Genomic DNA, 80,930 nt, shown 5'->3' on the forward strand with positions numbered 1-80,930 from the left:
TTCTTCTTGAAGATAAAAGCGGCTTTCCCCGGAAAGCCGCGATGAACCTTTTTTAATATGTCTGTTTCGTCATATAAAATAATAGAGTCAAAAGCTCAAGGATTAAAGAACCTTACAAGCAAAACCTTTCAGGTAGAAACCTTCTGGGTAGGCAGTGTCTGTTAGGTGGTCGGCTGCTTGCTCGAAGCGTTCTACGAACTTAACAGTGCGGCCTGCATCTAATGCTGCATCAGCAATGATTTTTTGGAACAAATCAGTACCCATTAAGCCAGAGCAAGAGTAGGTGAGTAGAGTGCCACCTGGTTTCAGGATTTGCATCGCAAGCATGTTAACGTCTTTGTAGCCGTTAGCGCCTGAAGTTAGGTTATTCTTGCTTGAAACAAACTTTGGTGGGTCCATGATCACTACGTCAAACTTAGTGCCTTGGTCACGGTATTCACGAAGCAGTTTGAAAACGTCAGCGTTTAGGAACACAGCGCGCTTTTTCGAGATATCAAACTCATTAAGTTCAGCGTTGAGCTTAGCTGTATCAAGAGCAAGTTGAGATACATCAGCGTTGATAACACGCTTTGCGTCGCCTTTCAGTGCGTAAAGGCCAAAACCACCTGTATATGAGAAACAGTTAAGGACATCTTTGCCTTTAACGTACTTCATCGATTCTTTGCGGCTATCACGCTGGTCCATGTAAAAGCCTGTTTTGTGGCCTTCCATAATGTTCACGCTGATCTTAACGCCGTTTTCTTCAATCACGATAGACTTCGGTGGTTCTTCACCGTGCAGTACACCGACAACTTGTTCTAGACCTTCTTTTTTACGAACTGCTACGTCAGAGCGTTCGTAAATGTTGCAGTCTGGGAAGCACTCGATTAACGCTTCAACCAATACGCTTTTGTTATATTCAGCGCCAGCACTTAGCAGTTGGCAAACTAGGAAGTCTTGGTATTTGTCGATTGTGATACCGGGAAGGCCATCAGACTCTGCTGCAGTAAGGCGGTAGCCAGTTAGACCATCACGTTCAATGATATCTTCACGCAAAGATTGCGCGTCTTGAATTCGTTTTACGAAGAATGCTTTATTGATTTCTTCTTTTTCAAATGTCCAAACACGAGCTCGAATTTGAGATTCCGGTGAGTAAGCCGCTTTTGCAAGCCACTGACCATTTTGAGTGTATACGTCTACAGTTTCACCTGATTTTGGCTCGCCTTCGACTTTATCGATACCGCGTGAAAATACCCATGGGTGTTTACGGCGTAGTGATTTGTCACGGCCTTTAGCTAGATGAATTGAAGGAGTCATAATTTACTCTGTTTGTTGAATTTGAAGGAGGGGTATTGTCGAGGAAGTACAGTTGAAAAGCAAATAAGAAAGGGCTGCAGAAGCAGCCCTAGTAATGATTAATCAACACATTGTGGTGGATATCAGTATTAAGCTTTAAGACCTGTCAGCAAACCTTCCATCGTATCGCTTTGTTTACGAAGTTGGTCAACATTGGAATTACTCTTACTGATCATCTCGCAGATACTGTCTGACTGATGACGAATCTCTTCAACACTCTGTGCAATGTTGTCAGCGACTACGCCTTGTTCTTCAGCCGCGGTAGCAATTTGAGTGCTGCTATCTGAAATAGACTGGTTTTTTTCCGCTAATGAACCGATCTCGACGTTCACTTCTGACATCAGTGTTTGGCCTTCGTTAGCATTGTTCACCGTGACTTCCATCAGCTTGGTCAGTGATTGACTGTTACGTTGTAATGATTCAATCATGCTTTGGATTTCAACCGTTGCTTGCTGAGTACGACCGGCAAGGGCACGAACTTCATCGGCAACAACAGCAAATCCACGACCTTGCTCGCCAGCACGTGCGGCTTCGATAGCTGCGTTCAACGCTAACAGGTTAGTCTGTTCAGAAATACCGTTGATGGTTGTGACTACTTCATCGATCTGCGCCGCGTTGGCATCCAGTTCTTCTACTGCTTGTGAAGCGGACTGGATCTCTTGAGATAGGCTAGAGATAGACTCCAGTGTATTTGAAACCTTGACTTGACCGCTCTGAGCAACGCCGCGAGCGTCCATCGTTTGTGAGCTAGACGCATGAGCAAGGGTAGCGACTTCGCGAATGGTAGCCGCCATTTGTTCCGTTGCACTTGCTAAGCTATTCAGGTGTTCTTGTTGGTTACCTGAGATGTCTGAACTTTGTTGTGTTGACTGGTTCAAGTCCGAGCTGATCTGCTGCATGAGAGCGACAGACTCTTGGATTGATAGAACCATGTTTTGTTCACGCTCCGCAACTTTATCGATTGTAATCGCGATTTCACTGAACTCGTCACGAACTAAGAAGTAGTTCATGCGGCAAGTTAAGTCGCCATTCGCAAGCGTGTTCAGAGCTTTGTTCATAGAGAACATCGCGCCGCCAATAAAGGTCATGATGTAGTAAACACCTAGTGCGATAAGCGTTAGGGTTACAGCGATGATAGAAACCTGAGTCGTCGATAGAGCAGACCAAAGGTTTTGGTCATGGTTAGCAACTAGGCTGAACGCTCCATTCATCACTGAAACAGAACCAGCACCGTAGCCTAAAGAGATGGTTTCAGAGCTGCTGACAAGCTGAGCTACTTGATCTTTAGTGAGTTGACCCGCTTCGATAAGCCCTTTCATCAAGAGCATTTCTTCTTGATAAAGGTGAGCAAGTAAAGAGTCCGCGGCACTATCTAAAACGAGAGTTAATATAACCAGGGCGAGAAGAGGCAATAAGAAGAGTAGATAGAACTTTTCTTGGATTTTTAGGTGAATGAGATATTTGTCAATCCAACGAAATGGGATTTCTTTCATAATCGTTATACTCGAAGTAAGTCCACCAATAAGCGGTGAATGAATAGAAACTCGACTATATCATTCATATAATTTATGAGGCAACGTTATGGAAAGTTCACAATATATTTTTGTCGTGTCAGGCGTAGTTCAATGTGTTGGGTTCCGTTACCACACCAGTAGGCAGGCGCAAGCTATGGGTCTCTCAGGTTATGCAAAGAACTTAAATGATGGTCGAGTTGAAGTGTTAGTTGTCGGAGAGAGTCAGCAAATTGAGAAGTTACATGCTTGGCTCTATATTGGCCCTTCGAGCGCAACAGTAGACAACGTTGTGATGCATCAAGTTAAAGATAGTGAACGCCAAGACGTACGCATAGGGGCGTTTAAAATACTGTAGTTGTAGCACTACAGTATTTTATATTGAACGTAACTTAATGACCTAAAGCGGGTTAGGTTTTACAAGCACTTTGCTGGTTTAGGTAAACCGGCGAGCTTGGTCGCTTGTTTTGCAGGGCCTTTTTTGAATAACTTGAAAAGGTACTTACTATTGCCTTTTTCTGGGCCGTGAGCTTTTTCCATTGCTTTAACGAGCATGCGAACCGCTGGTGAGGTGTTGAACTCTTCGTAAAAGCTCCTTACAAAATGTACGACTTCTAAGTGTGCATCTGTAAGTTCAATCGCCTCGTCTTGAGCAAGAATTTCAATCATGCCTTCTTCCCATTGCGTGTAATCCAATAGGTAGCCTTGAGCGTCGGTTTCGATTTGCTTGCCGTTATATTCAAACATGTTTAATCCAGAATCCAATTAACTATGCGGATAGGGTACATGACCAAGTTTGTCTTTCTCAACAGAAATTGTAGCTATCCAATGAAATATCTTACTTATAGATACAAAAAAGCCCAAGAGGTAGGCTCTTGGGCTAGATATTCTTCAATGATGGGAACGATTAGTCGTCGCTGCCCATGATGCCTAGGATGCTTAGTAGGCTGATGAAGATGTTGTAGATCGATACGTACAAGCTGATCGTTGCAGAGATGTAGTTTGTTTCACCGCCACGAATGATGTTTTGCGTTGTAAGCAAGATAACACCAGTCGAGAACAGGATGAACATACCGCTCATTGCCAATGATAGTAGAGGCATTTGTAGGAAGATGTTTGCAACCATACCTACAAGTAGTACTACGAAACCCGCTAATAGCATGCCATTAAGGAACGACAGGTCACGCTTAGTTGTTAGTGCGTAAGCTGATGCGCCCATAAACGCCAGTGCTGTACCGCCAAGTGCAGTTAGGATGACATCACCCATGCCTGCGCCAACGTACATGTTTAAGATTGGACCGATGGTGTAGCCTAAGAAACCTGTAAATAGGAATGTGAAGACTAGACCCATGCTGTTGTCACGGTTCTTTTCTGTTAGGAAAAGTAGGCCGTAGAAGCCAACTAGCATGATAATAAGACCCGGGCGAGGAAGGTTCATCGCCATGGATACGCCTGCTACAACAGCAGACCAAAGTAGTGTCATAGACAGTAATGCGTAGGTGTTACGCAACACTTTATTGGTTTGCAGAGCACTTTCTTGAGATGCTGTGCGTGAAAACATAGGGCTGTTCATAATCTTCCTCGTAAGGTGACTTCAATAGTTATTAGTACATTTATGGGGGTGAAAGTTCGAAAAATCAAGTCTCTCATTCCTCTTGTATACGTAAAATAATAATCAAAATAGTCGGTTAAGTGTTTCTGAAGGTGTAACAAAGTATTTCTTAAAGTGCAGTTAAGGTTCGTTGTTCAATTTTAATCGCACTGAATCGCTGTTTATAATCTTGAAAAACTAATTATAACACTGAAAACAAAGAGGCGACCTAAGCCGCCTCTGTAGTTTATGCATCATAACACATTAGTGGTGTAAGATTTGGCTTAAGAAGTTCTGCGTTCTGTCTGATTGTGGGTTTTCAAAGAAATCGACAGGGTTGTTCTCTTCTATGATTTCACCGGCATCCATGAAGATAACGCGATCCGCGACCTCTTTAGCAAAGCCCATCTCGTGCGTTACACAAAGCATCGTCATGCCTTCTTCTGCAAGCTCAACCATTACGTCTAACACCTCACGAACCATTTCTGGATCGAGCGCCGACGTTGGCTCATCAAACAGCATCACTTGAGGGTTCATACACAAAGAGCGAGCGATAGCTACACGCTGCTGTTGACCACCTGAAAGCTGACCTGGGAACTTGTCCGCTTGCTCAGGGATTTTTACGCGCTCTAGGTACTTCATTGCAATCGCTTCGGCTTCTTCTTTTGGCATCTTTTTGACCCAGATTGGAGCCAGAGTACAGTTCTCTAATACCGTCAGATGTGGAAACAGATTGAAGTGTTGGAAACACATGCCGACATCTCTACGCACGGCTTCGATGTTCTTTAGGTCTTCCGTTAATTCATTACCTGAAACGAAGATATGACCTTTTTGGTGCTCTTCTAATCGGTTGATGCAGCGGATCATCGTTGATTTACCAGAGCCTGAAGGGCCACAGATAACGATTTTCTCGCCTTTTTTAACTTCTAAATTGATGTTCTTAAGTACGTGGAATTCACCGTACCACTTGTTCATGTCTTTCAACTCGATCATAAGACCTTGAGAGTTGTTTTCTGTCTGCTGCGTCATAATACGTCCTTGATCTTGTTAATTATCGTTTGTGACCGGTGTGAAGTCTGTTTTCTAGCCATATCGAATATCTCGACATGCCAAAACAAAACACCCAGAACACTAACGCGACAAATACATAACTTTCTGTTGAATACCCAAGCCATTCAGGGTCGGTATTCGCGGCTTGGCCAATTCCTAGTACATCAAACATACCAATAATCAAAACAAGACTGGTATCTTTAAACAAACCAATGAAGGTGTTCACAATTGAAGGAATCGTGATTTTAAGAGCTTGAGGTAGAATGATAAGCCCAGTCTTTTTCCAGTAGCTTAACCCCAGAGCATCAGCTGCTTCGTATTGGCCTTTTGGTATTGCTTGTAGACCACCTCGAATTACTTCGGCCATGTAGGCTGCACTGAATAGAACTACCCCTACAAGTGCTCGAATGAGCTTATCGGTTTCTGTCCCTTCTGATAAAAAGAGTGGCAGCATTACTGAAGCCATGAATAGAACTGTAATGAGCGGTACGCCACGCCAAATTTCGATGTATACGGTACACATACTGCGAATGATCGGCATCTCTGAGCGACGCCCAAGAGCAAGTGCAACACCAATAGGGAGTGACACTACAATACCAACAAGTGCGATGACCAGTGTAACCAATAGGCCGCCCCATTTATGGGTATCAACAACTTCTAACCCAAAGACGCCACCGTATAGCAAGCCGGCAATGATAAATGGGTAGACGTTGACGAAGAACAACCAAATCCACGTACGTTTAGGTGTTTTTTCATAAGCCAGTAAGGCTAAAAAAATGGCCAACGTTGCGTAGAAGAGGCGAGGTCGCCACAGTTCAGCTTCTGGGTAGAAGCCATACATGAATTGGTCCCAACGAACGCTGATAAAAACCCAACAAGCGCCTTCGCTAGTGCAGGCATCGCGTGTGGTTCCTATCCAGTCGGCACTGATGAATGCCCAATCCGCTATTGCCCATAATAGGGTGAAAGCAAAGTAAGCAAGAATCACAGTGACGACGCTGTTAATAGGTCCATTAAATAGATTTTTTCTTAACCAACCGACTGGCCCAACGGTATTCGCTGGAGGCGGAAGATCAGGTTGAAATTGATGTGTACTCATCTTATCTCTCCACCAACGCTACTTTGCGGTTGTATATGTTCATTAGAGCGGACGTTAATAGGCTCAAGGTTAGGTAGACGCCCATTGTCATCGCGATTACTTCGATAGCTTGTCCAGTTTGGTTAAGTGTTGTTCCTGCAAATACAGAGACAAGATCAGGATAACCAATGGCCATCGCAAGTGATGAGTTTTTGGTCAGGTTTAGATACTGACTGGTTAGTGGTGGGATAATGATTCTTAATGCTTGTGGAATAATGACAAGCTTTAGAGTTCTAGAACGTGGGATGCCTAGAGACATCGCAGCCTCAGTTTGCCCATGGTTTACCGCGTTAATACCTGAACGAACAATCTCAGCAATGAACGCTGCTGTATAGATACTTAAAGCGAGCATCAATGCAGCAAGCTCAGGGATTATCGTAACACCACCCTTGAAGTTAAACCCTTTCAACACAGGGTAATCTGCAGAGATAGGCATGCCCATAACAAAGTAAGTTATCAACGGTAAGCCTAAAATCAACGCAGCGGCAATTCGCAACATCGGTGTTTGTTGGCCGGTCAGTTTCTGTCTGTTCTTAGCCCAGATGTTGATAATAAACGTAGCGATAATACCGACAATCAATGATGCGATGACAATGCTACTGCCTTGCTCAAAGACTGGAGCAGGGAAGTACAACCCGCGTACGTTCAAGAAAATTGCTTCACCTAGACTCATACTTTGACGAGCAGAAGGCAAGGCTTGTAGAACGGCGAAATACCAGAAAAAGATTTGTAATAGCAGAGGGATATTTCGGAATATCTCAATGTAGACAGCTGCAAATCGGCTAACTAGCCAGTTTGAAGAGAGCCTAGCGATACCCATACTAAAGCCCAGCACTGTAGCTAGCATGATGCCGAGTACTGAAACCAAAGCGGTATTGAGAAGACCGATAAAGAATGTACGACCGTATGAGTAGGTCTCGTCGTATTCAATCAGTGTTAAGCCGATACCAAAACCAGCTTCTTGTGAGAGAAAATCAAAACCAGTGGTGATACCACGGGAATCTAAGTTTGTGAGTGCATTATTTACAATCGTGTAAAAGAAAGCACAAAGCGCCCCGACGGCGATAATTTGGAAAATGATGGAGCGAAAAGTGGGGTTGTAAAATAAGTTGGCACTTTTGGGCTGTGGCTTTGCCTGAGCTGGAGAAATAGTTTCATTAGGTTTCATACTACTATAACCTCAAATCCATTTAATAAATAGGGCGGAAAACTCCGCCCTAATTGATGCTTGAAAATTTATTAACGGATTGGTGGAGCGTACATAAAGCCGCCCGCATTCCATAATGCATTTACACCACGAGAGATTTGAAGTGGAGAACCTGTACCAACAGTACGCTCAAAACTCTCACCGTAGTTACCAACTTGCTTAATTACTTGGTAACCCCAGTCGTCGCGAATGCCAAGGCCTTTACCTTTAGGACCGTCTACACCAAGAATACGTTTGATGTTTGGATCTTTTGACTTAAGCATTTCGTCTGCATTTTTAGAGGAGATGCCGTATTCTTCCGCGTTAATCATTGCTGAAAGTGTCCACTTAGCAACGTTAAACCATTGATCATCATCTTGACGAACAACAGGGCCTAGAGGCTCTTTAGAGATGATTTCAGGAAGTACTTCTGCAGATTTAGGATCAGCTAGGTTTAGGCGAAGTGCGTATAGACCAGATTGGTCAGTTGTTAGTACGTCACAACGACCTGCGTCGAAACCTTTCGATGTTTGTGCTGCCGTATCGAATACCACTGGCTTGTAAGACATGCCACTGTTACGGAAGTAATCGGCTAGGTTAAGTTCAGTTGTTGTACCTGATTGAACACATACAGAAGCGCCATCAAGCTCTTGAGCACTTGTTAGGCCAAGTTCTTTCTTAACCATGAAGCCTTGACCATCGTAGTAGTTAACGCCTACGAAGTTCAGACCTAGAGCAGTGTCACGATGTAATGTCCATGTTGTGTTACGAGATAGTACGTCGATTTCGCCAGATTGAAGCGCAGTAAAACGCTCTTTTGCTGTTAGAGGTACATACTTAACTTTAGTCTTGTCACCGAGTACAGCCGCTGCAAGAGCTTGACAATACTCAACATCAATTCCTTCCCATTCACCTTTTGAGTTAGGGTTAGAGAACCCTGGAAGACCGGTACTTACACCACAAGTTAGAAAACCTTGAGATGTGACTTTGTCCAGAGTGCTTTCTGCCGCTGATGCCGATGTTGCCATCATCGCAGTTGATGCAGCTACTACTGAAGCAAGAAGTGTTAGTTTATTTGTCATTTGTATCCTTCCTTGTTAACCAGGTGACACCTGATACTCGTGCTCGTTTGAGTTTCTCTTATGTGTTGCGTTTTCTATGACCTTGTTGTTCAAATTAAACGAGTTGCATTTTGCAAATGAAACTGTGTGCGATTTAAACAACTGTTTATAAGGTTAGGAAAGGATCCGTAGTTTCACAAATGTATAATTTAAAAAGAATTTTGAATGAAATCACAAATCCGAACACAATTAGAATGACCAAATGTTAAGTGAATGTAAATAGTGCAACGGTTCACACTGTTGGTGCAACGAGATTTAGATTTTTATATTGATAATCGACTAGATAAATATTCTGAATCCACATCACAATGATGAAATATTAAACTTAAGAAATGTTGAAATTTGGTCAATAAATATTTTTATTACACTTCGATAGTTATGAATATGCTCCAAATTTGGTAGCATGGCTGAATAGTTATTGAAGTAGTCTCAAGGAAGAACATGCGTTATTTCCCAATGTTTTTGGATGTAGAAAATAAGCCAATCTTAGTGGTTGGTGGGGGTGAGGTTGCTTGCCGTAAAGTCGATAGCTTACTACGAGCGGGAGCGGATGTGACTTTGGTGTCTCCCAAGGTAGCGCCTTACTTAAAGCAGCTTGTGGACGAGAACAAGCTTCACTGGGTTCAAAACTTTTACTCGTCACAGATCATATCGAAAAATTACTTGCAGGTTTGGGCCACAACAGACAACCCAAGCTTGAATCACCAAGTGTATAATGATGCGAAAAAACTGGGCATTTTAGTCAATGTGGTTGACGATCTTCCTTACTGCGACTTCATCACACCTTCGATGATAAATCGCGGAAGAATCCAAATTGCCATCTCTAGTGGCGGTGCATCACCTGTTTTAGTAAGAAATATCAGAGAAAAACTCGAAACGGTATTGCCACAAAACATAGGTTTGATAGCAGACTTCGGTGCATCAAAACGCAATTCAATCAAAGAGTCATTCCCAACCGTCGACGAGCGTCGTAAATTTTGGGAGCGATTCTTGTCATCGAGCTTTATTGAGCAGGTGACTGACAGAGAGCAGTTAGAGGCTTACTACCAGCAAGCGCTAACCGAAGGCATTGATAGCGAAGGGCAGGTCACTTGGATTGAATTCGAGCAAGATATCGAGCTGCTGTCTATGAAGGCTTTACGTTTGATGCAGGAGGCAGAGCTCGTACTTTCACCGAGCGATTGTCCATTTGAATTTATCGACCTGTGCCGCCGAGATGCAGAAAGAGAGAGCTACGCCAACAGCGGAGAGCTATCAACCAAGCTTGAGCAAGCAAGAGCAGAGAAATTACGAGTGTGTGTGTTTATTCCACCAGCAAGCGTAGAGTTTAATCTGTTGGTCGGCAAAGACCTAAAATTGTCACCAGCCCAAGTACTCAGTTGAGGTAGTTGTTTCTAGTTGAAATAAGAGCTTTCTGGTTGTTTTAAATCGGCTAGAGGCTCGGAATAAAACTAAAACTGGACCCGATAAATAAAAAGCCACTTCCTATAAAGAAGTGGCTTTTTGCTATTTCATACACGACATTGTGCTGATGAATGAACAACCCAAATAGGCGGTCGCTCAAACTCAATAATTAGTCGCGGAAGTTGTCAAACTGGAAAGGTTGACCAAGTTCACCGCTGCGAACTAGAGCCATAACAGCTTGTAGGTCATCACGCTTCTTACCAGTAACACGAACTTTGTCGCCTTGGATAGAAGCTTGAACTTTAACTTTGTTGTCTTTGATTAGCTTAACGATCTTCTTAGCGACATCAGTTTCAATGCCTTGCTTAAAGATAACCGTTTGGTGCCAAGTGCGACCTGTTTGGTCTGCCGCTTTCGCTTCCATCGCGTTAGGATCAACATTACGCTTCGTTAGGTTGCTGCGAAGGATATCGCGCATTTGCTTCAGTTGAAAATCGTCTTGAGCAGTCAATTTTACTGATTCATCTTTGTAATCAAAGCTTGCGTCAACGCCGCGGAAATCGAAACGAGTCGATAGTTCACGGTTTGCGTTGTCTACTGCGTTACGCAGTTCTACTGCTTCTACTTCAGAGATAATGTCAAATGATGGCATTGTGTTGTTTCCTTAAGCTAAGTTTCTATCTTTAATTGCTGTTGCAAGCATGTCTAGCATTGTTGCAGTATCTTCCCAGCTTAGGCATGGGTCAGTAATCGACTTGCCATATTCTAGGTTGTTGATGTCTGTCATTGGCTGGTTGCCTTCAATAATGAAGCTCTCTGCCATAATGCCTGCAATTTGGTTCTTGTTAGATTTAATTTGCTCACAAATGTCTTGTGCAACTTCTAACTGCTTACGGTGTTGCTTCTGACAGTTAGCGTGGCTAAAGTCTACAACCAAACGTTGAGGTAGATCGAATTCAGCCAGTTGCTTACATGCAGTATCTACAGATTCAGCGTCGAAGTTAGGGCCTTTATCACCACCACGTAGAATAACGTGACCGTATGGGTTGCCAGAAGTACGGTAAACCGTCATGCGGCCGTTCTTATCTGGAGAGTAGAAGTAGTGTGAAGCATGTGCTGCACGAATTGCATCGATAGCAATCTTGATGTTGCCGTTGGTCGCGTTCTTGAAGCCAACAGGGCAAGACAGTGCAGAAGCCATTTCACGGTGAATCTGAGATTCAGTTGTACGAGCGCCAATCGCACCCCAAGTGATGAGGTCTGCAATGTACTGACCTGTGATCATATCAAGGAATTCAGTCGCGGTAGCGAGGCCAAGCTTGTTGATATCTAGCAGAAGCTTACGAGCTTTGCTCAAGCCTGTTTCAAGTGCGTATGAACCATCAAGGTTAGGATCTGTAATCAAACCCTTCCAACCTACAACAGTACGAGGCTTCTCGAAGTAGGTTCTCATTACAACGAACAGTTCATCTTTGTACTGGTCTTGAATTTTGCTTAGGCGCTCAGCGTAATCAAGTGCCGCATCTGTATCGTGAACAGAGCAAGGGCCTACGATAACTAATAGGCGGTTATCACGACCAGTTAGGATATCTTCGATTTGGCGGCGAGAATTTTTAATGCGCTCAGCAACGTCGTCAGTAATAGGGTGTGCATTGCCTAGTTCGGCAGGAGTTGGCATAGGACCCAGAGCTTGGGTTCTCAACTCATCAGTTTTTAATGGCATGTGATAGCTTTTTTATTCTATTGCGGAGTGGTTAAGATAACGGAATTGAACAGAGGAATAAACTCTATTGAGTCAAAGTTATCTCAGTTATTGCTAATATTCTTATTTTTATCAGCAGGCCAGCGTCAAATAAGGGATTTTCACTTGTATTAACAGGCAGCTATCGGTATTTTCGTTTGAACACAACATAAAAATGCTGGAGCAGCAATGACTCAAGAAAATCAAAGCACTTTGCACCCAGAACTCGTCTTAGGTGATGTGCTGCCTTCTTACAACGATAATAATAATTCTAACCACTTATACGTTTCATTATCAGAATTAGTGATGGATCGTGTCTTCTACCACCCAAGTATCGAGAGTCACTTAGATACTTTGACTGATATTGAAAAAACGTCTTTAGAAGCGATCCTTGGCGATAAAACAGTCGATGAGCATTTTGTTTCGACCTTAGTGATTGCCATTCAAGCTGCCGTTCAGCCAAATCACACTTCTGTTCGTATCGCATTAAGCAGTGCAGACAGCTATGGATTCCGTTCGCTGCTTGGCGGGAACTGTGAAGCAGAAGAGATTAACCCTGCACTAGGTGTTCGTGGCGTTGCTCGTTACGCGACACCAGAATACAGCAAGGCTTTCGCTTTAGAATGTCAGGTTATTAAGGCATTACGTGAGCAGGGCATCAACGTTGAAGTAGTTGTGCCTTACGTTCGTGCGTTAAGCGATGCCGCTAAGATTATTGACCTGCTTGCCGAGCAAGGGCTACCACGCGGCCTTAACGGTTTGAAAGTACTGTTCTCGTGCGATGTGCCGTCTGCAGTGCTACTGAGCGAACGTTTACTGCATTACTTCGATGGTGTAGTGGTAAACGTTGATAGCTTAGCGTCTTTCACTTTAGGCGTAGACAAACACAATGAAGCTCAGCAGCACGCTTTTGATCCACAAAACGAAGCGGTTATTACCTTGTTGGATATGATTGTTAAAGCAACCCTGAACGCGAAGAAGCCAGTGCTGCTAGTAACTCAAGGCTTAGTGGATTACCCACGTCTACAAGGTTACATAGCTGATCTTGAATGCGTAGAAACGGTCGTGACTGCGTAAATCGATTAGCTTGCCTGATAAGCCGACTTAAGGCGCTAATGCTTTGAGAATGAAAGAGATATCATTGTGCGATGATATCTCTTTTTTGTAACATTTTTTTTGACATCTCTATCGCTAATCGATTAACTGGTCTGATGACTGATTTGACTAGGTAATCCGAATGTTGACCCCTCTACAAAAAGCAAATTTCTACTTAAGCATGTTTGGCTTTTTCAAAGTCCCACTTATCTGGTTGTGCCGACCAAAACTACTCGCGTTGGACAACCAACATGTTGAAGTGAAAATCCCGCTTAGAAGGCGTACTAAGAATCACCTTAACAGTATGTACTTTGGCGTTTTGGCTGTAGGTGCGGATGTCGCGGGTGGGTTTCTTGCGATGAGCAAATCTCAGCAGCAAGGTGAAAAGATCTCGTTGGCTTTTAAAGAGGTGACGGGTAACTTTTTGAAGCGCCCTGAAGGTGATGTGCATTTCACTTGTAACGACGGTCAGCTGATCAACACTATGCTGGCAGAAACCATGTCGACCGGAGAACGGGTCAATCAACCCGTAACCATTATCGCGACTTGCCCATCTTTACATGGTGACGAGCCGATGGCGGAGTTCACGCTTACGCTTTCAATTAAGAAAGTCCCTTCAAGAAAATAGCGATTAAATAATAGATTTTGGTTTAGAAGTCATGGGTAACGTTGAAGAGATAAAACAACGGTATGTGAATGGTTTCCACATACCGTTATAGAGAACTTTATAACGGCTCTATGACTCTTGAGTGATCTGCTCAATATCAACTATTTTTGAACGGTTCATAACGATCTTCCAACGGTAGTAGGTTGGTTCGTTATCATGGTTGTTCTCTTTAATGATCAGGTTGAGAAGATGACGCTTTTCTACTGATTCGCGGCTCACTTGTCCTTCATTCAAGCGGTAGATCTTGTTTGAGCCTTTATCCATCAACCGTGTCAGCGCTCTTAGGCTGATCGATAACGTTTCACGAGTCTCCTCATAACCACTCATAAAGGTCGATGTCGACATCTCAGTATGAGAGCGGTAATGCAAGATTTGCTCTTCACGTTGTACCACACGCTTTTTACGGATCGACTGAATGCGATCTGCAAGCTTAGAAAAATTTGCGTAGTCCAACCATTCCAGTTTATGGCCTACTGACTTGTTGGTCGTTGGATCATAGTAACGACGCTTCCATTTTGGCTTGCCTTTACGCAGCCAGCGCCAAAGGATGTCTCTCAAGTCATCTTTAAAGATCTCACGCAGTGCGTAAATGAAAGACATTGCCACGATGAAAGAGGCGGTAATCTCACCAAGAAAGTCACGAGCCAAGATCACAGTAGTGGTCACGACAACCATCACCAAACCGGTCGCGATGCCTTTCACGGCACGCTTAACATTCTTACCCATCGACGTTGTCTTTTCTTTAAGCACGATAGGGTGTTCAATCAAACGACGCAGCAAACGCATCTTGTTACTCAAGCGGGTAACGTCCTCTCGAACTCTTGCTGAGTTGTAGCGGTTCAGTTTACGGTGCGCGGTCTCTTTATCACAAAGCGTTAAGAGTCGTTCTTTAATCGTTGAATACTCACTACCTCGTGGCATGTGTGAAACTAGCGATAGGAACTTTTGCTCGGTATACCAAGATAGGTAGTTATCGATATTAGCGTAGTAGCGCTTGAGATTTTCTTCGTAAGGGATGCTTCGGCGTAGCTTCTTCAAGATATCTAAAGCCAATTCAATGACTTCATCTACTTCATCAGCCGTTACGTCGTCACTATCAGTTTTATTTAAGCTGCTGACTGCTTTATCTAACGCGATAACATATTGGTAGGCAAACAGACTCAAACTGACACGATACTGTGTTGTAGATAAGCGTCCACGTTTTGCCAAGCGACTGTGTACCAAAGGTAAAAGTGTTTTGTCACTATAGTAGGCACGTTTTTGAGTGATTGAGCTGTAGAAAAAGGCACTTTCAGAAAGCACTTCAGGAGTCAGTCCAAGTTCACCGGGAATGAATAGATAAACGTCCATGTCGAGCTTTTTGGTCTTCGCCATTGCATGGTTAATTTTGAGTGTTATCGCATCTTGTTTATCAACGGTGATCAACGATGTCTCCTAGAATGTAAAAATATGAATGAAACTAGCGAAAGCATATCAGAGATCACGTATAATCACCGCCAAATTTAAAGTAGAGAAAATCTTGATGATTAATATTGGTCAAATAAACAACTTAGAAGTAGTAAAACAAGCAGACTTCGGTGTATTCCTTGACGCGAGCGACTATGGAACCGTGTTGCTGCCGAAACGATTTACTCCTGAAGGTGTTGAAATTGGTCAAAAGCTAGATGTTTTCTTATACATAGATTCTGACAACCAGATCGCTGCAACGACTGAAAAACCAATAGCTCAAGTAGGCCAGTTTGGTTTGATGACGGTTGAAGGTGTTAACAGCACTGGTGCATTCATGAGCTGGGGCGTGAAAGGTAAAGACCTTCTTGTTCCTTTCAGCGAGCAGCGTGGCCGTTTAAACGAAGGTCAGTCAATCTTAGTATATGTGTATATCGATAAAGCATCGAGCCGTATCGTTGGTACAACGAAGTTCAACAAATGGTTAGACAACACGCCTGCGACTTATAAGCAAAATGAGCAAGTCGATCTCATTATCGCTGAGCGCAGCCAGTTAGGTTACAAAGCGATCGTGAACGGTGAACACTGGGGTATGATTTTCCCATCTGACATCATCGGTAAGCTGTTCATTGGTAAAACACTAAAAGGCTACATTAAAAACGTTCGTGAAGAAGACGGTAAGATTGATTTGTCTCTTCAGAAGGTTGGTGTGGCTAAGATGGATGACCTAAGCACTAAGGTTCTTGACCTGCTTGAGAAGAAAGGCGGTTACCTGCCTTTGAATGATAAGTCTTCTCCTGAAGTTATTTTCTCTGCATTCAGAACCAGCAAAGGTACGTTCAAGAAGACAATTGGTGGTCTATACAAATCTGGCAAGATCACTATCGACAAAGAAGGTATCAGCTTAGTTAAGTAAGCGGTCCTTTCGGTCAAAAAAAAGCCCAAACCTTCCTGTTTGGGCTTAGGGGAAAGGGCTCCGAAGAGCCTACGCTAATCGTTTTAATCTTTTGACTGTTAGATTGAAGTCTAGTTTAGATTCTCTAAAGTGCGATTTTTCTTTTTGGAAATAGTGACTTGAATTGATATTTATATAATTAGCTGTTGATTTACAAGCGCTCGCACACTGACTTATATGGCCGATAGAATAGAAAAAGCCCAAACAATTAACGTTGTTTGGGCTTTTTGTTTATTAAGGTGTACTCAGTGCGAACGCTTTTAGAAAAGGTTCTTATCGCGCACGAGTTCGCGTGGTAAACCGTTCTTCACTCGGTTGCCAACCCACTTACCAAGGCCGATGATTGCACCATTGTACTTCACTAGTACTTCACCTTTTCCTGACAAGTTTTCAGGGCGAACATCGCGGCCCATGAACCATTCACGAGCATCTTCAATACTAAGCTCTACAACATTAGCTTCATTACCTGTTGCGAGCGTTGTCGCTACTTGGTGCTGCCAGCGGTAACCTTTTTTATGGGTTTCAGCGATCTTGATTCCCATGCGAGAAAAACGGAACTCACCGATCATCGGCTCTAGCGCTTCTGGGAATAGCCAAACGTCTTTGTCGCGAATCCAAACCTGAGTATCGCTTGGCAATTCGATATCGAGAGTACTCATTAGTTGTTCAGCGACTTCTTGCTGAGTTTTCTTTGATGCTTTTTCAAATGGGAATTTACCCATACGTTTTTTAACTTCTGGTGGAGTAACAGACGCTAGTTTACGGATACGTGCAACAAAGAAACCTTCAGAGTCATAGACCTGTGGGAAGATGTGAAGAAAGCCTTCTTCTGTCGTGGTTGCTTTTGCGTTGTCGAATAGTGATTCCAGAGATTCGAATTCAACCGCATCACCAAAGGTTTCTTTTAGGTGATGACACACTTGTTGGTTCTCTTCGGTGCTAAGCGTACACGTTGAGTAAACCAAAACACCATTAGGTTTAAGAGCATGGAATGCACTTTCAATCAGATCTTTTTGCGTGTCGGCAATGTCGACCACTGATTGATACGTCCAGTTCTTCATCGCATCGGCATCTTTACGAATGGTGCCTTCGCCAGAGCAGGGTGCGTCTAGCAACACAGCATCAAACTGTTCTGGTAACCAACCACCAAAAACTCGACCGTCAAAGTTACTTAGAGCGGCATTACGAACGCCACAACGTTCGATGTTGGCGTGAAGGACTTTCACACGGCTTGCTGCATACTCATTGGCAACCAATACACCGCGATTATTCATTAGCGCAGCGATTTGCGTTGTTTTAGAGCCTGGTGCAGCCGCAGTGTCTAGCACCGCTTGGTAATCAGCTTCGCCTTGGAAAAGTGCCGAGGGTGGCATCATCGAGCTGGCTTCTTGGATGTAGAAAAGACCAGACATGTGTTCTGCCGTATTACCTAGTGGCGCTTCACTTTCGTCCGCTGTAATCCAAAAGCCCGTTTCACACCAAGGTACAGGTTCCAGTTCCCAGCCTTTCTCTTTTGCTCGTACTAGGAAGTCTTCAACACTGATTTTCAATGTGTTGATTCGAATACTTTTACGAAGTGGTTTTTGGCATGACGCAACAAAAGAAGCCATATCTAGATGACTAGGCATGATTGCTTCGATGTGCGTTAGGAATTCTTCAGGAATATATACGTTAGCGTGCAAAAGAGTATCTCGATTTATTGCATTAATGCGGGGAGTTTAAAGCAAAATGAGGCCGTCCTAAACCATATTTGCAGCAAACAACAAAAATGCAGCCTAATGGCTGCATTTTGATGAAGAATTAATCTTCCAGAAACGTCAGAGAGTTCACTCTATGGACGAGGAATTGCGGTTCTCCATGATTTCCACTCATCTTCGGCTTGAGGATAGAGGTAGAAAGACTGATCTTCGCTTGCTACTGGTTGAAGTTCATTTGTCGGTGGCGTTGAGAATGTAATACCACCTCTTAACAAGCTGTCTACCGTTCCGGCTTTGATGTTTGCGCCTGACAGGCCGATAGAGACATCGACGCCCGACACGTTCCAGAACACGGTGTTTGCGCGGATTAGATACGCGTAGTCAGGTTCTATTTGAATCGTAGATATGATGCGATCAGCAAACTCGCCCAGCTGAACATCTATAACACTGCCAATTTCTAGTTCACGGAATAGGATAGGTGTACCTTCAGATACTGAGCCGCGCGTTTCGCTTTGCAGTTGGAATATCTTGCCTTCAGGCTGCACAGGTCCTTTGCTAAGCTCAAATTTCGTGTTTCTTTCACCTTTGCCCGGGTCTACGTTGATGTGTTTAGAGAGCAGCGCAGAGACGTTTTTGATGCCATTAAGGCCAATCTCAGGTTCTGCCAACCAGAAGTGACTGTTCGTCACGGCAATCTTGTCGACGTACTCAGGTAAAATACGCGCAGTAATTTCAATGCCGCCCTTGTTGAAGTTCGGAATCACCAAAGTAACCTCACCAACAGTGACACCTTGATATTTGATCGCCATGCCCTTGTTGACTTCTTGATCGCCAGAAGAGGTGATAGTAATCGCGCGGCCAAATTTTCGAGCAGATTTTGAATCTTTGTAAAGCTTCCACACGTCACCAAGTTTGTTGTCGATTCCCGGCAGAGAGTCAAAAGCAATACCGCCTTGGATAAGGGTTTTAACTGGTGCCGCTTTAATGCTGATACCCGATAGCGACGCATCAACCTCAACGCCTGATCGGTTCCAGAAAACAGTGTGCTTGTTGAGTAAGTGCGTGTAACGATTTTCGATTGTGACTTTGATTCTTACGCCACCGTCGGCAAGCTGAAAATCAGAAATACTACCCACTTGTAGGTTGCGGTAGAGGAGTGGACTGCCTTTAGAAATTGAAGGTAACTCACTGGCAAACAAAGAAAGTGTCTTTGAACCAGACTGATTAAACTTAGCAATTTCTGCTAACGACTTACTTTGGAAAAGTTGGTAGTCCGTTCGAGCTTCAGATTTACCTTCACTCACAAAGCTAATCGAGCCGGTAAGAAGCTGTTTTGCTGGTGGGACCGTAACACTCAAGCCTGATTCGGTTAGCTCTGCCGTCGCACTGCCTGTCACAAAGAAACGGTTGTGGCTTTTGATAAGGTGCGCGTACTCATTATCGATAAGTGCATCCATGAAGACTTCGTGTTTATCAGAGCCCGTACCAACACCATCAACTAATCCCACATGGATGATAGAGCCAACGGCAATGCCTTTGTAGAGAAGTTGTGTACCGACATCTAACCCGAACGAATTGTTCGACGTTAAGCGAATCGCAACGGATTTCTCTTGTTCCTGACTGAATTCATTTTTGCGGATTGCAGTAAATCGACGCGCCTTTTCACCTTCACCCGGTACCAAGGTTAAAAAGTTACCTGTCACTAAATTGGCAATGTTTTTCATGCCAGTAAGCGACAGTTCAGCCTCTTCTAGAACGAATTTACTGCCGCTGTTTAAAAAGTCACTGAATGCCGGTTGGATAGCGGCAGATGCAACGACGTTTTCACGCCCTTCACTTAGCGATAAATCAGTGATTTGACCGATTTCAATGCCGCGATACATGATCGGAGCACCCGTTGCACTGATTTTATTATCATCGGGAACGGCAATCTTGATAGAGATACCTCGACCCGCTGTTTTCAGATCTGGGTAGAGTTTGAACTTAGTATTCATCTCAACCGGTTGGCCTTCTCCTGGAGAGTCGACCGCAATTGAACCGCCAAGCAATGCACTTAGGCTCTCTAAGCGAACATCAACACCAGAAAAGCCAATACTGGCACCTAAGCCACTGACATTCCAAAAACGGCTTTGGTCGGTAATGATATGGCTGTATTCATCTTTAATCGACGCTTGAATCGTAACGGATTTCGCGTTGTCGTTTAACTGGTAGTTGTAAACCTCACCAATTGGGATTTTACGGTAAACGATTTGAGAGCCAACAGACACACCACCTAGATCTTTGGTCGTCAATGAGATGTTTAGACCTTCAGAAGCCAGCAAATCAGAAGGGGACGACTCTAAAGCCTGAAAAACGGTTTCTGGCTCTTCTTTAGTTTCGCTAGGGTGTATAGCGATATAGTTACCTGAAACAAGTGCATCTAACCCAGAGATACCAGACAAACTGGCCGTTGGCTTTACGAGCCAAAAACGTGTGCCTTTTGATAGTAGTTTCTTCGCTTCTGGGTAGATGTCAGCATCGACATAGATGCTCGATAGATCTTTGGATAAGGTGATGTCGCGCACCATACCCACCTCTAAGCCTTGGTAACGAATCGTTGTTCGACCTGCGACTAAACCTGCGGCATCTGAGAAGTATATTTGCACACGTTGCCCAGCATCGTGTATCGATTTCATGACCAACCAACCGGCTAAGGCGACGGTTAATATCGGCAGAATCCACAAAGGGGAGATGCCTTTGTTTTTCCTTACTTCTGGTGAATATGACGTTTGTGATTGGTTATCGTTGTTCATTCACTGACTCATCTTTAGAGGTGTAGTTATCCCAAATTAGCCTAGGATCTAAGCTTTCCGCTGCTAGCATCGTGAGAACAACTACGACGCCAAAAGCGACTGCACCATAACCTGGTGTAAAGTTTAAAATTTGCCCGCGGTCGACCAAGGTCATCATGATCGAAATAACGAACAGATCCATTACCGACCATTTTCCCACCCATTTTACGATGAAATAGATGGTCATACGTTGCCTGTGGTAAATCGTACGCTTCATCTTGATACAGATTAAGATGTACGCGAGGCCCAGTATTTTCGCGACGGGAACGACGATACTGGCAATGAAAATGATCGCTGCAATGCCATACATATCGCTATTTATTAGCGACGCGACACCGGAAATTATTGTGTCTTCTAGCCTTTGTCCGTTGGTGATAAGGATAGAAATCGGAATGACGTTGGCTGGGACAATAGCCACTGATGCGGCAAACAACAGTGCCCATGTCTTCTGTATAGAGTAGGGCTTGCGGTGGTATAAGTCATGGTGACAACGCACGCAAGTATGCCCATCCGGTTGAGATAGGTGGCAGTTGTGACAGTGTACGTTCTTACTTTCAGTAAATGAGTAGTCAGATTCTTTTGTCCAAGCTTCCCAGTAGCGACGCACGCTGATGCGGCTTACCAACAATACACTGAAAAGCTGCAGAAGAATGAGGCCAACCAATCCAGGGCCGACAAAAATATCTGAGTAATCTTGCAGTTTGAAACATGAGACCGCCAAACTTACCAGAAACACATCCAACATCATCCAATGTTTTAATGTCTGGATGATGGCTAACGCATACCTAAATGGTGTAAAAAATTTGAATCGCAATGATAAATGGGTAATGAGTACCGATGTACACACGAGCAACGGAGCGATCGAACTGCAGAACAGGATCAGTAAGCCAAGCAGAGGGAAGCCTTCGCCCATTAAGGTAAAAACACCCGATGGTAACGTCGCGGGTATCATGACGCCAATCAGGCGAATACTGATGAATTCAAAAAAGTGCGATGGGATAAACAGCAATAAGCAGGTAATTGCGATTGCTAGGTTTCCAGAGAGGCTAGGGGTACCGCCTCTATAAAGCTGAGTACCACACCTTGGACAGTAAGCTGATTTCCCTAAAGGGATGTCCATTTTATCTACGGGAAGTTCGCAGCCCTGGCAAAGACGCACTGAGCTGCTGTCGCATTGGTGTTTTGTTGATAAAGGGTTGGTTACGGATGGGGAGGTCACGCGACCTCCCAAGTTGAAACGTAAGTTAGGTTAGCAACCCGACTTAAAGACTCAGAGCCACAAACATCAGGCGTGCGATTGCACACTGCCGTAGAGTGTTTGATAGAGTCCTTGTTGTTCAACCAATTCACCATGTGTTCCCGTCTGTGTGACTTGTCCATCTTCTAAAACATAGATTAGATCGGCTTGTTTCACCGCTGATAATCGATGAGCCACTATCAAAGTTGTGCGATCTTTCAAAAACTCGCTCAACGCTTTATGCAGTGCTGACTCTGTTGCTGTATCGAGTGCAGATGTCGCTTCATCAAGAATAACAAACTTAGGATTGCTCAGCACCATACGAGCTATTGCTAAGCGTTGTCGTTGACCACCAGACAGTCGAACGCCATTCCTACCAATTTGTGTATCTAAGCCATTGCTCAGTTGCTTGATGACATCTTGCATTTGAGCGACTTCAAGCGCACGCCACAACGACATTTCGTCGTATTCAGCACCAAGGGTCAGATTATGCCTTAATGTATCGTTAAAGAGTATAGGTTGTTGTAAAACAACGGCAATTTGATTGCGTATTACATCAAAGCTGATGTCATCGGTTGTTTCACCGTTATAGCGAATGCAACCTGAGTCTGCTTGGTAAACCCCAATCAGCAACTGGATTAACGTAGATTTACCCCCTCCACTCGCACCGACCAAAGCGACTTTTTTACCTGCAGGGATGTGCAGCGATAGCCTATTTAAAACAGTGTTTTCTAATGTGTAAGAGAATGTAACGTCTTCGATGTCAACTGTCACTTCTTGATCTTCAGTAAATGGGTTCACTTTACTGATAGGGCGCTTCTCTTCTTCTAACTGAAGAAGATCGTTGATGCGTTGTAGTGCCGCTTTCGCGCTATACCAAGAGAATTGAATCCCTAGTAGCTCTTGGACCGGGCCTAACATGAACCACAAGTAGCCAAATACCGCGAAAATCTGACCAATGGTTAAGTCACTGAATAACACCATTAGCATCGCGACGGCACGGAAAAGCTCGAAACCTAGTAAGAACAGCAGAAACGAAACACGGCCAGCAGCTTCAGATTGCCAAGCGTATTTGTCTGCATCGATTCTTACTTGGTTTGCTTGAACCTTAAGTTCATCGAGAAAGATACGTTCTTTATTCGCCGCACGCAGTTGGTAAATGCCGTCTAAGGTTTCCACCAAACGGTTTTGAAAGCGCTCGAAAGATTGGTTTTCGTATTTCTTAAGGTGTTTGACCCTGCTGCCTAGTTTACGGGAGAAATAAATTACAACAGGATTGACCAATAAAATGAACAATCCTAAACGCCACTCTAACCACAACAGCACGATCGCTGTCCCGAACACGGTCAGGAAGCTGATGATAAATTTAGAAAGAGTCGAGCCAATGAACTTATCTATTGTCTCTATGTCTGTTATTAGGTGGGCGTTAATACCGCCACTGCCTTTGGTTTCGTATTGTCGAATACTGATGCGGCCAAGCTTATCTATCATCTTGCTGCGCATTTGATAGGTAATTGTTTTGGACACAAGCGTAAACTGACGCCCTTGCAGAATGTTCAACGCTTGGCTAACGGAGCGCATGATAATCACTAACAACAAAGTTAGTGCTATATAGCCAGTCGGTGTTTGTAATGAAGATGGAAGTAGGTGGTTCATCATCTCTAAGCCTGAAGCGGGCTTATCGAGTAATACTTCATCAACCATTAATGGCATGAGCAACGGGATAGGGACACTAATGAGAGTTGCAAATATGGCAATAATGTTAGCAAACAGTAATTTGGACTTGTGTTTTTTTACTTGAGTTATCAACCAAGAACGGCTAATAGTGTCTTCTGAATTGTTCATTGTAATGAGAATAAGTCCTATTTAGTTTGATGGCCGCATTCTACTGCGTTCTCTTGATAATGGAAGTCTCAATTTAATTGGAAGTTAATATGAAAATAGAACATTACCAACGCTTAACCAAACAAGCCGTTGCATTAATTGAATCAGAAACCGATCTAACTGCTAATCTTGCTAATATCAGTTCATTATTATTCATGGAATTGGATGACTTGAATTGGGCGGGTTTCTATTTAATGAAGCAGGATTTAGCTAAGGAAAAAGACGAACTTGTACTGGGCCCTTTCCAAGGTCAACCTGCTTGTGTGCGAATTCCGGTCGGGCGTGGTGTGTGTGGAACTGCGGTTGCGACGAATACAGTTCAGCGCATTCATGATGTTCATGAGTTCGAAGGTCACATCGCTTGTGACGCTGCAAGTAACTCAGAAATCGTTATTCCGTTCTCGATTGGCGGAAAAATCGCGGGCGTTCTTGATATTGATAGCCCAAATGTTGGTCGTTTTTCTCAAATTGACGAGGACGGATTGACATTTTTCATGGCAGAAGTGGAAAAGCTGCTTAATTCGCACGCGAACAAGGCATAAATTATTCTCTTACTGTGGTTTTTCCCAAGCATCTCTCTATAATACGTAAAAATATTTTCTTAATGCTCGCGGAAAACCGCAAAAACCAGGAACCCACATGGAAAACACTGAAAAGTTAAAAAACAGCAAAGAAGTTATCGCATATATTGCTGAATGTTTCCCTAAATGCTTTACTCTAGAAGGTGAAGCGAAGCCACTTAAAATTGGTATTTTTCAAGATCTTGCTGAACGTCTAAATGAAGACGAAAAAGTAAGTAAGACTCAGCTTCGTGCAGCGTTAAGACAGTACACATCATCATGGCGTTACCTGCACGGCGTAAAAGCTGGCGCAGAACGTGTTGACCTAGACGGCAACGCGTGTGGCACACTAGAAGAAGAGCACGTTGAACACGCTAAAGCTACACTTGCTGAAAGCAAAGCGAAAGTTCAGGCTCGTCGTAAAGAACAAGCACAAAAAGCTCGTGAAGAAGGCAAAGCGAAACCTAAGGCGAAGAAAGCTCAACAGCCTCGTCGTCAAGCGCCTAAAGCACCAAAAGTAGAAAAGCCTGTAGAAACACGCGCTTTGAACGCTGACGAATTCATCGCTGGCAAAGAAGTAAATGTGAACATGGGTAAAGGAAACATGGCTGCGACCATTGTTGAAATCAATAAGGAAGATGTGCGTGTTCAGTTAGCAAACGGCCTACAAATGGTTGTTAAAGCGGAGCACTTGCGCGCTTAAAGGAGATACTCCTACGCATGAAATGCCGTTCAAAATTGACACTGATTGCTGCTAGCTTTTGGCTAGCAGCTTCAGCTCAGGCTCTCGAAGCCAAATTAGATCAGGACGATTTACCTCTACTCGCTCCTGAGGTCCAACACGAAACTGCTAGTAAACGTGTTACTTCTCGATTTACTCGTTCTCACTATAAACACTTCAATCTCAACGATGATTTCTCTCAAGCTATCTTTAATCGTTACTTAGAGATGCTGGATTATAATCGTAATATCTTCACTCAAGCTGATATTGACTCTTTCGCTGCGTCATCTACACAAATTGATGATCAACTGAAAGCAGGCAATAACCAGATTGCATTCGATGTTTATAATCTGTCTATGCAGAAGCGTTTTGAACGTTTTCAATATGCATTGTCTTTGCTAGATACTGAGATTAAGTTTGATACCGATGAAAGTATTGAGCTCAATCGCAGTGAAGCAGAGTGGCCAAAAGATATCGCTGAAGTGAATGAGCTTTGGAGAAAACGCGTTAAATACGATGCGTTGAATCTAAAACTTACTGGTAAAGAGTGGCCAGAGATTCAAGAAGTTTTGGAAAAGCGTTACAACAATGCGATGAAGCGTATTACGCAATCGCATAATGAAGATGCTTTCCAGATCTACATGAACGCATTTGCGCGTGAAGTTGATCCGCACACCAGTTACCTTTCTCCAAGAAATGCAGAACAATTCCAATCTGAGATGAATCTATCTCTAGAGGGTATTGGTGCTGTACTTCAAATGACCGACGACTACACTGTTATTCGTTCTTTAGTTGCTGGTGGCCCTGCGTCAAACAGCAAACAATTGAGTGATGGCGACCGTATTGTCGGCGTTGGTCAAGATGGCGAAGAGATTGTTGATGTTATCGGCTGGCGTTTAGACGATGTAGTACAACTTATTAAAGGCCCGAAAGGGACTAAAGTTAAGCTACAGATCTTGCCAGATGGTAAAGATGCAAAAAGTCACGTTGTCACAATTGTTCGCGATAAGATTCGTTTAGAAGACCGCGCTGTTAAATCAGAAGTGATCGAGAAAGACGGCAAGAAGATTGGTGTACTAGAAGTACCAAGTTTCTACGTTGGCCTTTCTAAAGATACCGATAAACTGATCACCGAGCTTAAAGAGCAAGGTGTTGAAGGTATTATTGTTGACCTTCGAAACAACGGTGGTGGTGCACTGACTGAAGCAACTGAACTCTCTGGTTTGTTTATCAAAGAGGGACCTGTTGTTCAGGTTCGTGATAGCTACGGTCGTGTCAAAGTGAACAGCGATACTGATGGTCAAATTAGTTACCAAGGCCCGTTAACGGTATTGGTGAATCGCTATAGTGCTTCAGCATCTGAAATCTTTGCAGCAGCGATGCAAGATTACGGTCGTGCAATTATCTTGGGTGAAAACTCTTTCGGTAAAGGTACGGTGCAACAGCATCGCTCTTTGAATCATATTTATGATTTGTTCGATAAAGAGTTGGGCTACGTTCAATACACAATCCAGAAATTCTACCGAATCAATGGTGGTAGTACGCAGAACAAGGGCGTAGTGCCTGATATTGCTTACCCAACACCAATTGATCCTGCAGATACCGGTGAAAGTGTTGAGGATAATGCTCTTCCTTGGGACAGCATCGACAAAGCGAAGTACTCAGTGTTACAGCGTAACGATGAGCAAATCGCAGCGTTGACGGCTAAGCACCAAGCTCGTATCGCAACAGACATGGAGTTTGGCTTTATCGCGCAAGATATTGAAAAGTATAAGGCAGATAAAGACGACAACGACCTTTCCCTCAATGAAAAGGTTCGTAAACAAGAGAGTGATGACGCGGATGCGCTTCGTCTAGAGCGTATTAACCAACGTCAAAAAGCCGCTAAGTTAGAGGCATTTAAAACGTTGGATGATATTCCCAAAGACTACGAAGCCCCGGATGCTTATCTTGATGAATCAGTTGCTATCATGCTGGATATGATCAAGAAATAAACAAAACACCTGTTAAAGGTGATTGTTTAAAGACTTACTATTTGAAAAGCGGGCTTAGGCTCGCTTTTTTTGTACCTGCGTTCTTGCCTAGAATGATGTCACGCTAACGGCATGCTTCCTCGCTTTTTAACTTGTTCCAGAACCACTGTTATTTGATTTTCGACTGTGAAGTGCACCGTAAAAATAACTAAACTTAAGTACTATTTTTCGAGTGATAATGACATTTAAGTTACTTCGCACTTAAAATTTAGTGACTTAGATCATATTTTTTCGCTTTCTATTCATTACGTGCCTAAGCTTAAAGAAAACGAGGGGACGCTTATGAAATGGATTCTACTATTTTTATCTTGTTTAAGTTTTGTGGCTTTTGGGAGTGAGGTCGCTTCGAGTAGCCAACAATCAAAAAGTGATAGTAATCTATCCCATTTTGACCTTCCTTTGCTGCTTGGCGATTGGTATTTGATGAACCCTGATCCTGAGCAAGGCACTGAAAACTTTAGAGCGATCAAGCTCACTCTTGATTCAAACTACTCATTCACTATCGATATCCAAAAGAAAGACTACAGTGTCGATCATTGGGAAGGTTTGTATAACGCCAATGAAGACACGATTATTTTGGGTTTGAATACCTCAGAACCTCAGGTTTACGCGTACAGCAGTAATCACAACATGCTGAATCTTAACGGTGTTATGTTCACTAAGGCCTTGCCAAATGCATTGGCGGGAATCTGGTCAAGTGCCCAACTGTCTGGAAGCGATCTACGTGCGAGTAACATTCAAAAAATGGATTTAGTCCTTCAGCCGGACTTTATATTCATGTTCCGAGTATCAGATGAAGAAGGTGGTGAAGTCATTCGTCGCGGGGTGTATTACACAGAAGGCGATCAACTAGTGTTACTTTATGAGAACGGTGAACACGGCACTCGATATACACTGAACAGCGATGTGTTAACGCTGCAAGGTGAAGAGGGAGATATGTTTGCGGTACTCAATCGCATTCGATAATCGTGAGTTTTAGCAGTAACGGCGTACTCGTTGATAATATTGTGCACAGTTCATTTCTTAGGCGTTCCTGTCTGATTTGATTGATAAAATAGCAAAACATGGAGGCATTTTCTTACAATGCCTCCTTTTTTTAATATTCCCCTTGTTTTATTGGCGCTCAACCTTTAGATATATACAGTTAAAAAATAATTACGTATAACGATCAAAAGGAACCCGTCATGGCACATACACCTCAAGCCAAGTATCGTAAAGATTATCAATCACCATCTCACACGATTTCTGAAATCGATCTTACTTTCGATTTGTACGACTCAGCATCCATTGTTACGGCTGTTTCTAGTGTTAAGCAGGAGAAAGACAGCACGACATTAGTACTTGATGGTGAAGGCTTGAAGTTGGTTTCTGTTTTGGTTGAAGGCAACGAATGGACTCAGTACGAGCAGTCTGAAACTCAACTTACGCTGAATGACCTTCCAAAAGAATTTACTCTAACCATCGTTACCGAAGTTAACCCTGAAGGGAACAGTGCACTTGAAGGCTTGTACAAGTCGGGTGGCGCGTTCTGTACTCAATGTGAAGCTGAAGGTTTCCGCCGTATCACTTACTACATGGATCGCCCAGATGTGTTGGCGAAATTCACTACAACGGTAATTGCAGACAAAGCAGAGAACCCATTCTTATTAAGTAATGGTAACCGTGTAGATGAAGGTGAAGCTGAAAACGGTCGTCATTGGGTGAAGTGGCAAGACCCACATCCAAAACCAGCGTACTTGTTTGCTTTAGTAGCGGGTGACTTTGATGTACTTCGTGACGCATACACTACACAATCGGGTCGTAAAGTTGACCTAGAAATCTTTGTTGATAAAGGCAATCTAGACCGTGCGAGCCACGCGATGGTTTCTTTGATCAACTCAATGAAGTGGGACGAAGAACGTTTCAACTTAGAGTACGACTTAGACATCTACATGATCGTAGCCGTTGATTTCTTCAACATGGGTGCGATGGAAAACAAAGGCTTGAACGTATTCAATTCGAAGTTCGTTCTAGCAAACGACCAAACTGCAACGGATACAGATTACCTAGGTATTGAAGCAGTAATCGGCCATGAATATTTCCATAACTGGACCGGTAACCGAGTGACTTGTCGCGATTGGTTCCAGCTGAGCTTGAAAGAAGGCTTAACCGTATTCCGCGATCAAGAGTTCTCATCTGATCTTGGCTCTCGCGCAGTAAACCGAATCAACAATGTTCGTATTATTCGTGGGCCACAATTCGCTGAAGACGCAAGTCCGATGTCTCACCCAATTCGTCCAGAAAAAGTGATAGAAATGAATAACTTCTATACTTTGACCGTGTACGAAAAGGGCAGTGAAGTGATCCGTATGATCCACACATTGTTGGGCGAAGATGGTTTCCAAAAAGGCATGAAGCTGTACTTCGAACGTCACGATGGTACGGCTGCAACATGTGAAGACTTCGTCGCGGCAATGGAAGATGCGTCGGGCGTTGACTTATCTCAGTTCCGCTTATGGTACAGCCAGTCTGGTACGCCGACGCTGTCTGTTGAAAGTAAGTACGACGTAGAGAAGAAACAGTACACGTTAACAACTCGCCAAGTAACAGCGCCAACTCATGAGCAAACGGAAAAGCAGGCTCTGCATATTCCTCTTGATATCGAGCTGTACACAGCTGCGGGTGAAGTTTTTGAGTTACAATGTAACGGCAAGCCAGTTCATAATGTATTAGATGTGAAAGAAGCAGAGCAAACGTTCGTGTTTGAAAACGTTTCTGAGCAACCGATCCCATCATTACTTCGTGAATTTTCTGCGCCAGTGAAATTGGAATATGACTACTCAGATGAAGAACTGATCTTCTTGATGGTGAATGCTCGCAATGAATTCTCTCGTTGGGATGCGGGTCAAATGCTATTGGCGAAGTACATTCGCAGCAACGTTGAGAAGGTTCAACAGGGTCAAGCGTTTGAGCTTTCTGATTCTGTTGTTGATGCATTCCGTGGCGTACTGTTGAGTGATTCACTAGAGCCTGCGTTTATTGCAGAAATGCTTTCTTTACCAAGCCACAATGAAGTATCGGGTTGGTATGAGCGTGTTGATATTGATGCGGTCTCATCGGTTCTTAACTCGATGAAAGTTACATTAGCTGCAGAACTTGAAGACGAGTTAGCGGCGGTTTATCACAGCCATGCACTAACAGAATACACGATCGATCACGATTCGATTGGTAAGCGTACTCTACGTAAAGTTTGCTTAAGTTACTTAGCTCATACTGGGCAGGGTAATGACTTGGTTGTTGCGATGTATCAACAAGCGAATAACATGACAGATACGATGGCAGCAATGGGCGCGGCAAACAGTGCACAACTACCATGTCGTGAAACCTTGATGGTGGATTACAGTGACAAGTGGAAACACGATGGTCTTGTTATGGATAAGTGGTTTGCATTGCAAGGTACAAACCCAAGTTCAAACGCACTTGAAGTGATCAAAGCGTCGATGTCGCACCAGGCGTTCAGTTTGAAGAACCCGAACCGTACCCGTAACTTGGTCGGTTCATTCTTAAACATGAACCCGGTTCAATTTCACGACAAGTCTGGTCAAGGCTATGCATTTGCTGGCGAGATCTTACGAGAACTGAACAGCAGCAACCCGCAAGTGGCTTCACGTCTGATTGACCCGCTACTTAAGTTCCGTAAGTACGATGATGAACGTCAAGCTCTTATCAAAAAAGAACTAGAGACGTTAAAGAACATGGACAACCTAGCAAAAGACTTGTTTGAGAAAGTGACGAAAGCACTAGAGGCTTAAGTCAGCGCGCATTCAGGTAACTGTTTGCTAATAAGCGGTTTACTAATAAACTGTTTGCTACAACGAAAGGTCATCAGTGGTAGAGAATATCTGCCACTGATTTTTTGTTTCTGGTTCATCGAATTTTCGATAAGCTAGAGCAGCTTCAAGTTCAGTTTCACCGTCAGACATCTAAAAGTGCCAAAAAACACTGGCACTGTATATTTATACAGGTATCGTATGAATCGCTATATTTTCCAACTTAACATCTCATATCAGCAGTTTTTGGCCAGCTATTTTGGTACGGCAAGTAAAGTTCAAGTGATAACAACAACAGGTTTACGCTTACAGTTACCTGCAACTCGGTTCAGACCATTTCTTACACAAATAGGGGTTAGAGGGCAGTTTAGGCTGACAACTGACCAAAAAAATAAGTTTATTAAGTTAGAAGCTCTGTAAACCTTGGCATGCCTAGTGAGTTAAAAGGAATCTTAATCACATAATCAAACATTTCACCTCTTACCACCTCCAAAACAATTAACTATTTTTCAATAATGCTTTTACAATAAATGAATGCATTACCTTTGCTTAACTCGTTAGTAGAAAAGAGCTCAACGGCACGTTTCAAACACCAGATTAAGTGATCCCCCTAATAATAAAATATAATTCTAATTGTGGAGTGTGACTATGACCGCACGTGAAACTGTGGTTCCAGTTTTACTTGAAAAAGTTTACAAGCTGATTCAAGACAAACTTGACCTTGCTCATCGACCTCTCGTAACTCAACTTGCTCAACACTTGTTTAGTAACGTTTCTCACGACGATCTAACTCAGAGAAACGAATCCGATTTATATGGTGCTGTAGTTAGCTTATGGCATCACATCAATGAAAAGAAAGCCGACGAAATCTCTGTACGCGTATTCAACCCGACGGTAAGTCGTCAAGGTTGGCAGTCTACTCATACTATCGTTGAGATAGTCGTTCCAGACAGTCCATTCCTTGTTGATTCCGTAAAAATGGCATTGACTCGCCTAGACCTTTCTTCTCACCTTATGCTTCATAACCCAACACAAATCTCTCGCTCAGATAAGGGCAGTGTTGTCGGTGTAAGCAATAACGAAGGTGCATTCCAATCGCTTTTCCATATTGAGGTTGACCGTCTTAGCAGTAAAGCTGAAATGACAGCTCTTAAAACGGAGCTACTGGATATCTTTACCGATACTAGCTTAGTTGTGAACGATTGGTTGAAGATGGTAGAACGACTTGAAGAAGTAACCAATCAAGTAGAAAAGCAGAAAGAGAGCATTCCTGTAGATGGCCAACGTTTTGATGAAACGTTGGCGTTTCTTCGTTGGTTAGGTGAACACAACTTTACATTCATGGGTTATAAGGAATATGACCTAGTTTCAGTTAACGGCGACACTGAACTGCAACCGACCAAGGAGCAAGGTCTTGGTTTGTTTGCGAACTCAGATCGTGTACGTAACGTTAAGCTATCTGAGTTTTCTGATTCGGCACGTCTTGAAGCGAAAAAGCCTTATGTGCTTATCGTAACCAAGGGCAACACGGCTTCACGCATTCACCGCCCAGCTTACAACGATTACATTGGTATTAAGAAGTTCGATAAGAACGGTAAGGTCATTGGTGAGCACCGCTTTACTGGTCTTTACACATCTGCCGTTTATAACCAAACCGTTGAAACGATTCCTCTTGTTCGCGAGAAAGTAGAACGTATTTTGGATGCGAGTGGTTACCGTGAAGGTTCATACTCTTACAAAGCGCTGCACAACATTCTTGAAAACTACCCACGTGATGAACTGCTGCAAGCTCGAGAAGAAGAGCTACTAGAAGTCGGTACGGGCGTAGTACAAATGCAAGATCGCGATCTCCTGCGTTTGTTTGTTCGCAAAGACCCGTTTGGTCGTTTCTTTAGCTGCATGGTTTACGTAACAAAAGATCGTTACAACACTGAGCTTCGTCGCCAAACACAGCGCATCTTGAAACAGTACTTTGGTTGTGAAGAAGAGGTTGAATTTACAACGTACTTCTCTGAAAGCCCGCTAGCAAGAACGCACTATATTGTTCGTGTTGATAACAACAACATGGATGTGGACGTGAAAACAATTGAGCAAAATTTAATGGAAGTATCGTCTACGTGGGATGACCGTCTGTCTGAATCTATCATTGCAAACTTCGGTGAAAGCAAAGGTCTTCCATTGTCGAAAGAGTACATGCGTGCATTCCCACGTTCGTACAAAGAAGACATGATGCCAGGTTCTGCTGTTGCCGACATTGAACGTTTAGAAGCGCTAAGTGAAGACAACAAACTGGGTATGCTTTTCTACCGTCCTCAAGAAGAAGCGGCAGATTCAAAAGCCGTTCGTTTGAAGTTGTTCTATCACAGCGATGAGCCAATTCACCTTTCTGATGTTATGCCAATGCTTGAAAACTTTGGCCTACGCGTTATCGGTGAATCTCCATATGAAGTGCGTAAAACCAACGGTGTGACCTATTGGATCCTTGATTTCTCTATGCTGCACAAGAGCGATAAGACCATTGATCTTCGTGACGCTCGCGATCTTTTCCAACAAGCCTTTGCGGCAATCTGGGCGGGTGAGTTAGACAGCGATGGTTTCAACCGCTTAGTACTTGGCGCTGGTCTTTCTGGCCGTGAAATCTCAATCTTACGTGCTTATGCTCGTTACATGCGTCAAGTTGGTTTCCCATTCAGCCAACAATACATTGAAGACACATTGTCTCATTACCCAGAATTAGCGAAAGGGCTAGTGAGCCTATTCGGCAAGCGTTTTGACCCGAAACTGAAGGGCAGCGTAAAAGGCCAACAAGATCTTATTAAGAAGATCACTGAACAGTTGGATCATGTAGAAAGCTTGGATGATGATCGTATCATTCGTCGCTACATGGAAATGATCACTGCAACGCTTCGTACTAACTACTACCAAGTAGACGAGAATAAGCAGTCTAAACCTTGGTTGGCTCTGAAAATGAGACCAAGCGAGATTCCAGATATCCCTGCGCCGGTTCCTGCGTTTGAGATCTTCGTTTACGCACCAGACATTGAAGGTGTGCATTTACGTGGCGGTAAAGTAGCACGCGGTGGTTTACGTTGGTCAGACCGTCAAGAGGACTTCCGTACTGAGATTCTAGGCCTAGTTAAAGCGCAACAAGTTAAGAACACGGTTATCGTACCGGTTGGTGCTAAAGGTGGTTTCGTTTGTAAGCGTCAACACATGATGTCTGGCCGAGACGAGATCTTTGCTGAAGGTCAACGTTGTTACAAGCGCTTCATCCGTGCATTGCTAGACGTTTCAGACAACATCATTGAAGGTGAGGTTATCCCACCTAAGAGCGTTGTTCGTCACGATGAAGATGACCCATACTTGGTTGTTGCAGCCGATAAAGGCACCGCGACATTCTCAGATCTAGCGAACTCAGTAGCTGAAGAGTACAACTTCTGGCTAGGTGATGCGTTTGCATCGGGTGGCTCTAACGGTTACGACCACAAAGCCATGGGTATCACGGCGAAAGGTGGCTGGGAATCGGTTAAACGTCACTTCCGCGAAATGGGTATTAACTGTCAAAGCACAGACTTCACTGCCATTGGTGTGGGTGATATGGCGGGTGACGTATTTGGTAACGGTATGCTGCTATCTAAGCACATTCGCTTGCAAGCTGCGTTTAACCACATGCACATCTTCATTGACCCGAATCCAGAATCAGCATCAAGCTGGGTAGAGCGTGACCGTCTGTTTAATCTGCCTCGTTCAAGTTGGGAAGATTACAATAAAGACCTGATTTCTCAAGGTGGTGGCATCTTCTCTCGCCGAGCGAAGTCTATCTCTTTGACACCTGAAATTCAGAAAATGCTGGGTACCAAGAAAGCATCAATGGCACCAAACGACTTGATCAAAGCGATCTTGTCTATGAAAGTTGATCTACTTTGGAACGGCGGTATTGGTACTTACGTTAAGTCTTCTAGTGAGACTCATACCGATGTGGGTGACCGTGCAAATGACGTGCTACGTATCGATGGCCGTGACCTGAAAGCTAAGGTTGTTGGTGAAGGCGGTAACTTGGGTATGACTCAATTGGGTCGTATTGAATACGCTCTAACGGGCGGTCGAGTTAATACTGACTTTGTCGATAACGTTGGTGGTGTAGATTGCTCGGATAACGAAGTTAACATTAAGATCTTCTTGAATGGCTTGGTGTCTAATGGTGATCTTACCGTTAAGCAACGTAACCAAGTTCTTGAATCTATGGAAGATGAAGTAGGTGAAATCGTACTAGACGACGCTTACTGCCAAGCTGAGTCTATCTCTGTTACTGAGCATCAAGGTGTAGGCTTAGTGAAAGAGCAAATCCGCTTTATCCACACAATGGAAAAAGCCGGGTACTTAGACCGTGGTTTGGAATACATCCCAGATGACGAAACGCTGCTAGAACGTGAGAAGCAGGGCCAAGCACTAACAAGACCAGAGCTATCAGTATTGATCGCTTACGGTAAAATGGTTCTAAAAGAAGATCTTGTGAGTGATGACATTGCGAATGATGAGTTCCATGCTCAACAACTGATGCAATACTTCCCAACAGAGTTACGCCGTAACTACTCTCAGCACATGGATAACCATCCACTTCGTGCAGAGATCATTGCGACTGCGCTTGCTAACCAAATGGTTAACGAGATGGGCTGTAACTTCGTGACTCGCTTGCAAGAAGAGACGGGCGCGAACATTGTTGATATTGCGAATGCTTACGCGGCATCACGTGAAATCTACGGCCTGGGTAAGGTATTGAAGAGCATCCGTGAACTGGACAACATCTCAAGTTCTGAAGCTCAATACGAATTGCTTTACCATGTACGTCGTACGCTTCGTCGTCTAGCACGCTGGTTGCTAAGAAACCGTACCGGTAAACAGTCAGTGAATGCATTGATTGAGCTTTACCAAGGTGATGTCGTCGCAATTACTGAGAAGCTGGATGAAAACCTAGTGGCTTCAGAAGTAGAAGAGCATCAAGCAATGGCTCAAGTATGGATTGACCAAGGTGTAAACGCTGAGCTGGCTAATTCAGTGGCTCGTTTGTCTAGCCTGTACTCAGCACTGGATATATCTACAGTGGCTCGTGAAACAGGTAAAACAGTACAGCAAGCGTCTAAGCTTTACTTCAACCTAGGCGACCGTTTGTCACTGCACTGGTTCTTGAAGCAAATCAATGGCCAAGCTATAGACAACAACTGGCAAGCACTGGCGCGTGCAGCATTCAGAGAAGATCTGGATTGGCAGCAACGCCAGTTAACTGGTCAAGTACTTAACTGTGGTTGTGCTTCAGATATCGATGTGATTAAAGCGCTTGATGACTGGATGGAAAGTAACTCTGTTTCTCTACATCGTTGGGAAAGCATCCTAAACGAATTCAAAGTAGGTTCTGTTCATGAGTTTGCTAAGTTCTCAGTAGCACTGCGTGAATTGATGCTGTTGAATCTAAACTGCATGTCAAAAGACTAGTTACTAGATAAGACGAAAAAGTATAAGGGCAGGCCAAAAGGTCTGCCTTTTTCGTTTCGGTAAAGTGGAAACAATAGGCCTAACGACTTTTGAAGAACAAACTTCGACGCAAACGTTGTTTGTTGTTAAGTGACCTGATGGCTGTACTAAGGTTGAGATTAGAAATGGCTTAATAACTTGAAGAAACGATAACGTTTGCTTAATAATGAACCTCATTCGTTAGCAAACTTGATTATCTTACCCTTACAGACAGTAATAGATTGAATAGTTGGGTAAATAAGTAAATAATAGCGCCCCGTTTACACGGGGCTTTTTTCTATCGGAGGCACAATGCTTTACCGTCTAGCCAGAACTGGCTTTTTCCAACTTGATGCCGAAAAGGCACATGATCTTGCAATTCAAAATTTCAAGCGCTTCACAGGCACACCTATTGATCTTTTGTATCGCCAACAATTACCTCACCGACCTGTAGAGTGCATGGGTCTTACTTTTAAAAACCCAGTTGGCCTTGCTGCTGGCCTAGATAAAAACGGCGAATGTATTGATGCATTTGGCGCAATGGGTTTTGGTTTCGTAGAAGTAGGAACAGTGACTCCGCGTCCGCAAGCGGGTAACGACAAACCTCGTTTATTCCGTCTTGTTGAAGCTGAAGGTATCATCAACCGCATGGGTTTTAACAACCTAGGCGTCGACAACCTTGTTGAGAATGTTAAGAAGTCGAACTACGATGGCATCTTAGGCATTAACATTGGTAAGAATAAAGACACACCAATTGAAAAGGGCGCTGAAGATTACTTGATCTGTATGGAGAAGGTATATCAATACGCTGGTTACATTGCTGTGAACATCTCTTCACCAAACACTCCAGGACTTCGTTCTCTACAATACGGCGAAGCTCTAGACGATCTATTGTCTGAACTTAAAACGAAACAATCTGAACTGGAAGAGAAGCATGGTAAATATGTTCCTCTTGCTCTTAAGATTGCTCCGGATCTAAGCGACGACGAAATTCGCCAAATTTGTGAATCATTGATCAAAAATAAGATCGATGGTGTGATCGCAACAAACACAACATTGGATCGTTCAATCGTTGAAGGTATGAAACATTGTGATGAAGCGGGTGGCCTAAGTGGACGTCCTGTTCAATCTCGTAGTACTGAAGTAGTTCGTAAACTTCACGAAGAGCTGGGTGACAAACTGCCGATCATTGGAGTAGGTGGTGTTGACTCGTATGTTGCTGCAAAAGAGAAAATGATGGCGGGCGCGAAGCTTGTACAGGTTTACTCTGGTTTCATCTACAAAGGCCCAGGCCTAGTTGGCGACATCGTTAAAAATCTATAAGCTGAAAATTGCTTTTATTTTTGAAAAGCGACAATCTGGCATCGTCTTACTAAAAGAGACACTGTAACTCACTGAGTTGTAGAGAAAAGCGATAAGAAAGAGGAATTCATTTCCTCTTTTTTTTTGCCTATTGCTCAGTAAAATTACTGTAATTGAAGGTAATTTTGCGTTTTACCTAATGGAATGGTTCAACAGTGTGAGACGAAATGATGCTTAAACCTAGCGATACATGGAGTTGGTATTACGATGAGCAGCAATGTTCATTAATGCTAAACCTCGGAGAGGATATGATTTTCAAAACGAATCTGGTCCGAAGTAAGCTGGTGGACTGCGCGTTTAGAGATAATGAATTCACCGTTGATGACGCATCTTCATACCAAACCTTCAAAGAACAAATTTCTGGCTTAGAACTGTCTGAGCCTCGCCAAGCTGAACTCGCGCTTTATTGCGTGGCAGCAAAGCGCTTCCACAAGCCTGTACAGCCTAAGAGTTGGTTCTTCGACTCACAGGGCGTTGGCCACGAATACCCTCAAGAAGGGGATATCGTACAAATGAATAACGAGCATAGCTTAGGGTATTTCATTGTATTAGAAGTGGGAGAGTGTGCGAGCCTATGTGCATTTGTCGATCTAGAAGAGTTTCTGCTTACACCTTCAAAAGGGTTACGCTTTGGCGACTCGATTAAGGTCATGCACGATAGAATGATAGACGCGAACGCTATTCTTCATCAAACGCACATTGCGATGGTCGGTTAGCCTTCAATCTAGTCCATCATTTCTCAAACACATCGCAACGCATCAACCTGTCAAATCTTCCCCAAAATCGGCTCATTAGCCGATTTTTTTTGTGCCTAAAAAACCTCATCCTGATAAATACATCACTGCTTAACCATTTAAATAGTGAACTTACGACTATTTTTTCGCCTTAATTTCTGCCTGTTTTTATCTCCAGAAGTGTAATTTACCCATCTTTATTCCCTGTTTATGTCCTTTTGTAGCTAACTTCCACACTAAATTCACTCTTGGTATATACCAATTGTAGGGTGAATATAAATTCACATTGTCGCTTTGGTCGGTATTTGGTCCTGAATCGTGTTGGTTTGATAGGTCTTATGTTCTAAGGGAATGTGGGTAAGCGATCGCTTCAACACTGTGCGTTTGCTAGCCAGTTAGAAGAAAGATTCAATGAAAAGACGAGTTTAGTGTGATGCTCTAGTAACAAATTCAGGTATAATCGAGCTCATTTTTATCAATAAAAGAACACTATGAATCAATATCTAGCGGTTACCTCAAATGGCCTTGAGAATTTATTAGTTGAAGAACTAACCCAACTAGGGATTACAAACGCAAAACCTGTTCAGGCAGGTGTTAAATTCAAAGCCACCAATGAGCAAATTTATCGTTGTTGTTTGTGGAGCCGTTTGGCTTCTCGATTTGTACGTGTCCTTTCTGAATTCACTTGTATGGACGACATGGATTTGTACCTATCAACCACTGCGGTTAACTGGGTAAATCAATTCCATAGCTCTAAGCGTTTTGTTGTTGACTTCAATGGTACGAACAACGAAATCCGTAATAGCCAATACGGTGCAATGAAAGTAAAAGATGCCGTTGTTGATTGCTTTGAGAAGAAATCTCTGCCTCGTCCTTCTATCAGCAAAGAGAATCCAGACATTCGCATTCACGTTCGTCTACACCGTGATAAAGCGATTCTTGGTGTTGATATGGTTGGCAGCGGTCTTCACCAACGTGGTTACCGTCCAGAATCAGGTCGTGCACCTCTGCGTGAAACACTTGCTGCAGCGATTCTTCTTCGTAGTGGTTGGGATGCGACTAAGCCTTTCCTAGACCCTATGTGTGGTTCAGGTACGTTAGTGATTGAAGCGGCAATGATGGCTGCAAACATGGCTCCAGGTGTTAAACGTCAGAAGTGGTGTTTTGAATCACTAGAAGATTTCGAACCAGAGCTATGGGCTGAAGTGAAAGCTGAAGCGAACGTTCAAGGTCGTCGTGGTGTTAAGAAAGTGGAATGTAAGTTCTATGGCTACGACAATGATGAACGTATGATCAAAACTGCGCGTGACAATGCTCGTCGTGCCGGTGTTGAAGAGTTGATTGAATTCGAAGTAGGCGATGCTGCAAAGCTTAAGCGTCCTACAGAGTTTACTGATGGTGTGATTGTTTCTAACCCGCCTTACGGTGAACGTCTTGGTACCGAGCCGGGTCTTATTGCACTTTACACAGCATTCGGTGCACAGCTCAAAGCTGAATTTGGTGGCTGTAACGCATCTATCTTCTCTAGCTCAGACGAGCTACTAAGCTGCTTACGCATGCGTGCAGATAAACAGTTCAAGTTGAACAACGGTGCGTTACCGTGTCACCAAAAGAACTACTCAATTTCAGATCGTCCGATGTCAGAGCGTCCATCAGGCGAGCAAGAACAATTGATTGCTCCTGACTTCGCAAACCGTCTTAAAAAGAACATCGGTAAAATTGGCAAGTGGGCTAAGAAAGAGCAATTAGATTGTTACCGTATCTACGATGCGGACTTACCAGAATACAATGTAGCGATTGATGTATACCCAGGTCATCTTGTGATTCAAGAATACGCAGCGCCTAAAGATGTACCGGAAGAGAAGGCTAAACGTCGCTTAACCGATATCATCCGTGCTTCTATTCAAGTAACAGGCGTAGAAGCAAACAACGTTGTGCTTAAAGTTCGTCAGAAACAGAAAGGCCGTTCTCAATACCAGAAATTGGCTCAAGACTCATCGAACTTAGAAGTGAACGAGTATGGCGTTAAGCTGATTGTTAATCTTCATGATTACCTAGATACCGGGTTGTTCCTAGATCATAAGATCACTCGTCGTCGTATCGGTGAGATGGCCGCAGGTAAGGATTTCCTAAACTTGTTTGCTTATACAGGAAGTGCATCTGTTCATGCTGCTGTGGGTGGTGCTCGTTCTACAACTACTGTTGATATGTCTAATACCTACCTAGAGTGGGCGAAAGAGAACATGGAGCTTAACGGTCGTGTTGGTCGTCAACATCAGTTTGTTCAAGCTGACTGTCTACAATGGCTAGCTAAAGAGCAGGGTTCTTATGATCTGATCTTTATCGATCCACCTACGTTCTCTAACTCAAAGCGTATGGATCAATCTTTCGATGTTCAACGTGATCACATTCAGCTGATGGAAAACCTTAAACGTCTTCTTCGTGAAGAAGGCACGATTGTGTTCTCTAACAACAAGCGTCACTTCAAAATGGACTTGGAAGCTCTAGATGAGTTAGGTCTTAAGGCTCAGAATATCTCAGCGAAGACACTTCCATTGGACTTCTCTCGCAATAAGCACATTCATAACTGCTGGTTGATTACACATAAGTAGTTAAGAGATCGTATAAGGATATATAGTGCTGACTCTCTACAGTACAGAAGGGTGCCATCTATGTGAGATGGCATTCCAACTCACGGAACAGTTAAACATTAGCCATCACGTCAACGTTGTTGACATTGCATTTGATGATGAGCTCTTTTCCCGTTACGGGGTCACTATTCCGGTGCTCAAATTTGAAAGCTCTGACCTTTCTCAAAGCTCAGAGCTTAACTGGCCATTTGGCTTGTTAGAACTTAATGATTGGTTAAAGAAGAATGGCATTACTTACAATTCATAATGGGCAATTAGCGTTTGGTGATCACCCATTATTAGATCGTGCGGACTTCGTGCTGCAAGAAAACGAACGTGTATGTTTAGTAGGGCGCAATGGCGCTGGTAAGTCGACATTGATGAAAATCCTATCTGGAAACATCATCATGGACGACGGTAAGATGCAAATCACGCAAGATGTGGTTGTGTCTCGTCTAGAACAAGATCCACCGCGTAATGAACAAGGTACAGTTTATGACTATGTTGCTGGTGGCCTTGCTGAAATCGGCGAACAGCTGAAGATCTATCATGATCTTCTGGATCTCATCGCGACAGACCCAAGTGAAAAGAATCTAAACCGCCTTACTCGCGTTCAAGAACAACTGGATCATGCTAATGCATGGCGTTTTGAAGATCGTGTAAGTAACGTATTGGCAGCACTTAAGCTGACTGCTGAAACCAAACTGACAGATTTGTCTGGTGGTTGGCAACGTAAAGCGGCACTTGCTCGTGCGCTTGTATGTGACCCTGACGTGCTTCTACTCGACGAACCGACTAACCACTTGGATGTTGCAACCATTGAATGGTTAGAGGGCTTCCTGAAAGACTTCCGCGGTTCAATCATCTTTATCTCGCATGACCGTGCGTTCATTAAATCGATGGCAACACGTATTGTCGATCTTGATCGCGGTAAATTGAGCTCTTTCCCGGGCGATTACGAAAATTACCTTGTTGAGAAAGAAGAGGCGCTTCGTGTTGAAGAAATGCAAAACGCTGAATTCGATAAGAAGCTTGCTCAAGAGGAAGTTTGGATTCGTCAGGGCATCAAAGCTCGTCGTACTCGTAACGAAGGCCGTGTTCGTGCGCTTAAGAAGCTACGTGAAGAACGTTTGAACCGTCGTGAAGTGCAGGGCAAAGCGATTATCCAAATCGACGATGGCCAGCGTTCAGGCAAGATTGTATTTGAAGCTGAGAATCTTAACTTTGGCTTTGAAGGCAAAGAAATTGTTAAGGACTTCAGCTTCAACATCATGCGTGGCGATCGTATCGCTCTTATCGGCCCGAATGGTTGTGGTAAGAGTACCGTTCTTAAGTTGCTACTTGACCAGTTAAAACCTGATTCAGGTCGTCTGCATTGCGGTACGAAACTTGAAGTGGCGTACTTTGACCAATACCGCGAGATCCTTGACCCAGAGAAGTCGGTTATCGATAACCTAGCGGATGGTAAGCAAGAAGTCACAGTAGGCGGTCGTGAGCGTCATGCGCTTAGCTACTTACAAGATTTCTTATTCTCGCCTAAACGTGCTCGTACTCCTGTTAAAGCGCTGTCTGGTGGTGAGAAAAACCGTCTGTTATTAGCTCGTATTTTCCTCAAATCGAACAACTTGCTGATTCTCGATGAGCCAACCAACGATCTAGATATCGAAACTTTGGAACTTTTAGAAGATTTGCTTGCCAACTATCAGGGTACGCTGCTTTTAGTGAGCCACGATCGTCAGTTTGTTGATAATACGGTAATGACAAGTTGGATCTTTGAAGGTAATGGCGTTATTGAAGAATTTGTTGGTGGTTACCATGATGCCCAGCAGCAAAGAAAGCAGGCATTAGAGTACCGACAGGTTGAAAAGCCATCAAAGCCCGAGAAAGTAGTTGAGGAAACTCCCAAAACTGCGCCAGTTAAGGCTAAACCTAAGAAGTTATCGTATAAGCTACAACGAGAACTAGAAGCGCTACCAATGCGTTTAGAAGAATTGGAAACTCAAATTGAAACTCTTCAGGAAGAAGTCAACGATCCCAGCTTCTTTTCAAAATCTGTAGAGCAGACACAACCAGTTTTAGATAAGCTATCTGCAGCAGAGCAGGAGCTTGAAGTTGCTTTTGAGCGCTGGGAAGAGCTCGAGGCACTACAACAGGAAAGTTAAGAAGTAATAATGACTTGTACTAAATTTAAATTAACTACAGTTGCAGCCCTAGTTTTGGCGGCAACTCATGCTAACGCAGCGCTTTACAAGGTCGTTGAAGTCACTCCTTCAATTACAGGTGCCTCTGAAATCTATGGTGTGGCGATTCAACCTGGTGTTGCGACAGACGGGAAGAATGAGCTTGCGTTAGGTTGCTTCGATTCAGCTGCAACCAACTGTACCGATAGTGCATTTAAACTTGCTGGTGAGACTCGCGATACGCTTGAAGCGGTAAGTTATCGTGAAGAAGTACCATTCGCAATGGATGCACCATTTCAGTACATTCAAGAGCGTGATGATTTCGAAAACTATTGTTATCGAGAGCTGAGATATTCTACATGTGAAAGTTGGGCTGAAAACCGTTGGAATGACACTTGGAGTAAGGAAAGAAATGACCTTACTCACGTAAATGCGAAAGCGTTTGTTGAAGGTGGGGATACTTTTGAAACTCGCAATACGGTAATCAATTCTTTAGATGAGAATGCCCAACCTGTGGGGATCAAATCCAAAGATGATATTCGCAATAATGCGATGTTTACAACGACACCAAGTGGGCCTGCAGGTACATCGGAAACTCGAGCATGGCGTGCTATCAAAGCTAGTAACGGCACAGTTTACAATGTAGGTAGTGTTTCTACTCAAGGTCCTAAAACCGATACTTCGGATACAACGTTTAGTTCAAAAGCTGCTATTTGGGACGGTACAACGACTGAAGAAATTAATTGGCTCCGAAGTGGTGACGCTAAACAGGATGACTACTTCGCCCAAGGTAGCATGCGATCTATTACTATAGGACAAACAGACGATCAGCCCGCAGTAGATATTTTCTACGGTGTAGGCTACAACACTGCTGATGGTAACGGTAGCTTGCAAGACATGAATGCAAGTGTTTTTGTGAGCGACTCACTAGACCTTACCAATGCAACATGGACAACTAAAGAGATTAGCGGCGCAGAAGTTAAGTCTGGTTCATCAAATGATGATGCAAGATACAGTAACTCTGTAGCGACCGATATTAACGACAATTTGTTTGCTGTTGGCTATGCTAAGCGTAACGGTTATGTGCCAGAGAGTGGCAGTGCTGGCAACAAGATTTTTGTAATTGAGGATGCGTCGAATCCTGTAGCTGAATTTGATTTGAACAGCTCTATATTCTTTAATGGTTCAAGTGGTGAAGCTAAAGCGGTCAACAATTACAACGAAATTGTAGGTCAAATTGATGCAGAAACCACTCGTGAAGTCGATGGCAGCGAAAGAAGACACAGAGGCTTTATTTACCCTTACGATCTCCCGTCTTCAACTGATGAACGCCGTGTTGATATTTTTGGTGGTAAAGCATGGTGGTTAGATGACTTAACAAATGATGGTGATGCGTCTAGTCACAATAACCAATTTAGAATCATTGATGCGACGGATATCAATGATGCTGGCGTGATTTCAGCAACGGCTATCAAATGTACAGTCGACGGTAATGATAAGCCTTATGACACAACATCACACAACTCATACTGTGGTGGTGCCTCATCTAACGCAGTCGAAAAGGTTGTAGCTGTTAAGCTTATCCCAATCAAGGGAGCAAGGTATGACACTGGCTCTGACATTGATAGCGTAGTAACTCGTAGCACCGACACCGAGAAAGTTGAGCGCCAAGGTGGTAGCCTAGGTTGGTTAACTTTGACTGTGCTTGGTCTATTAGGGTTCCGCAGAAAATTTAAATAATTTGATCTCCTGAGCCCGAGTTCACAATTCTGAACTCGGGCTTTTTTTCGCCTTGAGAAAAGTGAAAATTTGACCGATTCTTAAAGTTGGAGTCACAAAAACTCCGTAAAGTTGTAATCATTGTATGTTAGTAAATGGAACACCCGTATGAGGACTGCACTATGAAGAGACAAAAGCGTGATCGACTAGAACGAGCACAATCTCAAGGCTACAAGGCTGGTTTAAATGGACGGTCGCAAGAAGCTTGCCCATATAGCCAAATGGATTCTCGGTCTTATTGGTTAGGTGGATGGCGTGACGCCAAAGATGACAAGCAATCAGGTCTCTATAAGTAGATAGGGCGTAAAGAATTCAAGGTCAGGGCTCCATTGTCTGTTGATTACAACGGCTGGAGCCTTGTTAGTTTCAGAACAACACAAAGACTCCCAGAGCTATGTAGCATTCTAGTTTCGCTATCATAAGCGTATCGCTGGTGGATTTATCCTGTTTCAAGCTTAATACGGGATACTTTAATGCACTATAACTAAATTTATTGGAACGAAAATAAAGCAGCCATGGGCTGCTTTACTAAAAATCTAACTATTAGATTAGAATGCTGACGTATCTTGGAAAAGGCCAACTTTCAAATCTTTAGCAACGTAGATCTCTTTACCATCAACAAGTACGCGACCATCCGCAAGGCCCATAACTAGACGACGGTTAACAACACGCTTCATGTGGATCTCGTAAGTTACTTTTTTCGCAGTAGGTAGAATTTGACCAGTGAATTTCACTTCGCCAACACCTAGAGCACGGCCTTTACCTTCGCCGCCAACCCAACCAAGGTAGAAACCAACCAGCTGCCACATTGCGTCAAGGCCTAGACAACCAGGCATTACAGGGTCACCTGGGAAGTGACAATCGAAGAACCATAGGTCAGGAGTAATATCCAGCTCAGCAAGAACTAAACCTTTACCGTAATCACCTTCAGTTTCAGACATCTTAGTGATGCGATCCATCATTAGCATGTTCGGTGCTGGTAGTTGAGGGCCTTGTGGCCATAGTTCGCCTTGGCTTGATGCTAGAAGCTCTTCGCGAGTGTAAGAATCACGTTTGTTTTGCATTATCAATTACTCCGATTTTTGATAGGTGCATATTAGTGAACAGGTGTACGCTAAACAAGTCCGATCAGTACTAGACAAACCAGTTTTTAATGCGTCCAACGATTCCAATAGGGTGCTCATGTCTTTCAAAGTTTTCAATACGTTCCGCGATTTTACTCAGAACGCTTTCTTGTTCATCGTCTCTAAATGGTTTGTTCATAATGAGAGGAATTGCTTCGTCTACATTAGACACAGACCAAATATGGAATTCTTCATTCTTAATGCTTTCAATAAGGTCAGGCTTTAGTGCAAGATGCCTTAAGTTCGATCTTGGAAGGATCACACCTTGTTCGCCTGTTAAGCCGTTGTGCTTACACACATGGTAGAAGCCTTCGATTTTCTCGTTTAGCCCGCCAACAGCTTGCACACGTCCAAATTGGTCAACTGCACCTGTAACCGCAATTTGTTGATTGATAGGGTATTCAGACAAAGCACTCACCAGAGAACACAACTCCGCAAGAGAAGCACTATCGCCGTCTACTTCGCAATACGATTGCTCAAACACAACAGAAGCAGCGTATGGCAACGGATCTTCAAGGTTTAGTGCGCTGCTCACAAATGCTTGCATGATCATCATACCTTTAGCATGAAGATTACCACCCAACTCGGCTTTGCGCTCAACGTCGGCAATATCCCCATCACCAAAGTGAATAACGCAGGAAATTCGTGCAGGTTCACCATAAGAGATCGGGTGTCCTGGAACATCGATAACCGTCAGACCATTAACTTGACCAACTTGTTCGCCCTCGGTTTCGATAATGACTTGGCCATCTCGAATATCATCAAGGGCGCGTTCTGGTAGGTAAGATTCGCGGTTATATTTGTGCTGTTGAGCTTGTTGGATATGGTGAATATCAATCTCACCATTGTCGGCTTCAATCAGAGCTTCGTTCAATAATGCATTGTGCCAAATAGGGCATAATGGAATATAGCTTTGATCTTCCGTTTCTCTTGCTCCGGCAGTAAGAATGCCCGTCAACGCTTGTTGCGTGATGTTTGGCAATTCATAGCGTTGTTGAAGCCACTTAAGGTAACCAAGATATTGAGTCAAAGTCTCTTCAGAGAGCTTGATATCTTGTTCAATTTCGCTAAATAGGCAAAAACCGGTTTGAATATCGCTGTCCAGGTAATCAAGGTCACCTAGTTGAGCTCTGTCTCCAACAACAATCAACTTAATGTTGTAAGTCAAAGGCAAAGTCGGGGATTGGTTCAAGTGCTCTGGATTGCTGCTGATTGGTTCTACGGCTTCACCAAGCAGTGCTGATTTAAGTAGTAACCAGCTTCCAGGGTTTGCCAAGATCAAGTTTGCTGAAACGATCAGATAGCCGTTGTTTGCTCTAGCCAGTAGGCCGGGCTTTGTCGCTACAACCTTACCGTCTTTTGACTGAACTTGGTCAAACAGAGAGACAGCATTTAAAGACTCAGTTTTTATAACCGGTAGAGTGTGATCATCTAAAGCAGTGACTAGAGATTCAACAATCATTTGACGATAGATCGAATTGTCTGGAGCGTTTACAAGTAAAACACGCGAAAGGTTAGACAAACGGACAAAGCGGGTTAACGCATCTTTGAATCTATGTTGAATATCTGAAAACGGGAAAGGCGAGATGTCAGGGAATTGCTCTAATTGAGCGCTATATTCGTCGTACTGAGGCGTAACATGTCGCCAATCTACTTGAGTCATTTAAGTTTCTGATTATGATAATGAGGTAGGGAGTATATAGAAAAACCGATCTCGCTTGTAGCTCTATGTTGTAGTTACTAATCACTAAGCTAATATAAGTATGATCTTGGTCTATTCTTTCAAGATCATAATTGTTAAATAGCCTATTTTGGGTTACGCTGTCACTAGGATTAACTCTCGAGATTAGACATGAAATATCAGCAACTTGAAAACTTGGAATGTGGTTGGAAATGGAACTATCTGGTCAAAAAATGGAAAGAAGGCGAGTCGATCACCTGTCACATAGATTCAAGTGAAGCTGACGTTGCTGTTAAAGCCTTATTGAAGCTTGAACACCAACCTACAGGTGTCCTTGAGTGGATATCTAACAACATGTCTCCTGAGCTCGATAACAAGCTTAAACAAGCGATCAGAGCTAAGCGAAAACGCCACTTCAATGCTGAACAAGTTCATACAAAGAAGAAATCAATCGACCTTGATTACCGTGTATGGGAAAAGCTATCTCAACGTGCGAACGAGCTAGGTTGTACGCTCTCAGATGCCATCGAGTATTTGGTTAGCGAAGCGTCTCGTAGTGAGCAGGCCAGCAAGACGGTGACTAGCCTCAAAGAAGACTTAAGCAAGCTCCTTTCTGACGATAAATAACCATCAACAGTAGTGGTGACATTATGATGTACGTAATCTTAATCGGTGCGGTATTAGTTTTTTGGTTAGTAGCAGTCGACCGACCGGTATTGAAAATTAAATTTAGCGACGGGGCGATCGAACAAGTTAAAGGGCATCTTCCACCGAGCTTTAAGCACAACCTTCAAGAGATTGGTCATAACAATACATTTAAAGGCGAGCTAAAAGTGTATGCAAAACGTTCTGGTTACAATCTCAAGTTCACTAAAGATGTTCCTAAAAACGTACAGCAACGTATTCGTAACGTGTTCCCGCATAATGGTTTTAAGTCTAAAGGCTCAAAGAAAGCGTAATCGTTGAGAGTTACGCGTTAGCTGGTCAATCCTCATACTAAGTTAATCCTTCATTTCTCTTAAATCTCCGCATACTGTTCTCACCCTCAACAAAGAGAGAGCAGTATGAGATATCTAGTATTACTATTATGTTTTTTATCCCCAGTCGCTTTTCCCGACGATGCATTGGTTAATCCTGTAGCTAAAAAGATAAAAGTCACCGTCATGAAAGGGCTCAACAAGAGTAATGTTGATTTCGAGGGTTATTGCGATCTGATGATTGAGATGAAGCACTCTAAAGGTTATGCAAGAATCAAAAAGGTGAGAACGTCTGGAGATAGTAAAGTTTGCAAGCAGGCGAAAAAACACCTACCGACGAAGAAAAGGTTCAAATACAGCTTTCCAGAAAAGTATATCCGGCTACATATCACACACTAGCCACTCTCAACGCACTATAACTAAATATCCTTAATTTTATTGAAACAATTTCGTGAACCAATCTCTAATTTCTATTAATATTAGTTTTGTTATAAAGGCAGGATATGCCGATACAAGAGCATTTACGGCAAAGGAAAGTCACGGTTGTTGTTAGCAAATAAAAGTTATACCCCTGAAGTAGTTGAGATCTCAAGGAAGGTCTCAATCAATGTTGAAGCTCGCTTTAATCGATGGTTAATCTCACCTGAATATAAGCTCGCACAATCTACAGTAGACACGTTACTAAGTTTGGAAAATAGGTATTGTGATAGTGTCATATTTGATGAATCTGACCGCATATCTCACAATCAACGTATTTTATTGCGCTGCGAGCAGGATAGAGTCAATGCTCATCGTGAAAAAGTCGACGCGAAGCAACAAACCTTACGATACGTTATCGATGATGTCAGCAATGCCGCTTCTGCGCTAATGCTTGAGAAGCTTCAAGGTACCTTAATAAGTTCGTTGTTTTCAGACTTACCCGATTACAATCAGTTCGCTAGTGTTGCGTATTCGCCATCTTTAAACTTTTCCAAACTCCATGAAATATCCGCGAAAAGTAGGCCATTGAGCTCAAGTTTAATCGAGTTTGTTTCCAATCAAGAGTTTGCAGATAAATATGGAAAGAAATCTAAGGTAATTCTCGATCCAAAAGTTGCAGCACGACAAATAGGAATAGAAAATTGTCGTTTATTGTTCCCATTGTTAATGAGTCAACAGCTGATTAAGTGGAATGATGGCAACATTAAACACATCACACCTAAGGTTTGGCAACACTTGGTCGTGACGTCAAATGCGACTCGAATTCGACTTCAAGAAACGTCGGTTAAAGATCCTAACGTAGGCATTTTACTTGGTGTGTTGAGAGTTCTGCCTTTGTTTTTAATTTGTAACCACTTTTCTTCAACGTTTGAAGACGCATTGGTAAAAACGATGCTTGGTTATCGTGAAGCAAGTGACAAGCATGACGAATATTATGCTTGTACTGAGGTGATGCCAAACACACAGTTTCTTGAATCAATGGTCGAGCAGCTAGAGCTTAAGCTACTAAAAAACCTCGTTGAATTTATAGATTGGAGCCCTGGAAATCAGTTCATCAAGAGGGCACTTCTAGAGGAAGTGAATGACATTCCAGTACTTGAGCGAACGGTTTATGGTGCAGCTTTGGCTCAAGGTAGAAAATATTCTGTTTTCGAGGCGTTAGATAATAGTGAACTATTTAACGTTAAGCACCGACCTTATTGGTTTTCAACTGTTCAAATGTCTATCGCGACGATTGAGCAGATGCAAGATAAAGGATTGGGAAAGCTTACGGTGAACATGTAATAAAAAGAGAGAGTCTCATTAATGTCGCTCTCTTTTTTGTTGCGCTGTAACTTTATGTGAATGTCTTGTTTTGGCGCTAAACAGTAGGATTACACTCTACTTAACTGACCACTTCGAAGGTAAACGACTCTTGCTTTGCTATTGCGTGTTTAACAGGGATACCAAGGCGCTGGCAAGTCATCAGAACTTTCAATTTCCTGTCGGCAGGAGCGTGCTCTGACAGAATCACCGAGCTTAGGCACTCTCTATTAAGGTAGAGTTTATTTCCGATCATCTCGTCATCAGGTAATACCCAGCGGTATTCCTTTTCATAACGCCAATTAGAATGCTTAATTTTGAATATCTCAGCTCCCAGTCTTGATGTTTGTAAACCTCTTAGCGATGCCGGGCGGAACATATTCGGTTCGTCTTCATACTGGACTTCAAAACAGTTGAGATTGGCCTCGCCGTTATAGCAGTTGAGATCATACTCGATACACATGCCTTTAAAGTTGTCACCATACTGCGACCATAGTATTGGGTGGTCGTTCGACTGAGAGAAACACATGATCTTAAAGTTTTGTTGAAGCTCTTTGTTGAATGCGTGGTTAGATTCAAAAGGGTTATTAAAAGTTTTAGCGTAATCAAACCACAACGAACACTCGGAAATAGATAGTATGTTTCTGTCGTGGAGCGATCTGAACTTATAAAGTTTAGGCAACATATCAAACACCTAGTTTACAAAATTGCCTGATGTTAACACTTTAATTTACTTTTAAGGATTGAATGCATAGCGTTTGATTGCTTAATCACCAAATTTATTCGTATAACTGTTTGATAGATAAAAATTTAAACACGAAATAGTAGCCTGTTAAAGTGGTTTATTTTGCGTTAGGGCAAAGCTTTCAAGTTGTAACTTTTTACAGAAGATACAACGTAACTTTATTTATGGTTGAATTGTCTTGTCAAAGTAGAGGTCGAGTAGGGAAATAGGTGATCAAAATTAAAGCCGAGCTTTAAAAGGACGGCTTTAGTAGTATTGAGCCTACGAGTGAATCAAGTTTAGAAGTGGTACCTTGCACCTAGGTAAGCGGTTTGAGGTGACACATCGATGGATTCAATTTCAACGTTTGCATAGCGGTAGCCAATATGGATATCGATGTTGTCTGTTACCATCGCACCAAGCTCAGCACCAACTTGGTAGGCTGCTTCAGACTTAGAGTCTGATACTCCAAAAGCTTTCGCTTCCATATCCATAGAGCCAACACCGGCTAATAAAGATACATACAGATCTAATACGTCACCTTCAACAATAAACTTTGGTTTAATGTTTACGAAGAAAGCATGGCCTTCAATATCCATTAAGTCGTTATAGCTAACTTTTCCGATTTTTCGGTACTCGGCTTCTAGCCCCAGTTTGACGACATCATGTGTATTGAATTCGTAGCCTCCAACCAAGTTATAGCTAAAGTCTGATAGATCAGATGAATCTTCAATGGCGCTGCCACGATATTCTAATTCAGTTTCATTATAAAAGCCGATATCAACACCAGCATAAAAATGACCATGCTCTCTAGGTGAGTTTTCGTTTTCACTAGCAAGCGCCTGCGAGCTGATGCCAAAAAAAGCGGTGAATAGCGATAGGGCGATTGTACTGATTTTCATGTAAAGCCTTCTAAGATAATAAGTTATTCTGTTCCAGAATATGTTAACAAACAAAAGATACTCTAACTAATTGAGAACTAGCCTAAAGATCTGATTTTAAAGACTTGTTGGTAATAGAAGTGTCATTATCGCAGTTATGAGACAAGTTAATATAGTCCAGACAGAGGTTAATAGAATTTATGTTGCACTGTAACTTACGATTAGCCAAGTCGTTTATAGAAGTTCGTTTTGGATGGCAACGCAGTTTGGTAACAATGACCGTTGGGCATCAGAAAATTCAAAGTTAGTGGTTTGAAAAACGAGTACGGATGTTACTGATGACGTTGATAGTTGATTCAATTTGGTGAAGAACAAGCCAACATAGGTAAACAAGACTAGATGATTCGGGAGTTCGCTTGGTCTTTTGGGACCGTTAAATCTAGCGAACAAGAGTAACCAAGTCTTTTCAGTTTATTGGTAGTACGGACAATAGACCGAGAGTTAGTGGAAGCGTTAATCATCTAGGTTCTTTTGGTAAGCAAAATCAGGGTAATAGCTTTTAACACTCAACCAGCAGAGACTCTGGACTAACTTTGGAGAGGCATCCGTAATTAGAAGTCTTAATTAAGTTTGAGCAGACATGTGATAAAGCCATCACGATTTAATCCAATTAACGCGGAGTCAAAGCCAGCCAGTAATTAAATAGATAGATTCATGCGGCGCTGTACGTAAAATTACGCGAGTAACAGGCACTGAAACCCCTCAGATTCCACATACAGTGACTGCGTATTATGTATATGCGGGTAAATACATAATACGCTAATTTTCAAGGTCTTGAATCCTCTAAGACCTTAATAACTCTCTCATTTTTTATCTTGTGGGCGATGAGACCCCAGACCAAATTTTGATCACTTTCATGGAGCAAGCCTGCGATATGGAAAGCTATCTTCCAGTCTATAGAATTCCGACCATTCCGCCAGTTTCTTACGGTTGATTGGTCGACATTCAGCTTTTTTGCTAGTTGGTACTCTGAGGTGAGACCGAACTTAGCTTTAGTACGATTCAAAAGCGCATTTTCGTATGTAAAGCGTTCCATTATGATCCCTCATATTTCGTTCATTGTAGGGGTGGATTTAGCTTCAAAGCCATACGGGGCATGCTTGCCAGTAGCAAATAAATTCCAGTAGAGTGATTTATGTCAAAGGTTTAATACTCTAGGAAGGCAACGTTTAGTTTGCTATCACTCTAATGAAATTCAGTCATCGAGCTCCTAACAAAAGTTTCAAAAGAAGTGCGCGGCCATTGGCCGCGCTCAATCGTGATCGTTGGAGAAAGTTACTCGAGAACCCCTCACAATATGACTATCTGTTGTCCCGCTCGGGGAAATCCACGCAGCGCCAATACTTAACCGATATTGGCCGAGTGATGGACTACTTGGTGAGTGAGCTTGAGTTCCGGACTTGTAAAGTAGGGGTGGTGACCGCTAAAGGGTTCTTGCTTAGAACTTGGGCGAATGTAGCCAAAGGCACTGGTTTACCGGAATGGCGCGTGAAACAGTGCGTGAGTTACGCGAAAGACCGAGGGTGGATCACGTCCAAGCAACCTCGAGAGAATATCAACGGCGACTGGTATGGGTTGGCGTCCATCAAGCGCATCACCGACAAGTATTTTCGCGATCTTGGCTTAAACGTGGCCTACGCGAACGCCAAACAAGCCGCGACTAAGAACCTCAAGAAAATGGCCGCCTCAACCGGTGTACACATCCGTTATCTACTCACACCGATCACGTTACTGCGTAAGTTTGCACGTCGTAATACTCAACGTCATGACAGCACTGTGCCTTAAGATCAAAGCTCAAACTGTACCTCGATCCGTCTGAACCCCGATTTATCGGGGTTTTTCGTCTTTATTGCCATCAAATTTCATCGATTGAAAGCGGTGGTTATGCCGTTGTGGATAACCCGCTCGCTAACCGGTGTTTTAGCGCATTAACTGCTCCATGAGCTCAGTCTTTGAGATCACAACGCATAGTCTAAAGACTAATGATCTATCTAAAGATAGATGTAAGGGACAGTTACTGTTACCCCGTGAAAAACGGGGATAACTGGGTAAAGGAAGCGGCTCATCGAGCTCGCCAGCGAGCTGGAGCCTTATGACGCGAGACGTTCGATAGCATGGCGATAAGCACGGTATGCGCGTGTGCTGCAACGGCCATGGAGTCGCTGCGCGACGGTCTATTAGGAAAGCAAAGGCGAAATCGAATCGCACAGTTTAATTACTTAAACCTATTAAGTTTAATATTTTAATTGTTATAATCTATTGGTTAACGTCGAGAGACAGGGACACACCAACGTCGTGAGACAGAGGACAACACAGTGACAATGCATCAACAGAGCTACCAACAATTGGTTAGCGAGCTTGAGCTCGTTGAACAAAGGCTGACCCAAGCGGCGCCAGACTGGAGCACAGTTCCCACGTTCAAGAAACCCCTGGTCGCGATCCAAGCGGCCGAAGAAGCCAGCCAACAGGTGGCGACGACCATCCACTTGCTGAAATCCCTGATGAACAATTTCCATCTTCGCTTGTGTGAACTGGAGGCGAAGCATGGCCAGTAAGAATCCGATTAAAGGTTACATTGCCTGCCCAACGCATGGCTGTGATGAGATCTGCACCGTGCACGCCGTTGGCGAGCACAAGCTCATCGAGGGCGGTGAGCCGCCCAAGAACAAGCGCCGTCTCGGTCAGCTCTATACCATTTGTCCCAGTTGCAAAACCAACCAAAGCGCGGGTAAGCCGTTTCAAGATTGGTTACACAACCACATGGTATCGAGTCCAGAAAAAGCGACCGCTGGTTATAAAACCAGTGTCGATAAGAAACCTCATCCAACTAAGCCCCCAAAGCCGAACGAAACCAAGTCCGATAAGGGCTCAAGCAACCCCGACAAACCCAACGATAACCAACCCGAGTCGGTTAATACGCGATTAGGTTGGTCATTCTTGTTGCTGTTAAGCACCTGCGCCTTGTTGTGGTTTGGCTTAACGAAGACCAAGAAAGGAGTCACTCATGAGCAATGAAGCCCCATTCACGCCCGTAGAGAACGAATTGGATGAACGCGACCAACAAGCCGTTGAGGCCGTAGAAACCTTACGTGAAGCTCGAGAGCAAGACGAAGCCGACACCGGCGAAACCCAAGAAGCGGCGCCGGAAACCTTGGGTTTCGGGGAAGAAGACGCGCGCATGATGCTCTCTTACGGTTTAGGTGTGGTGGAGATGACCGTCGGCACCGTGTTTGATGTGCCGTTTGAAATCGACACCCGAGCCGGTAACCAGTGGTTAGACGCTGCATCGCCGATGCTGCAGAAGTACGGACCCGCCGGTTTGAAATGGTTCGGCCAATACCAAGGCGAGTTTGTGTTTGCCATGGCCTCGATGACCTTGATTGGCGGTTGTGCCAAACAAGTGCGCCAACTCAAACAAGCTCAAGAGACGAAAGAGCCCGATACACCGCAGGAGGTGGACAGTGAAGCTCCCCAATCCAGTGAACAAGAATAACGCCCACAATGCGGAGCACGTTTGTTACATGGGCACCACGGGTAGCTGCAAAACCACCGCCATTCGTCAGCTCAATTTCATTGAGCGTTCGTCTCAAGTGGTGATGTTCGATCCGTACAGTGAGCACATTGAGGCGCCGCTCAAAGGCGTGCGCGTACAAGCGTGCCACAGCTTTGATGAGTTTTACCATAAGGCGTGGTTTGCGAGGAAGAAAAAGACCGCGTTTCGGTTAGCTTTGGTTGAGCAAGAGCGAACGCGAGAGAACCTCGAGCTGTTTGCCAACATGGTCTGGTCATTGGGCGATGGCCATCATCCGAAAAAGCTCCACTGTGTAATTGAAGAGTTGGCCAAGTTCACCAATACACCGTCAAAACTCGATGGGTTAGCCGGTGAACTCTGGACGGGTGGTCGCGGCTTTGGCTTGGTGATGCACGCGACGTTTCAGCGCGGGCAAGAAGTGCCTAAGACGGTACTCGATGAATCCAAATATGTGTACGTCGGTGCGGTCAGTTCACGACGCAATGCTAAGTACATTGCGGACTATTTTGATATTCCCATCGAGGCCATTTTGGGGCTGCAAAGCTGCGTCGATAGGGAGCATCTAGGGCGTAAAAAGTTCGCCGATTACATCCTCAAATCACCGGGTTTGGGCAAGTGGGAACAAGGAAAAATCTACCCCAAGCGATGACGGGTAACCTAATAGGTTTAACTCTTAACCTAACAGGTTAAAGAGACTGGTCATTGTTGACGTTATACACCACGTTATCAGCATCAATCACTCTAAAGGAACTCCCATGAGATTGAACGTGAAAAATGTGGCGATTGTCGCCGGAATTGCGGCGGTCACGACGGGTGCGATCGTCTTTGCTGTGAACAATAAAGTCGGCGGCCTCGATAAGTTGCTGGGTCGCTCTGGCTGGTTTTAAAGGGGAATACGATGTCAGTCAAACCAATCAAACTGAATTCGATGGTTGGCGCGTCGTGGGGACAAAAAGGCACATTGCCTATCCCTAATGGCCCGACGTACCACGAGTTGGTACTGGAAACCAACGCCAGCGCTGCAGACATGCAGCGCATTGCCATTACGCTGAACGCCGAAGAGATCTACGTCTTGACCGGTGAAGAGTTATTGATGCTCGAGCGTTACAAGCAACGAGACACCACCTCGGGGCATTTTGTGATCCCGTTCAGTGACATCGTGGCACGCACCAAAAATGGGGTGCGTTACACCGGTTTGGTCACTGAGCTGGGCGACAATATCCACCTCGATATCCAATTCAAAGGCAAGGCGGCCAACGCGACGCCATTGTCTATCCAAGTGCATGCGTGGGTAAGTAACTCTCAAGCGATGCGGGTCTTGGTGCCGATGATCAAACGCGAAACCATGCCGGCCAATGCACAAGGCGAGAACGAGTTCACCAACTTGGTGGCGAGTCCGCTCATCAGCATTCGTCGCATGCATTTCATGCACGACAACATCAGCAAACTGGAAATTGAGCGTGACTTTGTCAAAGAGTACGAAGCCAACACCTTCATTTCAGAAGCCAACGCGAAACGCAATGAGCGCACGCCCCAAGACGGGTATTTCCATTTTGACCCGATCGTTCGTGGGTTCTCCATTGATGAACTGTTTCCGACGCAGCACAGCTCCAACTTGAAATTCTCCGTGACCACCATCGATGTCCCAGGCTCAATTCCGATCTTGGTGGAGTCGGTGAAAGTCACGCGACCGGAAATGTTGCAGAGTGGCGCGGCCTAAGGAGCGCCAATGAAAAGCTTTTTTGATGATCTGTTGGAATTTGGCGCGGGCGCATTGGATTCGGTCGGGGAAAACGCCGACTGGCTGTTTCCCACTAATGACCAATCCACGAACCCGGATAAGACGCAGCAACCCAATCATCCTCAAGTGGATAACAAGGGGAATACGGTGACCACGCCGCAAGCTCAACCTCAGAAAGACAACACGATGCTGTACGTCGGGGGTGGGGTTGGTGTGCTGCTGGTCTTGATATTGGGCGCGCTGGCGTTTCGACGATAAGGAGACGGTGATGCCGTTACTGTTTTGGGGATTGGGTGGATTTGGGGTCGGCAGCCTGTTTGGGCTGAGCGCTGGCAAAGGACTCAATAAAGTGTTGCTTGTGGTGCTGTTTGTCGCGTCACTGATGTGGCTCAAAGGAGGGCGCTGATGCTCGGATCATTGACATCATTAACCGGTGGCGGTGGCCTTCAAGGCGGCGCAGCAGGACCCGCTACGTCCGGCACCTCCGGCAACACCACCAACAACAGTGGGTTTGAAGGCGGGCACATCAGCCTCGGTGAGCAACGCGGCATGCCGTGGTGGTTCATTGTGTTGATGGCGCTGTTTGCCTTGTATGCGTTATCCAAACGATAGCTTACAGCCAGCAAAGTGGGCGCACGTCCATCAACGGCTAAAACCAGCACTGAGAGACTATTACCAACACGCACAAACCCAAGTCACACAAGGCTTAGAGGCAACGTATCAAGTAAGTGACACTGTCATGTTATTGCGTGGTGAAAGGCTGAAAAACAACACCAAAGAGTTGGTTGTTGTGGGGTTGGCGGGAGACATGGCCACCGGAACATTGGCCGCCGTCGAGCATGCGAAACAGCATGGCTTTGATTCGGTGCGAGCGCATTTTTATCGTGAGGGTGCCAAGCGATTCATTGCAAGACGATTGAAGTTACCGGTTCAGGAAATTGAACGCCACGGCGATGAACGGGTTTTACAAATAAGGTTAGCGGATATGGGTGGAAGAAGTTCTTCGAAAAGTCGTCAAAGCAACACCACGACGACCACAAACACCAGCAGCAGTGCGGCGGTCGGTGGCGACAATACCGGTGTGATGCTGTCGGGCGTCAGTGACTCGGACATCAATTTGACCATGACCGATCATGGCGCGATGGCCATTGCGGGACGTACCGCCGAAGAAGCGTTTGATTTTGGTACCCAAGCGTTAAGAGTCAATGAATCGGTGGTCGGAGATTCCTTGAACATGGTCGATAACTCGTTGCGTGTGGTCGATAACACCGTCGATGAAGCCTTTGGCTTTGGGACGTCAGCCCTAGAAGAGCAATCCGAAGTCAGTCAATACGCCATTGATTCGATCAAATCGATGGCCGGTCAACAAACCGAAACCACCAAAGCGGCGATTGCCTTAGCCAACAACGCGAAAGCGCGAGAGCAAACGGGCACGAATGAATCCGACAACTCTACGTTGAAAAAATTATCTCTCATCCTTGGGATCATCGGCACGATGGTCACCATTGGGGTGGTCATGACAAGGCGCGCATCATGAAACAGACCCACACACTCGAGCCCAATCACACGCTGACGTTTAACGCGGGCCAATCCGGCAAGTACCTCATCTTGCGTGATACCACGCACTCGTTACTGCTGCAGGGCGATACCATGCGTCCCGTTGAGATCTTTGGTGGTGACACCGTCGATGTGTCCGCCTTTGACAAGCTCGAGCTGAACAATCATCAGTCTGTCGATGTGACATTTGAATACCAAGTGTCGGATTTACTGATCATGACCAAGGCGCAGAAAATTAGCGTGAATAACGCGCTGTTGGTCAGTGAAATTGAAAAGCCGGTGCACGTGAGAAAAGTGCAGGATCCCGTGCAGGTGAGTGAAGTGCAAGCGCCAGTGAGTGTGGCGCAGATTGAAACGCCGGTATCGGTTCAAAAAGTGCGTGAACCCGTCAAGGTTAGTGACATTGTCACGCCAGTTAAAATATCAGAAATACAAACACCTACCACGATTAGTGAGGTTCAAACGCCGGTTAATGTTAAACGAGTGGCCGAGCCGGTGACGGTCGACCAAATCACACAGCCGTTAACCGTTGCTCGCATTCAACAACCGGTGAATGTCGAGGTTGGGAATGCGTCATTGGATGTGCAAGCGACCATCACCAACACCGAATTGAAAGTGACGTCGGATCCAGAGCGGGTGACGTTCGCGAGAATTGGCAATGGCACCTTGTTGATGACGGGAGGCTATCAACGCATTCGAGAGAAAAGCGCGAGAAAGGCGCTCATCTTACAAGCTCTGCCCACTAATGAAGGCACGGTCATCGTGCAAGGTTTCTTGGAGTTACGCCCGGGCGGGCATTTGATGCTCAACACCAATCAAGCCGTGAGCTTGCATGGCACCGCAAGCGACCGCCTTAAAGTAGGAGAAGCGCTATGATGCTGTCATTAACCAATCCTGAGCTTGCCAGCGCTAATGATGGTTTGTTGAACGTGGAAGCAAAACACGATAATCAGATGAAATTCATTTTCGGCTCACGTCGAAAGGCGACGTTCCCGCTCTCAAACCACGTCGAAATGCTCGATTTGACCCTTAGGCGCTTTAAGCAATCGCAAGCAACGCCGCACAGTCAGAGCAGCAGAGCCTCTCCGATTTTGGCGAAACCTGGCATCGTCTATCTTAGATTTATCAGGGCCAACAACACGCATGTGTCGTCCCGTCTCTTGTATCTGTATTTTGCCTCGAATTCTCTCTATGGCTATCCACTGTTTCTTATCAAACCGAAAGCCGCGACCAAGCTTGAGATCACCGTCACCAACGTTGACGCCAGCGTTACGCTGCATTCGAGACTCCTTGTGAAATCGGAGGGCGAATGAGATGGCTAATGTTACTCGCCAGTGGCTTACTGGCCGGAGTGTACCTGATGAATAAGAAAACCATCGATGAGACGGTCAGCGACTTTGTGCTCTCTGCCCGCAGCGAAACCCGCATGCTCGGCGTGCATGGCGACTTAAAGAAAGTCGTGCGCCGAGCGTTAGAGTTGTCACCGTATGACTTTGGCATTACGGAAGGCCTGCGTACCGCAAAACGCCAATATCAGCTCTATCAAGAAGGCTTGAGCCAGCTTGATGGGGCCAAACGTTTAAGTCGGCACCAATCCGGCCATGCGATTGATTTTGTGGCCTACGACGAAAACAATAAGGTGACGTGGGACTTTAAGTATTACGACGCCATCAGCCGAGCGTTTAAACAAGCAGCTCGAGAGCTGAATGTCGCGATTGTTTGGGGTGGTGATTGGAAAAGCCTCAAAGACGGTCCGCACATTGAATTAAGTCGTCGGGTGTACACATGATGGGCGCGATCCTGAATCTTGTGACCGGTGGCGTGGCGGCGTACAAGCAGCATAACCAAAACCGAGCCGAAGCACTTAAGCGCAAAGATGAACTCGAGAGCGAGAAGCATCAGGCGAGGGTACGTCGACTGCAGAATGGTGAAGAGCAGGCCAGTAGCCTCGATGAAGTCAGCATTCGAGAGCGGGGACTCAAAGACGAGTTCATCCTCTTAGTGGTGTTTGTGCCACTGATTCTATCGTTTATCCCCAATTACGCGCCCTATGTTGAGCAAGGTTTTACAGCGCTGCAGCGTATCCCGAATCCGTATTGGTTTGTGGTGGGTGCAGTCGTCATCGATACGCTCGGGATGCGCGCCATGGTGCGTTATCTCCTCGAGTTTTATGTTTCGCGATGGAAGGGGAAATGATGGGCTTTATCGACACACTGATTATTGCATTCATGACAGGCGGAGTCTCAAGCCTTGGCACGATTGCGGCTTTGAAAACGGACATCAACTGGATAAAGCGAGTGCAGCAAGATCAAGAGCAACGGATACGAAAACTGGAGGTTTCCAATGAAAGGACACAAGTGCAAAGGCCGCCGACCAAACGGCCAACTTAAGAAAGGCTACACGCTCAAAAATGGGCGCGTGGTAAGGGCGAACACCACGCGAAAACGCTACAAAAAACGCCGATAAAACCAACCAAAAGAGTCACTTTCTTATAAAAGTGGCTCTTTTTGTATTTCCTCTATAAGAGACTGAGTTATCAGCACCTAGTTTTACAGTCAATGATTTAAATCACTGTTATAAATAAGGTTAATGGGTATAATTCCTTTCCTTAAATCAGACTAAAGAGAAGAACTGTATTTAAGTTCAGAATCTTTCTGTCTAATAGCTGTTAGAACACTCGGAGGAATGTATAACAATGAAAAAATATGATGGCTATATTTGGTTGAGTTCTGCATTTTCTGCAGCCTCTTTTGCGTACTTTATGGCTATTTTGAGCGGAAAATTTGATGTTTCAAAATCATTTCTTCTTGAATTATCAACGTTTTCTTTTGCCGTTAGTCTGGGTTTGAATAGTGTCATTGCTTATATCGCATTCAACAACAAATTGGCAGGTCAAGGTACTGCACTGGATTCTGAGTATGCGGGTATTCAAAGGTTTCATTTGTGGAGTCTACTGTCTTTTATAGTTGCATCCCTCTCTTTGGTTGCAAGTTTTTCATTGCTGGCAGCTTTATCAATGTTCGTAGCAGCATTTTATGTTTCCTATCAATATTCAATTGAAGAAGCAGGTATTCGTTAAAAGTTATGAAGCCTGCTATACCATCTTGGTCTACGGCATAGAGGTTAAAGTGCTTTTATCTAGGTAGGCATGTCATTCGTTAGTGTTTTGGAGGCATATGAGTATTAGAAAAGGAATAGTAGCTTCGGTAGTAGCGGGAACAATTTTGATGGTTGTCCCTAAGCCAGATACATGGGTGGTTTCTTTATCCCATGGGATAAATAGCATTCAAAAATGGTTGTTTGATCTACTGTTCAGCGAACATTCACTGTTTGGCTGGCAATGGCTATTGATATCACCATTTATCATTGTTGGCTCTGTTGTAATAGTTTGTAAGTTATTTCAGAGTAAAGCTGTACCTGAGTACTATGAATATAATGAAGATGTCATTCGCAATGCCAAGTGGCGTTGGTCTTGGAATAATGATCAAATCCGAAATTTAGAAAGCTTTTGTCCTCTATGTGATTGTTCTCTTGTATATGCTGAAAGTGACATGCGAAGTCATATGTATGGTCGACCATATACAAAGTTATTTTGTGAAAGCTGTAATGATAATGAAGTAACGTCTATCGAAGGTGGTGACAGACACTATGCGTATAGCTTAATCGAGCGTGAAATTGGTCGTCGTGTTAGAACTAAGGCGTTTAAGAAGTACTAACAAATTATTTAAGTGTGATTTGCTAAAATGTGGCAGTCACCATGCGAGTTGTTTTACTGCAGAGTTTAGATATGTTGCTTACACCCTAACACGGTGTGACGTCGCAAGAGAGGAAGTATGTCTCCAATAGATAAATTATTTGAACAAATTTTCGATGAGAAGCCATCAAAAGCAGGTACTGCTTATGAAATGATAGCTTGTATAGCTGAGCACATCGTTAATGGTGAAAAAGTCTCACATGACAAAAAAGTGAGAGGCGCTTTTTCAAATACGTTGTATCAGGTCGATGTACTTTCCGGTGAAAATGACTCTTTGAAAATGGGTGAAGTAAAAGATTATACGATCCAAGGTAAAAAAGTTGGACGTGGAGATCTTCAAAAGCTAGGTGGAGCATTACCAGATCTATCAGAAGTCAAATCAGGGAAGTTCTTTTCAGCTACTGGCTATACATCTCCAGCCATTAAATATGCTCAAAACGCGGACAAGTTTTTAGGTGGTAAAGGTATCGAATTGTATGAGCTTAGACCTAGTACGGAACTTGATGAGGAGGGCACAATAAAAACAATCTGTATAAATATGAAGTTTTATAATCCATTAACAGACCAAGCGTCTTGGACGCCTCATCTTTCGGAGCGAGGCAAAGAGTCCTTGAGGCCTTTAAAAGATGCAGATGGCTATGTTAAATATAAGGCAAAAATCGAAGAATTTTTTGATGTTGATGGGAATAATACTACATCGATATATGAACTTACGAGCCAAGGTTTTGGTGAGGTTCATAGGGACACAGGGTGCTCTCATGCATCATATATTTTGAGCGGCAACTACGTAAAGATAAACGGAATTTTAGCTGAAATGAATGGTATTGAGTATAGCATGCCATACTCAAGCAGTGAGCAAACATTTGAGATTACAAATGATGAAGAGTCTCGTTTTATCTTAAAAGATATTGGGGGAAATATTCTTTCATTCTTCAATGATGAAATGCTAAGAAAATACTCTTTTGACGAAGACGGTCGACTAGTTATTCCAGAGCAACCGTTAGGGTGATTTCAGAAGGTGGTGTTTTTCGGTATAAACTTGTTATATGGAAAGTGCTACAATAGTGTCACTTTAGTTTTCTATTGGAGTCATACTCATGAAAGTCGAGCTCGTTACTTCCCTTAAGCGCCAAGCGACCAAAATCCTTGCCGACCTACACGACACCAAAGAGCCCGTGTTGATCACCGAGCATGGCAAACCTTCTGCGTATCTCGTGGATGTTGATGATTATCAGTTTATGCAAAACCGCTTGGCTATCCTCGAAGGGATCGCACGCGGTGAGCGCGCCATTTCTGAAGGCAAGGCATTGAGTCATGACGAAGCCAAAGACAAGATGTCAAAATGGCTGAAGTGATTTGGAGTGAGCCCGCGTTATCGGATCTTAACGATATCGCGGAATACATCGCCCTTGAAAACCTAGTCGCGGCCAAACAGCTGGTTCAAAACATTTTCGACAAAGTTGAACGCCTCAGCGACTTTCCCGAGTCTGGGCGTTTGCCTCTAGAGCTCGAGCACCTCAATTATCGCGAAGTCGTGGTGAATCCGTGTCGTGTTTTTTACAAGCTGGAAGGTGATAAGGTCTACATCTTGTTTGTGATGCGCGCGGAGCGAGATTTACGTCGATTTTTGCTGAGCAAACAGTAAAGCGTTTTTGCCACCTCTGATAGGCTGAGGTCTACATAGACGAGGGTTTAACATGGCGAAAAAGAAAAAAACACTTCAAGCTCAACGCGTCACCAAACCTGCGCCCTTATGGACAGAGGCGAAACTGGTCACCATCCGACGACACCGAAGCGAGGGGCAATTAACCTTTGGTGTTTCAACTATCTCCAGGCAGCAAGTCTTATCCAATTACGAACGTGTTTGGGAGCAAACCATTGTTGAAGAAGCCTACCAACAAGCCATTGTCGAGTTGCTAGAGCAGGGTGAGGTCGTATTAAGAGTGGAGGATTAGTCTGTGATTAGTCGTCTAACCGCTTCATCGCTTTGCGGTACACATCGCTGCGATCTCGTTTACCAACCGCCAGTACAGTGACAATGATGACGTCTTCTTCGACTTTGTAAACTAAGCGATAACCCGATTGACGTAGCTTAATTTTATAGAGGTTATCGGCGCCAGAAAGCTTGGAAGCGGGCACGTGTGGATTCTCTAAGCGCTCCACGAGTTTCTTTTTAAACTGTTGTTGCAGTGTCGCGCCTAACTTTTGCCACTCTTTCAGTGCGCTCTTTTTGAAGTTAAGTTTATAACTCATCGATGTTGACCGAAATCGTTTCTTCCGATTCGCGCTCTTGTGCAATTGCCAGCAACTCCAAATCTTCCAGTCTGTCCATCATCATTTCGTACGCTTGTGCTGGTACGCAGTAAAAGGCAGGCTCATTGCGATTCAACACGGCCACAGGCTCACCGTAGGCGCTGCTGGCCACTTTCATTGGGTTTGCTTTTAACTCGGTAATACTGGCAGCGACGTCCGCTAAAATTCGAGTAGTCATATAATCGGTCTCTAAAGTGGTCTCTAATTCGGTCATTTTAGCCTCAATGTTGTGTGATAACAAGTGCCGAGTGCACCCACTGAGGGCGCGCTCGAGGGAATAAAAGACAGGTTATACATGATTAAATTCTTAACACTAACTTCTTAAAAACAATAGTTTATCTGGTTATTGCTCTTGATTTTGAATAATTAATCATAATTAAAACGGAATTTTTTACCCCCTAGACAAATCGCTTTCATTCTAAATGTTTATATCAGCGCTCATTTTTGAAAAGTGTAAAGCCAGAGGATTAAACATGAACATGAAGAGAGTGCTTGTTTTAGGAGCGCTGATGGGTGGTTTAATGGGGTGCCCAAATTCAGATTCAAAGATTGAGCAGCCCAAAGAGCCTGAACTCATAGGAGTCGAAGATACGCACGTCGTATGGGGCGTTGAAACCGTGGAAGGAATGGGAGTGGAATCAGAAGTTTCAGGTTCCATCTCAAGCCAAAGCGCCACAGGAGAGAGCCCACCTAACAACAAACACAATGAAAGGAAAGAGACGGAGGGAGTCCCGACAAGAAATGAGGGAAGTCGAGAGACTGAGCCAAACCTGGAGCCCTTAAACCGTGAGCCTCCACACATCCAGTCTCTCAGGGTTTATGCCAGTCAACTCGAGATGCCCATCTTTAGCTCAGCGGAATTGACCGTTGAACTCAAAACATCTCAAGACACGATTGAAGTCCTCGAGCGTGATCAGTTTACCTTAAACATGAACGATCCCACGGCGATACGGCTCACTGAGACGGGAAAAATCATCGGTCTAAAACAGGGCGAAGTGACGTTTTCTGTTGAGGCTCATGGGCTCACAAGTCCTTCTTTAACCATCACGATCACACCACCGCTGAAAATGTGTGGCTCACTCAATGATACCGATAAGAATAATGCAAAAGGCGACTGCTTAAAGGTGATAGAAGGGTTAACTGGCGACGCGAACGGCAAGTATTTTAGTTCTTCTCCCAGTTTGGCGTTTTTAAAACAGCTCAATTATAGTGTTGATAATACGCCAGATAATGTGGGCAGATCTTATGCCAAAAGCGTTCAAGGCTTAGGGTATTACGCACCGATAACGGGGCTCTATGCGCGCTTTCGGCAAGATGGTGCGGGAGAAAATGACGGCGTCGGTGGCCAATACGACCGTTATTGTCAGGATTTGGCAGAGTTAGCGTACGCGAGCCGAGTGAATTGGCGTCGAGCCACCGCCAACGAAGTCGCAGCGCTCGTCCAGGATCATGGTGAGTTATATACAGCCTTTGGTTTTCCTACGCTTCAAGCTTTTTGGACGTCGAGTAACATTGCGCCAGAGCTCACCACGCAATCCGCTGGCACTTCAGAGTTTCTGTATGCCACTGGGTTCGATTACAGCGCAAGAATTCAAACGTCTCATAAGAGCATGGCGTTAATGGCGATCTGTGTGTCGGAAATTCAAGATTCCATTCAAGTTCCATAATCAAACGTGAGTGAAAGGCCGAGGACTGACTCGGCTTTATTTATGTCTTCAGTCACCGATATTGACGGGGGAGGTTTCCCCAAATCGATAAAAGCGGGCAGGCGAGTCACTTCTTTTTCTGACCACTCTGTATGAGCCTCAGTGAGCCAAGGGATTTGGTTTCCATGAATTGACCCATGGCCGCCCAATGGGCGATGGTTTGGGATGGCGTCAGTCCAGAACTTTTGGCGGCCTTGCGCGCTTGGTTGAACAGCACTTGATCGATATAGACACTCACTTTCATCGCTAATCCTTTTTATCTTGCTTCTTTATTTGAATTTGCTGGGTACCCAAGGTTTGGCGGGCATTCGACGACCGCCACGAAACGGCAATGGATGCTCCTTAGGTGGGTAATATTTCGGTGAATCAATCTTGCCGTGGCGCTCAACCAGTTGACGATGCTCATCACGCCAGTAGGCAAAACTGAGCAATTCTTTGGGGTTAAATTCGCGTCTTTCTGGCGTGATCAAGGTGCCGCGGTCGACGTTGATTTTAAAACCGTCCCAACGGTGATCTAAGGGCAAATAGCCACGCGCATGCACATTCATGAGTTTCTCGGCGATGGGATTGATCGAGTATTGACCCGACAACCAACGCCGAATGGTCGGTACCGTCACATGAAAAAACGCCGCAGCGTCGTGCAAAGAATCAAAATGTTGGTTCACCAACTCAGCAAATGGCGGGGTTCTCATGTGATCGACCTCATAAAATATTAGTGGTTAATGATAGTTTATTCCTATTTTACTTTGGTATTTTGATAGTTAGTGGCTATCAAAACGCAGCGGTTTCTTGAAAATTAAATATTGCGTTTGGAACACTATAGCGAAGCCGAGCGTCCAAAAAAGTAATTAATAGGATAATTTCAGGGTAAAGATTAAGGAAAACAAGGCAGTTAGACGTCCAGATAAGCAAAAATCGACCAAGGTTAAGAACTTGAAAAGATTATAATTTATCACTATATTAGTGCGTATTATGTATATTATGTTAAATAGGTTTTAGCGTTTATAAGACAGGTATCTTTGTGTGATGCCCTGCCTTTTGTTTATCTACCAAATTGGCGTTCTATTTAACAGTAAGGCTATTTACCATAAAATACCTAATAAACATATATCCTAATCTTCGATTCAGAATATGTTTATTAGACTTCAAGCATTAGCCTGTCAATTGCTTCTGTAATTTCTTTGGTTCTTACTGGTTTGGTAACGAAATCATTCATACCAACATCTAAGCACGAATATTTATCTTCTAGTGATGTGTGTGCTGTTAGCGCGACGATTGGCGTTTTGATGTTCGCGTCTCTCATGTATTTAGTTGTCGTCAAGCCATCCATTACTGGCATCGACACATCCATCAAGATAATGTCTATCGAGTCGTTTCCTCTTTCAACAAAGCCAATTGCTTCTTCACCGTTACTTGCGATAAAAACCTCGTGGCCTTGTCTTGTAAGGATTAACTTTATCACCATTTGATTCGTTGGATTGTCTTCGACAACTAACACTGAATAACGGCTTCTTAACTCTCGTGAAGATTCGTCTTCTTTGTTAGCCAGATTATTCGTAACTCTAGTAAGCACTGGCAACTGTACTTCGAATTTGGAGCCTTTTCCAGGCTCACTCTTTACCGATATGCGCCCGCGCATCAGTTCAACCAGTCTTTTAGTGATGGCCAAGCCTAAACCTGTGCCACCAAATCTACGTGTGATTGTGCTATCAGCTTGCACAAATGGACTGAACAGCGACGAAAGTTGTTGCGAGCTAATGCCAATCCCTGTGTCTTCCACCGTTATATAGAAAGAGCTCTGCTGGTACTTTATAGAAACATGGACATGCCCACGCTCAGTGAACTTAATCGCGTTACCGATCAAATTAAATAGGATCTGTGCCAAGCGACTTGGGTCGATGTAATGAAGTTCACCTTCAGGGGTATCGCTAGTTACTGTTAGCGGCAAACCTTTATCGTCTGCTGTCTTCTTTTGTTCAGATAATACAAAAGTTACAGTGTCTCTTACGTTGCTCCATTGAGGAGCCAACGAGAAACACCCAGATTCAATCTTAGAAAAATCCAATACGTCACTGATAATTGCCAGCAATAGCTCAGATGATGTGCTCATATTAAGCAGTATAGACTGTTGTTCTTCGTTCAATGATGTGGATTTTAGGGTGTCTATTAGGCCAATTATGGCATTTAGCGGTGTTCTTAATTCATGACTCATCATCGCGAGGAATTCAGACTTGGCCTTGTTGGCTCTTTCTGCGTCTTTTCTTGCTGTGACAAGCTCTGCGGTACGTTCTCGAACGGTTGCTTCAAGCTTTTCTTTGTTCTCAATATCGAAAACAGCACGCTCTATCAACGGTCGAAAACGGTTTAGTGTGGCCTTAGTTTCAATACTAAAGTGCTTGGTATTCGAGTGGATAAAGATGATGACGGATTGTGTTAGTCCGCTATCGATACCAGTAATTAGAACAGAGTTGATTTGATCGAGGATAATGGGATGTAAGGAATTGAATTCACCCAGAGACTTGGGTTCAAAAAGGATGGCGCATTCTCCATTGATCACTCGAGATAACTTGCCACAATCACTCCAATTCATCTGTTCGAAGACTTTGTTATTGCTTAGCAGGGTTTTGAAACTGCCTTCGTTCCCTACCCTTGATACCACGATAAAGTCATCAAACTTAATGTATTTTTTGAGCACGAACTCGAGACTGGAGAATATCTCAGATATGTTACTTGCCTTACTGATCGCAGAGATGGTTGATAAGATCACCCTGTTCTCTTCAGCCAGCTTTCGCTCACGGGCTTTTAGTTTTTGCAGTTCAATACGTGCTTCTTGCAGCGCTTCTTGACCTTCAGAACCCATTACTTTTTCAACCTATAAAACGTTGCAGACGATACCATTAAATTCCCGTGTGCATTCTCGCCACCAGAGAGCCTGCCTTGTTCACCAAACGTAAATGGACATATGTATGGGAGCCCATTAAGTGCTTGATTTATTTGGTCACAAACCTCATCCATATCTTGTTTAAGGTTCAACATTGGGCCTGCACAAAAGATATTGATCGCCCCTAGTTTCTCTTCAAGATCCATGTCGTTGTAGTATGAGGAGTGAATGATATTCGCGGCGCGGCTAATCAACTGCTGCTTAGACCCTTGCATCAGGTAGATGGTGTCGCCTTCACTGATGTCTGTGAACAGCTCAATCCCATTACACTCCGTCTCTCTGATCGAATGAGACAATTTGAAATATGGGTAATCGTAAGAAGAGCCGACTTTCCTGCCTAATGGGTAGACTGACGACTTTTCGAATATGTAGCCATCATCACTGCCATCTAAGTGGAAATTAGTCCATTCGTTGTAAACGGTGACGGCTGGCCTGTGGTCTATCTCCAACAAAATTCGGTTTCTTACTTTGGTCACGGTGCCTGAATACCGCGTAGGCGTATGACCCGCGCTGAAAGAGGAATAGATGGACTGAGACGCAAACACTACCGTTAAAGACACACCATTTATAGACAGCGACTCTTCGGTGAAGATACTCCAATTTCCGGAAACCTGGTTGTCTGCAGCACTGCCACCAATAATTGGCACTTCAGTACCAAATTTCTTATCGATAGCCGCCATCACCTTTTCTTCGTTACCCGGTGTGGAATGCAGCAAGATAAGATCAGGAATTTCACCTTCTCGGTTGGCGTTCTTGAGTGCTTTGTCTATCGCGCTGAAGGTACTGCGGTCTATGGAGTCGCTGAAATGTTCGATTCCCGTACCATAGGCGTTGATCCCCGAGTCATAAATAATGAGGACGCCAATGACTGGACCAGAATGAAAACCAGTTTCGGTCATAATGCCGTGACAAGTAGTACAGCCATGTATGGGAGTGTTCGGGAGAGCATCTACGAAATATCTCTGCACAGCGAGTGTCGAATACTCTTCTGTGCAGTAGCAAATAAGACAAGCAATATCGTCAGGGTTTTCCACCCCGCTGAGCAACTCATCTACTGCGATTTTATCGTCTAGGGAGTAAGAGACTTTTGATAGAAATTTCATAGATTTTGGGTAACTTTATTAATGCTCTCTTTATAACACTTTAATGCATTGTGTTTCACTGATTTGGTACATGTTTCTATCAAAAGAACCAAGGTGTGCCCCAGTTTCTCTCTGTTACTCCTTAGAAAGGTTTACAGAAAACGTGCTCACCTGTTGTGGAAATGTAACCGTTATTGAGGAGGTCTTATCACTAGTTTGTAACAGCCAATTTGATGGTCCTTTTTCTTCCAGAATTCCGCTTTCATTATAGCTAATGATAAATTTGCCAGTTTTAGATGTTTCGATCGAATACCCTAGGTTATTGCTTGAAACTGAAACATTATGATTATCAATACCAAATTTACAAGGTTTTGAAACTATACAGTTTACTGTTTCGTTATTATCGTATGTTACTGTTCTCCAAGTAAATGCAGCTATTAAAATAACCAACATGACGATAATTTGAACAAGCCTGCCTTTTGTTAGCTTTTGTGCCGCCATTATAATCTTTACTCCTTGTTACAAAGTTCAAAGTTTTTAAATAAAAATCCAATTCCAGACCAAGCGTAAGGTTACTACTCTGTCATTGATTTGTTAATTCAAGTATAGTGTCGCGTTGAAAATGCCACTTTTTTTTAAAATCAGCAAGTGGAAATAAAGCCCTGAATAGGCTGAATTTCCTTTTCTAATTTGGGTGGCATTACGACGTGAGTCGTGTTGGAAGTAAAGTGTAGTAAATAAGAAATTGGAAGCATGCAAATGAGCCAAGAAAAGCAGCTTGAACAAAACTACAACTATACGGTCGTCCGTCAATTTACCCTAGTTACAATTTTGTGGGGTATTGTCGGTATGGGCGTTGGTGTTTTGATTGCCGCTCAATTAGTTTGGCCACAGCTAAACTTTGATACGCCGTGGTTGACGTACAGTCGTTTACGTCCCCTGCATACTAATGCGGTTATTTTTGCGTTCGGTACAAGTGCGCTGTTTGCAACATCATATTATGTTGTACAACGTACCTGTCAGACGCGTCTCTTTGGTGGCCCTCTCGTAGCCTTTACCTTTTGGGGTTGGCAAGCGATTATCCTGTCCGCTGCAATTACTTTACCGTTAGGTTTAACCTCTGGTAAAGAATACGCAGAACTTGAATGGCCAATCGATATTGCTATTACTCTTGTGTGGGTAGCTTATGCGGTCGTGTTCTTCGGAACCATGATTAAACGTAAGACATCGCACATTTACGTAGCAAACTGGTTCTTCGGAGCCTTCATTATCACGGTTGCCGTGTTGCACATTGTTAACAGCCTAGCTGTTCCTGTCTCTGCGTTTAAATCGTACTCGATTTATTCCGGAGCGATCGATGCAATGGTGCAATGGTGGTACGGACACAATGCGGTAGGCTTCCTATTGACAGCTGGTTTCCTAGGCATGATGTACTACTTCGTTCCTAAACAAGCTGGTCGCCCTGTTTACTCTTACCGTTTGTCGATTGTTCACTTCTGGGCTCTCGTGTCTCTGTATATCTGGGCTGGTCCTCACCACCTACACTACACTGCACTTCCTGACTGGACTCAATCTCTAGGTATGGTTATGTCTTTGGTTCTGTTTGCTCCATCTTGGGGTGGCATGATCAACGGTATTATGACTCTATCTGGTGCGTGGCATAAGCTTCGCTACGACCCAATCCTACGTTTCCTAATCGTTTCTCTATCATTCTACGGCATGTCGACTTTCGAAGGCCCAATGATGGCAATCAAAACGGTTAACGCACTATCTCACTACACGGACTGGACTATCGGTCACGTTCACTCTGGTGCGTTAGGTTGGGTTGCAATGGTTTCTATCGGTTCGGTTTACCACTTAGTTCCTAAACTATTTGGTCAAGAGCGTATGTACTCTGTATCTCTAATCAATGTTCACTTCTGGTTGGCAACGATTGGTACGGTTTTCTACATTGTTGCAATGTGGATCTCTGGCGTGATGCAAGGTCTGATGTGGCGTGCAGTTAACTCTGACGGTACATTAACTTACAGCTTCGTTGAATCTGTAGAAGCGTCTTACCCGTTCTACTTTGTACGTTTCTTAGGTGGTTTCATCTTCCTGTCAGGTATGTTCTTAATGGCATACAACACGTACAAAACTGTTTCTGCACCTAAAGATAGCCTTAAAGCTATCCCTCAACCGGCTTAAGGAGATTTAGAATGAGCTCAAATTCAAATAATCGCCATGAGTTGGTAGAGAAGAATGTTGGCCTACTAGCGATTCTTATCGTTATTGCTATCAGTTTTGGTGCTTTAGTAGAAATTACCCCACTTATTTTCCAAAAGCAGACTACTGAACCTGTAGAAAATCTACGTGTTTACTCTGCTCTGGAAATGGAAGGTCGTGATATCTACATTCGCGAAGGTTGTAACGTATGTCACAGCCAAATGATTCGTCCTTTCCGCTCTGAAACTGAACGTTACGGTCACTACTCTGTAGCTGGCGAAAGCGTTTGGGAACACCCATTCCTATGGGGTTCTAAGCGTACTGGTCCTGATTTAGCGCGTGTTGGTGATCGTTACTCTGATGAGTGGCACCGCGTTCACCTTATCGACCCTCGCGAACTTGTTCCTGAATCAAACATGCCTGGTTTCCCATGGCTTGCTGAGAATGTACTTGATGGCAAATTGACTAAACAGAAGCTTGAAATCTTCCGTAATCAATTTGGTGTTCCTTACACAGACGAACAAATTGCTAACGCTAAACAAGATGTTGAAGGAAAAACAGAGATGGATGCAATCATCGCTTACCTTCAATCGCTTGGCCACGCAATGAAATAAGGAATAATTATGGACATTATTACATTTCAAAGTGTTTGGACTGTTACTGTTTTTGCTTGTTTCATCGGCATCGTTTGGTGGGCTTTCGGTAAAAATCGTAAGTCGCGCTTCGACGAAGATGCAAACCTAGTGTTCGCTGATGAAGCACCTGCGAAAGATAAAAATCAAGGAGTGACGAAGTAATGAGTACATTCTGGAGTATTTGGGTAACAGTAATCACAATCGGTACATTGATTGGCTGTGCAGCCTTACTTCGTTGGTGTTCCAACGATAAAACAGGTGTAGAAGAAGGTCAGGATATGGGCCATGAATACGATGGTATTCGTGAGCTTAATAACCCGCTACCTAAATGGTGGACATACCTTTTCGTTAGCACAATTGTGTTTGCAGCTGTTTATCTAGCTCTATACCCAGGCCTTGGCAACTTTAAAGGTCTACTAGGTTGGACGAGTTCAAACCAAACAGTTCGTAGCGTAGAAGAGTCTCGCTCTGCAATCGCTGCTGCGCAAGCAAACAAACAGTTAGACGCATACGCGAAAGAACTTGATGATGCTGACACCTACTTTGGTGAAGCTTTCAGAAAGCTAGCTCACGACGAAAACGGTCTACGTTCTGTCCCTGACATTGCATCAGATGCCGATGCAATCAAAGTGGGCCAACGTTTATTCCTACAAAACTGTTCTCAGTGTCACGGCTCTGATGCACGTGGTCAGAAAGGTTTCCCGAACCTAACTGATGACGCATGGCTATATGGTGGTGAACCACAAGCTATCGTTACTACCATCATGCATGGTCGTGTCGGTCAAATGCCAGGTTGGAAAGACGCTCTTGGCGAAGAAGGCGTAAAAGAAGTAGTTAGCTACACGCTTAGCCTTTCTGGTCGTAGCGTAAACGCACGTGAAGCAGAGGCTGGTAAAGCGCGCTTTGTAGTGTGTGCAGCCTGTCACGGTACTGATGGTAAGGGTAACCCTGCTGTTGGCGCACCTGACTTGACTGACCGCGACTGGCTATTTGGCGATTCTCGCGCTGATGTGACGGAAACAGTCATGTACGGACGTTCTGGTGTAATGCCGGCTTGGAAGGACATCCTCGGTGAGGATAAGGTTCAGCTCGTCTCTGCCTACGTCTGGAGCCTCAGCAACTCAGATAAAGAGTAACATAATAATAACAGCCCCTTCTTAAGGGGCTGTCTTTCTTTTACAGTTATAACCTTAAGTGTTTGTAAAAATTAGTTTTATTTCATTGTATATATTGAGAATAATAATATGGAACAACCTTGGTATAAGCAGTTTTGGCCGTGGTTTTTGATCTTCCTAACCGTTGGCGTTTCTATGCTAACATTGGTTCGAGTCGCGATACTTACCAACCATTCAGTTAACGTTGTTACTGAAGATTACTATAAAAAAGGTAAAGGTATTAATGTCGACATTTCGAAAGTCAATGTTGCTAAAGAGCTTGGCTTATCAGCTTCAGTTAGCGAGAAAGGTAACTCAGTTATCATTACTCTCGACAAAGGCAAACTAGACCACTTCCCTGCTATTAGCGCAATGTTCGTGCACCGAACGCTGCCTGACCGTGATTTTACTCAGCTACTGACCGCTGATGCGAGAGGCAACTACACGTTGACTCTGGATCATGAAATGCAAGGTCCATGGTTTATCGAGCTTTCTCCGCATGATTCTGAATGGTTAGTGCAAGGTCGCATGAACTTCCCTATTGATACTCCTACTCAACTAACGAACTAAATCTTATGTGTGAATCCTGTTATCACTGCGGTGAAGATGTACCAGCGGAAACGGATTTTAAAGTAGAAATCTTAGGATCGGTACGACCTATGTGTTGTCCGGGTTGCGAAACCGTAGCCCAGACAATCGTTGATAGCGGTCTGGTCTCTTACTACCAATATCGTACCGCTCCAGCTGAAAAAGCGGATCTCGTGCCAGAGCAACTTCTGGCACTCAGTCATTACGACAACGAAGATGTTCAATTGGAGTTCGTCCGTAACTCTGAAAACACCTCTGAAGTGACATTGTCACTAGAAGGTGTCTCTTGTGCTGCTTGTGCTTGGCTTATTGAAAAGCAAGTCTCTTCAAAGTTAGGGGTTGTTAGTATTCGTGTTAATACCACGACTAACCGCGCCCTGCTCAGTTGGGACAACACTCAGACGAAACTGAGCGAGCTGTTGTCTGCAATCCATACCTTAGGCTACAAAGCCGCACCATTCGAAGCTGATCAACAAGAAGCCGCCTATCATCGTTCGATGAAGAATTATCTCTATCGTCTTGGCATTGCTGGTTTAGCAACCATGCAGGTCATGATGCTGGCTGTTGCGCTTTATCTTGAAGTCTTTGGTAACCTTGAGCCCGAATTCAAAAGCTACTTCCGTTGGGTGAGCTTAATCTTTGCAACACCGGTTCTGCTCTACTCTGCATTGCCTTTCTATATCAACGCGTGGCGTAGCCTCAAAGGTCGAACATTGGGTATGGATGTACCTGTGTCGATCGCTCTTTTGTTTGCCTACGTTGCAAGTTTGGTCGCAACGGTGACAGAGAAAGGTGAAGTATTCTTCGAATCTATCTCGATGTTTACCTTCTTCCTACTGCTTGGTCGTTTCCTTGAAATGCGCGCTCGTCGTAAAGCCGCCGCTGCTAGTGGTAACCTGCTTAAGCTCGTTCCTGCTATGGCAACAACGTTAGATGGCGAACAAGTTCCAGTCAAAACCTTAAAAGTTGGCGACCAAATTCGCGTTCTACCGGGTGAGCACATTCCTGCCGATGGCAAAGTATTGTCTGGCAGAGTCCATATCGATGAATCGATGCTGACTGGCGAATCTATCCATGTGGTCAAAAACGAAGGCGATACCGTCTTTGCTGGTACATTGAATGGTGATGAATCATTTGAATTGGAAGTAATGACGTCAAAAGCGGATTCGGTTATTTCCAATATCGTTCGCCTGCAAGACGAAGCGCAATTGTCTAAACCCCGCATTGCAGAAATTGCTGATGTTGTGGCTCGATACTTTGTTGCGGTGATCTTAATCATCTCATTCGGTACTTGGTTTTACTGGCACCAAACACGACCAGAAGACGCTTTCTGGATCATGCTTTCGGTATTGGTCGCAACGTGCCCTTGTGCTCTGTCACTTGCAACACCGACGGCGATTACTTGCTCAACGTCTCGCATGGGTAACTTCGGTATTTTGCTGCGCAAAGGCCACGTATTCGAAACCTTGTGTAAAGTAAATCACTTGATCATCGATAAAACAGGTACATTGACTGAGGGTGATATTCGTATCAGCCAAGTTGAAACCTTCGCTGAACTTGATAAAGACACTTGTCTCAAAGTAGCGGCGAGCCTGGAACAACACGCTAACCACCCTATCGCTAAAGCGTTTAAGACTCATATTTCAGATGATATCGAAGTAGAGTTTGTCAATAACGTAATTGGTTCAGGCATCACTGGTGAGTGGAACTGCCAAGAAGTTGCGATTGGTAGTAGCGAATTCATTCTAGGCGAAGCTCAACCATCGGAAAGCAACGGCATTTACTTGTCGATGGCGGGCCGTCATATCGCGACGTTCACTTATGAAGATCCCATTCGTAAAGAAAGCATTGAGTTTATTAAGCAATTTAAAGAAGCGGGCATCAAAACAACTCTACTTACTGGCGATTCTTTGATCAATGCGAAGCCTGTTGCTGAAGAGATCGGTATTACTGATATTGTTGCTAACGCGAAACCTGAAGATAAACTTGCTTACTTGAACTCTCGAGATGCAAGTGACATTACTATGATGGTTGGCGATGGGATAAACGATGCCCCTATTCTTGCGGGTGCTCACCTTTCTGTCGCTATGGGCGGCGGTACGGATGTGGCGAAAGCCTCTGCGGATATGGTGTTGTTGGGTGATAAGCTTGATAGATTACTTAAGTCGCGTACTTTGGCGTTAAAAACGCGTAAGATAATTCGTGAAAACCTAGCTTGGTCATTAGGGTATAACTTACTGATCCTTCCATTGGCCGTAGCGGGTTTGGTTGCTCCATACATTGCCGTTGTGGGCATGTCTGCCAGCTCTATTATTGTTGTGTCTAACTCGTTAAGGCTTTTAAAAGAGCAAGGTAAATAATGGAAAGTTTATACATTCTGATCCCCATTGCGATTGTTCTGGTGTGCATCGCTGTTGGTATTTTTCTATGGGCGGTGAAGAGCGAACAGTTTGAAGACCTAGAACGTCAAGGTCACAACATTCTGTTTGATGAAGACGAAAAGGCTCACAACCATTCTGATAGCAAACCTGTCAAGAATGAGAAAGCCAACAGCGAAAGCCAAACTAACGTAGACAAAAAGAACGATGACGCCTGATTGGATCGGAGCCTTTGTTGTTGGATTGATCGGCGCAGGCCATTGCATGGGAATGTGTGGTGGTATTGCGTCGCTTCTTTCGATTGGCAACAGTAAACCTTCCCCTGCTATTCCCCTACTTTATAACCTAGGGCGCTTGCTAAGTTATGCCGTGATTGGTGGTGTGATTGGCGGTGCAATCTCTTCGATAGGTCAGCTAAGCGATTTTAACGCTCTGCTGGGTTGGCTTCGATTATTTGCTGCTGCCTTTATGATCGTCTTAGGTTTGTATATCGGTAAATGGTGGTTCGGCTTGTTGTTCTTTGAAAAAGTCGGACAGAAGCTATGGCGCTATATCTCTCCTTTAGGTAAATCATTTCTACCATTGAAGCACCCTAGCCACGCTTTGCCGTTTGGCTTTATTTGGGGTTGGCTACCATGTGGCTTAGTTTACTCAATGCTTACGTGGGCGGCCGTATCAGGAAGTTGGTACAACGGTGCAGGTATCATGCTTGCTTTCGGTTTAGGTACGCTTCCAGCAATGCTCACAGTAGGCATGGGCGCTAATTTCCTCAAAAAACTGCAACAAGCTGACTTATTTCGCCAATTAGGCGCAATTTTAATCCTCCTTTACGGTTTCTATACCGGATATATGGCATTGCAGCTCATTATTTATACCGTATAGGTAATCTTTAAATCCGGTTTTTTTACTACCCAACTGGATAAAGGAATGCTAAAATATTGACGTATATCAAATAGTGAAAGATTGTTATGATTTCTGAAAAGCCTGTGACGAAACGTGTTCAGTCTGGTGGCTGTGCGATCCATTGCCAGGATTGTAGTATTAGCCAGCTCTGTATTCCGTTTACTTTGAATGAATCTGAACTCGATCAACTTGATCAGATCATTGAGAGAAAAAAGCCTATTCAAAAAGGTCAAGAGTTATTTAAAGCCGGTGACGAGCTTAAATCTCTATATGCTATTCGCTCTGGAACGATCAAGAGCTACACGATTACTGAGCAAGGTGATGAGCAGATTACTGCGTTCCACCTAGCGGGCGATCTTGTTGGCTTCGATGCGATTACTGGTGACCAACACCCTAGTTTCGCACAAGCGCTAGAAACTTCTATGGTATGTGAAATCCCATATGAGATTCTTGATGACCTATCAGGAAAAATGCCTAAATTGCGTCAGCAAATTATGCGCCTGATGAGTAATGAGATTAAAGGTGACCAAGAAATGATTCTGCTTCTTTCTAAGAAGAACGCGGAAGAGCGCCTTGCTGCATTCCTTTACAACCTTTCTACTCGCTTCTCTCAACGTGGCTTCAGCCCGCGTGAGTTCCGCCTAACGATGACTCGTGGTGATATTGGTAACTACCTTGGTTTGACTGTTGAAACAATTAGCCGTCTTCTAGGCCGTTTCCAAAAAGCAGACATCTTGAGCGTTAAAGGCAAATATATCACTATCGAAGATCACGATGCGTTGATGGAACTTGCTGGCGTTTCAAAAGAATAGTCTAGATATCAATGATGTAGTTCAATAATGAGCTACATCATGTTTCTCTCTTAAAACCTCTTATATTTCTCTTAATCTCTCCATAACTACGCTACATTATTTATATGTTCGGTCTGAAAAGTAGGCTTAGTTATGAGTATCTATAACAAAATTTTAGTTGTCGCAGACATTAATCACGATGAGCAACCTGCTCTAGTTCGTGCTATCCAACTTGCTAAGAAAAGCACCTCAACAAGCCACATCACTTTCTTTTTGTCGATATACGACTTCTCGTATGAAATGACATCTATGCTCTCTATCGATGAAAGAGACGCAATGCGCAAAGGCGTAATTCATCAACGCGAAATTTGGATGAATAAAGTCGCAGAACCTTACCTAGATGATTCTATTGAATTTAATGTACAAGTGGTTTGGCACAACCGCCCATACGAAGCGATCATTGCCGAGGTTTACAGTGGTGAGCACGACATCTTAATCAAAGGTACGCGTAAACACGATACTTTGGAATCTGTCATCTTCACTCCAACCGACTGGCATCTGTTGAGAAAGTGCCCTAGCCCAGTGCTATTGGTTAAAAACGATTTCTGGCCAGATCACGCGAAGATTTTTGCTTCAGTTCATGTAGGTTCTGAAACAGAAGCTCATTTAGAGCTTAACGATACGATGGTCGACAGATTGCTAGAGATCACCGGTCGTTTGGATGCGGAACCGTTCTTGGTGAATGCCTACCCTGTGACACCTGCGAATATTACCATTGAACTGCCAGAGTTTGATCCAACGTCTTATACCGATGCGGTTCGTGGCCATCACTTAACGGCAATGAAAGCATTGCGCCAGAAGCACGGTATGTGTGAAGAACAAACTGTGGTTGAACAAGGCTTGCCAGAAGATGTTATTCCTCGCGTCGCTTCTGAAAATAACGCTGCGATGGTGATTCTGGGTACAACGGGTCGTACTGGCTTGTCTGCCGTGTTTATTGGTAATACCGCGGAACATGTTATCGATAAGATTAACTGTGATGTGTTGGCTCTTAAACCGTCTGGTTACGTCAGCCCACTAGACCCTAACCTTTCGAAAGGTTAGGTCAGGGATAGTTTAACTTATAAAAAAACGCCTCAAGCATTGCTTGAGGCGTTTTTGTTGTGCGCCGAGCATGGCGTTGATCTAGGAGGTGAAAGTCCTCTACGGGCTCAGT

The 80,930-nt window shown here is 44.0% G+C and carries 82 protein-coding genes; 55 read left to right on the forward strand and 27 right to left on the reverse strand.

Features of this window, described 5'->3' with window-relative positions:
* Positions 1-102: 102 nt before the first annotated feature.
* Positions 103-1,296, reverse strand: coding sequence for a class I SAM-dependent methyltransferase (locus AB6E30_RS10180; RefSeq protein ID WP_372103467.1), 1,194 nt, complete (start codon positions 1,294-1,296; stop codon positions 103-105).
* Positions 1,297-1,424: 128 nt separating this feature from the next.
* Entirely contained in the window at positions 1,425-2,828 is a 1,404-nt protein-coding gene (locus AB6E30_RS10185; protein ID WP_102319806.1) for a methyl-accepting chemotaxis protein, read from the reverse strand.
* 88 nt (positions 2,829-2,916) lie between these two features.
* Here AB6E30_RS10185 and yccX point away from each other — a divergent pair, with 88 nt between their 5' ends.
* Complete coding sequence (gene yccX, locus AB6E30_RS10190; protein ID WP_017059706.1) at positions 2,917-3,204, forward strand: acylphosphatase; 288 nt, start codon at positions 2,917-2,919, stop codon at positions 3,202-3,204.
* A 59-nt stretch (positions 3,205-3,263) separates the two neighbouring features.
* On the opposite strand, the gene AB6E30_RS10195 is transcribed toward yccX, so the two are convergent.
* The 6 genes from AB6E30_RS10195 to AB6E30_RS10220 form a co-directional block, all read right to left on the reverse strand.
* The gene (locus tag AB6E30_RS10195; protein WP_017057205.1) at positions 3,264-3,593 is read right to left on the reverse strand and encodes a TusE/DsrC/DsvC family sulfur relay protein; all 330 of its coding nucleotides are present in this window, start codon (positions 3,591-3,593) and stop codon (positions 3,264-3,266) included.
* A gap of 160 nt (positions 3,594-3,753) precedes the next feature.
* Positions 3,754-4,419, reverse strand: a complete 666-nt coding sequence (locus tag AB6E30_RS10200) for a Bax inhibitor-1/YccA family protein (protein WP_017057206.1) — start codon at positions 4,417-4,419, stop codon at positions 3,754-3,756.
* Positions 4,420-4,701: 282 nt separating this feature from the next.
* Positions 4,702-5,466: an amino acid ABC transporter ATP-binding protein gene (locus tag AB6E30_RS10205; protein ID WP_017059704.1), complete on the reverse strand. Its 765-nt coding sequence runs from the start codon at positions 5,464-5,466 to the stop codon at positions 4,702-4,704.
* A 22-nt stretch (positions 5,467-5,488) separates the two neighbouring features.
* Positions 5,489-6,586, reverse strand: coding sequence for an amino acid ABC transporter permease (locus AB6E30_RS10210; RefSeq protein WP_372103470.1), 1,098 nt, complete (start codon positions 6,584-6,586; stop codon positions 5,489-5,491).
* A gap of 1 nt (position 6,587) precedes the next feature.
* The gene (locus AB6E30_RS10215; RefSeq protein WP_017063829.1) at positions 6,588-7,793 is read right to left on the reverse strand and encodes an amino acid ABC transporter permease; all 1,206 of its coding nucleotides are present in this window, start codon (positions 7,791-7,793) and stop codon (positions 6,588-6,590) included.
* A gap of 71 nt (positions 7,794-7,864) precedes the next feature.
* A complete protein-coding gene (locus tag AB6E30_RS10220; RefSeq protein WP_017059701.1) occupies positions 7,865-8,893 on the reverse strand; it encodes an amino acid ABC transporter substrate-binding protein in 1,029 nt (342 codons plus the stop codon).
* A gap of 480 nt (positions 8,894-9,373) precedes the next feature.
* Here AB6E30_RS10220 and AB6E30_RS10225 point away from each other — a divergent pair, with 480 nt between their 5' ends.
* Positions 9,374-10,315 (forward strand): bifunctional precorrin-2 dehydrogenase/sirohydrochlorin ferrochelatase, encoded by a 942-nt coding sequence (locus AB6E30_RS10225; RefSeq protein WP_102398647.1) that lies wholly within the window; start codon positions 9,374-9,376, stop codon positions 10,313-10,315.
* Positions 10,316-10,505: 190 nt separating this feature from the next.
* Here the strand turns inward: AB6E30_RS10225 and AB6E30_RS10230 are convergent, their stop codons facing one another.
* Together AB6E30_RS10230 and AB6E30_RS10235 are read right to left on the reverse strand one after the other, a co-directional pair.
* Positions 10,506-10,988, reverse strand: coding sequence for a YajQ family cyclic di-GMP-binding protein (locus tag AB6E30_RS10230; protein WP_017059699.1), 483 nt, complete (start codon positions 10,986-10,988; stop codon positions 10,506-10,508).
* A gap of 12 nt (positions 10,989-11,000) precedes the next feature.
* Positions 11,001-12,059 carry a 3-deoxy-7-phosphoheptulonate synthase gene (locus AB6E30_RS10235; protein WP_102394015.1) on the reverse strand — a complete coding sequence of 353 codons (1,059 nt, stop codon included), beginning with the start codon at positions 12,057-12,059 and terminating at the stop codon, positions 11,001-11,003.
* 207 nt (positions 12,060-12,266) lie between these two features.
* Here AB6E30_RS10235 and AB6E30_RS10240 point away from each other — a divergent pair, with 207 nt between their 5' ends.
* On the forward strand, positions 12,267-13,154 hold the full coding sequence (locus tag AB6E30_RS10240) for a putative PEP-binding protein (protein WP_017066315.1): 888 nt from the start codon (positions 12,267-12,269) through the stop codon (positions 13,152-13,154).
* A 160-nt stretch (positions 13,155-13,314) separates the two neighbouring features.
* Positions 13,315-13,800, forward strand: a complete 486-nt coding sequence (locus AB6E30_RS10245; protein ID WP_102394016.1) for a PaaI family thioesterase — start codon at positions 13,315-13,317, stop codon at positions 13,798-13,800.
* 108 nt (positions 13,801-13,908) lie between these two features.
* On the opposite strand, the gene AB6E30_RS10250 is transcribed toward AB6E30_RS10245, so the two are convergent.
* Positions 13,909-15,264: a hypothetical protein gene (locus AB6E30_RS10250; RefSeq protein WP_017063834.1), complete on the reverse strand. Its 1,356-nt coding sequence runs from the start codon at positions 15,262-15,264 to the stop codon at positions 13,909-13,911.
* A 28-nt stretch (positions 15,265-15,292) separates the two neighbouring features.
* On the opposite strand from AB6E30_RS10250, the gene AB6E30_RS10255 reads away from it, so the two are divergent.
* Positions 15,293-16,201, forward strand: a complete 909-nt coding sequence (locus tag AB6E30_RS10255) for a S1 RNA-binding domain-containing protein (RefSeq protein WP_170962340.1) — start codon at positions 15,293-15,295, stop codon at positions 16,199-16,201.
* A gap of 299 nt (positions 16,202-16,500) precedes the next feature.
* On the opposite strand, the gene rsmF is transcribed toward AB6E30_RS10255, so the two are convergent.
* From rsmF to AB6E30_RS10275, 4 genes are all read right to left on the reverse strand, one after another.
* The gene (gene rsmF, locus AB6E30_RS10260; RefSeq protein WP_017063836.1) at positions 16,501-17,922 is read right to left on the reverse strand and encodes a 16S rRNA (cytosine(1407)-C(5))-methyltransferase RsmF; all 1,422 of its coding nucleotides are present in this window, start codon (positions 17,920-17,922) and stop codon (positions 16,501-16,503) included.
* A 149-nt stretch (positions 17,923-18,071) separates the two neighbouring features.
* Positions 18,072-20,729 (reverse strand): MlaD family protein, encoded by a 2,658-nt coding sequence (locus AB6E30_RS10265; RefSeq protein ID WP_017063837.1) that lies wholly within the window; start codon positions 20,727-20,729, stop codon positions 18,072-18,074.
* On the reverse strand, positions 20,716-21,999 hold the full coding sequence (locus AB6E30_RS10270) for a paraquat-inducible protein A (protein WP_065585048.1): 1,284 nt from the start codon (positions 21,997-21,999) through the stop codon (positions 20,716-20,718). The genes AB6E30_RS10265 and AB6E30_RS10270 overlap by 14 nt, the downstream gene beginning before the upstream one ends.
* Before the next feature lie 54 nt (positions 22,000-22,053).
* On the reverse strand, positions 22,054-23,850 hold the full coding sequence (locus AB6E30_RS10275) for an ABC transporter ATP-binding protein (RefSeq protein ID WP_017059690.1): 1,797 nt from the start codon (positions 23,848-23,850) through the stop codon (positions 22,054-22,056).
* A gap of 89 nt (positions 23,851-23,939) precedes the next feature.
* On the opposite strand from AB6E30_RS10275, the gene AB6E30_RS10280 reads away from it, so the two are divergent.
* The 14 genes from AB6E30_RS10280 (at position 23,940) to rmf (ending at position 45,501) form a co-directional block, all read left to right on the forward strand.
* A complete protein-coding gene (locus AB6E30_RS10280) occupies positions 23,940-24,431 on the forward strand; it encodes a GAF domain-containing protein (RefSeq protein WP_017059689.1) in 492 nt (163 codons plus the stop codon).
* A 97-nt stretch (positions 24,432-24,528) separates the two neighbouring features.
* A complete protein-coding gene (gene proQ / locus AB6E30_RS10285) occupies positions 24,529-25,152 on the forward strand; it encodes an RNA chaperone ProQ (RefSeq protein ID WP_017057223.1) in 624 nt (207 codons plus the stop codon).
* A 17-nt stretch (positions 25,153-25,169) separates the two neighbouring features.
* Complete coding sequence (gene prc / locus AB6E30_RS10290; RefSeq protein ID WP_372103472.1) at positions 25,170-27,164, forward strand: carboxy terminal-processing peptidase; 1,995 nt, start codon at positions 25,170-25,172, stop codon at positions 27,162-27,164.
* A gap of 321 nt (positions 27,165-27,485) precedes the next feature.
* The gene (locus AB6E30_RS10295) at positions 27,486-28,169 is read left to right on the forward strand and encodes a hypothetical protein (protein WP_017059686.1); all 684 of its coding nucleotides are present in this window, start codon (positions 27,486-27,488) and stop codon (positions 28,167-28,169) included.
* Between the two features lie 218 nt (positions 28,170-28,387).
* Entirely contained in the window at positions 28,388-30,994 is a 2,607-nt protein-coding gene (pepN, locus tag AB6E30_RS10300; protein WP_372103474.1) for an aminopeptidase N, read from the forward strand.
* A gap of 219 nt (positions 30,995-31,213) precedes the next feature.
* Positions 31,214-31,432 (forward strand): DUF2835 domain-containing protein, encoded by a 219-nt coding sequence (locus tag AB6E30_RS10305; protein ID WP_372103476.1) that lies wholly within the window; start codon positions 31,214-31,216, stop codon positions 31,430-31,432.
* Between the two features lie 228 nt (positions 31,433-31,660).
* Positions 31,661-36,502, forward strand: coding sequence for an NAD-glutamate dehydrogenase (locus AB6E30_RS10310; RefSeq protein WP_372103479.1), 4,842 nt, complete (start codon positions 31,661-31,663; stop codon positions 36,500-36,502).
* A 330-nt stretch (positions 36,503-36,832) separates the two neighbouring features.
* A complete protein-coding gene (gene pyrD / locus AB6E30_RS10315; RefSeq protein WP_017063847.1) occupies positions 36,833-37,843 on the forward strand; it encodes a quinone-dependent dihydroorotate dehydrogenase in 1,011 nt (336 codons plus the stop codon).
* 206 nt (positions 37,844-38,049) lie between these two features.
* Positions 38,050-38,598, forward strand: a complete 549-nt coding sequence (locus AB6E30_RS10320; protein ID WP_372103482.1) for a cell division protein ZapC — start codon at positions 38,050-38,052, stop codon at positions 38,596-38,598.
* 509 nt (positions 38,599-39,107) lie between these two features.
* Positions 39,108-41,228, forward strand: a complete 2,121-nt coding sequence (gene rlmKL, locus AB6E30_RS10325) for a bifunctional 23S rRNA (guanine(2069)-N(7))-methyltransferase RlmK/23S rRNA (guanine(2445)-N(2))-methyltransferase RlmL (RefSeq protein ID WP_017059679.1) — start codon at positions 39,108-39,110, stop codon at positions 41,226-41,228.
* A 25-nt stretch (positions 41,229-41,253) separates the two neighbouring features.
* Positions 41,254-41,514 (forward strand): glutaredoxin family protein, encoded by a 261-nt coding sequence (locus AB6E30_RS10330; RefSeq protein WP_019823251.1) that lies wholly within the window; start codon positions 41,254-41,256, stop codon positions 41,512-41,514.
* Positions 41,492-43,408, forward strand: a complete 1,917-nt coding sequence (locus tag AB6E30_RS10335) for an ABC transporter ATP-binding protein (RefSeq protein ID WP_017068914.1) — start codon at positions 41,492-41,494, stop codon at positions 43,406-43,408. Before AB6E30_RS10330 ends, AB6E30_RS10335 begins: the two co-directional genes overlap by 23 nt.
* A gap of 9 nt (positions 43,409-43,417) precedes the next feature.
* Complete coding sequence (locus AB6E30_RS10340) at positions 43,418-45,166, forward strand: DUF3466 family protein (RefSeq protein ID WP_372103484.1); 1,749 nt, start codon at positions 43,418-43,420, stop codon at positions 45,164-45,166.
* A 161-nt stretch (positions 45,167-45,327) separates the two neighbouring features.
* On the forward strand, positions 45,328-45,501 hold the full coding sequence (gene rmf, locus AB6E30_RS10345) for a ribosome modulation factor (protein ID WP_017059676.1): 174 nt from the start codon (positions 45,328-45,330) through the stop codon (positions 45,499-45,501).
* 252 nt (positions 45,502-45,753) lie between these two features.
* Here the strand turns inward: rmf and fabA are convergent, their stop codons facing one another.
* The gene (gene fabA / locus AB6E30_RS10350; RefSeq protein WP_017059675.1) at positions 45,754-46,269 is read right to left on the reverse strand and encodes a bifunctional 3-hydroxydecanoyl-ACP dehydratase/trans-2-decenoyl-ACP isomerase; all 516 of its coding nucleotides are present in this window, start codon (positions 46,267-46,269) and stop codon (positions 45,754-45,756) included.
* Positions 46,270-46,339: 70 nt separating this feature from the next.
* A complete protein-coding gene (locus AB6E30_RS10355) occupies positions 46,340-47,992 on the reverse strand; it encodes an AAA family ATPase (protein WP_372103487.1) in 1,653 nt (550 codons plus the stop codon).
* Between the two features lie 189 nt (positions 47,993-48,181).
* Here AB6E30_RS10355 and matP point away from each other — a divergent pair, with 189 nt between their 5' ends.
* From matP to AB6E30_RS10375, 4 genes are all read left to right on the forward strand, one after another.
* Positions 48,182-48,637, forward strand: a complete 456-nt coding sequence (matP, locus tag AB6E30_RS10360) for a macrodomain Ter protein MatP (protein WP_017059673.1) — start codon at positions 48,182-48,184, stop codon at positions 48,635-48,637.
* 23 nt (positions 48,638-48,660) lie between these two features.
* Positions 48,661-48,969, forward strand: a complete 309-nt coding sequence (locus AB6E30_RS10365) for a DUF3634 family protein (protein WP_017059672.1) — start codon at positions 48,661-48,663, stop codon at positions 48,967-48,969.
* Positions 48,970-49,074: 105 nt separating this feature from the next.
* A complete protein-coding gene (locus AB6E30_RS10370; protein ID WP_017059671.1) occupies positions 49,075-49,386 on the forward strand; it encodes a hypothetical protein in 312 nt (103 codons plus the stop codon).
* Positions 49,387-49,530: 144 nt separating this feature from the next.
* The gene (locus AB6E30_RS10375; RefSeq protein ID WP_017066879.1) at positions 49,531-50,751 is read left to right on the forward strand and encodes a hypothetical protein; all 1,221 of its coding nucleotides are present in this window, start codon (positions 49,531-49,533) and stop codon (positions 50,749-50,751) included.
* Between the two features lie 100 nt (positions 50,752-50,851).
* Here the strand turns inward: AB6E30_RS10375 and AB6E30_RS10380 are convergent, their stop codons facing one another.
* The 3 genes from AB6E30_RS10380 to AB6E30_RS10390 all read right to left on the reverse strand — a co-directional run bounded on the left by AB6E30_RS10380 (position 50,852) and on the right by AB6E30_RS10390 (position 53,470).
* Complete coding sequence (locus AB6E30_RS10380; protein ID WP_372103489.1) at positions 50,852-51,454, reverse strand: DUF2971 domain-containing protein; 603 nt, start codon at positions 51,452-51,454, stop codon at positions 50,852-50,854.
* A 338-nt stretch (positions 51,455-51,792) separates the two neighbouring features.
* Positions 51,793-52,395, reverse strand: a complete 603-nt coding sequence (locus AB6E30_RS10385; protein WP_017059668.1) for a porin family protein — start codon at positions 52,393-52,395, stop codon at positions 51,793-51,795.
* Between the two features lie 805 nt (positions 52,396-53,200).
* On the reverse strand, positions 53,201-53,470 hold the full coding sequence (locus AB6E30_RS10390; protein ID WP_016787092.1) for a helix-turn-helix transcriptional regulator: 270 nt from the start codon (positions 53,468-53,470) through the stop codon (positions 53,201-53,203).
* 152 nt (positions 53,471-53,622) lie between these two features.
* On the opposite strand from AB6E30_RS10390, the gene AB6E30_RS10395 reads away from it, so the two are divergent.
* From AB6E30_RS10395 to AB6E30_RS10495, 21 genes are all read left to right on the forward strand, one after another.
* Positions 53,623-54,219, forward strand: coding sequence for a hypothetical protein (locus AB6E30_RS10395; protein WP_372103492.1), 597 nt, complete (start codon positions 53,623-53,625; stop codon positions 54,217-54,219).
* Between the two features lie 536 nt (positions 54,220-54,755).
* Positions 54,756-54,989 carry a hypothetical protein gene (locus tag AB6E30_RS10400; RefSeq protein ID WP_372103535.1) on the forward strand — a complete coding sequence of 78 codons (234 nt, stop codon included), beginning with the start codon at positions 54,756-54,758 and terminating at the stop codon, positions 54,987-54,989.
* Complete coding sequence (locus AB6E30_RS10405; RefSeq protein WP_372103493.1) at positions 54,979-55,449, forward strand: hypothetical protein; 471 nt, start codon at positions 54,979-54,981, stop codon at positions 55,447-55,449. Before AB6E30_RS10400 ends, AB6E30_RS10405 begins: the two co-directional genes overlap by 11 nt.
* Positions 55,439-55,927, forward strand: a complete 489-nt coding sequence (locus tag AB6E30_RS10410; protein ID WP_372103496.1) for a hypothetical protein — start codon at positions 55,439-55,441, stop codon at positions 55,925-55,927. Before AB6E30_RS10405 ends, AB6E30_RS10410 begins: the two co-directional genes overlap by 11 nt.
* Positions 55,896-56,615, forward strand: a complete 720-nt coding sequence (locus AB6E30_RS10415; RefSeq protein ID WP_372103498.1) for a hypothetical protein — start codon at positions 55,896-55,898, stop codon at positions 56,613-56,615. Before AB6E30_RS10410 ends, AB6E30_RS10415 begins: the two co-directional genes overlap by 32 nt.
* 106 nt (positions 56,616-56,721) lie before the next feature.
* A complete protein-coding gene (locus AB6E30_RS10420; RefSeq protein WP_016787086.1) occupies positions 56,722-56,853 on the forward strand; it encodes a hypothetical protein in 132 nt (43 codons plus the stop codon).
* An 11-nt stretch (positions 56,854-56,864) separates the two neighbouring features.
* Positions 56,865-57,686: a major capsid protein P2 gene (locus AB6E30_RS10425; protein WP_372103501.1), complete on the forward strand. Its 822-nt coding sequence runs from the start codon at positions 56,865-56,867 to the stop codon at positions 57,684-57,686.
* Between the two features lie 9 nt (positions 57,687-57,695).
* Positions 57,696-57,965 carry a hypothetical protein gene (locus AB6E30_RS10430; protein WP_016787084.1) on the forward strand — a complete coding sequence of 90 codons (270 nt, stop codon included), beginning with the start codon at positions 57,696-57,698 and terminating at the stop codon, positions 57,963-57,965.
* A gap of 147 nt (positions 57,966-58,112) precedes the next feature.
* A complete protein-coding gene (locus tag AB6E30_RS10435; protein ID WP_016787082.1) occupies positions 58,113-58,319 on the forward strand; it encodes a hypothetical protein in 207 nt (68 codons plus the stop codon).
* A gap of 127 nt (positions 58,320-58,446) precedes the next feature.
* A complete protein-coding gene (locus AB6E30_RS10440; protein WP_372103503.1) occupies positions 58,447-59,244 on the forward strand; it encodes a hypothetical protein in 798 nt (265 codons plus the stop codon).
* Entirely contained in the window at positions 59,241-60,140 is a 900-nt protein-coding gene (locus AB6E30_RS10445) for a hypothetical protein (RefSeq protein ID WP_372103506.1), read from the forward strand. The genes AB6E30_RS10440 and AB6E30_RS10445 overlap by 4 nt, the downstream gene beginning before the upstream one ends.
* Positions 60,137-60,577, forward strand: coding sequence for a hypothetical protein (locus AB6E30_RS10450; RefSeq protein WP_285955052.1), 441 nt, complete (start codon positions 60,137-60,139; stop codon positions 60,575-60,577). Before AB6E30_RS10445 ends, AB6E30_RS10450 begins: the two co-directional genes overlap by 4 nt.
* A 47-nt stretch (positions 60,578-60,624) precedes the next feature.
* Positions 60,625-61,053 carry a M15 family metallopeptidase gene (locus AB6E30_RS10455; protein ID WP_102494846.1) on the forward strand — a complete coding sequence of 143 codons (429 nt, stop codon included), beginning with the start codon at positions 60,625-60,627 and terminating at the stop codon, positions 61,051-61,053.
* Complete coding sequence (locus tag AB6E30_RS10460; RefSeq protein ID WP_285955054.1) at positions 61,050-61,460, forward strand: hypothetical protein; 411 nt, start codon at positions 61,050-61,052, stop codon at positions 61,458-61,460. The genes AB6E30_RS10455 and AB6E30_RS10460 overlap by 4 nt, the downstream gene beginning before the upstream one ends.
* Positions 61,457-61,654: a hypothetical protein gene (locus tag AB6E30_RS10465; RefSeq protein ID WP_372103509.1), complete on the forward strand. Its 198-nt coding sequence runs from the start codon at positions 61,457-61,459 to the stop codon at positions 61,652-61,654. The genes AB6E30_RS10460 and AB6E30_RS10465 overlap by 4 nt, the downstream gene beginning before the upstream one ends.
* A 305-nt stretch (positions 61,655-61,959) precedes the next feature.
* Positions 61,960-62,343: a hypothetical protein gene (locus AB6E30_RS10470; RefSeq protein ID WP_372103512.1), complete on the forward strand. Its 384-nt coding sequence runs from the start codon at positions 61,960-61,962 to the stop codon at positions 62,341-62,343.
* 97 nt (positions 62,344-62,440) lie between these two features.
* Positions 62,441-62,980: a hypothetical protein gene (locus AB6E30_RS10475; protein ID WP_372103514.1), complete on the forward strand. Its 540-nt coding sequence runs from the start codon at positions 62,441-62,443 to the stop codon at positions 62,978-62,980.
* Between the two features lie 117 nt (positions 62,981-63,097).
* Positions 63,098-64,027: a hypothetical protein gene (locus AB6E30_RS10480; RefSeq protein ID WP_372103516.1), complete on the forward strand. Its 930-nt coding sequence runs from the start codon at positions 63,098-63,100 to the stop codon at positions 64,025-64,027.
* An 88-nt stretch (positions 64,028-64,115) separates the two neighbouring features.
* Positions 64,116-64,373: a type II toxin-antitoxin system Phd/YefM family antitoxin gene (locus AB6E30_RS10485; RefSeq protein WP_016787072.1), complete on the forward strand. Its 258-nt coding sequence runs from the start codon at positions 64,116-64,118 to the stop codon at positions 64,371-64,373.
* On the forward strand, positions 64,361-64,663 hold the full coding sequence (locus AB6E30_RS10490; RefSeq protein WP_016787071.1) for a type II toxin-antitoxin system RelE/ParE family toxin: 303 nt from the start codon (positions 64,361-64,363) through the stop codon (positions 64,661-64,663). The genes AB6E30_RS10485 and AB6E30_RS10490 overlap by 13 nt, the downstream gene beginning before the upstream one ends.
* Positions 64,664-64,715: 52 nt before the next feature.
* On the forward strand, positions 64,716-64,973 hold the full coding sequence (locus AB6E30_RS10495; protein ID WP_372103519.1) for a hypothetical protein: 258 nt from the start codon (positions 64,716-64,718) through the stop codon (positions 64,971-64,973).
* A 7-nt stretch (positions 64,974-64,980) separates the two neighbouring features.
* On the opposite strand, the gene AB6E30_RS10500 is transcribed toward AB6E30_RS10495, so the two are convergent.
* Entirely contained in the window at positions 64,981-65,271 is a 291-nt protein-coding gene (locus AB6E30_RS10500) for a type II toxin-antitoxin system RelE/ParE family toxin (protein ID WP_372103522.1), read from the reverse strand.
* Complete coding sequence (locus AB6E30_RS10505) at positions 65,261-65,509, reverse strand: type II toxin-antitoxin system Phd/YefM family antitoxin (RefSeq protein WP_029224563.1); 249 nt, start codon at positions 65,507-65,509, stop codon at positions 65,261-65,263. Before AB6E30_RS10505 ends, AB6E30_RS10500 begins: the two co-directional genes overlap by 11 nt.
* Before the next feature lie 295 nt (positions 65,510-65,804).
* Here AB6E30_RS10505 and AB6E30_RS10510 point away from each other — a divergent pair, with 295 nt between their 5' ends.
* Positions 65,805-66,998, forward strand: coding sequence for a hypothetical protein (locus AB6E30_RS10510; protein ID WP_372103525.1), 1,194 nt, complete (start codon positions 65,805-65,807; stop codon positions 66,996-66,998).
* 106 nt (positions 66,999-67,104) lie between these two features.
* On the opposite strand, the gene AB6E30_RS10515 is transcribed toward AB6E30_RS10510, so the two are convergent.
* The 5 genes from AB6E30_RS10515 to AB6E30_RS10535 form a co-directional block, all read right to left on the reverse strand.
* Positions 67,105-67,281 carry a hypothetical protein gene (locus AB6E30_RS10515; protein WP_017059649.1) on the reverse strand — a complete coding sequence of 59 codons (177 nt, stop codon included), beginning with the start codon at positions 67,279-67,281 and terminating at the stop codon, positions 67,105-67,107.
* 25 nt (positions 67,282-67,306) lie between these two features.
* Complete coding sequence (locus tag AB6E30_RS10520; RefSeq protein WP_017059648.1) at positions 67,307-67,729, reverse strand: phage protein; 423 nt, start codon at positions 67,727-67,729, stop codon at positions 67,307-67,309.
* Between the two features lie 446 nt (positions 67,730-68,175).
* Positions 68,176-69,897, reverse strand: a complete 1,722-nt coding sequence (locus AB6E30_RS10525; protein ID WP_372103527.1) for an ATP-binding protein — start codon at positions 69,895-69,897, stop codon at positions 68,176-68,178.
* Complete coding sequence (locus AB6E30_RS10530; protein ID WP_017059646.1) at positions 69,897-71,081, reverse strand: FIST signal transduction protein; 1,185 nt, start codon at positions 71,079-71,081, stop codon at positions 69,897-69,899. The genes AB6E30_RS10525 and AB6E30_RS10530 overlap by 1 nt, the downstream gene beginning before the upstream one ends.
* A 114-nt stretch (positions 71,082-71,195) precedes the next feature.
* Complete coding sequence (locus tag AB6E30_RS10535; RefSeq protein WP_017059645.1) at positions 71,196-71,561, reverse strand: hypothetical protein; 366 nt, start codon at positions 71,559-71,561, stop codon at positions 71,196-71,198.
* Between the two features lie 252 nt (positions 71,562-71,813).
* Between AB6E30_RS10535 and ccoN the strand changes: the two genes are divergently transcribed.
* From ccoN to uspE, 10 genes are all read left to right on the forward strand, one after another.
* Complete coding sequence (gene ccoN / locus AB6E30_RS10540) at positions 71,814-73,247, forward strand: cytochrome-c oxidase, cbb3-type subunit I (protein ID WP_009846707.1); 1,434 nt, start codon at positions 71,814-71,816, stop codon at positions 73,245-73,247.
* Positions 73,248-73,258: 11 nt separating this feature from the next.
* Positions 73,259-73,879, forward strand: a complete 621-nt coding sequence (gene ccoO / locus AB6E30_RS10545) for a cytochrome-c oxidase, cbb3-type subunit II (protein ID WP_017059643.1) — start codon at positions 73,259-73,261, stop codon at positions 73,877-73,879.
* A 9-nt stretch (positions 73,880-73,888) separates the two neighbouring features.
* The gene (locus AB6E30_RS10550; RefSeq protein WP_004733679.1) at positions 73,889-74,062 is read left to right on the forward strand and encodes a CcoQ/FixQ family Cbb3-type cytochrome c oxidase assembly chaperone; all 174 of its coding nucleotides are present in this window, start codon (positions 73,889-73,891) and stop codon (positions 74,060-74,062) included.
* Positions 74,062-75,036, forward strand: coding sequence for a cytochrome-c oxidase, cbb3-type subunit III (gene ccoP / locus AB6E30_RS10555; RefSeq protein ID WP_017063857.1), 975 nt, complete (start codon positions 74,062-74,064; stop codon positions 75,034-75,036). The genes AB6E30_RS10550 and ccoP overlap by 1 nt, the downstream gene beginning before the upstream one ends.
* Before the next feature lie 108 nt (positions 75,037-75,144).
* The gene (locus AB6E30_RS10560) at positions 75,145-75,624 is read left to right on the forward strand and encodes a FixH family protein (protein WP_017059641.1); all 480 of its coding nucleotides are present in this window, start codon (positions 75,145-75,147) and stop codon (positions 75,622-75,624) included.
* A 5-nt stretch (positions 75,625-75,629) separates the two neighbouring features.
* Positions 75,630-78,002, forward strand: coding sequence for a heavy metal translocating P-type ATPase (locus AB6E30_RS10565; protein ID WP_372103529.1), 2,373 nt, complete (start codon positions 75,630-75,632; stop codon positions 78,000-78,002).
* Complete coding sequence (gene ccoS, locus AB6E30_RS10570; RefSeq protein ID WP_017059639.1) at positions 78,002-78,238, forward strand: cbb3-type cytochrome oxidase assembly protein CcoS; 237 nt, start codon at positions 78,002-78,004, stop codon at positions 78,236-78,238. Before AB6E30_RS10565 ends, ccoS begins: the two co-directional genes overlap by 1 nt.
* The gene (locus tag AB6E30_RS10575; RefSeq protein WP_372103532.1) at positions 78,228-78,902 is read left to right on the forward strand and encodes a sulfite exporter TauE/SafE family protein; all 675 of its coding nucleotides are present in this window, start codon (positions 78,228-78,230) and stop codon (positions 78,900-78,902) included. Before ccoS ends, AB6E30_RS10575 begins: the two co-directional genes overlap by 11 nt.
* Before the next feature lie 86 nt (positions 78,903-78,988).
* On the forward strand, positions 78,989-79,735 hold the full coding sequence (locus AB6E30_RS10580; RefSeq protein ID WP_017059637.1) for an FNR family transcription factor: 747 nt from the start codon (positions 78,989-78,991) through the stop codon (positions 79,733-79,735).
* Positions 79,736-79,867: 132 nt separating this feature from the next.
* On the forward strand, positions 79,868-80,818 hold the full coding sequence (gene uspE, locus AB6E30_RS10585) for a universal stress protein UspE (RefSeq protein ID WP_017070547.1): 951 nt from the start codon (positions 79,868-79,870) through the stop codon (positions 80,816-80,818).
* Positions 80,819-80,930 lie beyond the last annotated feature (112 nt).

Source organism: Vibrio sp. 10N.247.311.12 (assembly GCF_041467515.1).
Taxonomy (GTDB): Bacteria; Pseudomonadota; Gammaproteobacteria; order Enterobacterales; family Vibrionaceae; genus Vibrio; species Vibrio crassostreae_C.

Excerpts from the sequence above, each read along its gene's own strand:
- AB6E30_RS10180 (WP_372103467.1), bottom strand. The coding sequence starts at position 1,296 with ATGACTCCTTCAATTCATCTAGCTAAAGGCCGTGACAAATCACTACGC.
- AB6E30_RS10185 (WP_102319806.1), bottom strand. The coding sequence starts at position 2,828 with ATGAAAGAAATCCCATTTCGTTGGATTGACAAATATCTCATTCACCTA.
- yccX (WP_017059706.1), top strand. The coding sequence starts at position 2,917 with ATGGAAAGTTCACAATATATTTTTGTCGTGTCAGGCGTAGTTCAATGT.
- AB6E30_RS10195 (WP_017057205.1), bottom strand. The coding sequence starts at position 3,593 with ATGTTTGAATATAACGGCAAGCAAATCGAAACCGACGCTCAAGGCTAC.
- AB6E30_RS10200 (WP_017057206.1), bottom strand. The coding sequence starts at position 4,419 with ATGAACAGCCCTATGTTTTCACGCACAGCATCTCAAGAAAGTGCTCTG.
- AB6E30_RS10205 (WP_017059704.1), bottom strand. The coding sequence starts at position 5,466 with ATGACGCAGCAGACAGAAAACAACTCTCAAGGTCTTATGATCGAGTTG.
- AB6E30_RS10210 (WP_372103470.1), bottom strand. The coding sequence starts at position 6,586 with ATGAGTACACATCAATTTCAACCTGATCTTCCGCCTCCAGCGAATACC.
- AB6E30_RS10215 (WP_017063829.1), bottom strand. The coding sequence starts at position 7,793 with ATGAAACCTAATGAAACTATTTCTCCAGCTCAGGCAAAGCCACAGCCC.
- AB6E30_RS10220 (WP_017059701.1), bottom strand. The coding sequence starts at position 8,893 with ATGACAAATAAACTAACACTTCTTGCTTCAGTAGTAGCTGCATCAACT.
- AB6E30_RS10225 (WP_102398647.1), top strand. The coding sequence starts at position 9,374 with ATGCGTTATTTCCCAATGTTTTTGGATGTAGAAAATAAGCCAATCTTA.
- AB6E30_RS10230 (WP_017059699.1), bottom strand. The coding sequence starts at position 10,988 with ATGCCATCATTTGACATTATCTCTGAAGTAGAAGCAGTAGAACTGCGT.
- AB6E30_RS10235 (WP_102394015.1), bottom strand. The coding sequence starts at position 12,059 with ATGCCATTAAAAACTGATGAGTTGAGAACCCAAGCTCTGGGTCCTATG.
- AB6E30_RS10240 (WP_017066315.1), top strand. The coding sequence starts at position 12,267 with ATGACTCAAGAAAATCAAAGCACTTTGCACCCAGAACTCGTCTTAGGT.
- AB6E30_RS10245 (WP_102394016.1), top strand. The coding sequence starts at position 13,315 with ATGTTGACCCCTCTACAAAAAGCAAATTTCTACTTAAGCATGTTTGGC.
- AB6E30_RS10255 (WP_170962340.1), top strand. The coding sequence starts at position 15,293 with ATGAAACTAGCGAAAGCATATCAGAGATCACGTATAATCACCGCCAAA.
- AB6E30_RS10265 (WP_017063837.1), bottom strand. The coding sequence starts at position 20,729 with ATGAACAACGATAACCAATCACAAACGTCATATTCACCAGAAGTAAGG.
- AB6E30_RS10275 (WP_017059690.1), bottom strand. The coding sequence starts at position 23,850 with ATGAACAATTCAGAAGACACTATTAGCCGTTCTTGGTTGATAACTCAA.
- AB6E30_RS10280 (WP_017059689.1), top strand. The coding sequence starts at position 23,940 with ATGAAAATAGAACATTACCAACGCTTAACCAAACAAGCCGTTGCATTA.
- proQ (WP_017057223.1), top strand. The coding sequence starts at position 24,529 with ATGGAAAACACTGAAAAGTTAAAAAACAGCAAAGAAGTTATCGCATAT.
- prc (WP_372103472.1), top strand. The coding sequence starts at position 25,170 with ATGAAATGCCGTTCAAAATTGACACTGATTGCTGCTAGCTTTTGGCTA.
- AB6E30_RS10295 (WP_017059686.1), top strand. The coding sequence starts at position 27,486 with ATGAAATGGATTCTACTATTTTTATCTTGTTTAAGTTTTGTGGCTTTT.
- pepN (WP_372103474.1), top strand. The coding sequence starts at position 28,388 with ATGGCACATACACCTCAAGCCAAGTATCGTAAAGATTATCAATCACCA.
- AB6E30_RS10305 (WP_372103476.1), top strand. The coding sequence starts at position 31,214 with ATGAATCGCTATATTTTCCAACTTAACATCTCATATCAGCAGTTTTTG.
- AB6E30_RS10310 (WP_372103479.1), top strand. The coding sequence starts at position 31,661 with ATGACCGCACGTGAAACTGTGGTTCCAGTTTTACTTGAAAAAGTTTAC.
- pyrD (WP_017063847.1), top strand. The coding sequence starts at position 36,833 with ATGCTTTACCGTCTAGCCAGAACTGGCTTTTTCCAACTTGATGCCGAA.
- AB6E30_RS10320 (WP_372103482.1), top strand. The coding sequence starts at position 38,050 with ATGATGCTTAAACCTAGCGATACATGGAGTTGGTATTACGATGAGCAG.
- rlmKL (WP_017059679.1), top strand. The coding sequence starts at position 39,108 with ATGAATCAATATCTAGCGGTTACCTCAAATGGCCTTGAGAATTTATTA.
- AB6E30_RS10335 (WP_017068914.1), top strand. The coding sequence starts at position 41,492 with ATGGCATTACTTACAATTCATAATGGGCAATTAGCGTTTGGTGATCAC.
- AB6E30_RS10340 (WP_372103484.1), top strand. The coding sequence starts at position 43,418 with ATGACTTGTACTAAATTTAAATTAACTACAGTTGCAGCCCTAGTTTTG.
- rmf (WP_017059676.1), top strand. The coding sequence starts at position 45,328 with ATGAAGAGACAAAAGCGTGATCGACTAGAACGAGCACAATCTCAAGGC.
- fabA (WP_017059675.1), bottom strand. The coding sequence starts at position 46,269 with ATGCAAAACAAACGTGATTCTTACACTCGCGAAGAGCTTCTAGCATCA.
- AB6E30_RS10355 (WP_372103487.1), bottom strand. The coding sequence starts at position 47,992 with ATGACTCAAGTAGATTGGCGACATGTTACGCCTCAGTACGACGAATAT.
- matP (WP_017059673.1), top strand. The coding sequence starts at position 48,182 with ATGAAATATCAGCAACTTGAAAACTTGGAATGTGGTTGGAAATGGAAC.
- AB6E30_RS10365 (WP_017059672.1), top strand. The coding sequence starts at position 48,661 with ATGATGTACGTAATCTTAATCGGTGCGGTATTAGTTTTTTGGTTAGTA.
- AB6E30_RS10370 (WP_017059671.1), top strand. The coding sequence starts at position 49,075 with ATGAGATATCTAGTATTACTATTATGTTTTTTATCCCCAGTCGCTTTT.
- AB6E30_RS10380 (WP_372103489.1), bottom strand. The coding sequence starts at position 51,454 with ATGTTGCCTAAACTTTATAAGTTCAGATCGCTCCACGACAGAAACATA.
- AB6E30_RS10385 (WP_017059668.1), bottom strand. The coding sequence starts at position 52,395 with ATGAAAATCAGTACAATCGCCCTATCGCTATTCACCGCTTTTTTTGGC.
- AB6E30_RS10390 (WP_016787092.1), bottom strand. The coding sequence starts at position 53,470 with ATGGAACGCTTTACATACGAAAATGCGCTTTTGAATCGTACTAAAGCT.
- AB6E30_RS10395 (WP_372103492.1), top strand. The coding sequence starts at position 53,623 with ATGAAATTCAGTCATCGAGCTCCTAACAAAAGTTTCAAAAGAAGTGCG.
- AB6E30_RS10400 (WP_372103535.1), top strand. The coding sequence starts at position 54,756 with ATGCATCAACAGAGCTACCAACAATTGGTTAGCGAGCTTGAGCTCGTT.
- AB6E30_RS10405 (WP_372103493.1), top strand. The coding sequence starts at position 54,979 with ATGGCCAGTAAGAATCCGATTAAAGGTTACATTGCCTGCCCAACGCAT.
- AB6E30_RS10410 (WP_372103496.1), top strand. The coding sequence starts at position 55,439 with ATGAGCAATGAAGCCCCATTCACGCCCGTAGAGAACGAATTGGATGAA.
- AB6E30_RS10420 (WP_016787086.1), top strand. The coding sequence starts at position 56,722 with ATGAGATTGAACGTGAAAAATGTGGCGATTGTCGCCGGAATTGCGGCG.
- AB6E30_RS10425 (WP_372103501.1), top strand. The coding sequence starts at position 56,865 with ATGTCAGTCAAACCAATCAAACTGAATTCGATGGTTGGCGCGTCGTGG.
- AB6E30_RS10430 (WP_016787084.1), top strand. The coding sequence starts at position 57,696 with ATGAAAAGCTTTTTTGATGATCTGTTGGAATTTGGCGCGGGCGCATTG.
- AB6E30_RS10435 (WP_016787082.1), top strand. The coding sequence starts at position 58,113 with ATGCTCGGATCATTGACATCATTAACCGGTGGCGGTGGCCTTCAAGGC.
- AB6E30_RS10440 (WP_372103503.1), top strand. The coding sequence starts at position 58,447 with ATGTTATTGCGTGGTGAAAGGCTGAAAAACAACACCAAAGAGTTGGTT.
- AB6E30_RS10445 (WP_372103506.1), top strand. The coding sequence starts at position 59,241 with ATGAAACAGACCCACACACTCGAGCCCAATCACACGCTGACGTTTAAC.
- AB6E30_RS10450 (WP_285955052.1), top strand. The coding sequence starts at position 60,137 with ATGATGCTGTCATTAACCAATCCTGAGCTTGCCAGCGCTAATGATGGT.
- AB6E30_RS10455 (WP_102494846.1), top strand. The coding sequence starts at position 60,625 with ATGAATAAGAAAACCATCGATGAGACGGTCAGCGACTTTGTGCTCTCT.
- AB6E30_RS10460 (WP_285955054.1), top strand. The coding sequence starts at position 61,050 with ATGATGGGCGCGATCCTGAATCTTGTGACCGGTGGCGTGGCGGCGTAC.
- AB6E30_RS10465 (WP_372103509.1), top strand. The coding sequence starts at position 61,457 with ATGATGGGCTTTATCGACACACTGATTATTGCATTCATGACAGGCGGA.
- AB6E30_RS10470 (WP_372103512.1), top strand. The coding sequence starts at position 61,960 with ATGAAAAAATATGATGGCTATATTTGGTTGAGTTCTGCATTTTCTGCA.
- AB6E30_RS10475 (WP_372103514.1), top strand. The coding sequence starts at position 62,441 with ATGAGTATTAGAAAAGGAATAGTAGCTTCGGTAGTAGCGGGAACAATT.
- AB6E30_RS10480 (WP_372103516.1), top strand. The coding sequence starts at position 63,098 with ATGTCTCCAATAGATAAATTATTTGAACAAATTTTCGATGAGAAGCCA.
- AB6E30_RS10485 (WP_016787072.1), top strand. The coding sequence starts at position 64,116 with ATGAAAGTCGAGCTCGTTACTTCCCTTAAGCGCCAAGCGACCAAAATC.
- AB6E30_RS10490 (WP_016787071.1), top strand. The coding sequence starts at position 64,361 with ATGGCTGAAGTGATTTGGAGTGAGCCCGCGTTATCGGATCTTAACGAT.
- AB6E30_RS10495 (WP_372103519.1), top strand. The coding sequence starts at position 64,716 with ATGGCGAAAAAGAAAAAAACACTTCAAGCTCAACGCGTCACCAAACCT.
- AB6E30_RS10500 (WP_372103522.1), bottom strand. The coding sequence starts at position 65,271 with ATGAGTTATAAACTTAACTTCAAAAAGAGCGCACTGAAAGAGTGGCAA.
- AB6E30_RS10505 (WP_029224563.1), bottom strand. The coding sequence starts at position 65,509 with ATGACTACTCGAATTTTAGCGGACGTCGCTGCCAGTATTACCGAGTTA.
- AB6E30_RS10510 (WP_372103525.1), top strand. The coding sequence starts at position 65,805 with ATGAACATGAAGAGAGTGCTTGTTTTAGGAGCGCTGATGGGTGGTTTA.
- AB6E30_RS10515 (WP_017059649.1), bottom strand. The coding sequence starts at position 67,281 with ATGAAAGTGAGTGTCTATATCGATCAAGTGCTGTTCAACCAAGCGCGC.
- AB6E30_RS10520 (WP_017059648.1), bottom strand. The coding sequence starts at position 67,729 with ATGAGAACCCCGCCATTTGCTGAGTTGGTGAACCAACATTTTGATTCT.
- AB6E30_RS10525 (WP_372103527.1), bottom strand. The coding sequence starts at position 69,897 with ATGGGTTCTGAAGGTCAAGAAGCGCTGCAAGAAGCACGTATTGAACTG.
- AB6E30_RS10530 (WP_017059646.1), bottom strand. The coding sequence starts at position 71,081 with ATGAAATTTCTATCAAAAGTCTCTTACTCCCTAGACGATAAAATCGCA.
- AB6E30_RS10535 (WP_017059645.1), bottom strand. The coding sequence starts at position 71,561 with ATGGCGGCACAAAAGCTAACAAAAGGCAGGCTTGTTCAAATTATCGTC.
- ccoN (WP_009846707.1), top strand. The coding sequence starts at position 71,814 with ATGCAAATGAGCCAAGAAAAGCAGCTTGAACAAAACTACAACTATACG.
- ccoO (WP_017059643.1), top strand. The coding sequence starts at position 73,259 with ATGAGCTCAAATTCAAATAATCGCCATGAGTTGGTAGAGAAGAATGTT.
- AB6E30_RS10550 (WP_004733679.1), top strand. The coding sequence starts at position 73,889 with ATGGACATTATTACATTTCAAAGTGTTTGGACTGTTACTGTTTTTGCT.
- ccoP (WP_017063857.1), top strand. The coding sequence starts at position 74,062 with ATGAGTACATTCTGGAGTATTTGGGTAACAGTAATCACAATCGGTACA.
- AB6E30_RS10560 (WP_017059641.1), top strand. The coding sequence starts at position 75,145 with ATGGAACAACCTTGGTATAAGCAGTTTTGGCCGTGGTTTTTGATCTTC.
- AB6E30_RS10565 (WP_372103529.1), top strand. The coding sequence starts at position 75,630 with ATGTGTGAATCCTGTTATCACTGCGGTGAAGATGTACCAGCGGAAACG.
- ccoS (WP_017059639.1), top strand. The coding sequence starts at position 78,002 with ATGGAAAGTTTATACATTCTGATCCCCATTGCGATTGTTCTGGTGTGC.
- AB6E30_RS10575 (WP_372103532.1), top strand. The coding sequence starts at position 78,228 with ATGACGCCTGATTGGATCGGAGCCTTTGTTGTTGGATTGATCGGCGCA.
- AB6E30_RS10580 (WP_017059637.1), top strand. The coding sequence starts at position 78,989 with ATGATTTCTGAAAAGCCTGTGACGAAACGTGTTCAGTCTGGTGGCTGT.
- uspE (WP_017070547.1), top strand. The coding sequence starts at position 79,868 with ATGAGTATCTATAACAAAATTTTAGTTGTCGCAGACATTAATCACGAT.